Genomic DNA, 104,183 nt, shown 5'->3' on the forward strand with positions numbered 1-104,183 from the left:
ATACCTTTCCACCGGGGCAAAGTCGTCGGTAAGGGGCGGCGTATCAAAAACCAGCGGTTGCGCATGGCGTGTAGCCAGCAGGGAAGCCACCGCAGCGCTGGCCGATCCACTTGCGGCCTGAGCCGTCAGCATTTCCTCTGTCATGCCGTTCCTTTTTTCAGGAAAGGCCACAACCATAAGGTTTTGCACTTCATCCGGCTTGTCGGGACGCGACACGCAATATACCTGCACTTCGGCGAACGCCCCTGTCAATGCCTTGTAGATACCCTGAAACAGGCGGCCATCTTCTCCATTTACAGCGGAAATGACGTTCATGAGCAACGCGCCGCCGGGAGCAACAGCCCGCCGTAACGCCTGGGCAGCTTCCACCGTGCCCATCTGAAAGGGAACCGCGTAGTGTGAATTGAACACATCCACAAAAACCAGATCATACTGCTCTTTCTGGCGGTTCAAAAACGCCCTGGCGTCTTCATGCCGCACCGTAAGGCGCGCATCGTCCTCAAGGGCAAACCAGCGGCGCGCAGTATCGGTCATGGCCGGATCTATCTCTACCACGGTCATGCGCACGTCATTGGGTGCAGCCAGAGCCGATTTGCCTGCCAGAATCCACTTGGGTACGGAATAGCCCCCGCCGCCAAGCATAAGCACAGAACGGGCCTGGGGGACAAAATGGGGCCCAAGGGCGTAAAATCGAGTATACTGAAAATAGAGCTCAGCCGGGGCATCCAGATACATACCTGACTGGCTGTAGCCTGGGTCGGTCGCCATCAGGCGCACGGCGCGCCCCCCTTCACCCCAATCCACACCTTCATAAATGCGTATGCTGTTATAGGGGCTTTCCACAAGGCGCATACCGCCCCTGTCCTCCTGCCAGCTTCCGTACATGCCGTTCACGACGGCTCCAATCAGGCACAGGGCCAGCAAGGCCACGCGAATTTTGCCGCCTTTTGCCGCATTGCACAGCGAAAGCGCCAACATGCCTACAGCCACGCCCCACAGGATGCTGGCGCTGCCAAAAAAAGAAATAAGAACAAAGCCGCCCAGAAAGGTGCCAAGGATGCTGCCCGCCGTGGACAGGGCATACAGCCGCCCCACCGTGGCCCCCGCAGTGTCAACGCTGCCTATGCGCAGGCGGATGGCGTAGGGGCTGATCATGCCAAAAAAGAAGGCAGGCAGGGCAAAAATGCCCACAGCGGCGGCCACTGCGGCCACGTACAGATTGCCGATGCCATCTGTAACCCACTGGCCCACCAAGGCGTGACACAAAGCCGTCAGTGCGCTGCCAAGACCTGCCCCGGCAAGGGCAAGTGCCAGGCCCCGGCGCGAAAGATGCCTGTCGGCCAAACGGCCGCCAGCCCAGGCTCCCAGTGCCAGACAAGCCAGCACCACACCGATAAGGCTTGTCCAGACTATGGCTGATGTACCCACATAGGGAGCCAGCACGCGCGCGCCTACCATTTCCAGCACCATAACCAGCGCACCGCTCAAAAAAACCGTCAGTTCCAGCATGGCGCTCCTTTTGGGGTCCTGCCCCTGGCGGTTGGGCGAAGCTACGCCAATGCGGCAAAAGCCGCGCCAGCAAACGCTCACCTCAGTCATCATCAAAAACAGGTCAACTTTGAAATGCTTCGATCTTCAAAGCCAATCAACTAAAAAAAGCTTTCCCTGCCGGGGCCGTGCCATATCACCACGGCCATTTCAGCCTACGTGCTGCGGGGCATCGAGCATATGCAGGGGCAACCGGACGTCTGTCGCTTCATGAAGAACAGACGGTACGCCGCCTGCGCCCTACTTTTCGGCACCTTCAGGCATTTGGCGGCATTCTCTGGCACGTTGCGGTTTTTGGCGGTATTTTCAGGCAGTGGGCGCGTCTACCGCAATTAGCCGCAGTTGGCTGCCTGCCCGTCACCTGACCACCGCCAGAAATTCGCAGCCTTGATGTCCAAATGCCCGTGCCTGTCGCATCAGGCCACAGCGGCGAAGTATTTTACTCTTCCCGCCGTGCCGCGAAAAAATCGTGCAGCAGCGCCGCGCATTCCTCAGCCCGTATGCCACCCATATGCCAGAGGCTGTGATTGGCGCTCTGGGCGTCAAAATACTCGGCGCGCGAAACAACGGCCCCGGCCTGCGAGTCAGCCGCGCCGTAAACCACTCCGGCAAGGCGGGCATGGATGCAGGCGGCAGCGCACATAGCACAGGGTTCAAGAGTAACCACCAGCACACAACCGCCAAGCCTGTAGTTGCCAAACGCAGGCCCGGCCCGGCGCAATGCCTGAATTTCGGCGTGGGCGGTGGGATCGTGCAGAGCCACGGGGGCATTGCCTTCCTCCGCCAGCACCCTGCCATCTGGGGCAACCAGCACCGCGCCCACAGGTATTTCCCCTGCGGATGCAGCCACTCTGGCACGTTCAAGCGCAAGCCCCATAAGGCTTTCCCAGCTATGCCCCGGCGGAGCCGATGGCACAGGCCCGGCTGGCGCAAAAACGCGAACTCCCCCAACCCCGGAGGCATTGCCACCGGGATGGGGGAAGGAAGGGTTCGACGTCTGACGCCTCATGCAGCGCCCTACAGAATAACTATCTTGCGCAGGTGGTTGACCACTTCTTCAGGCGTGTCGCACACGGTGATGAGGCGGTCAATTTCCTTTTCATTGATAAACCCGCGCGCGGCCATGTTCTTGCGCAGCCACTCCACCATGCCGCTCCAGAAGCTGGAATCGTAGAGCACGATGGGGAAGGGGCGAGTACGCCCGGTCTGAGCCAGCACAAAAGCCTCGGAGAGTTCGTCGATGGTGCCCATGCCGCCGGGCATGACCACGTAAGCCATCGCGTATTTGACGAACATGAACTTGCGGATGAAAAAGTAGCGAAAATTACAGCGTGTTTTCACATACTGGTTGCAGCCCTGCTCATGCGGCAGGTGGATGTGCAGCCCTACGGATTCACCGCCAGCCTCAAAAGCACCCTTGTTGGCCGCTTCCATAACGCCGGGGCCGCCGCCGGTGATGATGCCGAAACCAGCTTCGACCAGCAGACTCGAAATCTTTTCGGCATCCTTGTATTCCTGTGTATCAGGCGTGCTACGGGCCGAGCCGAAGATAGAAATGCAGTTGACCTTAAGGCTGTTAAGAGTGTCCAGAGCCTCCACCATTTCGGCCATGATGCGAAAAGTACGCCAGGATTCTGTGGTGACAGAGGCCAGATCGTCCACGATATTCTGTTGCAGTTCAGGCATGAAAACTCCTTGGTATATCTTTCGGAACTTCCGAAAAAAGCCGGCATAAAGAACGGACGGCAACGGCAGGCAACCCCTGCGGCCGCGTGGTCTTTCCGAACGGAAGCGCGCAAATGTGCCGGAAGCCAGCTGACGCCCGGCGGAATCAGGGTCGCAGTATAAGTGGGCCGCACGGTAAAGGCAATGCACAGCTCGTACGGCATTGAAATCAGGGCCGAAGCCGCAAGAACCAACAAACGGCGCAGGCTTGACGCTATGCGCCCCAAGCGGCTATGGAAAAAAGTCCCCAAACGCGGCTTGCGCATAACGCATGTCTACGTTTACAGCGTTTCGACACATCGCACCCTGTACAGCACCGGGCTTTGCGATGCGGGGCCCGTTAGACGGAAAGCGGCTGTTAGCCAGCTGCCCGCCGTAACGGATTTTGCGGCTGTTCAGGCCGTCAATTACTATCGGAGGCCACGATGAAGGTTCAACTTCTGGGCGCGGCGCAAACCGTGACCGGTTCCTGTTACATGATTGAGGCATGCGGCAAGCGTTTTTGCATCGACTGCGGCATGCACCAGGGCAACAAGGCCATTGAAGCCCGCAACCGCGAAACCGAAGTCTACCGCCCCACAGACATCGACTTCATGCTCATCACCCACGCCCACATTGACCACTCCGGTTTGCTGCCCCGCATAGTGCGTGAGGGATTCGCCAATCCCGTATACTGCACCAAGGCCACCAGCGAACTGCTGGACCTCATGCTTCAGGACAGCGCCCATATTCAGGAAATGGAAGCCCAGTGGGAAGCCAAAAAATACATGCGCCGGGGCTTGAAAAATCCCCCAGCCGCTCTTTATACCGTGGCTGACGCCCAAAAGGCCGTGACCCTGTTTTCTCCGGTGGATTATCATAAATCCTTTGAACCGGCCCCGGGCATCCGCGTCACCTATTACGACGCAGGGCACATTCTCGGTTCCGGCTCCCTGCGCATTGAAGCGGACGAAGACGGCAAGACCACCAGCCTCATCTTCTCCGGTGACATTGGCCGCCCGCAATCCCTTATTGTGCGCAGCCCTGAAAGCCCGCCACAGGCCGACTACGTGTTTATGGAGTCCACCTACGGCGACCGCGATCACAAAAATGAAGACGTGAGCGATCAGGAACTGGCTGAAGCCATTGCCTACAGCTATGGCAAGGGCGAAAAGGTCATCATTCCCGCCTTTGCCGTGGAGCGCACGCAGGAAGTGCTGTACTGCCTGCATGTATTGAGCAAGCAGGGCAAACTGCCCGAAGACATTCCCGTCTATGTGGACAGCCCCCTGGCCATCCGCGCCACTGAAGTCTTTGAACGCAACCGTGAGCTGTTTGACGATGCAGCGCAAAAGATGCTCAACAACGGCGACAACCCGTTCTCCCTGCCCAATCTGCGCTACACATTGTCCGTGGCGGAATCACAGGCCATCAACGACTATAAGGGTCCGGCCATTGTCATTTCTGCCAGCGGCATGTGCAACGCGGGCCGCGTGCGCCATCACCTGCGCCACAACATCTGGAAGCCCGGTGCAAGTATCGTCTTTGTGGGCTACCAGGCCGTTGGCACACCGGGCCGCAAGATTGTTGAAAAAGCCAAAAAGATCACCTTGTTTGGTGAAGATATGGACGTAGCCGCCCGCATTTTCACCATCAACGGTTTCTCGGGCCATGCCGGGCAGAGCCAGCTCCTTGACTGGCTGGCTCCCCTGACGCACACCTGCGCCCAGGTGGTCTTGACCCACGGTGAAACCAAGGCCCAGGAAACTCTGGCACGGCTCATCAAAGAACGCTTTGACATCAAGCCCCATATCGCCTCTTATCTGGAAGAACTGACGCTGGTCGGCTGCCAGGTTGCCGAAACCGTCACCCACGAAACCAAGGCGCACCCCAAGGTGGACTGGAACTTTCTCACCAACGAAGTGGAACGCAAGTGGGGCATGTTCAAGGGCAAGCTGGCCGATGTGGAAGGCCGCCCCTGGGTGGAACAGACAGATCTGCAAGAAGCACTGGAAAAAATGGATTACGCCCTCACGCGACTTATCTCGCGTATGTAGGGACACAGGAACATCATGCGCATCATATCAGGCCGCCTGGGCGGCCGAAATCTGAAAACTGTGGAGGGCGAGGGTTACCGCCCCGCTATGGGCAAAACCCGTGAAGCGCTCTTTTCTATGCTTGCCGCCCGTGGACTGATCTGGTCCACGGCGCGGGTGCTGGATCTTTTCGCTGGCAGCGGCAGCCTTGCCTTTGAAGCCATCAGCCGGGGCGCAACCCACGCCATGCTGGTTGAGAACTCCGTTCCGGCCATGCGCTGCCTTCAGGCCAACGTGGAATCTCTGGGCGTACAGGCTGAAACAGGCCTTGTGAAGGACGACGTGCTCAAGGTACTCAAGCGCCCACCGCAGCAGCCCTATAATCTTGTTTTTATGGACCCACCCTACCGCAAAAAACTGGCTGAACCGGCCTTGCGGCTTCTTGCCGCCCACCGCTGGCTCACGCCCGGAGCCTTTGTGACGGCGGAAATTGAAAAGGAGGCCAAATTTGCCGTGCCTTCTGGATTCACTTTGGAAACTGACAGGCTGCTGGGCCAAACCCGGGTCTGCATCTGGATAGCGTCATGAAAATAGCCATGTATCCCGGCACGTTCGACCCCATGACCAATGGTCACCTCAGCCTGATCCGCCGGGGTTGCGAGGTTTTTGACCAGATTATCGTGGCTGTGGCGGACAATACGCCCAAGCGCCCGTTGTTCAGTCATGAAGAACGTGTGGCTATGGCCCGTGAGGCCCTCAGGGACGAACCCCGCGCCGTGGTGGAACCCTTTTCGGGTCTGACAGTGGAATACGCGGCGCAGCGCGGAGCCTGCGTGCTGCTGCGCGGCCTGCGTGCCGCTTCAGACTTTGAATACGAATTCCAGCTGGCCCTGATGAACCGCCGCCTGCAACGCCATATCCAGACGGTTTTTCTCATGACAGACTATCAGTGGCTGTTCATCAGCTCCACCATTGTCAAGGCCGCTGCCAGTCACGGAGCGGACATCAAGGGCCTCGTGCCCGAAAACGTGCGCCTGGCCCTGATGGAAAAATACGAAAAAGGGGAAGTAGCCCAGGGCACTCCCTGCCTTGCCCCGCCGTACAGCGGATTTCGCACCTCTTGAACAGGCAGCCCAGACTGATGCGGAGCGAAAATACCTACAGCGGGGCGGCACAGGCGGCCCCGCTGCCCGTTATCTGCCTTGCAGGCCCAACAGGGTCAGGCAAGACTGCTGCCGCGCTGGCGATGGCAGACGCCTTGAACGGCGAAGTCATCAATGCGGATTCACGGCAGGTCTATGCCGACTTTCCCTGCATAACAGCGCAGCCCTCGCAGGAGGAGCGCGCCCATTGCCCGCACCATCTTTACGGTTTTTTGCCTACAGCACAAAAAATCAGCGCGGGCCGCTGGGCCGATCAGGTCACTGCTCTTGCACGTCAGATACTTGAAAAAGGCAAGACGCCGCTGCTGGTAGGCGGCACAGGCCTCTACTTCAATACGCTTCTGCACGGCACGGCCCAGATTCCCCCGGTGGATGCGGCCCTGACGCAAGCCCTCACCGCCCGCATTGAAGCCCAGGGCCCGGCGTGCCTGCATGCCGAACTGACCATTGTGGACCCGGAATACGCGGCCCGCATCCATCCCAACGACCGCCAGCGCATTGTGCGCGCCCTGGAAGTGCTGGAGGCCACAGGCCGTCCCTTCACGTGGTGGCACAAAAACGCAATGAGCGCTCCGCTCTGCACCGGGCCGCTGCTGGTGCTGGACGCTCCGCTGTCGTGGCTGGAACCGCGTCTGGCCCGCCGTCTGGACATCATGCTTGAAGCCGGGGCCATGAATGAGGCCCGAGCGGCTCTTGAAAACTGCGATGACGATGCGGCCCCCGGCTGGTCGGGAATTGGCTGCGCCGAAGCTCTGGCCTATTTGCGGGGGCGCGTGAGTTTCGATGAATGCCGTTCGCTCTGGCTGCGCAACACGCGTGCCTACGCAAAGCGTCAGCTCACCTGGTTCCGTGCCCGTAAAGAGGCCGTCTGGCTGCCACCGGAAGACGTGGATGGAGTGGTTGCAGCGGCTTGTGCCCGATGGGCACGGTAGAGCCGTTTCACTTAAACAGGATTACTTTGCGGCGAGGCCTCGTTGCTGCCTTTTTTAGCGGCCGCCATAGTTTCTTTTGCAGGGCAGGCGCTACCCGAGTGGGCCTGTTTGTCCTGTACTCATTTGATCTGCCTGCTCGGCGGGCGGCAGAAGGCACCTGTCAGGGGCAGCGTCCTTCCTCGGCCCCTCAGCACTCCCCCGGACCACCCCTTGGTTTTTCAAAATCCCATCGTTCAACGCGGGCTGCGCGGCTTCTGCTGCGGGTGCTTCCTCGCCTCGCCCGGTGATCTCCCTCCGCGCCGCGCAAGGGCATCAACGAATGTGCGCTGATAACCGGAATAGAACTGATTGGCTCCAGCAACAAACGCCGGGCATGGGAGCATCCATGCTACTTATTTGTGCAGCTAAACGCCGTAACGAGCATGTCTTAAACTTTGATAATGCGCATTCTCCAAGTTAATCTGCCCTGATAACCGGTAGAGGATTGGCAGGCGTCTGCCCCCTGTTACGGACGCAAAAAGGCGGCCCACTCCAAAAAGAGGGCCGCCAGTAAATTCCTTGCAACATCTGCCACACAAAGGGCTGCGGGCAGAACTGCCTGTCTGCCTGCGCCTTACGACGCCGCTTCGGACTTGTTCAGCGAAATAAACTCGTGCTGGTCTGGGTCGTAGTATTCCATTTCGCCGGATTCTATATGATAGAGCCAGCCGTGGATGTGCAGGATGCCAGCTTTCACCTTTTCCCTGACATAAGGGTAGGTGAGAAGATTTTCGATCTGAAAAACGATGGAAAGCTTCTCCGTCAGGCGCAGCAGATGATCCTTATCCGCATTTTTGCCAAGTGCAAGCAAGGCAAGCTCCTTGGCCTTCTTGCCAAGGGAAAGCCATTTCTTGGTATGAACAAGCTCTTCGCCGCTTATTTCTTTGTACAGAGACTCGATGGCCCCGCAATAGGTATGGCCGCAGATGATGATCTCTGCAATATCCAGCGTCGTCACGGCATATTCAATGCCGGAGGCCATTGCGTGGTAGTCTTCGTCCGGTTTGTAGGGAGCGACAAAATTGCCCACGTTGCGCAGCACGAAAAGCTGGCCGGGAGGAGCATTGGTAATAAGTGAGGGGATAACTCTGGAATCTGCGCAGCCTATAAAAAGCGCTTTGGGATGTTGGCCGCTTCTGACGAGCTCCACAAGCTCGGATTCATTCTTCTTGAAATAGTTTTTTTGAAACAGTTCATTGCCCTGCAGCAGGCTTTCAACACTCTTCATCAACGATCCTCCGTTATCGGTCAGGAGCTATCGGCTCCGTGGCCAATCCGCCGCAGGCTGATCCAGCACGCCAGCCGTCCCTGTAAAATACCGGGACTGGCATAGGCAGCACGCTTGGAGCGGTTTCATGTCACATCCGTATCTCTTCAGGCGTAGAGTATCTTGGGGGGCAGGTCAAGATACGTGAACACGCCGCGGGCGCGCTTGACGCGCTCGATAAGCATGCACTGCATCCCTTTAATAAATATGTTTATTTTCAGCATATTACCTAAATAAAACTCCAGGTGAAAATTATGCTTTTCTTTTATAATGGCGCTGCGGGCCTGCTGCCAATGTGCAAATTACTGCACCCTCAGCCAAAAATTTTTTGTTAAAAAAGTTTTTTCAAAAAAAATCATGATCATGTGAGCTTGTTCGCAAAGTGACCCCGTATTCAATATAAATCCGTAAATTGGTTTTTATTGGCGGGCGGAATTTAATGAAAATTTTCTCAATCACCTTGTTTTTCCAAGCATGAGAAGCCATTCTAACTCTGACCCCTCCTTGACGTGTCTTGCAGCCTGCGATACCGTTGCAATATCTGCGTGTTTGCCCCCCGTAGGGATCGGCGGGGCCGGAGGATCCCGTCGCCTGACGTGGCGGGTTTTTGGGGTAATGTCTGAATGCAAAAGGACAAGCACATGAGGAACGGCACATCACTGCTTCTGCTGGCGGCTATCGCCCTGGCTGGCGCGGCGTGTCTCACGGCGCTGGGAGCTGGTTCGGTCACGGCCGCAGCCCTGGAGCCAACAGACAGCGGCGCGCCATCGGCTATAGTCATGTTTCCGGTCGGCGAAAAGCCCAATCCCAAGGGCGCGGCCATGAAACCCGTGGTTTTCAATCATCTTAGTCACGAGAAGAAGATTGACAACTGCGAGACCTGTCACCACACGGGCGACCCGGTCTCCTGTAGCACCTGTCACACCGTGGAAGGCAAGGCCGAGGGCAATTTTATCACCCTCGAACGGGCCATGCACGCCACCAACATCGCCAAGCGCGCCAAGGGCAACACGCCTGTCAGCTGCGTGAGCTGTCATGAACAGCAGACCAAAGAAAGGCGCGAATGCGCTGGCTGCCACGCCATCGTCACGCCCAAGCGCGACCAGGCATGGTGCGCCACCTGCCACAATGTTACGCCTTCTATGACGCCGGAACAGATGCAGAAGGGCATTAACGGCACCCTGCTCCCCGGTGACAACGAAGCTCTGGCCGCCGAAACCGTGTTGGCCCAGAAGCCCGTTGAGCCTGTTTCTCCCATGCTGGGCCCCCTCAAGGTGGTCATTGATTCTCTGGCCGACAAGTACGAGGGAAGCAACTTCACCCACCGCCGGCACCTTACCTCCCTTATGGAAGGCATCAAGGACGACAAGCTGGCGCAGGCTTTCCACAATCAGCCTGAACTTCTGTGCGCTACCTGCCACCACAGAAGCCCGCTTTCCCTTACGCCTCCCAAGTGCGGCAGCTGCCACGCCAAGGAGATCGACAAGGTCAATCCCGGCCGTCCTAACCTTATGGCCGCCTACCATCTGCAGTGCATGGGTTGCCACAAGGGTATGAATGTCGCGCGTCCCAGAGATACCGACTGCACCACCTGCCATAAGGCCGCTCCCAAGAGCGCCGACTAGCATGGAGAAGAATATGAAACGCAGAACATTTCTGACCATTATGGGAAGCGCAGGCGTGGTCTCGGCCCTTGGCACGGCCAAGGTTGCCCAGGCTGGCCCTCACACCTTCCCATACTATGCTGACAGCTACGGGGTGCTGCACGACACAACCCGTTGCATCGGCTGCCGCAAGTGTGAAGAAGCCTGCAACAAGGTCAACCACCTGCCCAAACCCAAGAAGCCCTTCAGCGACCTTACGGTGTGCAATACCCACCGTCGCACTGGCGAATACGAATGGACCGTGGTGAACAAGTACAAGGTCAATGGCAAAGACGTATTCCGCAAGTTGCAGTGCTTTCACTGCAACGACCCGGCCTGCGCCTCGGCCTGCTTTGCCAAATGCTTCACCAAGCATCCCAACGGCGCAGTGCATTACGAAGGCTCACAGTGCGTGGGCTGCCGCTACTGCATGGTTGCCTGCCCCTTCTACGTGCCCGGCTTCCAGTATGACGAAGCCTTTGATCCCCTGGTGCAGAAGTGCACCTTCTGTGAGCCCCTGCTTATGGAAGGCAAACTGCCCGGCTGCGTGCAGGCCTGTCCCAAAGACGCCCTCACCTTTGGCCGCCGCAGTGACCTCCTTCGCCTGGCCCGTGCCCGCATGGCCGACAGCCCCGGCAAGTACGTCAACTACGTCTACGGTGAAACCGACGCCGGTGGCACCGCGTGGATGGTTCTGAGCCCCGCTGTGGGTCAGGTTGCGGCCAGCGTTACGCCGGACGACGCCCCCCTTGCTGGCGAAGAAATGAAGCAGCTCGGACTCAATACCCATCTGGGGCACAGCCCCATGGGTGAACTGACCTACGGCGCGCTTGGCGCGGTGCCAATGATCGTAGCCTTCTGGCCCGTGCTCTTCGGTGGCGCTTACGCCATCAGCAAGCGCCGCGAAGCCATGTACAAGGCGGAAAAGGACGAGAAGGTCAAGGAAGCCCGTGAAGACGTGGCCGCCGCCGTTGACGCAGCCGTGCGCAAGATTGAGGAAACCCAGGGACCTGGCGCCGCTGACACGGCCCGTCGCGCAATGACCGAAGCCCTCAAGGCCAGGGAAACGGAATGCAAGTGTCACGGGGAGGATAAGTAAATGTCGCACCACAGCATAGTCATTCCCACTAAGGACAAGCTGTTCAACCTTGGCGAGTTCTTCAGACCTACGCCGGGTAATATTCTTACCGCCATCATTCTGACGGTAGGCCTGATCATTACCATCATCCGTTTCACAATGGGTATCGGCTCGGTCACCAATCTGAGCAATACCCAGCCCTGGGGCCTGTGGATCGGCTTTGACCTGCTTTGCGGCGTGGCGCTGGCGGCTGGCGGTTATTTTACCACCGTGGCCTGCTACGTTATGGGCATGAAACAGTTTCACTCGGCAGTACGCCCGGCCATTACCACAGCCTTTCTTGGCTACGGTTTCGTGGTTGTGGCCCTTCTGTATGACCTGGGCCATCCGCTGCGTCTGCCCTTCATGTTCTTCTTCCCCGGCACCACTTCCGTTCTGTTTGAAGTGGGCTTGTGCGTCGCCACTTACGTTACGGTGCTCCTCATCGAGTTTTCCGTGGCACCTCTGGAATGGCTGTCGTCGAAGTATCCCTTCCTGATCAAATGGCGCAAGCTTGTGGTGCACGCCACCATCGTGCTCACCATCTTCGGCGTGACGCTGTCCACCCTGCACCAGTCCTCGCTGGGCGCGCTGTACCTCATCTCGCCCGAGAAACTGCACCCCCTGTGGTACTCGCCCTTCATGCCCATGTTTTTCTTCGTCAGCTCTATGGCTGCCGGATCTTCCATGGTCATTTTTGAAGGCATGTTTGCCCACAAAGGTCTGCACCACTACATGGATGAAACCCACTTGCGTGAAGCTGACGGCGTTGTTTTCAGCTTTGCCCGCGCGGCTTCCTTCATCCTGTTTGCCTACTTCATGCTCAAGCTCATCGACATGCTGGTGCAGGCAAACCTGCCCTACGTGTTCTCTGGCTACGGCGCATGGTGGCTGGTGGAAATGCTGGGCTTCGTGCTGCTGCCCGCCCTGCTCTATGCCAAGGGCGCGCGTGACCGCAACCTGACACTGTGCCGTATCGCTTCGGCCAACACTGTGCTGGGCATCGTCATGAACCGTTTCAACGTGTCCATGATAGCCTTCAACTACAATCTGCCCTCGGCGGAACGTTACTTCCCCAGCATTTGGGAATTCTGCATTTCCATCTTTGTGGTAACGATGATTGTGACGGCATACCGCTTCATCATCTATCACATGCCAGTGTTGTACGAACACCCCGACTTCAAGGATGAGCACTAGCCAATCCGCAGAAGGAGAATATTATGGAATTCCATACTTTTTACGACTATTTCCTTTATTCGAAGAACTGGGCTTACGCCATGATGTTCGTGGTGCTGCCTGCCTACGTGATATACTGGAACTTCGTGCTGTTCCCCCGCAAAAAGGGCCGTAACGGCGACTCCAAGGGGCATTAAAGGCCACGAGGCCTGAGACAGCCTGAAATCGCAGGGGGCGACGCTATTGAGCGCCGCCCCCTGTTTGTTTGACAATCCACTTTTTTACGGGCACTTTTACGCGCCGCTTCACGCTCCCTTTGCCCGCGCAGCACCAGGCCGAGCAACGTCCGGCCAGAACCCTCGGGGCCAGCTTATCTGGCCAATACTGTCAGGACCGTTGCTGCACAAGATATTCACATGGTGATAATCTGCTGTTTTCTCTGACCAAAAGTGATTACTGCAAATCAAGCTCACATGTGGTATCAAACGGATTATAGCGCCGATTAACCTTGCAATGTGAATCACAGCAAGGTTGCCATTCAGCCGGAATTGCATTTTCGGATGAATTCATGCTGCGTTACGGTGCGCTATACTTTCATACCGAGTTTGAGCGTTTAACCTTTTTCAAGGTTACGAGTTCTAGTGCAAACGGTTACTGAGCGCATTGCGCCTTGAACGGGCTTGCGCTATACTTTTGGGAGTAGAAGTGGCTTCGGCGCGTTTGCCATAACGCATTTATGCAGCCATGAGCGGAGGCTTGACGTGCGACGATTTTATCAGGAAAGCTGGCAAGGCATACCATTTACATCCTTTTCGCATATCTCCTTCTTTCATCTGGCGGAGCCGAAGTTCTACGCTGTTTTTTACGAAGAACTCTTCCGCCGCTATAAGGATTGGGACGATCTGCCTGCCGTCTGGCGTGAGAACAAGCGCAAGGACGCCCGCTGGCTTATTGGTCAGTTGCGCGACCAGCTTGCCCGAGAAACCGGGCCGCGCACGGAACCCGTGCGTGTGCTTTCAATTGGCAGCGGCGTCGGCTATATGGAAAAAATTCTGCTGGAAGAGCTGCCCGACCTTGAGCTGCACGTCAATGAACCCAGCACTGTAGGCATGAAATGGCTGCGCCAGCATATTCCCAGCGAGCGCATTTATATTGGCCTGCCTCCGGCCTGTCTGCCCCCTGATGTCCACTATGATATGATCTATCTGTCCACCGTGGACTACGGCATTCCCACGCGCGAGTTCACCCATCTGTTGCAGGAACTGCGGGCCCAGCTTGCCCCAGGCGGCGAAATCATCCTGCTGTCCGCCTCATTGCTGGAAGAAGATTCCTTTATTGGCAGCTTTGTTAATGCCATCAAGATCTTCATTCGCGGGGCCCTGCACTATCTTGGCATCAGGCGCCAGCAGTTTTGGGGCTGGCGCCGCACACGCGACGAATACCGCCTGATATTCAAGCAAGCGGGGCTGGCTGACGTGAAAGACGGCTGGTTGCAGGACGGATTTGAAACGTACTGGATTCGCGGGCGCTAGCTACAATGGCTCAATCTGTACGGCATTCATCTCCAACCAGAACATTCATTTTTTAAAATGAATCTGTTCCAGAAAGGCGGACGCACCAACGGGAGACTCCCTTACGGTTGTCCCTAATACCTGCTTGTTTTACAGCCAAGTGACACCGCCACCAGACCAGAACCCCTAATTTATCCATAACCAAGAAGGCCGTGCGATAACCGCTCGGCCTTCTTGGTTATGGATGCTTACTGCACTCGCCTGAGCAATTTCAAAAAGAAATTGCACTAAATTTTAATCTGCTCTGCACGCAGCCAGCATACACTAAACCCCACATTCCTTACTGCCGCAGCGCCCATGCCAGACAATCTGGCGGTACAACTCCGGTGAAGTATCGCCCTCAGTGCTGAAGAGCAGCACGCGCGACGACGCGCCCAGCCCCAAAGCCTGCCGTACTTCCTGCATGTCTGGATTTTTCATCACATACTCCAGAGCACCCACCGGGGCAGCACCGGATTCACCGCTGCACACGGAGGTGTCGCCCGGTAATGGAGCGGCCAGAATGCGCATGCCGTTGGCAGACACAGAATCTGCGCAGGAAAGCGCCCCTGCGGTCCTGTCGCGTAAAATGGGCCAACACAGGCTGCTGGGTTCGCCGCACGCTAGCCCGGCCATAATGGTCTGCATGTGCCCTGTCACCGCATGGGGCTCACCATCTGCCGCCTTGAATGAGCGGTAAAAACAATCCGCCGCGTGCGGTTCCACAATAACGGCTTCCGGTGCCTCATCGCCAAGCGCGGAGGCAAAGTAGCCAAGCACGGCTGCGGCAAAGGAACCGACCCCGGCCTGTAGAAAAATATGGGTCGGGGGTTTGGCTTCGCTGCTCTGCCACTGTTCGTCCGCCTCCAGTGCCAGGGTGGTATAGCCCTGCATGATCCAGAGCGGCACCTCTTCATAACCGTCCCATGCGGTATCCTGAATCAGTACGCCGCCCGATGCTGCGGCATGCTGCATGGCAAGACGCACAGTATCATCGTAGTTAAGCTCGGTGATGGTGCACTGCGCCCCGGTCTTGCGGATATTTTCCGCCCGGACTGGCGCTGACCCCTTGGGCATGAAAACAACGGCCTTCATGTGCAGTTGCTGGGCTGTCCAGGCGACACCGCGCCCGTGATTGCCGTCCGTTGCCGTTACAAGAGTAACGTCACCGAGCTTCTCACGCACGGCGGCTGAACGCAGCAGATCAGGCGTCACTTCACACATGGGCAGTTCCAGCCGTTGCGCCAGATAGCGCGCTACGGCATAGGAACCGCCCAGAACCTTGAAAGCATTGAGGCCGAACCGCCAGGATTCGTCTTTTACCTGAATTTCTGCCACGCCCAGATTGTCAGCCAGAGCCTTCAGCCGTACCAGCGGCGTTGCCGCGTACTGCGTAAAGCCCTGATGGAAGGAGCGTGCCACACGCGCCTCTTCAGGGCCGAACAGGCTGACATCCACAGCCTGCCCCGCGCGGGCGCGGCGGCTGTTAGGGCAATAACTGACAGTCTTCATGTCTGGCCTCCTGTGGCAGGCACGTTGCCTGAGCCAGCTCAGTTGGGGTTGGCTGCGCGCGCAAAGTCGTTATAGGCTTCACGGCTGCCATGTGCAGCACTGTTGAGCTCTTCCCGCACCGGGTTGTAAAAACCTTCGGTCAGTCCTTTGGCCAGCGCGTCCTTAAAATCCGTGCCCTGTTTAAGAAATTCACGGTAGGCGCGTTCCACGTCGGGAGAAGCGGGGAAGGGAGGCCGCCCCGCGTCTTTCAAGCTGGCATCAAGCTTGGCCACCACCTGTTCCAGCGCCTCGCGGTCGGGCTTTTGCGCTACAAGCAGCCCGGCGGTTCTTGAGAACAGACCAAAAATCTTTCTGGCTTCAAGTATTTGCCTTTTGAGGGGATGCCCGTAGAGCAACACCTCTTCAACCGAAGAGGCCCGGGCCTCAACCATGCCCATATATCCGTCACGCGCGGCCATGAACTGTTCATGACTTTTCGCGATACTGTTCGTCAGGGCTTCGCCCTTGACGCCGTCGTCACGGATACTCCGATCATTTACATAGCGCTCAAGAGCGCGATAGTCGGCCCGCATGCTGTCGATACTCTGGTTCATGTCGGTCACCCACTGGGCCAGAGCGCGCGACTCATCTTCACTGAACATCCCTTTCGGGGCGGCAAGACGTGCAGATGCGACCTTGCCGTCTCCGCCAGCCGGGCGCGGAGCCAGCAGCCATTCATGCAGGTAATAGCGCACGTTGCCCATCATCACGTCGGCCTGGGCAAAGTAGGGGTCGGCAAAGGTTGTTGCCACCACGTTATAATAGGCAACCACAGCGTCTGCTGCGGCAAGCTGCTCTTGCGTGGGCGGCGGCCCCTGCTCTTTTGGCAAATTGCCAGTGTCTGCCGCAGCTTCTGCGGATGCTGGCTGGGCCTGTTCCGTTTTTGCTGAAGAAGCCGAAGCCTCTTCCTTTTTATCTGATTCGCAGGCGGCAAGACTCAGAACCCCAAGACATACGAGCAGGATGTATATTTTTTTCATATTTTCTACTGTGAACGTCCCGCGCGTATACGCAGGCGTTTAACTTTTTTGTGATTGTTTTGAGAGTTGGAGCAGATCAACGTTGCGCCAATGTGATGTTGAAGACACCACCCCTGAAACTTCGCATCAGGTCAGGATGCCCCGTAAAAGACTGAAAAAATAGAGGTTCAGGGCATGGGGAGGGCCCTTATACAAAAGCGCCCTTCCCCAAAACACTTAAAAATAAAAAGGCTCTAACCTGCCACGCGGGCTTTTATCCAGTCGTTCAGGCCGGTCAGATCAGCGCCCCAGGGATAGGCCGATTCCGACGCGGGCCTTATATCTGGCCCAACGCCGTAGAAGAGCGTTCCCACTTCTTCGGCAGCATCATGATCAGTGGGCGCGTCTCCCACCATAAGCACGTCCTGTGGCGTCAGGGGCAATGGGGCCACTATCTGGCCCAGCAGCTTGGCCTTGGCCGGGGGCGAACCGTGAATGGAAACGAAATAGTGGTCCAGTTTGCGTTCCTGCAATACAGCCAGCACTTCTTCGTGGGGCGCACCGGAGCAGACATAGAGAGGCAACTTGCCCTTCCAGGTATCCAGAACTTCCTGAATTCCGGGTATAAGCGGGCAGCGGCGCACTTCGTCCAGGGCGTATTCCGCAAACAGACGGCCAAGCTTTTCAGATTCTTCGTCCGAAATTTCGCGCCCAAGCACTTCATTGTAGAACCACTGGAACTTCTTGTAACGGCTTACCCCGCCATGCAGGCTGTGGTACATCACAAAACGGTCCTGGGCTTCCTGCCCGTGGGGCGCGGCAATGCGGGCAAAGGCCCGTGTTTTCACGGGCACGCTGTCCAAAATGACGCCGTCGCAGTCAAAAACAATGCATTGCAATGCCATAATTATCCTTTTTGCGCCGGGGTTGCCGACCCGCAAACGGTTGCGCCGTTACTGCCCCGCATACCGATAACCTTGGCGGGCACGCCGCCAACAATGGCAAAGGGGGCCACGTTACGGGTGACTACGGCTCCAGCGCCAACCACGGCCCCGCGCCCGATGCGCACGTCAGGCGTGATGACGCAGTTGGCCCCGATCCACACATCTTCTTCAATGATGATTTCGCCGGGCACGTGCCCCTGATGCATCATGGGCACATCCTGACGGGCGATGCAATGGTTGGCCGCCCGTATGACCGTGCCCGGTCCCACTGCGGTATGTGCGCCGATTTCAATGCGTCCGGCGTCGGCTCCCACATGTACGTAGGGCGAAAGAGCCACACTGTCGTGCAGCACCAGCGTGCCGTCTGTGGCCGTGATGAAGCAGCCGCGCCCCAAGCGCACGTTATTGCCAAGGGTCATGCCCTTGCATCCCGCAAGGCTCAGCCCCGTGCCAAAACGCGCCGAACCGCAGCGGGCAAACAGCCAGCGCCAGCCAGCCAGGCGCAAGGCCAATCCCACAGGCGTGGGAATCCAGCCCAGCAGCGCTATCCACAATTCTTCCAGCGCAGCGCCCACACGATGACGCCACCCCGGCGCACCGTGTGCAGCAGTTTTTTCAACGCCAGACGAAGGTTGGCCTGCACCCTGCCGTGAAGCGGTCTGGTCTGCAGAAGTGGCGGAAGGAGGCGTACCCGGCCCGGAGGCCGATGCCGTTTCCCCTTCCTGGCCCATGCCCGGTTTTCCGAACTCGGCCATTTACTTGCTGTATTCCTTCATGAGGTCGTCGCCTTCCATAAGGCGCGTCACGCGGGCCAGATCTTCAGGGGTATCCACGCTCCAGCTGCGGCAGTCGGTGGGGACCATACGTACCTTTTCACCGTATTCAAGAATACGCATCATATCCACGGATTCATAAATTTCCAGAGGGCTTTCTTCCATTTCATTGAAGCGCAGCAGGTAGTCGCGACGGAAGGGAATGATGCAGACCTGCTTGCGCATGGGCACCTTGTCCGATCCCTTTTTACGCGAGGGAATGGCTTCACGCGAGAAATAGAGAGCGTCGTTGAAGCGGTCGACCACCACTTTAACTTCATTGGGATCTTCAAATTCCTCAAGGGTGTCCATATCCGCCATAAGGTTGGTGACATTGATGCTGGGATCAGCCAGCATGGGAGCCACTGCGGCGTCGATCATTTCGGGGCGCACCATAGGTTCGTCGCCCTGCACCATCACCACTATGTCGGCCTTCTTGCCCGTGGCGGCTTCAATCTTGAGCAGGGCTTCCGCTGTGCGCGTAGAGCAACGCACATGATGATCGCCGGTCATGACGCTGTTCAGCCCCGCGCTGATGCAGTAATTTTCGATGATTTCATCGCAGGTGGCCACATAGGTGGCGGAAAGGGTTTTGCTCATGGCCGTACGAAAGGCCACGTGCCCGACCATCGGCACATTGTGGATGAGGGCCAGAGGCTTGCCGGGGTAACGGCTGGAACCCATACGCGCGGGAATGATGGCAATAATGTTCATGCAACGGCTCCTTGTGTCCGTATAAATTTTAAAATCTATGAACAATTTCCGTAATGCAGCGCTTTGGCTGGCGTCTTGCGCCGCCACTGCGGATTGCCGGAGTTGTCTGTTCTCTGCCAGAACCTGAACTGTATGCAGAGCCGTCAGCGCCGGGAAAGCCCGGGCGCTGCACAGCTTGCGCAAATAAACTAGTCGTCGGTAGCCACAAGATACCCGCCCTCGGACGCCAGTTCCGGGTGGATTTCCTTGTGCTCCTCTTCCATCACGCGCAGGATGCCCTGCCCCAGATCCACGGTCAGCGGCGGCACAAGTTTGCGCCCCACTTTCGGCATAAAGGCGTAAGGAGTCACCTGATAGTGCCCGCTGTTGGGATCATTCTGATAATTGATCACCAGTTCCTTGCCCAGCATTTCGCCGATCATCTTGAAAAGGTCGCTGACCCGCATGGGCTGATTGCCGGAGATGATGATGTTCTGGTTTTCAAACTCGGGCGCCAGCACTGCCAGCGTTGCGGCGCTGGCATCGTCCACATGCACATATTCGCGCAGGGCCGTAGGCGCGCCATAGTAGGTGATGCCGCCCGTGGAAAGCGCTTCGTACACAAAACGGTTGATGGCATTACGCCTGTCTGACCGGGGGCCGTAAAGCGAACCATAGCGCAGGATGGTGTACGGCAGGTTGTGCATGGCCTGATAGTTTTCAATATACAGCTCGCAGGCCTGCTTGCTGCAACGGTAGAAACCGCCGGACTTGCCATACACATACAGGGAGCTGGCAAAAACGTAGCGCTTCACGCCAGCCTTGCGGCAGGCTTCAAGAATCATGACGTTGCCGAGCACGTTGATGCGCGCGGTGTCAACGGGGCGGTTGTTGGCCTCGCCTATATCGGCGATGCCCGCGTAGTTGAATACCATATCCGCGCCATCAATGGCTTTGCGCACTGTTTCTTCTTCCAGAATATTGCCAGTGAGCATGATCTGGTCAGGACGCAGCCAGGGCGAGGGGTGCAGATCCACGATGGTGACGTTGTGCCCGGCCTCGGAAAGCTTGTCGCAAATATGCGAGCCTAAAAATCCGGAACCGCCAAAAACTGTTATTTTCACAATTATTCTCCCTGGAGAATTTTCTTGATCAACTATACGTCTGCAATTGCGCGCGACTTCATTGGTGAGCTGGCCACGCCAGAAGCCTCAAAAAGCCTTTGACGAAGAATACGCAGCCCTATTTGGGACGTTCAGCCGCGCCCCAAAGAAATACAGAATCAATGCCATAGGCAATAAAACGGCTGCCTGCCGCAATCTGCCGCGCCAGTTCTGCGGGGTCAGGCTGCACAATATGCAGCCCCATGCGAGCCTTGTGGCGCTGGCAAGCCGCGCTTATGCGTTCCATAGCAGCCTTGAAATCCGGGTGATCAAACTGCCCGGTGAGCCCCATAGAGCCAGAAAGATCGTACGGCCCGACCATAATGGCGTCCAGACGCGGATGCGTCAGTATGGCGTCCAGATTTTCCACAGCACGTATATGCTCTATCTGGGCTACCAGAAATATTTCAGGCGCGCGCCGGGTGCGGTAGTTGTCAAAGTCCTTGCCGAACGCGTTGGCGCGGCAAAAGCCCACGCCCCTGTATTCCTGCGCGGTTTCGCCCTTAGCCCGCCACGTGTCCTGACCGGGATACACCGCCCAGTCAATAGCGCGGTCAAGCTGTTCACGGCTCTCGATCATCGGAAAAATAAGTCCCTGAGCGCCAGCTTCCAAAGCAGATTTTATCTGCGTTTTGCTGGCCTCGGGCAATCTGGCAAAGGGGGCAGCTCCACCACATTCGATGGCGCGAAAGATGTCCGGCAAACCGGTACGCCCGAAGGAGCCATGCTCCATATCCACGGCAACCCAGTCATAGCCGGCACGGCCCATAAGTTCTGCCACATCCGCAGAGGGCAATTGCAGCCATGTGCCTACCGTGGCTTTATCCGCCGCCAAAAGCGCGCGTATGTCATGTACGGTCATATCAAGCGGCATGCCGCCGCAGGGTTGAGGTTTATGCTCAAGAATTCAGTATACGCCCAGCGGCGGCAGCGCGCAATACGGCGCGGGGCAGGTACCCCCACAGATCAGGTATTTGCATGAATGCCGTGAAGATGTATGTTTGCAAGGTGGATTAAGGCCTTTCGACCATTCAAGCCCTTCCCCCTGGAGGATACATGGCAACCAAAACCACAATATATACGGAAATCGTGCCCTTGGGCGACGCGCTCGACAAGCTGCTCAGAGCGCTGGACGCTTCACGCACGGCCAGCGGCCAGGACAATTTGCCCCAGCCAGTTTCCTGCCCCACAGCAGAAGCTGACGGCCGCGTGCTGAGCACATTCGTGGCAGCCGCAAGCCCCTATCCCCCCTTCCCCTTGGCAGCCGCCAACGGCTACGCCCTCAAGGCCGCAGATACATACGCCGCAACCAGCGCTGCCCCCGCCTTGCTTCAGGAGGGCAAAACCTGCTTCGCCGTCACCTCTGGCGATGCCTTGCCTCCCTCTTGCGATGCCGTGGCCCTGTCTGTTCATGCTGCCGTGGACGGCAAAGGCGGCGTCAGCATCACGGCCCCCATGCTGCCCTGGCTGCACGTGCGGCGCGCCGGAGCCGACATGGCAGCAGGAGAAACTCTTTTCAGCCGCAACCACATTCTGCGGCCTGGGGACATCGGCGCACTTGTGGCAGCCGGGGTAGACAGTGTGCAGGTGTGGGGCAAACCGCATATCTTCCTGGCGACAGCAGGCGGCAGCTTTATGAGCCCGCCGAAACAGACCGGAGACGTTGCCGCAGCAACGCCAAGCCAGCTGATTGACGGAATTACCCCGGCTCTTGCCGCCAGGGCCCAAGGTTTAGGCTGCCTTGCCCACCCGTCTGCCCCTCTGGAAGCAGACGCGCAAGCCATACGCAATTTTTTTCAGACCTCAATTAAAGCCGGAGCCCACGCCCTTGTTTTGTGCGTGACCGATGCGGCCACATTGGGCGTTGTGCGCACCCTGCTGGAGGCAGAGGGGCAGATTGTGGCCCCCAACGTGGGCATGCTGCCCGGCGCGCCCACAATGATTGCCGTTTATGACGGCAGGCCCGTGTTCTGCCTCCCTGCCAGCCCTGCCGGCACGTTTACGGCTTTTGCGGCCATTGTGGTTCCGGCTCTACTGCTGATGTCCCGCCGCCCTGCGCACTATTTTTCTGGCATTTTGCCGGGCTCGATGGATGAATTCGGCGACCTGACCGTAGAACTTGCTGCCAGCCTGCCTGCGCATCCGGGACTTGACGTTTTTTCGCCTCTGGCCTTGAGCCGTGTGGCGGAAAAAACCGTGGCCCTGCCCTTGCGCCTGGGCGAGGGCTATAAAACTGCGGTTCGCGTTCAGGGCCTCGCTCACGTCACCGCCAATGGCAAGGGCGCTCCCCTTGGCAGCACGGTTCGCGCCCGCCCCCTCTGCCCGGTAGACAGCCTGTACAGCACGCTTTTCTGCGCTGGAGGCAACGACATGGTGCTGGACCTTATGGCTGATGAGCTGCTGCGCCTGCCGCATGCAGTGCAACTGGTTTCAGCAGGTGCTGACGCCACGGACGCCTTGACCGCCCTGAAAAGTAATCATTGCCATATGGCCGTGCTGCACATGGCCGACGATGACAAGGGCGAGTTCAATTTTGCCTTTGTGCAAGAGCACTTGCCCCGGGTTAAGGTTGCTCTTGTAAATCTGGTAGTCCGTCAGGTGGGCCTGGTGGTTCCGGCAGGCAATCCGCTGCAAATCAAGAGTATTGCCGACATCAAGGATAAAAAACTACGTTGCGTCAACAGGCAGGCAGGGTCAAGCACGCGCCTGCAATTTGATGCCCTTGTGCGCCATGCCGGGCTGACCCCGCAGGATATTTCCGGCTACGAAGTGGAAGTGGAAAGCCAGCTGGCAGTGGCAGCCGCAGTGCTTACGGGCAAGGCTGATTGCGGACCGGGAGTGGCAGCTGCCGCCAAGGCAATGGGTCTGGATTTCGTGCCGCTGGGCGGCGAGCGGTGGGATCTTGTCATACCCGAAGCCTTTCTTGCCGACCCGCGTGTGTTAAGTGTTGAAAACCTGCTGCAACAGGCAGAATTCAAAAAACGCATCACAGCCCTTGGTGGCTATGAAATAAATTTGACAGGACAAAAAGTTGAGCTTGGCGTTCGCCTTGGAGCATGATAAGAAAAAAGCCCCGCCGTCGGCAAACGGAGGGGCTGGGTATGGAGCGGACTGCGGCAGATCAGTCCGACCCTGGAGGAGAAGGGCAATTTCACGGCATGGGGCGCAACGAGTTGGTGTAGATTCTCGCCACACGTTGGCGTGAACTCCTGACTGGCGCCACCGAGAGCAGAAGACCCAGCGAAGGCGTCTGCTCGACGAAGTTGCAAAACTCTTCCACATCTGACTCCTGGACTCCAAAGTCCAGGAGTTTTTGATTTATGCCCAGGCTGAAAAGCCAGTCTTCCACGGCTTTGGCAGCTGTTGCGGCTTCATCCGGCTCGCCTTTGAGGCCGGGAGCCAGGGGCTCAAGCACATGAGCCAGCACATCGGGCCGGGCTGCATAACATTCGCCAATGACGGCGGGCAGCAGCATTGCCAGCGCCAGGCCGTGCGGCACATCCCTGAAGCGGCTCAGTGGCTGCTCAAGCGCATGCGCCATGTGCAAAAGACTGTTATCAAAAGCCACCCCGGCCTGAAGCGCCGCCATGCACAATCCGTAACGGGCCTTGAGGTTTTCCGGTTCGGCAAGCACTATGGGCAACCATGTATGCACCAGGCGCACAGTCTCGCTCGCCAGAGTTACAACCAGAGGGTTAGCCAACGTCGTTGTAGAGGCCTCCACAACTCTGCACAGTGCATCTATAGACACATAGCGGCTTTGCTCTGCCGAAAGCCCGGTCATGAGTGCCGGATCGTCGATGGCATAGCGGGGGTAACTACAGTCATGTCCAACAATGGACCTGTGATTTCGCCCGGCTACGGTAACCACAGCAAACCGGTTGACTTCACTGCCCGTGCCGTGGGTAAGATTGACGGCAATTAGTGGAAGGGCCTTTTGGGGCGTGAAGCGAAAGCAAAAAAGATCTTCGGCGCTTTTGCCGGGGTTGGCCAACAGGATGGCTGCCCCTTTTCCACAGTCCAGGGGGCTTCCGCCGCCGATGGCCAGCACTGCGCCCGCATTGACTGCCCTGCCGAGCGCGGCTGCATCATTAACAATATCCGTTGTCGGATTGGGTGTGACCCTGTTGTACAAGGCCAGCACAATACCCTGTTTCTGCGCTGCGGCTTCGGCCTTGTCCCACGCGCCCGAAGCGCGGTAGGCATGCCCTCCGCAAACGCAGAGCACCGACGAAACGCCCTCATTTTTCAAATTTCCCAGGATGTAGCCAATCCTGTCTATTGCGCCAACGCCGACATAAGCCGTTGTTTTAACGCGAATTTCACGAACCGTGTCATAGTTATAACAATTGTCCCACACGGCTGCCTCCCGCGATGACGCTGGGCGTACTATTGCTCTGCAATAAATTAGAATGAATACAGGCCTAGGTCAAGGACCTGCGCAATTTTTCACATAAATTTAGCAAAATATTTATTCTTGATAAAAATAGCGAGCCACAGTATTTATAGCGTTTGTGAATTTTTAGGCAAGATATAAATCCGCCTAACCTACCGACTTCATTGACCAGTGCCCTCCTCATGCCCGCTCGATTTACAAAATCCTCCTCTGTCAGACGGTTCTTCGGCAACGAACTGCTCGCAGGTTGCGGCTTCACCTGAGAACAAAAGTAAACCATCCCAAGCCAGAAGAACACTCTTGCGTGCTTGATCAGAAGAGAAAAACCCCAGAACACGCTCCTCTCCAGGCACAGAAATAACAGTATAACTGCCTGCGATTGCACTGTCTGAGGGAATAGGCTTGCCCCAAGTACCAGCATAGCCCAATCAATTCATATGCTACGGCGGCAGCATGGCCGATTTTGAACTATAGTCTGCATGCGGCCATCCGGCCCACACCTCAATTTCTGCTGGCACGCCTTCTGCGGTCTGCCTCTTGCCGAACCATATGTTGCCGGAAGCATATCTCGGCAAAATGCCATTCTTAAAATGCAGCTGGGCATGCCAAAGCGATAAAGCCAAAGCCAGCCGCTGAAATGCGAAAGAGCCCGGAACGCAAAGCTCCGGGCTCCATTTTGTTGGTGTAGTCCGCTATAGAGCGCTCAAGGCGTGCAATAACTACTTGGGCACAGCCAGAATAACTTGTGAAGCCTTCACTATGGCTGTTATTTTTTTGCCGGGAGCCAGAGCCAGCTTGTCTACGCTGCCCATAGTCACAATGGAGGTAATGCCCTTGCCGCCGGGCAGGTCAACCTGCACCTCGGCATTGACAGCCCCAGGAGTGACCTTGCTGATGGTTCCCGCAAACTGGTTGCGGGTAGAGAGCAGATAGTTTTCGGCATCATCCATCAGCAGCACAAAGCTGGCCTTGATCAGGGCAATGGCTTCCGCACCGGGCTTGAGACCCAATTTCTTGGTGCTGACCTGCGTGATGGAAGCAACAATGTTAAGCCCGCCTTCGACGGCCAGCTCCACTTCATCATTGACGGCACCAGAATGCACCGCCACAACCTTGCCCTTGAAAACATTTCTCGCGCTTGTTTGCATATGAACATCCTTTATGCCGGGCGAAACCCTGGCTGGTAAACGCGAAAATTCTTTTTCGCATGCTGGTAGTATACACTACTGGAGCGCGCATTGCCACACAGACACGCTGAGTGTGTAAAACAGTAATAATCATTGCTATTACAGCTTGTTAAAAGTACACGCACTGAAGGCTTACCCCAGTATACTCCATATAAATGCCAGCGGGCCGATCACACGACCGGCCCGCTGGCTAAAAAACACAAGAAAGACAACCTGTAGCGTATAACCTTTGGGCATATGCAGCTCAAAGAGCAAGACACGTCTGTTGCGGCGTTTACCCGCCCACAAAATTCCTTTGTACTCGCAGCCGGATGGGCCAGCTGGCATGAGAAAAAAACTGTTGTAACCCAAGCTGTCTTTGCGGCAAATCGTCAGCGAGCCCTGCCAATGGCGACAACTATTGCGTGGAACTGACCGGAACGTTGCCAAGTTTGCCAACGATGCTAAGACGTTATGCCGCAACCGCAAATCACGTGTAAGCCTTGCGTCGCAACGCTTGAGCACCCGCAGGCGCTATGCGCAAATGTCAAAGCCGCGTCAGGCCTTCATTCCGTACGACTCTCGCGGGTCTTCAGAGTAACCCACCTTGAAGCGGTTCCAGAGGAGTACTGATTAAAGAGCCACCTGGAAACGCGTAGTTATTTCGTCTGGCAAGGCGCGATCTTTTTTGAAGCAGGAGTGGACTCTTCCATCCTCGACTGATCCAAAAAAGTGACGCACCGCAGCCAAACGGAATAAATCAGCGTTTCCCTAGATGTCTTCTGTCACCCAATCCACAACCTCGGCCATCCGCTTGAGGGTATACCGATGCTGAGGACTCTTGAACGCGAGATCATCCAGGGAACCTTCAAGCCGATAGATGCGCCAATCGCCTTCGGGAAGAGCGCCACGCGCCACGGCATAGCCCACGGCTGCCCGTGCAGCACCTGGCGAACAGAAAAGCTCGAACTCCTGCGCAACAGGGTCCAGCACCACTTCTGATCCGCTGGCGATATCAATAATATAATTGCCGGGAGCGAACACATACACGAAGGGGCATGGTTCAGCAGGCGGCGCCTGATCCGCTTCAGCTACAGGCGCTGTCTTGACGCAGGCCAGCAGGGGCAGAGCCAATAACGCTACCAGCAAAAGACGTATTTGCATTGTCTTCCTCAATATGGTGGGTCTGATAAACCCGACAGAGCCAGTACGGCCCGTTATCTGCGCGGTGCTGCGCCCATTACCAGCGTTTCCGGCATCAGCGCCGGGAGGCTGCCATAGCCTGAAGCCTGCGAATGCGCTCTTCCAAAGGCGGATGCGTGCTGAAAAGATTGGCCATGCTGCTGTGAGCGAACATAGGCGACACGATGAACATCTGCTCGGTGCTAGGATTGCCTTCACGCATGGGAATTCGCCCGCTGGCGGCCCCAAGTTTGGCAAGAGCGCCTGCCAGCGCCAAGGGCTGGCCGCAAAGCTCTGCCCCTGTATCGTCAGCAAGATACTCCCGCGAGCGCGAAATAGCCATCTGCACAAGGCCAGCAGCCATAGGGGCCAGCAAAGCCATTGCCAGCGCCGCAATGGGATTCACGCCGCCGCCCTCGCCGTCACGGTTGCCGCCGCCAAATATGGCCGTGAACTGGAAGATATTGGCCATGGTCACAATGGCCGAGGCCATAACCCCGGCGATAGTCTGAATAAGAATATCCCTGTTTACAATATGTCCTATTTCGTGGGCCACCACACCGCGCAGTTCTTCGGGCGGCAACAAACGCATGAGGCCTTCAGTCACCGCCACCACCGCATTTTCAGGATTACGCCCGGTGGCAAAAGCATTGGGGGCTTCTTCGGGAACCACGCAGACGCGTGGTTTGGGAATGCCAGCGTTGTAGGCCAGCTCATCAACAATTTTATGCAGATATGGAGCTTCTTCCGGGGCCAGTTCACGAGCCCGGTACATAGAAAGCACAATCTTGTCCGAGTACCAGTAACTGCCCACATTCATGAGCAGGGCCATGCCGAAGGCGATGATAATGCCCGTGCGCCCGCCAAGCAGGCCGCCAAGCACTATGATGATGCCCGAAAGCAAACCCAGAAGAAGAACTGTCTTGATCTGGCTGGTCATGCTTACTCCTCAATATGCAAAGATTGCGCGCCGTACTTTCAGACGCCACAATATACTATAAGCATCGGGCACCCGCTGGCAAGATGGCTCTGCCAGAGTGGCGGCCCCAGTCAGGCTTTTCAGTATACCCTGCCCCTTTGACCGTTTTAACCGTGCGTCGCGAGAACAGTTCAGTCGCCGGACTGCACGCAATACTTTCAGCGTTTCAGGCAGGGCAAAGACAATGTTACTGCTGCACGGGCTTCTGCCGCGCCTGCCACCACAGTTGAAAGACCAGCAGCGTCCACAAGGGCTTGCGCAAGTCGGCCCTGCCGGAAATGTGCTCATCCATAAGGGCGCGCACGGCAACGGGGTCAAAGATCCCCTGGGCCTTGAGGCTGTCTGCGCTGAGCAGGTCTTCCATAAGGGGACGCATACGCCCGCGCAGCCACTGAGCCACGGGAATCTGAAAACCCCGTTTGTTGCGGTACAAGATTTCTTTGGGCAACAGGCCCGCAAAAGCTTTTTTGAGCAGCCACTTGCGCTTGAATCCGTGGAGCTTGCGGTCCACAGGCAGGCGCGCGGCGAATTCGGCCACGTCCTTGTCCAGAAAGGGCGCGCGCACTTCAAGGCTGTGCAGCATGGAGCAACGGTCCACTTTGACAAGGATGTCGTCCAGCATGAACTGACGCGCATAAACGTGAAAGGCCCGCGCCAGCGGAGCTGCCGCGCCATACGGCTGCCAGTGCTCAAACTGCTCGCGCGTAGGAGCAAAAAGACGTTCCGGCGAAAGAACGCCCGGCGCTTGCGCCTTGAAGCTTCCGGTCAGAATTTCCGCCTGCATGTCGGGGGTAAAGGCTGTGAGCATGGTTTGCACGCGCTGCCAGGCAGGAGCTTGCGCCGCACGCAAAAACGTGGCCACAGCAAGGCGCGGATTGATATATCCGGCAGACGAAGGCAGGCGGCGGGCAAGGGGCTCCACAATCTTGTTCCGCACCAGCGCGGGCAAGGCATTATACCATTCAGCCACCTTGAAGCCTATGTAATGTTCGTAGCCAGCCCACAATTCGTCCGCGCCGTCGCCGCCAAGGGCCACAGTGACCTTTTCACGAGTCACGCCCGACAGCAGCCAGGTAGGAGCCACAGAGGCGTCGGCCATCGGCACGTCCATTCTGCTCACGATTCCCGGCAGATTGTCGGCACACTCCTCGGCAGAAAGCACGCGCTCGTGGTGGTCGGTGCCAAAGGCCTCGGCCACAATGCGCGCATAGCGCGATTCGTCGTAACTGGCTTCACTGAATCCAATGGAGAAAGTCTTTATGGGTGTGGAAGATTGCCGCGCCATAAGGCCAGCCACAATGGAAGAATCAATGCCACCCGAAAGAAAGACGCCCAGAGGCACATCGCTGACCATGCGACGCCGCACAGCCCGCGCCAGCAAAAATTGCAGTTCTTCGCCAAGCTGCTCGGTGCCGCGCCTGTCATTTTCATCAGGCGTGGGCATGTCCCAATAACGGCCAGTGCGCAGGACGCCGCCCTCAAGCAGCAGCCAATGGGCGGGCGGCAGGCTTTCCACTTCCGCATATATAGTCTGCGGCGTGGGCACATACTCGTAAGCCAGATAGCGCATAACGGCTTCTGGCTGCATAGTCAGATTCAGGCCGGGTACTTTTTCAAGGGCCGTCATCTCCGAGGCGAAATGCAGCCTGCCCTGCTGCACGGTGTAGAAAAAGGGCTTCTTGCCGAAAGGATCACGCGCGCAGAAAAGCCGCTGCTGGACAGAATCCCACAGGGCAAAGGCAAACATGCCATTGAAGCGGGCAAGGCAATTCACGCCCCACTGCCGGTACCCTTCAAGAATGACTTCCGTATCCGAACTGGTGCGAAAACGCGCGCCGTTGGCTGCAAGTTCTTCTTTCAGTTCCGCAAAATTGTAAATTTCACCATTGAATATGACCGTATAGCGTTCGTCGACGCTGTGCATGGGCTGCCCGCCCGTGCCCAGGTCAATGATGGAAAGACGCCTGTGGCCCAGGCATACAGGCCCGCTTAACCATTGCCCTTCGCCATCAGGTCCACGATGGGCGATGCGGTCGGTCATGGCCTTCACCCAGTGAAGGGCCTGGGGGTCAAGCGGCGAGGCTTCCAGTTGGCAAATACCGGCTATTCCACACATGATTCTTTCCAACACCTGTAATTATTGATGAAAACACGCGCCAAGCGGTCATTGTTGGCTTCGGGATCAAACATATGGGCCGCCAGCAGCCTGCCGTTACGGGCAAGGCTGGCTGCCAGGGCTGAATCGTTGGCCAGCAGGGCGATAGCGTTGGCCAGCGCTTCGGCGTCGTGCTGCGGCACCGCCAATCCGGTTTTACCGTGCCGCACCACCTCTGGCAAAGCGTTGACCGTGGTGCTGACTACGGGCAGGCCATAGGCCAATGCCTCGATAACGGTATTGGGGATGCCATCGCGCCGGCCCGACGCATGCACCACGCAGGGCGCGGCAAAAATATCATGCTCTTTGAGGAGCTTGGGCAGCTCATTGTGCGAAATAAGACCGGGCATGCTCACGCGGGCTTCCAGTCCCAGTTCCTTACGCAAACGGGTCAACTCGGCCTGCATGTAGCCGAGGCCCATCACGGCTCCGCCGCCGCCCGCCAGAGTGAGGGTAAAGTCCAGGCCACGGTCTTGCAGCAAGCCGCAGGCGCGGAGCAATACGTCAAAGCCCTTGGTAACGTCAAACCGTCCAAGAGCCAGCAGGCGCACAGGGCGCTTCATGGGAACGGGAGAGGCCGAAGCAGGCACTTCATCCAGGCGCAGAAAAGAAGGATCCGCCTCACTGGAGCAGTGGGAGCCCGGCGCGTCGAGCGCGCCAGTATGGGCGGCAGCGGCTGTGGGCGTGACCGTTTCGTCTTCCAGTGGCGGCAGGGTCAGCCCGTTATACACCAGCTCAACTTTGCCCTTGGCCTGCCCACGGTCAAAATTCTCTATCCGCGCCTTGTCCGCGCCGTTGTTGGCACGCACCAGAAAAGCGGCGTCAAGCTTTGCGCCTAGGTCCGGGTCCGCTGGCTCAAGATTGTCGCCCCTGGCGCATGTGGCAAAGGGAAGCCCGGCGATGCTGCCTGCAACCCAGGCAGCGGTTGCAGTGCCGCGCGGCCAGGGCGCGTAGATCATATCGATGCCCGCTTCTTTGAAGCGCCGGGCCAGATACACCCCTGCGCAAAAAGCCCAGAGGTTTTCTCCCATTGTTTCAACGCAGCGCCAACGACGGAACATAGTACGACGGAAGAGCCTTCCCAGGCGTAGCGGGTGCGTGCAGAACTGGCGCAGAACTTCGGCCAAGATGGCAAAAACTGCTTTTGTGCCCAATGTATGGGTCTGCTGGGCCGCCGTGCGCATTTCAGTGGAGCAGTGGCACAAGTTGGCCCCGTAAAGACTGAACACCGAGAGCGGAAGGCGCTTTCTGAGCCCTTGTACTTCGCGGAAGATAAAGGGCTGTGTGAACAGGGGGTACCACAGCAACACGCAGGCCACATGAGGCAGCCCAGGGGCGAATGCCTGCGGGGAAACGGACTCGCTTGTCTTGCTTTCTGTCATAACTCACTCCTGAGCGTCTGCCAGGGGGCAAACTCACAGGTTATATTATTTGGAGTCGACCATACCGAATTGCACGCGGCGCAAGCTAGGGAGCTTCTTGTGGCGGATACGCCCAATCGCCGCATTTCGCGCCGCTGCACTGCCGCAATTGTGCTGCGCTTTCAGGGGCTTGAGGACCCAAGACTTCCCTCAATTGGTCCATAGTCAGGCTGCGCACTTCCCAGCGGGATGAGAGCCAGTCTGTCCAGGCCAGTATTTTTTTCATAAGTGTGTCCACAGCGCTGGCATCAGGCAGATGGGGCGCACCGCCCGGCATCATTTCTGAAGAATGCCAGGTGAGAGACAATACCCGCCCTCCGCGGGCCACGAAAAGTCTGGTCACAGCCTGCATGGCCCACAGAGGATGATAGACGGGCAACAAACTCAACGCCCCCCAGTTCTTGAAGCCTGGCCGCAAGCCCGGAGCCGTTCTGCGCAGCAGGCCCGGCAAGGGTTGCAAAAGAGGCGTCACGCTAAGGGGAACTTCAAAAATACGCTTTGGCCCAACGGTTACCCAATAAGGATTGCACGGGGCGTCAAAGTGATCTGGCCCCGCATGAGGCGTGGCTCCACAATGCAGCGGGCGTACCGAGGCGTCTACCTTGATTCCGGCCTGGGCCAACAGGGGCCAATGGTTTCTGTGCAGATCCCACCGCCCCATACGAAAAGAAGTCAGGGGCGCGGATTGAAATTCCTGTCCGGCAGCCATGAGTTTTTCAAGCTTGGCGGCCATAAGAAGGTCGGGCACGGCTGCGGCGGGTACACTGGATGCATTGTCGGCAAGGGCGGCGTCTGCGCCCGGCCCGTCAAGAGTCAGAGGGGGCGTGTTCCAGTGGTGCAGGTGCGCGCCTATTTCAGCGCCGTGTCTGTCGCGCAGCCCCGCCAATACGCGCCGTGAAGGCTCGTCGGCCAGCACGCTGTGCGCGCAGAAAAGCGTGGGGCGCACGCCGCGCTCACACAGGGGATCAAGCCGCCCAAGGCTGCCTGTATTGACCGTTGAGAAGCCTCGCCGGGCATACTGGCCGCCAAACAGCCCTTCTTCTTCCACATCCAGGCTGACAGCAAGATAGAGCGTAGGCCGGCTCATGCTTCCTCTTTTTCCGTGAACACATGATCCAAGTGGGAGGATTGCCCTTGCTGCATCCTGGCAGCTCGGGCGCATTCATCCACATACAGATCATAAACCGCCGCGATGTTTCGCGCGGGGTCAAAAAGCTTTTCAACATGGGCGCGCCCCGCCTCAGCCATTTTCAGGGCAGCATCCCGGTCAGACACCATACGGCGCACGGCATCTGCCAGAGCCCGCGGATCGCGTTGCGGCACAAGCAGCCCGGTTTCACCGTCAATAACTACCTCGGCTATGCCGCACACATCGGTGGCAATAACTGGCATCCGGTGAGAAAGCGCTTCCATGATAACATTGGGGATGCCATCGCGATCTCCGTTAGTGTGCACCACGCTGGGCATGATGAGCATGTCATGGTCCAGCATGAACGCGCAGATCTTGTCGTGAGGAATAAACCCCGGCATATCGACAACCTGTGTAAGCCCCAGATCGTCCCGCATTTTGACAAGCTTGTGATGCCACCTGCCGTCGCCCACCAGAGTCAGGGTCACAGGCACGTTTTCACGCCGCAGCCGTGCCATTGCCGTGAGCAATTCGGGAAAGCCCTTGGTGCGCGCAAAGCGTCCCACTGCAAGCAACCTGTAGGGAGCCTGCATGGGCATGGCGCACTGGCCGCGCGGTCGGAAGGTAAGACTATTGTAGATGGCGTGTACTTTGTTCGTGGCGTCAGGAGGGCAGAACTTGCACAGCCACTGTACATTGGTGCGGTTATTGGTGCGGACGAAAAGCGCGTCGCGCGATTTTTCCCGCAACAGACCATCTTCAGGATAAATATCTCCGGCACGCCCAGTGAAGGCAAAGGGGATGCCCGACATGCGCGAGGCTACCCAGGCTGCAGTTGCCGGCCCATTGGCCCAACCCGCATGGATAAGCTGCACCCCGTCCTGCCGGCACTGCTCGGCCAGCAGGAATCCCGCCAGAAAACACAAGGTGTTCTCTGCAATAGCCTCAACATTGCGCATACGGCGAAAAAGCCCTTCACGCATGAGCCGCCACACCGCCCCCGGCTTCTGCCACAAGGCACGCCCGAAGGCAGCAAGGATGCGGCTGAAGGCCTTGATGCCCATGCGGCGGACAGGACCGTCAAAGGCGTGCATTTCTTCGCTGCACCCCTTGAGATTTTCGCCATACATGCTGTACGCATACACAGGCAGGCCACGCTGTCTGAGTTGTACGACCTCACGAAAAATAAATGTCTCAGAAGACAATGGAAACCAGAGAAGCACATAGGCGATGACCGGCGGAACACTCTGCCGACCGTTTTCCTTTCCCGCTTCCGTGGCAACGCCACTGGTTAAAGACATATCGGTCTCCGCAGCAAACGAGAGCCGGGCCTTATGGCCCGGCCCTAAATGCTGTTTTTATTCGCCCAGGTATTCTTCGGCGTGTTCGCTCTTGTATTTTTCCACAATGGCCTGTGCCTTGGGAATTTCTTCCTTCACGGCATCCAGAGCCTTGCGGATGTGCTCTTCGGTATGGGCGGCAGAAAGGAAGAAGCGCAGCCTGTCGGTGCCTTCTTTCACTGCCGGGAAGGTAATGGGCATGACATAGATGCCACGCTTGAAGAGCGCGTTGGACAGGAAGCCTGCAACCATAGGATCGCCCACCATAACAGGCACGATGGCGTAGCCCTGAGCCGCGCCTGTGTCCAGACCGATGCTGGCGGCGTAATCCACAAAGAACCGGGAAATGCCCTGCAATTTATGCACACGTTCCGGTTCGCGCAGCATAATGTCCAGCGCCTTGTGGCAGGCCACGGCGATCACGGGGGGCATACCCACACTGAAAACAAAACCCGGCGAACCGTACTTCAGAAATTCCACCAGTTCGTGCTTGCCAGCGATAAACCCGCCGCAACCGCACATGGACTTGGAGAGCGTGCTCATCCACATATCCACTTCATTGGCGTCAATGCCGAAATATTCGTGCGCGCCACGCCCGGTCTTGCCAAGCACGCCCAAAGAATGGGCTTCGTCAACCAGCAGCATGCAGTCGTACTGCTTTTTCAGCTGGATGATGCGGGGCAGATCAGGAATGTTGCCGTCCATGCTGAACAGGCCTTCCGTAACGATAATGGCCCGCTTGTGTTCGGCGCGCTTGGCCTTGAGCATTTCCTCAAGGGCATCGCAATCGTTATGATTGTACGAGTAGCGCGCGGCGTGCGACAGGCGTGCGCCCTGCACCAGCGAGTTGTGGGCCAGGCCGTCATGAAAAATGGCGTCGCGGTGGCCGAGCAGAAAGCCGAGGGTGGACACGTTGGTGGCATGCCCGCTCACGTAGACAATGCAGTCTTCCACGCCATAAAGGTCGGCGAAGGCACGCTCAAGCTCACGGTGCGGCGGGCGCTCGCCGCCCACAAGGCGGCTGGCTCCGGCGGACGTGCCGTAAACGGTGGCGGCGCTGGTGACGGCCTCGGTTATTTCCGGATGGGCGTTAATGTCCAGATAGTCGTAGGTGGAAAAGTTCAGATATTCCTTGCCGCCAATGAGTGTGGTAGCCTTGGCTGCACGCTCGTGGCAAAGAAAAAGAGGATTTTCCATCCCCATCTTGGCTCCCATCTCCACAAGCCGGTCAAAGGCGAGCTTGGAACGCATGCGGCTGAAGCCGCCTGCGGAGCTTTCTGTAGCGGCAGTAGTTGATGCCGCCTCTTGTCCAGCCTGACAGGAATGGTCGTTCTTCATGCCTAATCCTCTTAAATTTGTCCAAAAAATGCACCGGCCCGCAGCCCTGCAACAAGCAGCCGGACAGAGGGCGCAACTTTGTAAGGATTCAGTATAGCCAAACCGTCGAGCTATGGCAAGTGCGTAATATCAAATCCTCATCAACCCGCCACAGCGGCAGCTACTGTGCATTTCAGGGCTTTTACAACCGCCTTTCAACGCAAATGCGCACGGCGGCATTCCGCTGCCGTGGCCTATTTTCTGCCCGGCTTCTGGACAAGAGAATCGATATACCCTAGAATACCGCCCTTAGCCGATATATGCCGCTTCGGCCCAATCGATCAACCGCGCGCCGCAGGCCCGAGTTTTATGCAGCAAGACCCTGCCCCAGCATACGGCACTTCGCACGGCAAGCCCTGCGCAACGGACAACGCCGTCCTTCAGGACGGACTGCTTGTTGTGTCGCCTCCTTGCGCCATCCTTTCCTGCCCTGCTCCTGAAAATCCGGCCTCTGCCGAATCCCGCGCTTCTTCAGGCGAAATATGCGCCCAGGCTCTGGTTCGCCAGTGCCTTGACTGGCTCAAGCTTACCGGAAACCCTGGCCCCGTCATGCTCTGGCTCTGCTGGAACGAGTCCAGCACTCCGGCCCATCTGGCCCAATCCCTGAGTCTTGCTGCGGAAGGTCTGCAAAATCTCTGGCGCATCGGTCCGGTACGCCTGCAGTTTGAATCCTTCCGCCCCGGCCAGATTCACGAGGCCGAAAAGGTTCTGCGAGCGGCCCTTGATCAAGGCACGGATGCAGCAAAAAGCATTTACCCCTGCATGACCAACGAGGCGGCCCGCCCAGATACTATGGGTGTGAGCATGCCGCAGTGCCCCAACTACTATAATTCCGATGCGAATAGAGCGCTGGGCGACGAAGAACCCATGCGCCCGCAAGCCGGACGCGTGCCCACCATTCTTTTGCTGGATTTTTTGGCAGATAAAACTCCGAACCTGCAGTGCCAGCCTCTTCTGCTGAGCCTGCCTGCTCCTACGCCTCCGTGCTGCGACATGCTCAAATGCCGCAAGAATCCACAGCAGGTGACAGAGGAGCCCCGGCCCGAAACCGCGCCAGCCCTCTGGCAGCCCTGCAACCTTGCAGCCGAAGCAAAGCATATCCAAGCAACTGCTACAGACACCACAAAAATGCCCGATTATCAAAATTTGCCCGAAGAACTTATTCTGGATGGCGTACGCTACGCTGACCTGCCCCAAGACGGCATTATGTGGCGTATGGGAACCACCAATCCCCTATGGCGGCAAGACCTGCTCTCGCTGCCGCACAATCCCGATGCAGCAGCCCTGGCGAGTCTTGAAGGGCGCGGCATCTGGCTGGCCCCCAAGACCGATGCGCCGCCCCTGGCAGTCATGTGCTGCGGCATGGGCTCGGTCTGGCCGGGCATGGGCCGCGAACTCTACGATAATTTCCCTGTGGCGCGCGCCGCGATGGACCGCATCGCCGCTGTTGCCGATTGGGACATACTTGGCCTTATGGACGAAAAAGACGTGGAAAAGGTCAGCCCCACACGCTGGCAGTCTCCTTACACGTTTATGCTTGAGTTTGCGCAGTGGAGCATACTTTCTTCACTGGGTCTGCAGCCCTCGCTCTTCTGCGGGCACAGTCTGGGCGAGCTGATTGCCCTGTGCTTCAGCGGCATCTACACGCCCGAGGTGGCCTGGCATATTCTTGATACCCGCGCCATCCACATGGCCGAACTGGAAGCTGCTGCCACCCGTGAAATGGGCATGATGGCCGTACACGCCAACGCTGAAATCATTGATGAAGCATGCGCTGCATGGCCCGCCCTCTACGTTTCCAACTACAATACTCCGCAACAATTTATTCTGAGCGGACCGCGCGAAGTATTGATGGAAGCCCGCAAAAGCCTGCGCAAGCGCCGTATACCTGCCATCGTGCTCAACCTGAATCTGGCCTTCCATCATCCAAGCATGCGTGTGTTGCGCGACCTTTCGCTGCGCCGCCTCAACGCGCTTGAGATGCGCGCTCCCCGCCACCCCATGCTGAGCGGCACCACCACGGATTTTTATCCTGACGACCAGCCATCCATCTGCCTGCAAATCGCCGACCTGGATGAAAATTCCGTCCGCTGGACAGAATGCGTGCACACGACATGGCGCAGAGACGGCATCCGTCACTTTCTGGAGCTGGGACCGCAGGATACACTGTGCAGTCTTGTCAGCGACACGGAACCCCGGGCCCTTTGCCTGCCTGCGGGACGCAAGGGCAAGGAAGTGGAAGGCATGCGTCAGACATGCGCCCGCCTCTATGCGCTGGGACACTTGCGCAAAAATTCTATCCGCACACGCATCGCCGATGTTCGCGGCGGCAAAGATGCTGCCGCAGCAGCGCGTATGCCGCTTCCGCATTGTGGGCTTGTGCCTGTGGATTCCCCCGACTGCGGCGCAGGCTGCGGGACATGTTCCACTTCTTCCTGCGGCATAACCGCCACAGAAACCTCGCCGGTAAAAACAGATGCCGTGGTTTCTGCCCCTGTTTCCGGCGCAGACGCTGCGTCCGCCCCTGTGAAAGCTACGGCTTCCGTATCATCCGCAGCCGCCTTGCGCGTGGTGCTGGATGTTCTGGCCCGCGCCTGCGGCCGCCCCGTGGAAGAACTGCGGCCAGACCTTGACCTGCGCTACGATCTTGCCCTGCGCTCCAGCCGTTTTCCCCTTATTATTCAGGAAGTGGAAAAAGCGCTGGATATTACCGTCAACTTTGAAGATCTGCTGCAGGTTTCCACAGTGGGCGATCTCGCTCGCGTTCTGGGCGCAGTCAATTTTGGCGAAACGGCCGATTCCGAAAAATCCGGGGCGGCAAGTCAGGTGGCAGCTCGCCAGACAGCGCTGGTTCATGCTTGCGCGCCGCTGTGCCGCTTCAGCCCCATGCGGGGGAGTGCGCAAAGCGAACACACGGCAAAGGCCGGCAGTGGGGGGGCGACACATGCCCTGCTGCCGCTGCCTCTGGACCCCTGCGGTCAGGGCTTGCCCATCCGGCGAGGGGATATTCTGGCCCTTCTGTTTTTTGAACCTGATCTGCTGCCCGCTCTCATGAGCGGCCTGGCACCACTTGGATGCGTGCTGGCCGTGCCGCGCGCCCAGGTTGAAGCATGCGCCCCGCTGGCCAAGGCGGGCAGCCGCATTGTGCCCCTGAATATTGACCTACACGCCCCTCGGAATGCCGCAGAGGCACGTTCGTTGGCCGAAGATACCAGCGCGGCCCTGAGCGATCTGGCTAAAAAAGAGGGCAAGGTTGACGGCCTGCTTTTTGTGCCTGCCGCACGTTCCGAAAAAGGAGAAAAGGAAACCGGCCCGGCACTTTCAGCCGCCGCCTTTGCCTCCGCAGACATGCCCGAGTTGCTGAGCGCGGCCATGCGAGTCACCGTGCCGCACGGGCTGCGCTATGCCTGCCTGTGCAGTCTGCTGCAACCCACGGCTGAAAACCTGCGCGGCGATGGCCCGCTGGAAAAGCGCCTTGAGGAACTGGGGCAGGAAGCTGGCGTTGCCACCCGCGCCATCCGGCTTCTGGAAAAAAATCTTCGCGCAGGACTTAACGACTGGGGCGATATGCTGGCCCGTGAACTTTTACGCGGCACCGCCTGCCAGGTGCTGTGGGTACGGCCCACGGCCCTGCCCGCTTTTGCAGCGCCCGCTGACCAGGCAGACAGCTGCTCCCACGCATCTGCTGCGCAAGAGAAGAAGGGGCAAGGGCTCATCATCACGGAAAAACCGCGCTTCTATCCCCTGGTTTTTTCCGATCCGTATCCGCCTTACCGGGCCACTTCCACGCTTTTTCAGGGCTGCTGCCATTACTCGCGGTTTGCCGATACCGATCTGGCCCTTCATGGCGGCCAACCTTGTAATACCCTTGACGGTACGCCCTGGTTACCTCCAAGCCGTGCCCTGGCGGCCTTGCTTGAAGCCTCAAGCTTATGGCTTCCCTGGCTAACAGCCACTGGTTTTTCAGACCTGCGGTTTTATGATCTTCCCCAGCTGCCGCCCGGCATCACCCGCGAATGCAGGGTCGCTATGGAGGCAGAGCCCTGGCTCATGCAGGACGGCGTAATGACGCGCCAGTGCCGCGGCACTCTGGACGTACGCGGACTTTCAGCCAATGGCAGACATCTTGAGCGCTATGCGCCCGTGGCTGAAGGCATGACCATTCTGGCCGCGGCCAACGGGCAGGTGCCGCCCCTGTGGCCTGATGAAAATGAACCCCCGCGTGCGGAACAAATTCAACAGACCTTAGATACCGATCTTTTTTATAATTCTGTAGGCTTTGGCGCGCCCTGGCGCATGCTACGCGAGTTTACCGTTCTGCCTAATCACAGATATGCCGCGCTGTTGGACCATTCGCATACAAGCATTGCCCCCGAGGGCAATAAAGGCTATACTGACGTACTGCATGTGGTGGAGGGAATGGCGCAGGCCGCGTGGATGGCAATTGCCCAGGAAGCCGGAGAGGCAGAGGCGATTGCCGCTGTCATACGAAACTGGCATCTGCAGGCTGCGGGATTCATACGTTTTGGGGGCGAAAGAGGCAAAGGACCGTGGCTCATAAGGATGAGACGTTCTTGGTCTGCCCCAAATCTGTTGCGCTTTGACGGCCAGGCCGTTGACGAACGCGGACGCGTCTTTCTTACTCTCCATCATCTAGAGTTTAACCGGCGGGACACCGGAGCCGCCGCGCTTTAGCGCGTCTCCGCCACAGTGACAGTGACTATACCAACGCGCAAAGTGCGCGACATTGTAAAGGGTGCCTGATGCCGCATAACACACGTCCTCTCTTTTCAGCGCGGTCATATCTGCCGCTGCTGCTCGTTATGACCCTGTTTTTCTCAGCATGCGCCTCAAACAAGGCGGGACTGAAATCTCCGGAACTTCCGGCCAAGCACTGGCTGGAAGAGGCACCCGGCGTTCCGGTAGAAAACAAGGCCAAACTTGAAGCGGCAGTGCCCAACCTGTATGATCCCAGCAAGGTTTTCACCTACGAGGACTGCGTCTTTCTGACCATTCAGCAGTCGCCCCTTCTGGTCAACAGCGCGGTAGATCTGGAGATCAAGCGCGTAGCCCTTACCGACGCCGTGTGGAAGTACCTGCCCGAGCCCCGTATGACCATGCAGGTCACCAACAACCTTACGCGCAACAACATGGACCACAAGGACACCCCTGGCGACTACGGGCGTACCAAGTTCACCGTGGGTTTCTATGCGGCCTTCCCCAATCCTGTGGCCACCTATTTTGAGCACCAGGTGCAAAAGGCAATGGTCAATCTGGCCATCTCCACGCACCGCAAGGCTGTGGGCGAAGCCATCTACAAGATCGCCCAGGCCTATCTGCAGCTGCAGGCGCAGAAAAAAATCGTCAAGGTTCAAAAAGAACTGCTGCCCATCGGCAAAGAACTCATAGCCTACTGGCAGCAGGTGGAGTCCGTAGACGGCCGCCAGGGGGTTTCCCTCAACTTGGCCATGCAGCACCAGCGTGAGCTTGAGCTGATGGTAGAGCAGACCAAGATGAAGGAAGTCATGCAGCTCACCCAGCTGAAAATACTCGCGGGTGTGGACCCGCAGCACAAGCTGGACGTAGACACGTCAAGCGCTGACGAAATTCTGAAAGGCTTCAATGGCCGCAGCCTCAAGTGGGACGACCGCTGGAATACCACTGAAGACGATTTGCTTTTGCGCGGCCAGATCAAGCTGGGTGACTACAATATCATGGTCGCCTGGGCTCAGTATCTTCCAAACATGAGCATCGCCGTCAACAACAGCCCGCCAGCGGGCCAGTACCAGCCTGCCAGCGGCAGTGAAGACACCTTCCTGCATCTGAACTTTGACTTTCCCCTGCTGGACTGGGGACGCCGTTACCGTGGCGTGCAGACGGCACGCATGATGAAGGCGCAGGCTTTCCACGAAATGGCCCGCAAGCGCACAGATTATTCCAACAAGTGGCTGCAGGCGGAACAGAACGTGGCACTGGCTGAAACCGAGCTCAAAATCGCGAAAACGCGTTTTGACACTGCGGCCATGCAGTACAAGGAAGCCCACATTTCCTTCAACGAAGGCATTGCGGATCTGCCCAACGTAGCCGACAGGCAGGAAGCTATGGTGCAGGCCCAGATCGCTTTTATTCGGGCAGAACTGACCTGTGAACTGGCTCAGCTTGAATGGATGTACATTTCCACCTCGCTTCAAGAACGTTTCCTCGGCATGCCCGCCAAGGAGGTGCTGTAATGGCGCCCTATTCACGCATCGCCTCTTCGGCCCGCAAGTGCGCGCTAGGCATTGCCGTGGCATTTCTGGCCAGTCTGACTCTTGCCACCGCTGGCTTTGCGGCCGACAGCGGAAAAATTGGCGTGACCATTCTTACAGGCAAAGTCGTGACGACAGTCACCCGGGCCGTGCCCATGCCCTTTAGCGGCGTGGTGGACTCAGTACTGGTCAAACCCGGCGAAGCAGTTGAAGAAGGCGCGCCTCTCATGCGCTACCACCTATACGAAGATGCGGAACGCGCCCTGCAACGGGAAGTCATGCAAGGCCCCAGCACAGAAGGCCTCAACGGGCAGGTGCTGGACCTTGAGCGCAGACTTGCTGAAACCATTGCCCAGCGTAACAAGGCCCGTCAGCTTGCAGCTTCGGGCCTGGGCTCGCGTCAGGCTTCCGGACGTCTTGAAGAAGACGTGAGCTCCCTGCAACGCCGCATTGAGCTCACGCGTACTACCATAAAGAAAGCTGAAAACAGCTTTGCCATCCGCCTCAAGGAACTGAGCAGCTATTTCGGACAGGAAATCAAGGAAGGGGAAATTCTGCCAGAAACCCTGACCCTGACCTCGCCTCTCAAGGGCTATGTGCTATCGCTGGATGCCACGCTCAACCCCGACACTCTGCTTCCGGCGGGCAGCGTTCCCATCAGAGTGGGGCAGCTTGACCCTGTGCTTATTCAGGTGCCCGTCTACGAAGCCGAAGTCAGCGGCATCAGCGAGGGCGACAAGGTTGCGGTAGAAATCCCCTCTCTCAACAACAAGGTCTTTACGGGCAAGGTTACAGAAATATCTTGGGTTTCCAGCGATATGAGCGTGTCCAACCCTTCCTACTACACTGTGGAAATCACCGTGCCCAACCCGGATCTGGAGCTTAAACCCGGCTTCAAGGCTGTTGTGCGTTTCGGGGGCGGCAGGTAAAGCCCCCGCATGAAGCTCAAGAGCATTCCCCGCAGGCTCGGTTACATTCTAGGCGCGCAGTGGACGCGCGACCTGGCCTGGACAGCCTTTACCATTCTGCTTGCCCGCCGCAGCCCGGATATTATGGGGCAGGTGGTCTTGGCCCTCACTTTCGGCTATCTGGTTAAGACCATTGCTGATGTGGGTCTCAATGATTTTCTGTTGTCTACCTTTGCCAGGCGGGAAGGCCGGCCACGGGCTTTGCTGGGCGAAGTAACATGGCTCAAGCTTACCGTGCTGGTGCTGGCTCTGGCTGTAACATGGCTGGTAACCGGATGGCAGAATTACAGCCCTGAGCTGCGCCTTATCGTGCTGTGTATTGCCGCAGGGCTTGGCCTTGACGGGGTGAGTGACTCATTTTTCGCGCTATGCCAGGCTCGAGGCCGACAGGATGTGGAAATGCGCATCCGGGTGCCCTCTGCCCTCATCGGCATAGGCTTCGGTATCGCCTGCGTAGTTATGGGCGCGCCGCCCATTATCATCGCACTTTACAAACCCATTGAATCTATACTGTGCATCATTTTTGCCCTCACAGCGCTTGGCCGCAACCCGCTGGCGGGTGTTGGCCGATCTGGCATGCTCGATCTGGCGCGGCAAATGAAGCATGGCCTTATCTTTACCTGCATGGCCGCCTGCGCCATGTTCTACAACAAAATCAACGTCATTTTTCTCAAGCAGTACGGCGGCAACGCCGATGTGGGCGGGTACGGAGTAGCCTGGGAGACCGTGGAAGGGCTTTCGGTTCTGGTATCAAGCGCACTTCTGGGCAAGGTTATTTTTCCTCTGCTGGCAAAATTCTGGCAGCAGGATAAAAATGCCTTCCGGCAGCTTGCTGGCCAGACTGCCCGGTCTTTGTGGGCCGCCTCCTTGCCCATCATCTTTCTCATTTGTGTGGAAAGTGACCGGTTTCTGCCTTTTATTTACGGCCCAAGCTATGAGAGCGCCGTTCGGGCGCAGCAATTGCTGACGCCTTGCCTGGCTACTGCCTTTCTGCACAACCTTGCAGCCTATGCTATGATAGGCATGCGCCGCCATCGCCTTCTGCTGCTTTTCTACGTCAGCGGGCTTATTCTTAATATTATCTGCTGCCTGACGCTTATCCCGGCCATGCCTCTTGAAGGTGCGGCGCTGTCTCTTACCATCACCAAGGTTTGGGTTGCCATCCTTACTGTGGGCTTTTTTCAGTGGACAACCCGCCCGATGAGTGCGGCACAATGGCTGCTCATGCTGGCTACCGCTGGAGTAAGCATTGCGTTGTGGTGGGGCACAGGCAAAGTTGCCCCTCGTGAAGTTGCTGAAGGCGTGGGGCTTCTTCCTCTGCTGGCCTTGTTCTGGTGGTGGCGGCCTCCCCCGCCATTTGAAAAAAAGACGCCGCAAGCTCAATAGTGAAGACGCAACTCTTCTGAATTGACCCTGTCTTGCTGCCCAATCATCTCAGTGAATTGTGGCTTCTGGGTCACCGTTTTCAGTATAAATACCATAAGCACCCCTGCGAATATCACCCTTCTTCGCTCAAGGCGAAACTGACTTGTTTTCAGCCTGAACCCAGAGCAGAGTCGCCTCACTGGCCTTTCGTAGCTCTTTTTTCCAAGGTCTCCGCAGACCAGATACCATTTCGGTGTTGAATTATTCTGGCTTGCGTCTGCAGTTTTGGAAAATAGTGCGGACTACCGTTGGAATGCTTCACCGTTCAAAACTATCATTCTGCCCAAAATGCAGTTTTGCCAAAATCCATTTACCATTGCAGCACGCTGTACACTCGTTCCACGTCAGAGCCTTTGACCATTTTCAAAGTTAACATTGCTCTAGACCCATCCGGATTGTTGTCTACCGTGAAAAATCTTCGGTGACATTGCCGCACGATTTTTTAGATGCAGATGCAGTGCCTACTTCTGCCGCCGTGCCCGGCCTCAGGCGATCTATCTCTCTAATTCTAATGCAACGCAGGAATAAATGATGGCGTTTCGCGGCGCGCTGGGAAACCACTGAGCGAAGTTAGGAAGCTCCCGAAGCTAAAGCCACGCAGCACTTGTTGAACCGCGGAATATGGAGATCCAGTGGGAGTGCAGGAGAGCTCGGAAGGGCACTGCCCCCAACAGGCCCTTATGCCGCACGCCGCGCAGGTGGATAAAGTGGCACTAATAAAAACAGAAGACATTGAAAGTGTTACCACTCGGCAAGAAATTGCTTCGACCGTCACTACACAGACGTAAAGCGTTGCAGCGCAGTAAACTAAGCTTGGCTTAAGTCGATGCCGCATAGGCTTAACACTCTGCAATATTACCAAACTGCACTCAACCCGCATACATAAGAACACAGCCTGTTCCACGCAGTCCCCACTGTATTCGGTAGGCTCACGTTCTCGTCACCGGCTGACAGCCAGGCGACCTCCAAAGACAACAAAAAATCCATAATTACGCCAGCATTTCAAAGTGATACCGCGCTTGCCCTTCTGTCATATTCCGGTCTTGGCATTGACGAGGGTAATTAGCTGCGCGTAGCATACAAAATCAGCTTGCCTCAGTATGGGGCACAATCGTGCACAAGGATTTTCATGGCAAAAGACCTTTTCTTACAACGTAGACGCTTTCTTAAAGGTCTGACTTCTGCCGGAACGGCTGCCGGTGTGGGTCTGGCAGGTCTGAATCCCGCCCAGGCCATGTCTTTGCGCTTGTCCACAGGGGGCACCGACTGCTGCACAATCATCGATGTCGATCGTTGCACTGGCTGTGGTGCGTGCGTATCCGCCTGCCGATCCCGTAACCTTTCGCGCCTGCCATTGCCCCAAAAACCCATTCCAGAGCCAACCCCATCATGGATTCCCATCAGCGACTGGTCAGAGCGCAGGCAGGTAACGAACCGCCTGACGCCGTACAACTGGATTTACATCCAGAGCTGCACTCTGCCTGCCCCTAGCGGGTCACGCCGGGTTTTCATGCCGCGCCGTTGCCTGCATTGCCTCAACCCGCAATGCGTAAGCCTGTGCCCTTCAGGGGCAGCTCGCCAAAGTTCGCAGGGGGCTGCATATATTGATGAAAATATCTGTTTTGGCGACGGCCCCTGCCAGAGGGCTTGCCCCTGGTTGATACCCCAGCGCCAGTCAGGTGTTGGACCCTACCTTAAATTTGCCCCTCGCTATATAGGGTATGGCCTGGTTTTCAAGTGCGACTATTGCCACGAGCTTTTGGCACAAGGCCAGCCCCCAGCCTGTGTTGCAGCCTGCCCAGCCAAAGCCCAATATTTTGGCATCCGAGACGACATGATTGCCCAGGCGCAGGAAATGGCGCACCAAAGAAACGGAGAAATTTTTGGGCTCAGGGAAAATGGGGGCACCAATACCCTTTACGTTTCATCAATTCCCTTTCGCGACATTGAGGCCGCCATGCTGCAACAGGAACAGGTAGGATTTGGCAAACCGAGCTTACGCCCGGCTGGAGCCAGCATGGAAAAAGAAAACAGCCTGGTCGACATAGTGCTGGCGGCACCACTGGCGGGGGTGGCATTGGCTTCTTTGCGTCTATGGCGCAACTGGCTAAAGGCCCGTAAATCATGATGCGCTCGCAACGCCCCCCAACCCGGCTTTTTTCGGGCATGTTCAGCGCTTTCTGGGTAGTTGCCCTTCTGGTTGCGACACTGTCCGGCTTGGCCCATCTGCCAGTGGCTGTTCGTTACAGCCTGATCAACATAGATAATCAGGCAACCGTATGGCACTACTATGCAGTAGCCTTACTGCTCATGCTTGAGACATATGCCGTCATTATCTGGTGGGCACAGGGCAGAGGGATGTTTTCCTTTACACGCTGCGGAACTATCCGCACGACGCTGCTTGCTATACTGTCTGTTACCGGGCTGATTCTTATGCTGCATAACCTGCCTGATGTCGCTGTTTTTGGCCGTGCATACTCGGCCATAAAGCTTTGTCACCTTTTCAGTGGCCTGCTGCTTGTGCCCATTCTTCTGGTGCAGTGTTGCCTGCGGCTTGCCGGAAAACCCAGTGCATTGAAAACCTGCACAGCTAAAAAAACTCATCCCCCGGCGTAAACTGCATTGCAGTTTACTGCCCGAAGGGATGCTGAAGGCCCAGAATAACAGATAAAAATAAATTTTCGACCACGGGAATGCGATCTGATACAGGTCACCCTTAAGTGTCGATGTCAGACGGCAGTTCTTCGTTCGATAAAATTGTCGCCGCTATTACCCCACAATGTATGAGACTTTTCGCCTGGCGCGTTTTTACGCCCAACCTGTGGAGGGTATAATATGCACCACCCGGCTACTGGTCTGACCCCGTCAAGCTGACAGGAGGAAGACCAATAACCGGGGATTCTTGCGGGGGAAGCTGGCGTGCGCAAACTGGCAAAACCATAAATGCAAAAGGGCGGAATCTTCCGCCCTTTTGCATTACACAGACTCGCATTGAGCCTTTTACGCTGAAAATCTGCTTTTTCAGAACCAAGAGGAAATTATGAACCTCTTATCCTGCATGCGCTTTACAAAATATATTGAAAGCGCGTCCGTACGGTTCAACTGAACGGCTCGTAAACTATGAACGATAGTCCGAGTTAAGCGTCACATATTCATGCCCCAGATCCGAAGCCTTGAAGGTGTATGCTCCCGTTCCGCTGCCAAGCTCGATGTCAACCTGCACGTCCTTGCCCTTGAGCAGCTCAGCCAGCGCATCTTCCTTGTCTTCATTCACAGGGCACCCCTGCCGGAAGCGCTCTATGCCGCAAAGCTTCATACTGACCTTGGAAGGGTCAAATTTTGCCCCGCTGTAGCCCACTGCCGTCACAATGCGTCCCCAGTTGGCATCGCCGCCATAGATGGCGGTTTTGACCAGCTGTGAATGCCCCACGCTGCGGGCCACGAGTTCAGCGTCGGCATCATTGGCTGCACCACTCACTGTAATATGGATAACTTTGCTCGCGCCCTCGCCGTCCTTGACCAGCATATAGGAAACCTGGGCCAGAATGGCCGTCAGGGCCTCTTCGAGCAAGGCCATATCAGCTGTGCTTTGCGCGGCAACACCGGAAGCTCCGTTAGCAAGCCCAAGGATGGTGTCATTGGTGGAGGTGTCGCCGTCTACACTCACGCGGTTAAAAGTCTTGCCCACGGCACGGCCAAACATGGCCTGCCAGGGGTCGCGCTCCACCTGCGCATCAGTAAGGGCGACACACAGCATGGTTGCCATGTTAGGGCAGATCATGCCTGCGCCCTTGGCCATAACCGTCAGGCGAACCGTGCCCCCCGCCAGCGTGACCTCCCGCATGGCAAACTTGGGAAAGGCATCTGTGGTCATGAAGGAGCGGGTGAAGCCTTCGGCATCTCGAGTGCCGAGGCTTTTTACCAGCGCAGGCACTGCGTCCACCCAGCGTTCCATCTTGAGGTGCGCCCCGACAACGCCAGTGGAAAGAGGCAGTATTTCATCGACCGCCAGCCCCGTGAGCCCGGCAACCATGCTTTGGGTCGCGCGGCAGTTGGCAAGGCCTTCGTCGCCAGTGCAGGCATTGGCCTGCCCGGCGTTGGCAAGTACAGCCCGCACTGTGCCAGAGCGGTTCAGTATTTCCTGACAGGCCAGCACGGGAGCGGCCTTGAAGAGATTTTGGGTAAACATGCCAGCCAGCACTGCGGGCGTGTCTGAAACTATGAGACCAAGATCGTCCCGTCCAGCTTTCTTGAAATTGGCTGCAGCGGCTCCGGCCCTGAAACCCTTAGGCAAATCGTTCTGCATGGCGCTCTCCTGAAAGTATGCCGTCCGCATTTGCTCCGGGCGCACGACCCTGCCTGCGGCTATGATGTACCGTACTTGATGCGGGGCATGGCCCGCGCCTGTTCCGTCAGATACCTTCTCACTGAAAGTATCTCTTTTCAATATCTTCTGAACGCCTGTCCCCATTGAAAAGTCGAACCGCTTCCAAAAACTGTAATGGCGCAGCCACATGGTCGCGCGCCCGCGTTGTTTGGCATGGTGCGTGCGGGCCTGCTCCATTGCCGCTTCCCTGACACCTCGAAGCTGCCAGGCTCCAAGAAAGCACAAGCAATTTTCCAATGGCTCACCAATGCTAGGCAGCGCTGGCCTAGGGCTTCTGCACGCATAGTTGTCAGGGCAGCAGTGAAGCAAACTCAGCCAAAACCAAGGGGAAGGAATCTCGCCTATCAGCCAGATGTCCTTCCCCTGTCTTCGTCCCTGTGGAATGGCAAAGCCAGCCCGGTCACGAAGGTCACGGGCCGACGCACCAAGATGCGCCGGCCCGTCTGATGCCTATGTTCTGCTCTTCTGAATTTCGTCAGAAATGGCCTGGGGCACCTTTTCGTAATGATCAAACTGCATGGTGAAGGTGGCGCGGCCCTGAGTGCGCGAACGCAGGTCAGTGGCATAGCCGAACATGGAGGACAGCGGCACCTGGGCGCGCACGCTCTGTGCGCCGCCAGCGCGGGCTTCCATGCTCTGCACGCGGCCACGGCGGCCATTGAGGTCGCCCATGACGTCGCCGAGGTATTCTTCAGGCGTAACTACTTCCACGTCCATGATGGGTTCCAGCAGCACAGGGCCAGCCTTGTGCATGCCGTCCTTGATGGCCATAGAACCAGCCACGTAGAAGGCCTGTTCCGAAGAGTCAACTTCGTGGTAGGAGCCGAAGACCAGCTTGACCTTCACGTCAACCACAGGGAAGCCAGCCATAACGCCGGACTTCAGGGCGTCATTGATGCCCTTGTCCACCGCGGGGATGTATTCCTTGGGAATAACGCCGCCGGTGATGCCGTTGATGAACTCATAGCCCTTGCCCGGGTTGGGCTCAATCTCGATAACGACGTGACCGTACTGGCCGCGACCACCGGACTGCTTGGCGTGTTTGAGGTCAGACTTGGCAGGCTTGGAAATGGTTTCGCGGTACGCAACCTGGGGCTTGCCCACGTTGGCGTTGACGCCGAATTCACGGGTCAGACGGTCAACGATGATTTCCAGATGCAGTTCGCCCATACCGGCGATAAGGGTCTGGTTGGTTTCTTCGTCGCCCTTGACGCGGAAAGAGGGGTCTTCCTTGGCCAGCTTGTTGAGAGCGGCGGAAAGAGCGTCACGGTCGGGCTTGGTCTTGGGCTCAATGGCCACTTCGATGACAGGCTCGGGGATATTCAGGGATTCCAGAATAACCGGGCGCTTTTCATCGCACAGGGTGTCGCCTGTGGAGGCATTTTTGAGGCCCACCAGAGCCACGATGTCGCCAGCGCCAGCCCATTTCACGTCTTCACGCTTGTTGGCGTGCATCTTGAGGATACGGCCAATGCGCTCGCGCTTGCTGGTGTTGGAATTGTACACCGTCATGCCGGATTCGAGGAAGCCGGAATAAATACGGAAGAAGGACAGATGGCCGATGAAGGGGTCGGAGAAAAGCTTGAACACCAGACCGGCAAAGGGTTCTTTGTCGTTGCAGCTGCATTCAATGATCTCGTCTTCCTTGCCGGGCACGTGGCCGGGCATGGGCGGGATGTCCACAGGGGAAGGCAGGTAATCGACCACAGCGTCCAACAGGGGCTGCACGCCCATGTTGCGGAAGGCGGAACCGCACATGACGGGCACGATGGTACGGGCGATGGTGGCCTTGCGGATGCAGGAAATGATTTCCTCTTCCGTCAGGGTTTCACCGCTCAGGTACTTTTCGAGCAACACTTCGTCTTCTTCGGCAACGGCTTCCACCATTTCGTGGTGCTTTTCTTCATAAAGTTCCATCATGTCGGCGGGCACGCCTTCAATGACAAACTCGGCGCCCTTGCTGGACTTGTCAAAGCGAATGGCCTTGCCAGTCACCAGGTCGACCACGCCTTCAAACTTGTCTTCAGCGCCGATGGGCAGCTGCAGGGGCACGGCCTTGGCACCCAGACGGTCGTGGATCATGCCCACGCAACGGAAGAAGTTGGCACCCAGACGGTCCATCTTGTTCACGAAGCAGATACGGGGCACGTGGTAGCGGTCAGCCTGACGCCACACGGTTTCAGACTGGGGCTCAACGCCGGCAACGGCGTCAAACACGCAGACTGCGCCGTCGAGTACGCGCAGGGAGCGTTCGACTTCAATGGTGAAGTCCACGTGACCGGGCGTGTCGATGATGTTGATGCGGCAGTCTTTCCAGAAGCAAGTGGTGGCAGCGGAGGTAATGGTGATGCCACGCTCCTGTTCCTGCTCCATCCAGTCCATGGTGGCCTGGCCTTCGTGCGTTTCACCAATCTTGTGGTTAACGCCGGTATAAAAAAGAATGCGCTCGGTGGTGGTGGTCTTGCCGGCGTCAATATGGGCCATAATGCCGATATTGCGCTGTTTGTTTACAGGAACGGTGCGGGACACAGGGTTATCCTCCATACTGCGGATGCGGTGTGGTGCAAAACCGACGCCGCTTCCTTACGGATGCGGCGTCGGGATACATTCATGAGAAAATAGGGACGGCCTCTTACCAGCGGTAATGAGAGAAGGCCTTGTTGGCATCAGCCATACGGTGGGTATCTTCGCGCTTCTTCACCGCGCCACCGCGCCCGTTGAAAGCATCCAGCAGTTCGGCGGAAAGTTTGGCAGTCATGCCCTTTTCGCCGCGCGAGCGGGCATAGTTGATGAGCCACCGGATAGACAGGGAAACCTGACGTTCGGGGCGCACTTCCATAGGAACCTGATAGGTCGCACCGCCAACGCGGCGAGCCTTGACTTCCATATGGGGCTTAACGTTATCCAGGGCCTTTTCAAAGGCGCGCATGGGATCTTCGCTGGTCTTTTCGGCCAGGGTTTCCAAAGCGCTGTAGAAAATCTTTTCAGCTGCGCCCTTTTTGCCGTCATACATGAGGCGGTTCACGACCTTGGTGACGAGACGGCTGGAGTAAATTGGATCGGGCAGCACTTCCCTTTTGGGAACAGGACCTTTACGGGGCATGGGGTTTCTCCTTCATGCGGGTTTCGGCGTCACCAACCCCGCAACGCGCCGGCGCTCCGCAATAACGGGCGGCCAGGCGCGCCGCATGGCGCACGCCGTACAATTGATAAAACCTTATTTGGGACGCTTGGCGCCGTACTTGGAACGACTCTTGCGACGATCGGCCACACCGGAGGTATCCAGGGTACCGCGTACGATGTGGTAACGCACACCGGGCAAGTCTTTTACACGACCGCCGCGGATGATGACCACGGAGTGTTCCTGAAGGTTGTGACCTTCACCGGGGATGTAAGCCGTAACTTCAATGCCGTTGGTCAGGCGCACGCGGGCAACCTTACGCAGAGCGGAGTTAGGCTTTTTAGGGGTGGTGGTGTAAACGCGGGTGCAAACACCACGACGCTGCGGGCAGGCCTGCAGGGCGGGGGTCTTCTTGCGTTTCAGCACGGCCTTCCGCTCAATGCGGATAAGCTGGTTAATAGTGGGCATTCTTTCTCTCCATATTGGAATATTACTCTAAACTAAATCCTAAAAGAGGACAGGTCATAGCCTGCCTGCCGGGAACTGTCAATAGCTCCACAGCATTGAATGCCGTGGATTTCTTTCTGACAAAGCAGAAAAACATGTTTTTGCAGCCTGTTGCCGCCAGTCAATTTAATGTGGCATAGACCCTGAAAAAAAATGTATGACAAGAACGCCTATGACAATGAGGCCAAGGCCAAGGCAGGCGGCCATGTCCAGCTTTTGCCCAAAGAGGGCCAAACCCATAACCGAAACAATGACAATGCCGATGCCGCTCCAGATGCCGTATGATATGCCCATAGGCACCACCCTGAGCACCTGCGCCAGCAGGTAGAACGAGATGCCGTATCCGCTCAGAGCAGCCACGGTGGGCACAATGCGGCTCATACCGTTAGACTGCTTAAGGCAGGCCGTGGCCACCACTTCAAGCAGGATGGCGCCGCCCAGTTGCAAATAGGCTATATTGGCGGGACTCATACTTCACTCTCTCACAGGCAGAGTCTGACACGATCCGGGTTACAGAATTCTGACAATCCACAAACTTTTACAAGCCATGCGTTGGTCAGGGCAGAACAATTTTGCTGAAACCACAGGCGAACTGTTTAACACGCCCGCTACAACATTTGTCCGCGCCATAAAACGCCGAACTGTCCTTACGGCAACCGTTGCCTTACAAGGCTGGAAGCTGCGAATGGCTACAACATCACCTGTAAAGCTGGCCTTGACGCGCCAGCTACGACCACTCCATAGCTTGTGACAAGAACGGGGAAAGGGGTTCGCAAGGGCAGCCCCGGCGGCTTTGCCGCAGGGATGGCCTCGCTCCCCCTTCCCGTAATGTTTTATCTGCCAGGGTTATTCTTCGCTCAAGGCCTCGGCAAAACGGGCGCGCAGCGCCTCCAGCTTGGCCTTGGCATCCAGCAGCTTTCCGGCGCGCTCACGCTCACGCTCAACCACATCGGCGGGCGCGCGGCTCACAAAGCTTTCATTGCTGAGCTTCATATTAACGCCGACAATGTCTTTTTCAAGCTTGGTCAGCTCTTTGTCCAGACGAACCAGTTCACCGTTGAGGTCCACGGCTCCGCGCAGGGGCACGATAACCTGGCAGCCCTCAACCACAGCCGAGGCCGAAGCCTTGGGCGCAGACACGTCAGCCCCGACGGTAAGCCCGTCAAGGCGGGCCAGGGTGAGCACAAGGTCGCGGTTTTCTTCCAGCAGGCTCTGCTGGGCCGCGTCCACCGGATGCAGCATCAGGCTGACGCGGTGTGCGGGGCTGATGCCCAGTTCGGCCTTGATGGTGCGAACGGCTACGATCACGCCCTGGATAAGCTCCATACTGGCGGCTTCTGCAGGCCGCACGCAGGCGGGACGCAGCACCGGATAAAGCTCGCGGGCCAGATCAGTGGCCTTTTCGCCAGCAGGCACTGGCAGCGCGGCCCATATTTCGGCGGTTACAAAGGGCATGATGGGGTGCAGCAGCAAGAGAATTTCACGCAGGGCCACCCACAGCACATACTGGGCCGCGGCCTTGCGCTGCTCGTCCTCGCTGTACATATCGGGCTTGATCAGTTCAAGATACCAGTCGCAGAACTCGTTCCACAGGAACTTGTAACCAATCTGGGCCGCGTCATTAAAGCGGTAGTCCGTGAGGGCCTGATCCATTTCCAGCTTGACCATCTCGAGCCTGTGCAGCAGCCATTGGTGGTGCAGCCCCTGAACGCTGCCAAGGTCCACATGGGCCGGAGCTTCTTCAGGCAGGTTCATGAGCGCGAAGCGGGCCGCGTTCCAGAGCTTGTTGACAAAGTGGCGGTAGCCTTCGATGCGTTCTTCGGAAAGGCGGATGTCGCGCCCCATAGCCGCAAAGGCCGTGAGGGTGAAACGCAGGGAGTCGCAGCCGTACTTGTCGATCATTTCCAGCGGATTGATGACGTTGCCCGTGGACTTGGACATCTTGCGGCCAGAAGCGTCGCGCACCAGCGCATGCAGATACACGTCGGCAAAGGGCGGCTTGCCCATAAAGTGGATGCCCATCATCATCATGCGGGCCACCCAGAAGAACAGGATGTCAAAGCCGGTCACCAGCACGGACGTGGGGTACCAGCGGTGCAGTTCTTTAGTATCGGAAGGCCAGCCCATAGTGGAGAAAGGCCAGAGCGCCGACGAGAACCAGGTGTCCAGCACGTCCTCATCCTGCTTGAGGCTGGCGCTGCCGCAGTGGGGGCAGACGTCCGGGGCTTCTTCGGCAACGATAAGCTGACTGCACGCCTCGCAGGTCCAGGCGGGAATGCGGTGCCCCCACCAGATCTGGCGGCTGATGCACCAGTCGCGGATGTTGTCCAGCCAGTGATTGTACGTCTTGAGCCAGTTTTCAGGCAAGATACGGGTCGTTTCGGGCACGGCGTCGCGGGCAGCAGGGGCCATCTTGGTGGCGGCCACAAACCATTGGGTAGACACGTGGGGTTCCACAACCGTATGGCAGCGGTAGCAATGACCCACGGCGTGGTCCAGTTCCTCGATGCCTTCAAGCTGTCCGGCGGCTTCAATGTCGGCCACGATTTTTTCGCGGCAGGCTTCCTTGGTCAGACCTTCATAAATTCCGGCTTCGGCCTTCATGATGCCGTTTTCGTCAATGGCCTGAATAAAGAGCAGATCGTGCTTTTTGCCGAGCATCCAGTCGTTGTGGTCGTGGCTGGGCGTCACCTTGAGCGCGCCCGTGCCGAACTCGCGGTCCACATAGGTATCGGCAATAATGGGAATTTCGCGTCCGAGCACAGGCACCAGCGCCGTCTTGCCTATCATGTGGGCGTAGCGCTCGTCTTCGGGGTGCACGCAGATGGCCGTGTCACCGGGGATGGTTTCAGGCCGCGTGGTGGCGATGGTGATGGAACCGGAGCCATCTGTCAGAAGGTAGCGCACCTTCCAGAGTTTGCCCCTGCTCTGCTCGTGTTCCACTTCGTCATCGGCCAGAGCCGTATGGCAGCGGGAGCACCAGTTGATGATATAATCGCCCTTATAAATAAGGTCTTCGTTGTAAAGCTGCACAAAAACCTTGCGCACGGCGGCGGAAAGGCCTTCGTCCATCGTGAAGCGCAGGCGCGACCAGTCGACGGAAGCACCCAGCGCGCGTATCTGGTCAAGAATGCGGTGGCCGTAGTCTTCACGCCATTCCCACACGCGGTCGATGAAAGCCTCACGGCCAAGGTCCTTGCGACCCTTGCCTTCCTTGGCCAGAGCGCGCTCAACCACGTTCTGCGTGGCAATGCCCGCGTGGTCGGTGCCGGGCACCCACAGCACATTTTTGCCCTTCTGTCGGGCATGACGGCAAAGCACGTCGATAAGCGTAACGTTGAGGGCGTGGCCGATGTGCAGCGCGCCCGTGACGTTGGGCGGCGGAATAACTATGGAATAAGGCTCGCCAGGGGCGTCCGGGTCAGGCGTGAAGGTCTTGTCTTCTTCCCAGTGTTTGCACCACCGGGCTTCCACGTCATGGGGCTCATAGCCCTTGGGGAGAGTATCCGCCATCTTGCATTCTCCGTAAAAGGCGGCAATAGTGCAGCACTATGCATGCTGCTCAGCCAATCTGTATTTTATGGGATTCGTCCCACATCTGGGGCCTCATGGCCTGGCGCGCTGTTCGCGCGATGGGACTGCCCTGCCGCCTGGTTAAGGGAAAAGAGATAGCGCAAGGCGCTCTTTTAGGCAAGCCGCACCGTTCTCGCGCCTCCGCTGAGGGTCAACAAGTTGCGCCCGCTGACAAAAATCCGGAAGGCCGCGCCGCCCTGCTGCTGGTTCCCGGCGGCAATGCTCGCCTCAAGGCGGCTGGATTGGGTGAAGCAGGGAGGGACGCCGTACGGCAGTGGATGGAAGCTGGCGGCAATTATCTGGGCTTTTGCGGCGGGGCCGGGCTGGCCCTGAGCCACGCCGCGCCGCAGGAAGGGCTGGGCATCTGCCCCTGGTCGCGGGCGGCCTATCCTGAAAGACTCCACCACCTCATTTCGGGCCATACGCGAGTGCGCCTGCTCAAGAGCGACGAATTTTCCTTTTGCCCGCAAGAGCGCGTGGAGAGCAGCACGGCAACCGCCCCCGCATCTGGCACGAAGTATGCGCCAGTGCCTGAAAAATCCAGCGCATGTCCGAGCCAACGCCAGAACCAGCCGCAAACAGACGCACCCCACGCTCCCAGCCTGCCTGTCTGGTGGCCTGGACGCTTCGCCGCCGAAGAAAACCCGCATGTACGCGTTCTGGTGGCCTACGACGCGCCCGACGCCGATTTCTGGCTGGCGGACCTGCCCTTACAGAGCATACCGTCGCACATATTTGAGCAGTGGCAGAGCCTTTACGGCGTCAACCTTTCGGCAGATTTTCTCAAAGGCCAGCCCCTTGTAGTCAGCGGTGCATACGGCAAGGGACGCTATGTGCTGAGCTACTCCCATCTGGAAACACCGCACAGCCCTGACGCCAACCTGTGGCTGGCGCAACTGCTGCAACAGCTCACAGGGCTGGAGCCATCCCGCACCGATGTACCGTTGTGGCAATTACGGCACCCCTGCCACGCGTGGCCGGAAGGCAGCCGCAGCGCTTCCCTGCTGGACGCCCTGCGCCATATGCGCGGGCTGTTGGATCTGGCCGTTGAACACCACCTTTTTTTTGGCCGCACCCACTGGCTGTGGGGCTGGCGCACGGGCCTGCCGGGGGCTGCCTGCAACAATCTGCACGCGGCCCTGTGTACGGCTGCCAGCCTTGCGCCCTCGCCTGCGGCACTGGCCTACTGGCAAGAAGTGGAGCCACATTTCAGTAAGCTGGCCGACCTTTTTGCCGCCGGAGCCGAGGGGTATTTTCTGGCCTGCCGACTGGCCGAAACCCTGCATCCCACATTGCCGGACGCCGTGGACAAGCGCGGCCTGGACAATCAGCGGCAGGCGCTTTTCGGCCACCCGATGAGCGGCGGCGGCTTGATGGAAGAATTGCTGGATATTACGGAAGAACTGATTTTTCTGTCGCAGGATGCAACTCCGTGCGACCTCCAGTGAGGAATTGGCCAAGATATACGCACACTCCATCTTCGAAACGATTCAGGCAAAAACTGCACGGCCTGACTGAAAATGCGTAAAAACTCTTGCAGCTAGCTCGCCCTGACAGCAGGACAACAGAAGCAATGCGCATTCCAGCGGCATCTGCAATCAGGCCCATTCAGCCCGAAGCCCTTTACTGTTGCTGGCGATACACCGCAGGCGAAGCGACTGTAGTATAAGACAGGTCTGTAATCAGCCACAGAACACAAACCACGGCATGACTATGTTCGCATTCGACTTGGGCCGCATAGGCTATCTTGACTCCTTTGCCCTGCAAGAGCAGGTGCTGGCATGGGTACAGGCGGGCGGGGCTGACATCCTGCTTGTGCTGGAGCACCCGCCCACCGTTAGCGTGGGCAAGAACTCCGGTGCGGAAAATGTGCCGCCCCATCTTGAAACTCTGTACAAGGGCCATGTGGATGTGGTGCAGAGCACCAGAGGCGGCAACGTGACCTGTCATTTTCCCGGCCAGCTGGTTGCCTACCCCGTCATCAACCTGAAAAAGCGTTCGGGCGGCATTCGCGCTTATGTACATGACCTTGAAGAGGCTGCCATACGCATGCTGGCCTTTTTTCAGGTAGAGGCAGCGCGGCGCGAGGGCTTTCCCGGCGTGTGGACAGACGGCAGAAAAATCGCCTCGCTGGGCATTGCCGTAAAAAAATACGTCACCATGCACGGTCTGGCCCTCAACGTGGCCGAAGATCTTTCCCTCTTCAACTTTGTCACACCCTGCGGGCTGGATGGCGTTTCCGCCACGTCCATCGCCAGAGAATCCGCACAGGCCGCACCTCCAATGGATGCGGTAAAGCGGGTGTTTATTAAAGAATTTTACGCCGTTTTTCAGCCCGGTACCGACGGGGAACCGCCCGTCATGCAGCCCGGCGACAGCCTTATGACATTGCTTCACAGCGCATAAAGGACGGAAAAAGTGAACTGCAAAACTTCCGCCACCGCCCCTTGCGGCACTGGCACGCAAAAGCCCCTGCGCATGCCCCCCTGGCTGCGCCGCCCCCTTGCCTCGGACAAACGTTTTTTCACCACCACAGGTCTGGTGGATGATCTGGGCCTTTTCACCGTGTGCAAGGCGGCCAACTGCCCCAACAGACAGGAATGCTATTCTTCGGGCACAGCCACCTTTCTGATTCTGGGCGAAACCTGTACGCGCAACTGCCGCTTCTGCAACATCCACCCCGGCCAGACCGCCGCGCCCAGCCCGGATGAACCGGAGCGCGTAGCCAAGGCGGCTCTTACTCTGGGCCTCAAGCATATTGTCATAACCTCTGTGACGCGGGATGATCTTGAAGACGGCGGCGCAGAGCACTTTGCCCACACCATTGCAGCCGTCAGAAACGCCTTGCCCAAAAGCAGCATAGAGGTGCTCATTCCCGATTTTCAGGGTAACGAATCTGCCCTGCGCACTGTTGTGGCCGCCGCGCCGGACATCATCAATCACAATGTGGAAACCCATCCGGCTCTGTACAGCAGTGTGCGCCCTCAGGCCCGCTACGAGCAGAGCCTTGAACTGTTGCGCCGCGTACATGCGGCGGGCAGCATAGCCAAAAGCGGCCTAATGGTGGGATTGGGCGAAACAGACGATCAGGTGCGGCAGGTGGTGGATGACCTGCACGCTGCGGGCTGTTCCATCATCACCATCGGGCAGTACCTGCCGCCCAGCAAGGAGCATCACCCGCTTGACCGCTATGTGACGCCAGAACAGTTTGAAGCTTACGCCACCTACGGAAAGTCCCTCGGCGTAAAGCATGTTTTTTCCGGCCCGCTGGTTCGCAGCAGCTATCAGGCAGGCAGCTTTATTTAGTTTGTGGAGAGGAAGCACTTTGTGGGCGAGGGACCTTTTTGTAAAAGGGTCTCCTCCCCCACGCTCCACCCCCTAAGGAAACGCTGATTCATTCCGTTTGGCTGCGTTGCTTCACTTTTTTTAAAACAGTCGAGGACGGAAGAGTCCACTCATGCTTCAAAAAAAAGATCGCGCCTTGCCAAACGAAATAACTGCGCGTTTTCAGGAGGCTCTTTAATCAGTGCTTCCCTAAAACTTTTATTTTGCGCCATGCCGGCGCTTGTGCCCTACGGGAATTGACATTTTGCGCCAAGGGAATAAGCTTTATGTAACGGGGATGGAGTTCCCCTTGAACCGCATTTGCTGATAACTCCTGCCACTGCTTCGGCGTTGTCAGGTATTTTTTTGAGGTAACCACGCCAAGGGTGTGGTTACCTTTTTTCATTGGGGAGTGCCATGCTACGAGCCGCAGCGTCACCTTCGGATTCGCCTGAAATATCCGGCGCATATTTTCAACATATTGTAATAATAAAGCCATCGCCAGTACTGTGCGCCAAGAGTACACATCAGGCGCAACCAGTTTGGATGCAAGGCAATACGGGCAGGAGCGCTTTACCATGCTGAAATCAGTAATTGCCATAAGCGTGGGGGCGTCAGCAGGATCTGTTCTGCGCTGGGGGCTGGGGCTTATGCTCAACGCGCTATTTCCGCCTATCCCTATGGGAACGCTTGCGGCCAACCTTATCGGGGGATACTGCATCGGCCTGGCCATCAGTTTTTTCGATTTCTTTCCTGCCCTGCCTCCAGAGTGGCGGCTGCTGTGCATTACCGGATTTTTGGGCGGCCTGACAACGTTTTCCACATTTTCCGCCGAAGTGACCGTGCTGTTGCAGCAACAGCGTCTTGTTATGGCAGTGGGCGCAATTGCGCTGCACGTCTTCGGCTCCCTGCTGATGACGCTTTTAGGAATTGCCACTTTCGCCCTGATCAAAAACCTGCATGCATAGGAGGTTGCCCATGCACGGCTATCAACTGACGTTCTTTACGCAGCAGACCCGCCTTCACGGCTCTCTCACCATTGCGGAATGGCTGACTGCGGAAGCCAAAAGACTTGGCATCAGCGGTGTAACAGTGACAGCGGCGCAAAGCGGTTACGGACGTGATGGCGAACTGCATTCCGCCCATTTTTTCGACATTGCAGCACAGCCCGTGGAAATCACGATGGCTGTCGCCACGGAAAAATCAGACCTGCTGTTTGCCAGAATCGCCGCAGAGCGCCTTAAAATTTTTTATGTTAAAACACTCATTGAGTTCGGCATCACCGGCGAAGAATAGCGTAATTTGCGTTGAGGAAACTGAAACATGATAAACGGCATCTTTAACCTGCCGCGCAACATCTGGCTCATCGGTTTGATAAGCCTTTGCAATGACAGCGCAAGCGAGATGTTATACCCGGTCATTCCGCTCTACCTGTCTTCAGTACTGATGGCCGGGCCGCGTGTGCTTGGCATCATTGAAGGTATAGCGGAGGCCACGGCAAGCCTGCTGAAACTGTTCTCTGGCGTCATCATGGACCGTACCCGTTCAGCGAAGCCTTGGATCATCCTGGGCTACAGTCTTGCTGGCTTTGGCCGCCCCTTGATCGCCTTTGCGGGAAGTTGGGGCTGGCTTCTGCTCATCCGTTTTGCAGACAGGGTGGGCAAAGGCCTGCGGACTTCTCCACGGGATGCGCTTCTGGCTTCCTGTGCGGCCCCCGGTCAGCGCGGGCTGGCCTTTGGCCTGCACAGAGCAATGGATAATGCAGGAGCCGTTATCGGCCCGCTGCTGGCCTTTGCTCTGCTGTCGTGGGAGGTTCCGCTTGGGCATATTTTCTTGCTGGCCGTTGTTCCCGCTCTCATCTGTCTTGTTCTCTCGCTGAAAATACGGGAAGCCGCCCCGGCAACGCCCGCTGCAAAACACGTTGCTTTTGACTGGCGCTTGGGCAACATGCCGCCTGTATTCAAAAAATACCTTGTGGTTGTGGCCATTTTTACGCTCGGCAATTCCTCAAACATGTTTCTGCTGCTTCGCGCCAGAGAAATTGGCATGCCGTCAGAGTATGTGCCGCTGCTGTGGGCGGCGGTATCTGCGGTTGCCATGATTTTTTCCGTCCCGCTGGCGGCATTGTCGGACAAGGTGGGGCGCATCACGGTATTGCTATGCGGCTACACGGCATACGGCATATTTTACTTTGGCATCAGTGCCATAGAAGACAGCACCAACATGCTTTTTCTTCTGTTCGGTTTTTACGGCCTGTTTATGGGGGCCACCGAAGGCGTTGAAAAAGCCCTGGTGGTTGATCTGGTGGCAGAAGACCGCCGGGGAACAGCCTTCGGCTGGTTTAATCTGACAGCTGGTCTGTTTCTTCTGCCAGCCTCTATAGTCTTCGGGTTCTTATATCAGGGCATATCGCCAACATGCGCATTTGTGTTTTCAGGCTGCTGTGCCATTGCGGCGGCCTTACTGCTTGCATTTTTTGTGGCGAACAGGCGAGCGTAAGAATTTCAACGCCCTTCTGCCCAAGTGTTCCGCAACAGGCAATTATTCAATCCACACACAAAAATGCTGTTGAAAGCAGACATATTGAGAACAGGCATCGCAGATCAGCCCGACATATAAAATGCAGATGACGGAATAAATCCGGATGCCCGGCACGGTCTTGCGTCCGTGCCGGGCATCCTCAATTCTGACAAAAAAAGTGCTGCTTATTTTACCGTTACTACAGTGGAAGCTGCCAGTGTTTCCTTTGTAAGCTCCTGCCCAAGACCGGGCAGTTCGGGCACCGAGTACATACCTTTTTCCGGCATATAGTTGTGTACGCAGGTACTGGTATTGGGTTCCAGCAGGGCATAACGGTGCAGTTCATGAATCATGAAGTTGGGAATGGCCGCTTCCATATGCAGAGCCGCCGCCGTTGAAATGGGGCCGCCGCAAACGTGGATCTGCACCGTCACATCGTAAATATGGGCCATGTCGCAGATTTTTTTCACTTCCGAAACACCGCCGCAGGTGCAAATATCCGGCTGAATGACGCTCAGCGAACCGTCTTCAAGAAAAGGCCTGTAGCCCCAGCGCCAGTAGATGCGCTCGCCAGCCGCCAGGGGAATACCCACATTTTCGGAAATTTTCTTCATCTGCTTGGGGTTCAGGGGCATGGTCGGTTCTTCATAGTAAAGCACGCCCAGCTCTTCTATCATACGGCCAAACTGGATGGCCGGAGTGGTGGACGTGAAAGAGTGCATTTCAACTATGATGTCCACATCCGGCCCGATGGCCTTGCGCATGGCCGCCAGCCTGTCATACCCCCTGCGCAGGATGCGGTCAGGCAAAACCCCCTGAAGATCCTGCTGGTTCCATTTGCCTTCGCCATCCATAGCTATCACGTCGACCTTGATGGCGTCGTACCCTTCTTCCACAGCGATCAGCGCGGCTTCGGCATATTGTTCCGGCTCAACTAGCATGGCCTTGTCCTTGCCGTCGCCCCAACCAAACTGGAGCTGGCTGGCATAGGTGCGTATCTTGTCGCGCGTTTTGCCGCCAAGAAGCTGATACAGGGGCACGTTGAGCGCTTTGCCCTTGATATCCCATAACGCGATGTCTATGCCGCTCATAGCTGCGGAAAAAATGCCGCCGCCGCCCTGCCCCCAGAACGTCTTGCGCAGCATTTTTTCCCATATGGCTTCACTGCGCATGGGGTCCATGCCCAGAAGAATGCCCGCCAGATCCTTGGCCACGCCAAAGCCCCCGGATGCCCCCACACCGTAAGCCAGACCAACTTCTCCATACCCGCTGATGCCTTCGTCAGTATTGATCCTTACAACCACCGGGCGCCACTTGCTGGTGGCGGACTGAAAATCATTGGCTACATCCACAATATCAATGCTTGTGATCTTCATATGCATCTCCTGTGAGCATGCTTAATATTTTTGAAATGCAAGAATGCCTGCCGCCACGGTTGCCGCCGCACCTGTGAACACGAGGCAGAGCAACCCGCCGCCGTAATGGCCGGTGGTGGAAATGAAAAATCCGATCATGGCGGGGGCCAGCGAGGCAAGGCCATTGGCAAGGCCATTCATGATGCCCGAGGCCGTAGACATTGAAGATGAGGGAATTATGCCTTGCAGCAGAGTCCAAGCCACTGGCGTGCCCATCGTGCAAAAAGATACGGCCAGAGCCAGCAACACGGCGGAGAAATACTTATGCTCTGTGGTGGCCCCCAGGTACACGCAAATACCCGCAAAAAACATAGCCGCCATAAGAATAGGTGCGCTTCTGCCCACCTTGTCTGCCAGAACGCCGCTGAATACTTTGAATATGATGGAAAGTACGAAAGGCAGCGAAGCCAGCCAGCCCATTTCCTGCCAGCTGAAGTTCCGAGCGGTCTTGAGATAGCTTGGCAACCAGGTGATAAGCCCCCAGTACATGCACTGAAGGCAAAGGTACCAGAAAACCAGCAGCCAGTAGCGGTAATTGCCCACAAAACCGCTGAGACGTACCTTGAGAGGGATAACTTCGCCCTTGGGGCCGGGCGTGTCCTGCCCCGCTTCAATAAAGGCAAGCTCGCCCTCATTGATGCTCTTGTGCTGGCGGGGTGTATCTGCGGTGTGCCGCCACAACAGGTAGAGCGGAATCAGACCCAAAACCAAACAAACCCAAAAGTTTGAGCGCCAGCCGAACCCGGCTATCAGATAGGCAAAAAAAGGCATTGCGATAGCTGGCGCCACGGATTGTCCCACAACCCAGGCGGCATTGGCACGCCCTCTTTCCTGCTTGGGAAACCAGTTTTTCACGAACACGCTTTGCAGCGGATAGTACACGCCTTCGCCAATACCGAGCAGCACCCGGCTGGCGATAATCATTGTAAATGTGGATGCAATGCCACCCATAAACAGCGACACGGTCCATAACCCGATGCAGAGTATCATGGACTTGCGCGGCCCAAGATAGTCGCCAAGCGGCGACAGCACCACGTTAGCGACTCCGTACGCTGCCAGAAAGACTGACATCATCATGCCAATCTGTACCGGAACGCCCTTGATGCCCATTTCAATCAAAAAGGGATCATTGGCGGCCAGCACCGAAACGTTGACTCTATCCAGATATGCGATAAATATACCAATGAACAGGCAAAAAACAATGACAAAACGTTTTTTTGTAGGTATTTCCTGCTGTGACGCGCTATTTAAACCAGGCATCACTTCTGTGCTCATGGTTTTTCTCCCTATACAGAAATTTGTTACTTGCTGATGCGCATCAATTATCTCCTGAATGAAGAATAATTCTTCCTATTACATAGACATTGTGAAGCATGCCGGCTGAAACTTCTTTGAATATGTCTTAATACGTACTCTACGGCTGATGCTGATACTGGTAAAATTGTTTTTACTTCTCGATTAATAAGTTTAAGTTATTAATCAGCAAAAAATAAGAGGAAAATCAATGCAAATGACTTTGCGCCAGATAGAAGCTTTTCTTATGGTGGCTGACCTGCGCAGTTTTACGGCCGCCGGAACCGCGCTCCACATAACGCAAAGCGCGGTCAGCAACCTCATCAAGGAATTGGAAGGCCAGGTAGGCGTGCCGCTTTTTGACAGAACCTCGCGCTTTGTTTCCCTGTCGCCCGATGGCCGCGAATTCTACGGGTTGGCACAGAAGGCTTTTCACGAATTTTTGCTGATGGAAAAATACGCGGGCGACCTTTGCAGCCTGCGCGCCGGGCGCGTGCGCATCGTGGGAGCGCCGCTTATTGCCTGCACCTTGTTACCGCTGCTGCTGGCACACTTCACACGGGCGCAGCCCAATATCCGCGTGGAACTGGTGGACCAGCCTATGGCGCAGGTGCAGTCAAGCATACAGCAAGGTGATGCGGAGGTAGGTTTTGGCCCGGCCCGTCATCAGGAGGCCGGAATAACAGCCCAGCACTTCTTTTCCACCCCGGTAAGCATGCTTTCGCGGCCCGATCATCCCCTGGCTGGACGCTACAGCACCTGGGACGAGGTTAAAAAAGTACCCATCATCGCTGTGGGCAGGGAATCAGTGGGCTATATCGCGGCTGACGTAGGCCCTCAACCGCCATTTCTCATAGGCCAGGTGGTTAACCAGATGCCTACAGCTTTTGCCCTTGCGGCTGCTGGTTGCGGCGTAGCTCTTGCCGGGCGTTTTTCGCTGCTGCTCGCCCGAGGGTACGGCCTTACGGCCACCCTGCTGCACGAACCAGTTTTGCAGCGCAAAATGCAGCTATACACTCCCGGGCTTCGTAAACTTTCGGATGCCGCACAGACATTTGTGGATTTTGCCCAAGCATTCGTGCGCACCCGCGATCCCAACAGTCTGGATACTGGAACAGTTGTTACCCTGGCTCCCGTACCGGACTGCGCCGCATCCCCCACCAGCCATTAACCTTCGACCCGGAGACTTTTCCGGCTCATGCTGCCGCCGACAGCGACTTTCAATGGCTCTGAACTTACGATAACGCGGGGGCAACAACTTTTTTAGCCGCCCGGCAACTGTTTCTGGCGCACACACCATCAGCCTTCGCCACACACATTTTGCCAAGATCTTAAAAACTGCCGGGCATCAATACCATCGCCACGGTTTCTGCATATTCAAAAAAAATGTCCGGCAAGCCGAACATTTTTTCGCAGGCGTTCTGCGTATATTTTTATGCATGCTGCCCGCATTTGGCGGGCAGGCATTCAACGGCCTCAGCCTACAGCATACCCAGCGCGTGGAACAGCCACACAAAACCAGTCAGGGTCAAAATGCTTACGCCATTGGTCACCACAGCTGTAAGCGCGGCCTCTTCCGGCACGGCGCTGTAAACCTGTGCAATAACGCTGACTAGCAGGGCTGTTGCCGTTGCGCTGATAAGTACGGGAATAACCAGCCACAGCCCAGTGATACCCATAGCATGCATGATGCCCCAGCACAGCAAGGGATGCAGAACCAGCTTGCACAGGGCGAACCATGCCTGCCGAAGCACTACGCCGCCCTGCGCGCGCCGGGTAGCGACGGCAAGCTTTTGCCGCAGGTCCAGCCCGAGGGCCAACAACATGCAGGGCGCCGCCGTGTAGCCCACAAGGCTTATGGCGCGATCCAGCGGTTCCCACAGGCCAATCCGCGTTACGGAAAGCACCACGCCCACCAGTGTGGCAAGCAGCAAGGGGTTGCCCAGAATGAAAATACGCACCAGGCTGCCCGCAAAAGTCAACACGTTGCCGCCCTTCCAGGCAAGCGAACCAGCCAAAATATCAAGCCGGCCCTGCGCCAGAATAATGACGACATTGGGTGTAAGAATGGCCAGCCCGGCTACAAGCATGGCTTCGCTGTTACCGGGCCACAGGTTGTATACAATGGGCAGGCCAACAAAAGCCGCGTTGCAGGCCGAACAGGAAAAGCCGCTGATGACGGCAGGACCAATGCCCCGGCGGCAAAACAGCTTGTCTCCCATATAGCCGATCACGTACATGACCAGCTGAGAACCAATAAGGGCCAGCCAGAAACCGCCCCTGCCCAGATCCTCGGGGGTCGCTCCTGCCAGAAGGTGCAGGATGAGCAACGGCAAAGCAACCTTGAGCACATACACGCCAATCACTGGCCCGGTGTTTTCGGGCAGCACGTCGCGCGCCCGGAGCAAAACGCCAAAGCCAATGATACAGAACACGGGAATCACTGCAAAAAGGGCATGAAACATATTAATTCTCGACCGTTGGGAAAAGGTAAAATTTTTGAGCAGACTCACCTTGAAACTGCTCTGGTTTCTGCACCTGCAGCCATCGCCACAAAGATGCAGGTTGAAACTTTTTGTGTCGCCAAACGACGGATGAGGTCTTACACCTCTAAAAATCAGCCGTCAAAGACCATTCTTCTGGCCATAAGAGGGCTCTGCGCCACACGCGAAAAAGCATGCTCTTCCTGACAAGCTCTGTCCAGCATGCCACAGAAACGTCACAAGGAACGGCCACGCCTGTTTCGGCAGCCACAAAGCAAAACCCCCGATCCTGAGACCGGGGGTCTAACTTTTTCGCTGCCCGGCGTGAACCGGTTACGAAAACGGGATGCGAAGCTTATTTCTTTTCAGCAGGCTTAGCGGGCTTTTCAGCAGCCTTGTCGGCAGGCTTTTCAGCGGGAGCGGCGGCTTTGGGCGCTTCTGCCGCGGGGGCAGCTGCGGCATCGGCAGCGCCTTCGGGAGCTGCAGCCTTGAAGTCCACCTTCTGCTTGTTCATAGCCGCGATGATGTCTGTGGTCACGTCAGCCTTGGGATCAAAGGAAGCGGCGGCTTCAGAGCTGATGATAAGCGCGTAGCCCTTTTCGGTGCGGTAGGCGTTGATAATACGCTGCATGGTGTCATACAGAACGTTAACCACGTTCTGCTGCTCCACCTGCATACGCTGCTGCGACATCATGTAGACGGTCTGCAGCTCTTTCTGGGCGTCAGCATCGTTGGCGTTCTTTTCCAGACGCCCCTGGATGGCGTTCAGCTGTTCCTGCATGTCGGCCTGAAGAGCTTCAAGGTGTTTCACCCCGGCCTTTCCGGCTTCGCTGTCGCGCATGATGCGCGTCATATCCACGACCGCCAGCTTGGGCTGGGAAGAGCCTTCGCCCTGTTGGCAGGCAATAAGCATAAGGCTCAACATCAGGGCCAGCGGCAAAAAATAACGGATTCGCATGGTAATGGATACTCCTCATCAGAATTGCCGTGTTACGCTGAAAAGCCCTCACGGCGTGTTGCCAATGGTGTACGTTGTTTTTATTGGTACCTCAACCGTTTTTTCCCTGCCAAACCCCACTGTTCATAAAAATATCCAGTCAAAAAACTGCCGGATTTTCTTACACGCGGCCTGGGCATAAAAATCCGCTGCGCGGGCACGCCTCTATTGCAGAGCGGCATAATGCCCCTTCATACGCGCAACCTTGGCCACATAGGCACGGGTTTCGGCAACGGGAAGACGGTTGGTAAGATCTTCATACAATTGGTCGGCGGTCATGCCGTTGATGACATCCACAGCTTCCTCGTTGGTCTTGCCAAAGAGCCGCAGAAAACGGTTGGGGCCCATATTATACGCCGCCACTGCGCAGTACTCGCGGGCAAGCGGATCATACACTCCGGCAAAGTAGCGCGTGAGCAATATATGCAGATAGGTGGTGCCGTACCGTATATTGATTTCCGGCACGCGCAGCTCTTCAAAACTCACGTCGCCAGTATGGCCATAGAGGTATTTATGCACCTCGCCGCTGGCGGTGTCAGGCAGTATCTGCATGAGCCCCATTGCCGACTTGTGGCTTACCAGGGTGGTTGAAAAAGAGCTTTCACTGTGAATGATGGCATATACAAGTTCGGTACTGAGGTTATACCGTCTGGCAAAATTTTCCACCAGTTGCTGATAACGGGCGGCTCTGGCTGGAAGGCTGCCGTAGCTCAAATAACTGTCGCCGGACAAAGCGCCGTCTCTTTCCATCGGCCCGGCATTGCCTTTACTGCCTGAACGGGGGATGAACGGGCTATAGCCCTCCAGCAGGGTTTCGGCGGCAAGCCAACGCAAGGGCTGCCCCTTGGAGTCCAGCGCGTCACCATACTGCGGCGGCTGCATGGTCAAAAGAAAAGGCATGGAAACGCCATCCAGCGCCAGTACAGAGGCAAGCTGCGCCGACGCGTCAGGAAGCTGTGAAAACAGTTCGTCCTCCACACCGCCCGGCAGCGCTGCTCCCGCCACAGCCACCACAGGCGACGCCGCCCGGCGCAGCGACCACTGCCGCGAGCCATTGCTCCATGAAACAATGGGCGTAGGCATGTCCTCCGGGCGCAGGCTGACAACCACGGGGCTCACCCGCCGCCGCAGCTCATGCCCCTCTTTTTGCGGCACAAAACCCGCCAGAAGCCCCAGAAGCAGCAATGCGCTGCCAAGGCAAGAGGCTATGATGAGAATGGTTTTGTGGCGCTTCATGAGTATTCCTGAAATATGCGGGCCATGCCCTGATCTTACGTAATTTCTGACAAAATGGTTCTGATGCGGGTCCAGTGAACAGCAGGCGCGGGGTCATTGTCCATGCCTGATCACACGGCACATTATTGGCGCACGGTATCGCCGCCCAGCAGTTTCCTCGCCACGTCCGCGCACAAAAGCACGTTGCGGGCCGCATTTCGTCAAATGCAAGTTCACTGCCATTTGAAAAATCATTTGTTTTTCAAGGCTGTTAAATAATCCATCCGAAGATCTGCGGCAGCAGGGTCAAAATAATGAATGCCGTTGACCTGTCGCCCATTCAGGACTATGCTTGGTAATCTGAGGCGAGTCCTGTTTTTGTCTGTCATCAGGGCTTCAAGCTATAAAAACAGACCTGCCTCTCAATAAAAAACGTCCAGGCGGCTGTGGCTTGACAAGGCCGCAGCCTTTTGTCTTTTTCTACCGCGACTAAAATCACCCTGCGGAAAATGGAGCACACCGTGCCACAGCACACCAAGGAATATATCCGCGAGGAGATCATACGGCTTTTAAAATACGCCCCGCCCGAAATGCGCGCGGCAGTTCTGGGCCTGATTCCTGCCACCAAGCGGACCCTTACGCAGGGCTACAGACCCTCGGTGCGCGGCGTGCCTCTGCGCAGCTGGCGCTGCCTGCTGCACCTGCTGTCTTCAGTAGCATCCATGCAAAGCGACACGGAAATGCTGCTGCGTGTTTCCAGCGACCTGCTTGCCATTGCCGACCGCATGGCTCCTCCTGGTGAAGTGCTGCGCCAAAGTGCCGAAATTCTTGTGCATGCCATGCACGCTGAACTCTATGTCTGCCGCCTGCGCAACAAAGAAGGCGAGTGGGTGGCGCGCTCGGCCAACCATGTGAACGGCAAATCCATTCCCATTGTGGCTCCCATGCTTGAAGAATCCCTGCGCGAGCATCCTGTCATGAACGCTATTTTGCAGCGGCACACGCGCTATGTGGTTTCCAACAACCTTCAGGCTCTTGATAGAGGCGGCGACTCCTTTGACTGCGTAATCTACAAGGAAGGCTTCCGCTCGCGCCTGGCCTTTGTGCTGCGCGACCGCAGCGACAAACCGCCCTTCGGGCTTGTCATGCTGTACACCACAAGGGAGTATGGCTTTGAAAACTATGACGAACGTTTTCTGGCAAAGTGCGCCCGTCTGGTGTCTCTTACAGTGGGCCGCCGCATAGCCGTAGCCCGCGACGCGTTGGAAAAAGCCGCCGGAGCTATGGCCCACTATGGCAACAACGCGCTCAACGTCATGCGGAACCAGGCGGAATATTGCGGCGAACTGGTGGAAGACATTGACGCCACCCAGGCCCGCGCCCTGCGCCTCACGCGCGAGCTGATGGCCGAATTTGCCGAGGGCACCAGAGGCCGTATGCTGGCCCTGGAACTGGAAAGCGCCCTGGCACGGGCAGACCTTACCGAACTTGCGGGACACCTTGGCGGCGTGCTGGAAGGCACAAGACGCATGACCCGCATCATCAATTCCCTGAAAAAATCCGTGGAGCGCCCGCGTCTCATGCATTATGCCCTGGGACATGACGTGCTGCGGCTGGAAGACGACCCGCCAAGGGAGGACTAGCATGCGCCTGACGGGCATCTTTCCTTTTCTGACCACACTAAAGACTTACTCGCCCCGTGATCTCAAAGCGGACCTTATGGCCGCCGTCACTGTCACGCCTATGGCCGTTCCCCAGGCTATGGCCTATGCCATCATTGCGGGCGTACACCCGCAGTACGGCATCTACGCGTGTATGCTGCCCGTCATTCTGGCGGCTCTGTGGGGTTCTTCACGCTTTATGGCTGCGGGACCCACCAACGCCATTTCGATGGTGATCTTTTCCACTATGGCCACGGTGAGCGTGGGCGGCGTACACATCATCAATATGCCGGAAGAAGTGCGCATGACCTATATTTTCGGTCTTGCGCTCTTTTGCGGACTCATACAGGTGGGCATGGGGCTGGCGCGGCTGGGCGACCTTGCCAACTTTATTTCGCATTCGGTTATGGTGGCCTTTACCACAGGCGCAGCCCTGCTCATCGGCATGGGGCAGCTCAAAACGGTTCTCGGCATACCCGGCCCCAAGCAGGCGGGCTTTTTCTACCAGATGTTCGACGTGCTGCACGGACTGCCGCTGGCCAATTACTGGTGCGCGGCGCTGGCTGGCCTGACCATACTGCTGGCCATAAGTTTCAAGCGTATTTCACGGCGTTTTCCCGCCTCGCTGGCCGCTTTGGCCGTAGTGACGGCCATTGCGTGGCTTTTCAGGGCAGACCAGTACGGCGTTCCCCTTGTGGGGGCCATTCCCGATGTCATTCCGCCGCTTTCTGTGCCTCCTGCCTTTGACCTCGCCGCTGTGCGCGACCTCTTTATGCCCGCATTGGCTCTGGCCCTGCTGGGCACGGTGGAATCTCTGGCCATTGGCAAGCAGCTTGCCAGCGTCAAAAACGACAACTTTGACGGCAGCCAGGAACTCATAGGCCAGGGGCTCGGCAATATGGCCGCAGGCATTACCTCTGGCATACCGGGCTGCGGCTCCTTCACGCGCAGTGCGCTCATGGTCACATCAGGCGGCCGCACACGTATGGGCACAGTCTTTTCGGGCATACTGGCCCTGCCTATGCTCTTTGCTCTGGCCCCGTTCATCTCGTGGTTGCCCTTGCCTGCCCTGGGCGGCATCCTGCTCATTATCGCCGCACGCATGATTGATGTCGAGGCCATACGCCTGTGCCTTGTGGCCACGCGCATTGACCGTATCGTGCTGTCAATGACCTTTGCCTCCACCCTTATTTTCGACCTTGAAAAAGCCATTTTCATCGGCGTGCTGCTGTCTTTGGTGCTCTTCATTTATAAGACCGCCCACCCGCGTGTGCGGAGGCTGCGCGACAACGATCCGCTGCTGCGCGACGCCCCCGCAGGACTGCCCGAAGGCATCGCCGTCTATGTTATTGAAGGCACCCTCTTGTTCGGCGCCATCCACGAACTGGAACGCCAGTTGTATGAAGAAGACGAAGAACCCGCCCGCCTTGTGGTGCTGCATCTGAGCCGTGTCTTCTGGCTGGACGCCTCCGGCGCGCACGCCCTGTCGCAATTTGTAGAGCGCTGCTACGCCCGCAGCATCCCCGTTATTCTTGTGGTGGGCAGCCGGGCCGTGAGCCGCATCCTTGAACGCACGGGCATACTTGAGCACCTCAGCAACGGCTTTGTGGCCGAGACCACCAATGACGGGCTGCGCCAGGCGGCCTCTCTTCTGGACCGGGTCACTTGCCGTGACGGCCAGTGCGTCTATCCTGTGCCCGACCTCGCGGTTCAGGCGGCTTCATCCGGCGCAGCAGGGTCTTCGCAGGCAGGCATTGTCACTTCCCCTGCCGGGGATGGCAGCGAGGGCGAAGAAGAGGAACCGCCAGTTCTTAACGCCACAGAGGCTGGCGCTGCCGCCAGTACTGCACCCACGCAGATTGACCAGATGCCGCTGGATATTCACGAAGATACAAAAAAAGAAGAAGCACATGCCGCTGCTGAGGCAAACGAAGCGGATCAGGCAGACGAAGCGGGCGCAAAAACTGCCCGGGACAGCAGCGCCCCGAGCAGTACAGGCGACGCCGTCCCTGACATTTCGGGCGAAAATGCGCCTGCCCCGGCAAAGTCACAGGCAGATCCTCAATCAGGCCTGCCCGGTATGCCCGATCAGGTTGCCGAAGCCAGCATTACCATCGTTGGTCCGCGCCCTCCTGCGCCCTTTCCCGGAACCGACGAACTGCAAGGCCCGACTGTGCCCGCCGGAGAATCAGCAACAACGCAAAAATAACAAAAGGCATCAGGCCCGTGTGCTACGTCAAAAGCTGAAAAAAGCGCGGGTTGATACCATACCTCTTTTCCGGCAAAATTGGTGGGTTGCGTGCTGATGCTTTTGCGGCATTGCCTGCCGTCAACGTCTCCCAAGCGGATCAACGGTGAAATACTTCAATTTCACCATTGACATTCTGCCGGGGGATGTAATGTCTGCAGAGTCCACGCCATTCTACGGTACGCGGTCTCTCGTGCAGCGGTAGAGCATTTACATTTTCAAAGTTAAAATGCCCGATACGGCAAGGCTGTTACGCAGCCGCACAGGTCAACAGCCCGGCATAAACGTATAACACAGACTCCCGTCAGTATTTTTTAAGGATTCCCGTGAGCAAGGCCTTTTCTCTGCCCCCCTGCCCCTGCAACCCGCCAAGCCTGCCCATAGGCCGGGAGCATCCCTGGCTGGCCCCTCTGGCCGGATACAGCGACCTGCCCTTTCGCCTTCTCTGCCGCGAATACGGAGCCGCCGTCTGCGTGACGGAAATGGTCAGCGCCAAGGGTCTGGTTTATGAAAGTCCCGGCACCAACGAATTGTTGATGAGCCTGCCCGAAGACCAGCCGCTGGTGGTACAGCTTTTTGGAGCCGAAGCCTCTTTTCTGAGCCAAGCTGTCAGCCTGCTGCGCGAAGCCGGATACGGCTGGTTTGACCTCAATATGGGCTGCTCTGTTTCAAAAGTGCTGCGTCAGGGCGCGGGAGCTGCCATGCTTGGTGATACGGACAACATCCTTGAGGTGGCCCGTGCCATGCTGGCTGCCGCCGGGCCGGGAAGGGTGGGCTTCAAGCTGCGCCTGGGTCTGGACGACACGCGCCCCGTATTGCCAGACCTGGCTTTGCGGTTGGAAGACGCAGGCGCGGGCTGGCTGGTGTTGCATCCGCGCACGGCCCGTCAGGGCTTTGGCGGCACAGCCCAGTGGCAGGCTTTGGCAGATCTGGCCCCTCGCCTGTCCATTCCGCTGATGGCCAGCGGCGATCTTTTCAGCGCCGCCGACGGCATGGCCTGCCTTGAGCAGACAGGCGTTGCGGGACTTATGTACGCGCGTGGGGCCATGCACAACCCGGCCATTTTCGCCGACCATGCAGCTCTTTGCGCGGGCAGGCAGCCGCAAACCCAGGATGCGGACGGACTCAAGGCCATGATTTTACGCCATATGGAGCTTGCCCAGCTGCATTGCCCCGGCAAGGCGGCCATATGGAAAATGCGCAGCGTCGTGCCGCGTTACGTCCGTTCCTTGCCCGGCGCACGGGCGCTGCGGCAGGAGCTCTGCCGCTGCTCGAGCTGGGAAGAACTTGAAGAAGCACTGGACAGATGCCTGACTGTTTGAGACGCTGCCTTTCTACAGGAAAATCGATTGTGACGGTCATGCCAGTTTTGCCTCGCAAGACGGCACCGGCACAGCAGGAGAACACATGAACGTTTGCCGCGCCAAAACAGCGGGCTTCTGCATGGGCGTCAGTCTGGCCCTGCAAAAGCTCAATTCCGCCCTTGAAGGATCCTCGGGGCGGGTGAAAGGCGTGGAGCCGGGCCGCATATGCACGCTTGGCCCCATCATCCACAACCCGCAGGTGCTGGCCGAATATGAGGCCCGTGGCGTTGCCTGCGTCAAGGAACCCTCGCAACTGCAACCTGGCGACGTTGCCGTCATCCGCGCGCACGGCATCACCCGGCAGGTTGAACGGCAGGTCTTTGAAAGCGGCGCAACCGTGGTGGACGCCACCTGCCCCAAGGTCAAAAAAGCGCAGCTTTCCATAGCGCGCGCCACGGCCCAGGGCGCAACCCTTCTGCTTTTCGGCGAAGAAGATCACCCCGAGGTGCGCGGCCTTATTTCTTACGCCAGCGGCCCTGCCCACGTATTCGGCAATGCCGAAGAGCTGGCGGCCCTGCATCTGGACCCGGCCCGGCCCTATGTTCTGGCCTCGCAAACCACACAGGACCGCGAAATTTTTACGGCCATACGCGAAACGCTGTCCAGCTCGCTCAAGGATCTTACAATCCTGTCCACTATTTGCGATGCAACCCGCGAGCGGCAGGAAGAAGCCAGAAATATTGCCTCCTCGGTAGATGTCATGGTAGTCGTTGGAGGACGCCAGAGCGGTAATACGCGGCGTCTGGCGGATGTGGCTGCCCTCAGCGGTATTGCCACCTATCATGTTGAAAGTGCCGAAGAGCTTGAAGCAGCAAATTTTGCAAATAAGTCGCAGGCAGGCCTTACGGCTGGCGCTTCTACGCCGAAAAGTCTTATAGACGCAGCCGAGGCATGGCTTTCGTCGCTCTAGAGCAGAGTAGCGTTGAAAATATGCATTCTCAAAATTTAAGACACGCCCGTTCCGGCGCTTAACCGCGCAAACAAGTTGCGCTTACGCCTCCACGGCGGGCGTCTGTTCACGCAGCCGCCACAGCATTTCAAAAGTGAAATGCGCTAACGACCCGCCTGTGCGGCACGACACTGGAGAGGCAGCATGTCCCAGTCCAATATTCTACTTGAAGCCGGCACCAACGAACTGGAAGTGGTGGAATTCTATCTAGACGAATTCGTTCCACCTTCCGGCGAAGCCCCCCAGTTGGATGAAAACGGCCAGCCCGTTCCCGCGCCCTCTTACCGTGGTTACTACGGCGTCAACGTGGCGAAGGTGCTGGAAATCATCCGCATGCCCAAGGTCACGGAACTGCCGGAAGTACAGCACCCCAGCGTGCTTGGCGCGTTCAACCTGCGGTCACGCATCATTCCTCTGGTGGATCTGGCCATGTGGCTTGGCAAGACCCATCCCGGCAATGAAGAACAGCCCAAGACCATCGTGACGGAATTCAACAACGTCACCACGGCCTTTATGGTGTCTGGCGTCAACCGTATCCACCGCATCAGCTGGGAACAGGTCGAGCCGCCGAACAAATACGTGGCCGCTGTTTCCAACAATACGGTCATCGGCGTGGTCAAACTTGAAGACCGCATCATTTTTCTGCTGGACCTGGAAAAGGTTGTGGCCAACCTCAATCCCAAGCTGGGCCTGAGACTGGACGACCTTGGCAAGGACTGGAGCAATTCCGGCTACCGCGCCCTGGTGGCAGACGACTCTGCCCTTGTGCGCGAAATGCTGCGCGACCTGATGGAAAAAGCAGGGTTTACTGTTGAGGTCGTCTCCAACGGGCGTGCTGCCTGGGAAAGACTTGAAGACATCAAGCGCCGCTGCGAAGAAGACGGACAGCCCATTTCGGATTTTGTGCACGTTGTGGTTTCAGACATCGAAATGCCTGTTATGGACGGTCTTAACCTCACCCACCGCATCAAAACCGACCATGTGCTCAGCAAGCTGCCCGTAATCCTGTTCTCGTCACTTATTACGGACAAGCTCCGTCACAAGGGCGACAGCGTCGGGGCCGACGACCAGATCTCCAAGCCAGAAGTTACCCAGCTGGCCCGCCGCGCGATGGTTCTCATCAAGGCCCGTGAAGAAGAGGCCGCTGCTGGTGGAAAACACATGACAAGTCAGGCGGTATAGCTGCTAGACGAATCTGTTTTGCTAACGCAACATAGAATCACAAGATAAAAGCGGGGCGTTTTCGCCCCGCTTTTTGCGTTCCACTTCGGCTGCCCACATAAAATCTGCTCTTTTCAGGGTAGTTATATTTACCTCTGCACTGCCCGTTTTCAGAGAAACAGCACGATATTTGCCGCAAAATGCAGATTTTCGCATATTTGCAAATGGCCTTTACCACATGCTATCCTGAGGCAACAACTTCAGGGGGTATCATATGGCTGTAGTGCTGGGCACAGCCGGTCATATCGACCACGGTAAAACGTCACTGGTCCGGGCACTTACCGGCATCGACTGCGATCGGCTGGAAGAGGAAAAGCGCCGGGGAATCACCATTGAGCTTGGCTTTGCCTGGGTGGACATGCCCAACGGCGAACGGCTGGGCATAGTGGACGTGCCCGGACACGAACGCTTTGTAAAAAATATGGTGGCCGGGGCCGCTGGCGTTGATTTTGTCATGCTGGTCATTGCGGCTGACGAAGGCGTTATGCCTCAAACCCGCGAACATCTTGAGATATGCTCTCTGCTCGGCATACGTAACGGCTTTGTGGCTTTGACCAAAGCCGACATGGTGGAAGCCGACTGGCTGGACATGGTCACAGAAGACGTGCGCGGCTTTCTGGCTGGCAGCTTTCTTGAAGGCGCGCCCATCTTTCCGGTATCGTCAGCCACGGGACAAGGTGTGGACGCGCTGCGTTCGTACGTCTTTGAATTGGCAAAAGATCTGCCCGCCCGCCGCCGCAGCGACATATTCCGTCAGCCTGTGGACCGCGTATTCAGCATGAAAGGACACGGCACCGTGATTACGGGAACGGTTGTTTCCGGAGCCGTCAAGGTTGGTGATGAAGTGCGCTTCATGCCGCCGGACACCCCCACGAAAGCCCGCGGCCTGCAACGCCATAGTAAAAGCGTGGACGAAGTGCAGGCAGGCCAGCGCTGCGCCACCAACGTGCAGGGCCTTGAGGTTGGCGACATCGAACGCGGTCAGGTGCTGACCCATCCCGGCGAACTTTTTCCGGCCAAGCGCTGGCTCATGCGCCTCACCTGCCTTTCTTCCGCTCCACGCGCCCTGCGCCAGAGAGTGGAAATACATTTTCACCACGGCACACTGGAATGCCCGGCGCGCGTTGTTTTCTGGGACAGGGACAAACTGGCCCCCGGCGAAACAGCTCTGGCGGAAATCCGCTTCAAGGACGATATGGTGGGCATTTTGGGCGACCACTGCGTCGTGCGCGCCTATTCGCCCCTGCGCACAGTTGCGGGCGGCATTCTTTTAAGCCCGCTGCCGCCCGAGCTGCGCCGCAAAGATCCGGGCTTGCAGGCAAAACTGGCCCTGCTGCAAAAGCTGCCCGCTCTGGATCAGGAAATTGAAATGGCCCCGGCTGGCAAGGCCGGAGCCAAGGCGCGGGACGAAGCCAGAGCAGGGCTCATTGAAACCGTGCTCACCCTGCGCGGAAGCGAAGGGGCAGACGAAGCCCGCCTGCGGGTGCTCACGGGCTTTCCCCGTTCTGCGCTGGAATCGGGTCTGCAGCTGCTTTCTATGCGAGGTTCGGCCCTGTGCTGGGACAAGGAAGGCCGCCTCTGGATTGCCAAAGAACCTTTCGACAGCCTGCTGCAAGCCTGCCTTGCCCGTGGTGCCGAGCTGCACCAGAAAGATCCTCTCAAGCCCGGCTTCACGCGCGGCGCCCTTTGCGCCGTTTGGAGCAAAACCCTGCCCCAGCGCCTTATTCAGCGCGTGCTGGATACAGCGCTCAAGCAAGGGCAACTTGCCCCCGAGGGCGAGGGATTGCGGCTGGCGGAACACAAGGTCAGCCTTGCGGCTGATCAGGCGGGTCTGCGGCAAAAGCTGCTCGATGCCCATACCGCTTCCGCCCTGGCGCCCCCCAATGCCAAGGACGTTTTTGAAGAACTGGGCGTCAGCGCCAAGGAAGCCGCCCCCGTGTTGCGCCTGCTTTGCGAGGAAGGTGAGCTGGTCAAGATCAAGGATGGCCTCTATTACCACGGGCCTGCCCTGACCGATATTCTTGAACGTGTGCGGCGCTGGTTTGAAAGCAACGACAATCTGGACGTAGGCAGTCTCAAGGAAATACTGGGGCTTTCGCGCAAGTACCTTATCGCCCTGCTGGAATATATGGACAACGAACGCATCACCGTGCGCGTGGGCGACCAGCGCCGTTACCGGGGCCGCTGATATGCCCCGATATGCCGTCGGCCTGGCGGGTCAGCGGGCAGGCCAGGGCCAATTCTGCCGGACCAGCCGCCTCGTACGGATCATAAAAATACCGGTTCCCTGCTACTGTTCCTGTTGCAAATCATGCTTAGAATACGTTAATAATGCTCATTTGCTCATAATACATTCACGTAAGGAGCGCAGAAATGTCTGAAAAAATTCTGGTAGTGGGCGGCGTTGCCCTTGGCCCCAAGGCTGCGGCCCGTTGCAAACGTCTTATGCCTGAAGCGGAAGTAACCCTGGTGGATGAAAATGTTTTCATCTCCTACGGAGGCTGCGGCATTCCCTACTATGTGTCGGGTGAAATCCAGAATCTGGACGATTTGCGCTCCACCCCCTACCATACTGTGCGCGACGCGGAGTTTTTCCGCGATATGAAAGGCGTCACCGTGCGCACGCAGACGCGCGCCACAGCCATTGACCGCGCTGCCAAAACCCTTGCCGTAAAAAATGTCGTCACCGGGCAGGAAGAAAAGCTGCCGTATGACAAGCTGGTGCTGGCCACTGGCGCAACCCCTCGCGTGCCCCCCGTTGAAGGCAAGGACCTCAAAAACGTTCTTTCCCTGACCCGCCTGGAAGCTGCCGGAACCATCCGAAGCGCCTGCCAGGAAGGCAAGATCACCGAGGCCGTTATTGTGGGCGGCGGCTTTATCGGCCTTGAGGCTGCCGTCGCTCTGGCCGACATGTGGGGCGTCAAGTGCAGTGTAGTGGAAATGGTGGACCAGATTCTGCCCGGTGTGCTTTCGCATTCCGTAGCCCAGATGGCCGCGCATGACTGCGTTGCCCATAGCGTCGACGTGTACACGGGCGAAAAGGTCGTGCGCCTTGAAGGCAAGGACGGCACAGTAAGCAAAGTCGTCACCGACAAGCGCGAGCTGAATGCCCAACTGGTTATTTTTGCCGCAGGCTTTATCCCCAACGGGCAGATCGCCAAGGAAGCCGGGCTGGACGTGGCCCCCTTCGGCGCTATTATCGTTGACCAGCACATGCGCACCTCTGACCCGTCCATCTATGCTGGCGGCGACTGCGTTGCCATCAAAAATCTCATTACCGGCAAACTGGGCTATCTGCCCCTGGGCAGCATGGCCAACCGTCAGGGCCGCGTTATCGGCACCAATCTGGCTGGCGGCAAGGCCAGCTTCCACGGTTATGTGGGTTCCTGGGCCGTCAAACTCTTTGATCTTTCTTTCTGCGGTGTGGGCCTCACCGTTGACAACGCGCGCAAGGAAGGCTTTGACGCCATCAGCGTCAGCGTCGAACAATTCGACCACGCCCACTTTTATCCCGAAAAGGCCATGATGACTCTGGAACTGGTGGTGGACAAAGCCACCAGCCGCGTGCTCGGCATGCAGGGGGCCTGCGCCGACGGCGACTCCCTCAAGGCGCGCGTGGACGCAGTGGCCGCTGCCCTGCAATACTCCAAGCCTACGGTTGAAGACATTTCCAACCTTGAAATCGCCTATGCCCCGCCCTTTGCATCAGCAATGGACGTGGTCAATGTGGTGGGCAACGTGGCTGACAACGTTCTGGCCGGGCGCTTCACCCCTGTCACCGGCGACAAGTTTATGGATATGTGGAAGAACCGCAAAGAAAACCACGTGTTTTTCATTGATGCCCGCCCCGCCGCCGCAGGCCGCGCCGTGCAGGAAAAGCATCCTGACTGGCACGCCATCCCGCTGGAAGAAGTGGCCGCCCGCATCAGTGAGGTGCCCAAAGACCGCCCGGTGGCCATCATCTGCAACACAGGGCTGCGCGCCTATGACAGCCTGCTTGTTCTGGCTCGTCACGGCGTCACCGACGTGGTGAACTCCACGGGCGGCATGCAGGCCGTGCTCAAGATGGGCCTTTCCGTCTAGGTGCTGTTTCTAAATAAATGGTTTTGACCCAAGGGCAAGGAAAAAGATCTTTTTTATGAAAGTAGTGTACTTTTATAGTACATGACTGGAGTAAAAAATGGCCTTTTGATGCAGCCAGCTGGGCAAAAGAATTAGAGACAGTACCTAGGCAGTTGCCTCCCGCACAGGAGGCATACTTTCGCTAGAAACGCTTTGTGGGGCAGAGATCCTTTTGCTAAAGGATCTCTGCCCCACAACTATTAAAACATTTTTATTTTAGAATGTTGAAAGGATTCCGCCTTGGGAAGGCGAACCCAACGGCAGCGGTTTCTACTTTCCGATGCAGAGCAAGAAAATTCTGAAATCAGGCCAAAGAAAACCCGGCGACCGTTTGTACGGACGCCGGGTTCACAGTTATTTTACTGTAAATGCTTATACCGGGAGCGTCATTCCTGCGAAAAACGGTGCAGGCGCACAGCCAGAGGCTGCATGCTGCCCTTGTTCATAGCAGAAACAATAAACGCGAAGTCCCTGGCTTGACCGCTGGGCGGGCAGGGACCACGATAGTGGCGGGTCAAGCCGCCTTCAGGTATGGTGCCGGAACCGTCGTTGTTCCACGCGCCGCCACCGAGAAAAAGTTCCTGAGAGTCACCGGTGAACTCCACCAGGCGCACATCAAAGTAATCTGTGCCATTGGGAGCTTCGGCCACAGTTATTTCAGGAGAAATACGCGAGCAACGGTGAACATCGCGCAAATTTACCGTAATGGCCATACCAACGGGAACCTCTTCGGTTTCCTTGGCGGCGCAGGCAGGCAACAGCAGCGCCGCGCAGAGCGCGGGCATAAGGACGCGCAGGGCTTTGCCGAAAATATCAAAACGCATCAGAGCCTCCAAATGACAATTGCTTTGTGCAGCTTTTGGAAGCATAACCAATAGTCATGTCGAATACAACAACCACTGGGAGTCGTTTTATGTCTATTCTTGCCGACAGCGTTACCGGCTATCTTGAACACGCTTCCTGGATACGCCGCATGTTCGAAGCCGGGGGACAGCTCAAGGCCCGTTATGGTGCGGAAAATGTCTATGATTTCAGCCTCGGCAACCCCGACCTGCCAGCCCCGCCCGCTGTGGCTGAAGGCCTGAAAGCCTTTGCCGAGCACGCCCATGAGCCTTTTGCCTTTGGCTACATGCCCAATGGCGGCTACCCGTGGGCACGCGAAAAACTGGCCGCTCACCTGAGTCACGAGCAGGGCGCACACATAACGGCAGAAGACGTTATTCTTGGCTGCGGCGCGGCGGGCGTGCTTAACGCCTTCTTGCGGGCAGTGTTGAACCCTGGCGAAGAAATGCTCGCCTTTGCCCCCTATTTTGTGGAATACGGCTTCTACGTGTCCAACCACGGCGGCGTGTTCAAGGCCGTACCTAGCAAAAAAGACACCTTTGCTCCCGACCTTGATGCCCTTGAGGCAGCCATTACCGAAAACACCCGTGTGGTGCTTATCAATTCGCCCCACAACCCCACGGGCGTCGTCTACAAGCGCAAGGAAGTGGCAGCCATTGCCGACCTTCTGCTCAACAAGAGCCAGCAATACGGCAAACCCATCTGGCTGATCTCTGACGAGCCGTACCGCTTTCTGGCGTATGACGGAGTGGAAGTGCCTTCGGTGCTGCCACTCTATCCTTATGCCGTTGCCATCAGCTCTTTTTCCAAGAGCCTTTCCCTGCCGGGCGAACGCCTGGGCTATGCCGCGGTTTCGCCCTTGTTGCCCAAGGAAGAAAAAGCTCAGCTCATGGCCGGGCTTACCCTCACCAACCGTATTCTGGGCTTCGTCAATCCGCCTGTCGTGGGGCAGCATATCATGGCCGCCGCTCTGGGCTCGCAGGTAGACCTTTCGGTCTACGCCGCCCGCCGCAAAGCTATGGCTGAAGTGCTCACGCAGGCAGGCTACGAATTCCAGATGCCCGCTGGCGCTTTTTACTTCTTCCCCAAGGCTCCCGGCGGAGACGATGTGGGCTTTGTGAACGCCCTGCTTGAAGAGCGCATTCTTGCCGTTCCTGGTACGGGCTTTGGCTGCCCCGGCCATTTCCGGCTGGCATTCTGCGTGGATGAAAGCGTTATTCGCAACTCTGCTGAAGGCTTTGCCAAGGCCCGCGCAACTGTGAAGTAAATGAGGCAATTTCTCAGAGCATGTCTCCTGAAGCAGACTCGCCTTGAAATTGCTGCAATTTCAAAGCTGACGGTTAGCCGAAGGCGCGGTCTTTGGCTAAATCCATGAAGCGTTGCGGCGAACGGCCCGGCCCACTACCGCCGGATGTTTCAGCATGTTAAAAATTGATATGCTCACAAATTGCAATGGAAATATTATGAAAAACAAGTTCCACCGCATTCCGGCCCATATTTTCTGCCTTCCGGCTCTGCTCATGCTTGTGCTGCTGGCGGTTCCTGCTCTGGCCAGGGACATCAGTGTGCAAGACGCTGACGCCCTGTTGAAAAATCCGCCCCAGGGGCTTGTCATCGTGGACGTGCGCACTCCGGCGGAATTCCGTGAGGGGCACCTGCCCGGCGCGGTAAATATGGACTACTTCAGTGGGCCTTTTGAAAGCCAGATTGAAAGTCTGCCCAAAAACGCCCCTGTGCTGCTTTACTGCCGCACAGGCAACCGCTCGGCCAGCGCTTATGAAACTATGACCAAGGCTGGCATAGGGAACATTTTGCATATGCACGAGGGCATCAGTGCATGGCAACGGCTTGGCCTGCCAGAAGAAAAATAATTTTCAAAATCTGGCACACTCTCTGCATTATTAGGGCGGGGAGGAATATTTTTCCTCCACCGCCCCTGCCTGACGACGCATCGGCATATTTTGCATATGGCCGGTTCGACCCGTATTCGGCGGCATTGCCGCCAGACGGAAAGGCATGAAAACTGCGCATGGATGCGGCAATACCGCAGCCTGCCCGCAGTTTTCTGGATACGTTGACGTCGTCAACAGCCAGGGGCAGCTAGGAAATCACTTTCCTTGCCGCCCCTATTTTATTGGAGGCTAGCGTGAACTCGTCATTATACATAGGCGCCACTGGCATGAAGGGCCTGGCTGAGGGCATGAATGTTACCACAAATAACATCGCCAACATCAGCACCATAGGCTACAAGCAGCAGGGCATCCTTTTTTCCGACATTTTCTATGCCGAACAAGGCGGCATGGGAAACTGGTGGAACGCGCAGCAAGATTCCCGCGTGGCCCTGGGCCAGGTGGGCATGGGCCTTCAGGTTGAGTCTGTGCGCACGATGTTCGGCCAGGGCAGCTTTGACTCCAGCAATACCGTCACGGACATGGCCATCAACGGCAAGGGCTTTTTTCAGGTCACGGACGGCGTAGACCTTTACTACACCCGCGCCGGAGACTTCCGCCCCGACGACGAAGGCGTCTTGCGCACGCCTTCGGGCATGGCCCTCAACGGCTACAAGTACAATACCGACGGCACCAAGGGCGGCCTGCAACAGGTTACCATCGACAAATTCTCCAGCATGCCTGCCAAAACAACCACCGCGGTGGACATGCGCTTTAACCTCGGTCTGACCACGCAAAGCTCGACAGACGCTACCAATCCGTATTTCAGCCTTCTTGGCAGCTACAACGCCACCAATTCGCCGCCCATTTCCAACACGGCATACGGCTACGCGCAGGGCATCACCCTGTATGGCGCAGACGGAAGCCAGCAGCAGGCAACCATATATTTCGATCCCGCAGCCAGCGACAAGCCCGGCAGCGTGATGCAATACCTAATTGCCACGGGCGATACCGCCAAGGACGGCAGTGCCACCGCAGGCACAGGGGCCCTTATGACGGGCACGCTGACCTTTGACTCCAAGGGGCAGTTGACCGACATGACGGCCTTCACTCCGTCTGCATCGGGCAGCACCAACCTGGCAGACTGGGTTCCCTCCCAGCTCTCCGCAGGCGGACTGCCGCAGATGACCGTAAACGGGGTTGCCACCACGGTAAATCTGGGCATCAGCTCGGCTGGCGGCTGGCAGAATGCCCCCGCCAATGCCGCGGCTGTGGGCACCAGCCAGTCCGCACTGGGCGGCATGGGCACTGGCGCAACCGTATCCGTTGACGCCACCACCAACTACACGGGCACTTCGCCCGTCACGCGGCGCAACACTCAGGACGGCTACGCGTCCGGGGCCTTGAGCACCATCAATATTACTGGCGATGGTACAGTGGTGGGCACCTACTCCAACAACCAAAGCATGAATCTGTGGGAGATACCTGTCTGCCGTTTCACCAGCGAAGACGGTTTGCGCCGCGAAGGCAACAACCTCTTTAGTGCCACCCCCGATGCCGGAAAAATGGAAATGGGCCAGGCAGGAACACAGAACTACGGCACCATCCGCGCCTATAATACCGAGAATTCCAACGTGGACATGGCCACGGAAATGACCAATATGATCATCACCCAGCGCGGCTTCCAGTCAAACAGCAAGGTGGTCACGACCGCTGACCAGATGTTGCAGAAAGCCGTGGAAATGAAGCGTTAGCCAGAAGTTTTTTTCAAGGAAACGCTGATTTATTCCGTTTGCCGGCGTTGCTTCATTTTTTTTTGAAACAGTCAAGGACGGAGGAGTCCACTCCTGCTTCAAAAAAAATCGCGCCTTGCCCAAAGAAATAACTGCGCGTTTCCAGCAGGTTCTTTAATCAGTGCTCCCCTAACGCTCTTCTCTGACGCAGCGTAGGACGGGGATGACATGCCGCACCGAACGGTTCTTTCAGGTGCGGCGTTGTGGAAAAACAAAAATCTGGCAGCCTGAAAAGGCTATATATCCAATAAAACTGGCTGTTAATGAATACATGACACTTTCTGTGTTTAAAGCCCCCTTTGCAGGGGGCTTTTTTATTATTTCCACAAATGGTATGCTGGTGACACCGAATGCACAAAGCGCGGCATCTTGTGCAAAAATGTCAATTTTGATACGGGGTTGTTCTCATCTCATGAATGAGTTGCAGCCCTGTCTCCAAAGTCTGCCCTTTCATCGGCGGGCCTGCCAGAACAACGCAGACAGTAGCGTGATCACTGGCATAAACGTTATCCCGGGTCAGCCACGGGCCACACTGCCGCATCCACTTTTTTCAGACGGCGGCACGGCAATCAGTATGGAGAAGCCGAAGCCATGAATGCTTCCATTCCGTCAGACATCTCTTCATCAGGATCGAAGCCTCTTCAGGCTGACCCACAAGCTGCCGCAGAAACCGTTCTTTACGGCGTCACGGGCTGGCCGCTGGCCCAAAGCCTCTCTCCTCTTTTGCACAATACGGGTTTCAGAACGCTTGGCCTGCCTGGCCTGTACCTGCGCTGGGAAATTCCGCCGCAGCGTCTGCCCGCCTTTGTGGACAGCGTGCGCACTCTGCGCCTTGGCGGCTGTTCCGTCACCATTCCCCACAAGGTTGCCCTGCTGCCCCTGCTGGACGAAGTAAGCCCTCTGGCGCGTCAGGTCGGCGCGGTTAACACCATCTACTGGCACGGCGACAAGCTTTGTGGCGAAAACACCGACGTGGCAGGCTTTATGGCCCCACTGGCGCATGAAGACCTGCACGGCGCGGACATACTGCTGCTGGGCGCAGGGGGAGCGGCCAGAGCCGCTGCAGCGGGGCTCATGAGCCTTGCGGCGGACCGCAGACCGGGCAAGGTCTTTATCAGCACGCCTTCTGATTCCTCACACCTGCCCCTGGCTGAAGAGTTTGAACTGCACCCCATTCTGTGGGCGCAACGGCACGACATTCCGGCCCGGCTAGTGGTCAACACCACACCTCTTGGCATGCGTGGAAAGGCCGAAGATGAGACCCCCTACCTTTTTGACCTTGCGGACAAAAAAATCGGAAATAATGCTGCCGAAACGACTACTTTAGCCTATGACATCGTGTACAACCCGCTGGAAACGCTGTTCTTGCGCGATGCCGCCCGCCACGGCAGACGCTGTCTCTCGGGTATGGACATGTTTTTCGGCCAGGGCGACGCCCAGTTCCGCCTGTGGACGGGGCAAAACCTGCCCATTGAATCGCGGCGCGCTCTGGAAGCAGCGCTGAACTCAAACTAGGGCGCTGTGACGTAAAAAGGTTTAAATGCTCCAACGCGGCAGAAGTGTGCAGTGCGCCGCAACGCGGTGTGGATTCGGCCCCAATTGCACTCCTGGGCAGAATAGCCGCGTTGAAAATGACCCAAAACCTCAGCGGTTGGACCATAACACCATTCCACAAGCGTGCTTGCGGCCGCCGTGGAGTACATACAGGGCGCGAAGCCCAGACCGCCGGATGCCCCCCGTCGTCGGTCAGACGCAAGCGAGGTTCATATGCGCATACTTATTTTGCATGGCGTCAACCTGAATATGTTTGGCAGGCGTGATCCCGCCCAGTACGGCAATGCCACTCTGGCCCAGATAGATTCCGGCCTGGAAGCGCTGGGCAGGGAACTTGGCGTTACCGTGGAATGCTTTCAAACCAATCATGAAGGCGAAATGGTAGAACGCATCCACAAGGTTCTGGATGAAGAGGTTCAGGCTGTGGTCATCAATGCCGGCGCATGGACCCACTACAGTCACGCCATCGCCGATGCCCTGGCCATCTTGAAGATACCCGTGGTGGAAGTGCACATGTCCAATGTTCACGCCCGTGAGAGCTTCAGACACAATTCCGTACTGTCAGCCGTATGCACGGGCAGCATCTGCGGCTTTGGGCCAGCCAGCTATCTGCTTGGCCTTCGGGCCGCGCGCAATGCGGTCATACACATGAACAAATAGGCAAAAGCTAGTTCCAGTACATTCCACTGCACTGGAACTAGCTTTTTACATATTTCTGCGTTACTGATTATAATATTATCGTTTGTCCAGGGGGTCCCCCTGTCAGCCTCTAACCAGAGAGTTCTCATGAACGACGCCATCAATCTGAGTCGGATGCGCGATACTGCCTTTACGGCAGAAGTGGAGGCGCTAAGCGGCCAAAACGTGTCTACCTGCTATCAGTGTGGCAACTGCACAGCCGGCTGTCCGGCAGGGCTCGCCTATGACCTTCAGGTCAACAAGATCATGCGCGCTGTGCAGCTTGGCCTCAGGGATGAAGTGCTCAATTCGCGCTCCATCTGGATGTGCCTTTCCTGTTCCACCTGTAGTCTCCGCTGCCCCAACAACATTGACGTTGCGGGCATAATGGAGACCTTGCGCCACATGGCCCGCAAAGAAGGCCGCGTGACTGTGCCCAAGGTGGAAAAATTCTGGTTTTCCTTTCTGGACACCGTGCGCGCCTTTGGCCGCACCTATGAAATCGGCACGATGGCTTTGTTCATGATGCGCTCCATGCGCGTTTTCACTGACGTGGACCTGGCCCCAGAAGCCCTCAAAAAAGGCAAGCTTGGCCTCAAGCCCCATGTGCTGCCCCAGGGAGCCGCCCCGGTTTCACGCATTTTTGAGCGCTATAAAGAGCGCGCCAAGCGCGAGGGGGTACGCCCATGAATTTTGCCTACTACCCCGGCTGCTCGGCCAGGGGGTCTTCCAAAGACTACGAAATGTCCACCCAGGCAGTCTGTAAGGCCCTGGACATCAACCTTGTGGATATTCCGGACTGGAACTGCTGTGGCTCCACCCCGGCCCATGCCGTGGATACCGAACTTTCCGCCGCGCTTTGCGTGCGCAATCTGGACATAGCCGCCCAGCAAGAGGCAGAGCTTTTGCTCACGCCCTGTCCGAGCTGCCTGTCCAACCTCAAGCTGGCCGCCAACCGCATGCAAGACCCCGCCTTCCGCGTGCGGGTAGACGAACTGCTTGACGGCCCTTCGGCCAAAAACTTCCCGCCCGTGACCTCCGTCATGCAGGGCATTGCCGAAACCGTTGATATGGAAGCCATCGCCGCCCGCGTACGTAAAAGCCTCAAGGGCTTGCGGCTGGCCGCCTATTACGGCTGTCTTATGAGCCGCCCTGCGGAAATCATGAACTTCGGCGATCCGGAAAACCCCACGCTTATGGAAAGCATGCTGGCCGCCTGTGGGGCCGAAATGGTGGATTTTCCGCTCAAAACGGCCTGTTGCGGCGCATCGTTCGGCATTCCCGAACGCGTCATGACGGCCCGCAACTCGGGCCGCATTCTTGATCTTGCCACCCAGCTTGGCGTGGACGCCGTTATCGTGGCCTGTCCTCTCTGCCAGATGAACCTTGACCTGCGCCAGCCGCAGGCATCCAAGGAAATGGGCACGGTCTTCAATCTGCCCGTGCTCTATTTTACTCAGATGATGGGCATAGCCTTTGGCCTTGACCACAAGGAACTGGGGCTCAGCAAGCTGCGCGTCAGTGCCGAAGGCCTCATCCGCAAGCTGGACGAACTGCGGCGTAACTCCGCCGCCGAATCCAAGGCCGCTGAAGGAGGCAGGTCATGAGAATAGGCGTTTTCATCTGCCACTGCGGCAGCAATATCGCGGGCACCGTCGATTGTGCCAAGGTTGCGGAAATTGCCCGCTCCTATCCTGATGTGGTCTATGCCGACGACCCCATGTACACCTGCGCCGAACCCGGCCAGGCTGCCATTGAGGCCGCCATTCACGAGCACAAGCTCGACGGCGTGGTGGTTGCCTCCTGTTCGCCCCGCATGCACGAACCCACCTTCCGCCGCACGGTGGAACGCGCGGGTCTGAACCGCTACATGCTTGAAATGGCCAACATCCGTGAACACGTTTCGTGGATTGGCCGCGACATGAACGCCAATACCAACAAGTCTGCGGAACTGGTGCTGCTGGCAGTGGAAAAGCTGCGCAACAACAGGCCGCTGCTGGCCAAGAGCTTTGACGTAAACAAGCGCGTGCTGGTCATCGGCGGCGGCGTGGCGGGCATTCAGGCCGCTCTCGACTGTGCCGACGGCGGCGTGCCTGTAGTGCTTGTGGAACGTGACGCCACCATCGGCGGCAAAATGGCCAAGCTGGACAAGACCTTCCCCACGGTAGACTGCTCGGCCTGTATTCTCGGCCCCAAGATGGTGGACGTAGCCCAGCACTCCAACATCACGCTCTACGCCTATTCCGAAGTGGAAGACATTTCGGGCTACGTGGGCAACTTTACGGTCAAGATCCGCAAACGTACCACCTATGTGGACTGGAATCTCTGCACAGGCTGCGGGGCCTGCACCGAAAAATGCCCCAGCAAGAAAACGCCCGACGGCTTCAATGAGCTCATAAGCAATACCACGGCCATCACCATCGCCTTTCCTCAGGCCATTCCCAAAAAGGCCGTCATCAACGCCGCCCACTGCCGCCAGTTCATCAAGGGCAAGTGCGGCGTATGCGCCAAGATCTGCCCCACCGGGGCCATCAAGTATGACATGGAAGACGAGATCATCACCGAAGAGGTGGGCAGCATCGTGGCCGCCACCGGGTATGACCTCATGGATTGGACCGTGTATCAGGAATACGGCGGTGGCGCATACCCCGACGTTATCACGTCCTTGCAGTACGAACGTCTGCTCAACGCTTCCGGCCCCACCGCCGGGCACATCAAGCGCCCCTCGGACGGCAAGGAACCCAAGAACATCGTTTTTGTGCAGTGCGTCGGCTCGCGCGACAAGTCCATCGGGCGTCCCTACTGCTCGGGCTTCTGCTGCATGTACACGGCCAAGCAGGCCATTCTGACCAAGGATCATATTCCTGATTCCCAGTCCTATGTTTTCTATATGGACATCCGCGCCGCGGGCAAGATGTACGACGAGTTCACCCGCCGCACCATAGAGGAATACGGTACGGAATACATTCGCGGGCGCGTCTCGCAGATCTATCCCGACGGGCAGGGCCAGCTTGTGGTTATGGGCGTGGACACACTCATGGGCGAAGCCATTGAACTCAAGGCAGACCTTGTGGTGCTGGCCGTGGGCATCGAGGCCAGCAAGGGCGCACCCCAACTGGCCGAAAAGCTGCGCATCTCTTACGACAGCTACGGCTTCTTTATGGAAAGCCATGTGAAGCTCAAGCCTGTGGAAACCAACACCGCTGGCGTATATCTGGCTGGCGTGTGCCAGGGCACCAAGGACATTCCCGCCTCCGTGGCCCAGGGCTCAGCGGCGGCAGCAAAGGTGCTGGCGCTCTTCTCCAAGGACAAGCTGGAAAGTGACCCGCAGATCGCCCAGGTGGACATGCGCCGCTGCGTCAACTGCGGCAAGTGCATCCAGTGCTGCCCCTTCGGGGCCATCAAGGAAGTGGAATTCCGGGGTGAGGGCAAGGCTCAGGTTATCGAAACCGTCTGCCAGGGCTGCGGCCTCTGCACGGCCACCTGCCCGCAGGGCGCCATTCAGCTTTCACACGCCACAGACAACCAGATCCTTGCGGAGGTTAACGCGCTATGCCAGTGTTAGAAGGCAAAGAATTGCGGATTGTGGGTTTTCTCTGCAACTGGTGCTCCTATGGCGGCGCCGACACAGCTGGTGTGGCCCGCGCCACACAGCCCACGGATCTGCGTATCATACGCGTGCCCTGCTCGGGCCGCATCGACCCCTTGTTCATCGTCAAAGCCCTGCTTAACGGGGCGGACGGCGTGCTGGTTTCCGGCTGCCATCCGCGTGACTGCCACTATGCGGCTGGCAACTTCTACGCCCGCCGCCGCCTTGAAGTGCTCAAGCAGTTTTTGCCCGTGCTCGGCATTGACGACCGCCGCTTTGAATACACCTGGGTTTCGGCTTCCGAAGGCCAGCGCTGGCAGCAGGTGGTGACGGTCTTTACCGACCGCATCCACAAGCTCGGCCCCGCCCCCAGCCTTGAAGATCCAGAACCGCTGCTCAAGATCGCCGACATGGCGCTTACCTCCCTGCGGCCTTTGGGCACAGGGCAGGCCTCGGCCCTTGGCGAACTCAAGGATGCCATCAAGGCCAAACTGCCTGAACTGGATATGGTTCTCGGCTGGGGTGAAGGCTATGACGCCGCCCACACCGTGCCCATTTTCATGAAGAAGCCCGAAGACGTGGACAAGCTCGTGTGGGGGCCCTTCAACGTCAACAACCTTGCTGTGTACCTGCCTTCCTTCAAGGGTAAAAAGGTGGGCATTGTGGTCAAGGGCTGTGACTCCCGTTCAGTGGTGGAACTACTTCAGGAAAAGCTCATCCGCCGCGAAGACGTTACCATCTTCGCCATGCCCTGCGAGGGCACGCTGGACATGGCCCGCGTCAATCAGGGGCTTGGCCGGTACACCAAAATCGACAAGGTGGAATATGACGAAGCCGGGGTTACCATCACGGCTGACGGCAAGCCCACCCGCTTCTGCATGACGGATTATGCGCAGGGCAAATGCTACGGCTGTACCACGCCTTCGGCTGTTCTGGCTGATACGCGCCTCGGCACCCCCGCCAAGGTGGAAGCTGGCCCGTACACCCCGCCGGAACTGGCCCTGCTGGATTCGATGAGCCTTGAAGAGCGCATGGCCTTCTGGCGCGGCCAGATGGACCGTTGCCTGCGCTGCTATGCCTGCCGTAATGCCTGCCCCATGTGCGTCTGCCGCGACTTCTGCGTTTCTGACAGCCGCGACCCGCACTGGATGACGCAGGACGACAGCGTGAAGGAAAAACTGTTCTTCCAGACCATACACGCCATGCATCTTGCCGGGCGCTGCACGGGCTGCGGCGAATGCCAGCGGGCCTGCCCCGTGGGCATTCCCATTCTGGCCCTGCGTCAGCAGATCGGACGCGCCGTGGGCCAGCTCTTTGACGGCTACAAGTCGGGCATCAATGCCGAGGCCGTGCCGCCGCTTCTGGGCTATGAAGTGGAAGAAAAGAACATCCATGAGAGGGACTGGAAATGAGCATGACCCGATTTGTAACCCCCGACGGTTTGCCCGCCTTTCTGGCCTTTCTCTCACAACAGGGCAATCGCGTGCTGGTGCCCGTGGAAAAGCCCGCGGCCAAGCGCTCCATAGTGTTTGAACCGTGGCGCGAAGGCATGCCCTTTACTCTTGAAAAGGCCACAGTGCCCGCCAAGGAAGCCGTGCTGCCCCAGAGTGAAACTCTGGTGCGCTACAAGAAGAGCAGAGATCCTGAAAACCCCAGCCGCATATCAATGCAGCTTGACGACAAACCCGAGGCCGAGGCCACGGTGGTTTTTGCCACCCGCCCCTGCGACGCCCGTGGTTATGCCATTCTTGACCGGCCCTACCTCAAGGGCCCCTTTGCCGACCCTTACTACAAGGCCCGGCGCGAGGCGCTTACCGTCATCAGCCTGACCTGCAACTCCGGCTGCAATACCTGCTTCTGCCACTGGGTTGGCGGCGGCCCCACCTCACCTGAAGGTTCGGACATTCTCATGACCGAAATCGAAGGCGGTTATGTGCTTCAGGCCATTACGCCCAAGGGTGAGGAACTGCTGACCGCATCCACGCTGGAAGACGGAGCGGACCGCTTCTCCAAGGTTGAGGAAGTGCGCAAGGCGGCCTGGGCCAGCCTTGTGCCTGCCCCCAATATCAAGGGAGCCCCGGAAAAACTGGCGGCTATGTTCACGGATGTGGAGTTCTGGCAAGACCAGACCGACCGTTGCCTGTCCTGTGGCGCATGCACCTACTTCTGCCCCACCTGCTATTGCTTCAACATCACCGACGAAGGTGAAGGGTTGAGCGAAAAAGGCGGCCGCCGCCTGCGCAGCTGGGACAACTGCATGTCGTCGCTGTTCACGCGTGAGGCCAGCGGGCATAACCCCCGCACCGTAAAAGCCTTCCGCATGCGCAACCGCGTTTCACACAAGTACTCCACCTATCCTGAAAACTGGGGTTCATTCTCATGCAGCGGCTGTGGCCGGTGCATCAGCAACTGCCCCGTCTGTCTGGACATCCGCGCCATCGTACTGGCAGCGCTGGAAGCCAAGCAGCCCAAAGCCGAGTAGGAGCAGACATGGCAACCAAGAAGAATACTACCAAAGCCAAAAACGACTCCAAGGCGGCTGCTCCCGCAGCCGCGGCCAAGGCCGCTGAAGTTCAAACCAAGGCAGCCGAACCCGCGCCCGCCGCACAGGCCGCAGCGCCCAAAAGCCAGCCTAAGGCCCCGGCCAAGGGCGGCATGCTGCGTGAAGTAACGGCCCGCCCGCAGCCTGCGGGTAACCCCTACCTGCCAATGACCGCCACCGTGGCCGAAGTCATTCAGGAAACAGGCAACATCCGTACCCTGCGCGTGGTGCTTGACGATGCCGAAGCCATGAAAAGCTTCACCTACGAACCCGGTCAGGTGGGGCAGCTCTCAGTCTTTGGCTCAGGCGAATCCACCTTTGTTATCAACTCGCCGCCGTCGCAGAAAAACTACTTGCAGTTCTCTGTAATGCAGGCCGGAGAAGTGACCGCCTCCATCCACCGTCTGTCGCCCGGCGACAAGGTGGGCGTGCGCGCGCCCTTGGGCAACTTCTTCCCCTACAATGACTGGAAGGGCAAGGACGTCTTCTTTGTGGGCGGCGGCATCGGCATGGCGCCCATCCGCACCATCATGATGCACGTGCTGGAGAACAGAAAGGACTACGGCAAGGTGAGCCTGCTCTACGGCGCGCGCACCCCCCGCGACATGGCCTTCAGCTACGAAACCGAAGACTGGCTGCGCCGCGACGACCTGGACTGCACCCTGTGTATCGACGCCCCCTTTGAAGGATGGGAACACAAGGTCGGCCTTATCCCCAACGTGCTCACCGAACTGAATCCCGATCCCAAAAACTGCGTGGCCGTGCTTTGCGGGCCGCCTATCATGATCAAGTTCACGGTGCAGGCTCTGGAAAAGCTGAACTTCGCTCCCGAGAACATCGTTACCACCCTTGAAAAGCGCATGAAGTGCGGCATCGGCATCTGTGGCCGCTGCAACATCGGCGGGCGCTACGTCTGCGTGGATGGCCCGGTGTTCACCTGGAAGGAACTTCAGGAACTGCCGCCGGAAATGTAGAGAAGATTGATACTGGAGTGATTTAGTGATTTGTGGGGGAGGCCTCTTTTGAAAAAGAGGCCTCCCCCACACCTCTAAAACCTCTATTCCTCTTTCAGCTTCCTGCAGAAAGCCTTCTGCCCAGAATCGGATTCGCAGAGGGCTGAGCCGCACATAACTCAAGGATAAAAGTACCCTGATTAACAGTGATTTTCTCCCTTTACAGACGTAAAAGAAAAACACTGGAAATCATTCCTGAAATGTGTTTTCATACTAAAAAAGTATGAAAACACGCGGTCACCCATCGCAATCCACTACAGACAATTATGGAGGATACATGCGTCACCCCCATTCCACAGGCTACTCCACGGCTCAGGTCCTGCCCCGTTCTTTTGAATTTCAGCTTCGTGCTCTGGTTCTGACGGCTCTTGCCCTTTGCTGTGCGCTCTTTGCCGTTCCGGCTCACGCTGGCCCTTTTGGCAGCCTTTTCAGCAAGGAAACCACGCTTGAAATCAAGGACGGCAGCGTTTCTCTGCCCGTGTCAGACGTGAGCGCCAAGGCTTCATTCTATAAAGTGAATGTTGACGGAACCGACGTCATCTTTTTTGCCCTGCTGGACTCCGCCGGAAAAGTGCGCGTAGCTCTGGATGCCTGCGATTCCTGCTGGCAGTCGGGCAAAGGCTACAAGCAGCAAGGCGACTCAATGATTTGCCAGAATTGCGGCATGGCTTTTCACAGCGACCGCATCAGCATGCGCAAAGGCGGCTGCAATCCCCACCCGGTGAGCTACAGTCTTTCAGACAACTCCGTGGTCATTTCCGCCGCCGAACTTCAGGCTGGCGTCAAGTTTTTCGGAACCCGGTAACGCATGAATATCATAACCATCCCCTTACGCTGCCTGCGGCAGAAGTGGGGGCGCTCCGCCGCCTTGCTGTCGGTCTTTCTGCTTGGCGTAGCGGCCATTACTGCCCTCAACAACGTATCTTCCTCCGTGGCCGAGGGCTTTGAGAAAAAACTCAGCGCCTTTGGAGCCAACATCGCCATTACGCCCAAAAGAGAAACATTGCAGATTTCCTATGGCGGCATACCCCTTGGCAACGCCACGGTGGACAGCGGCTATATCCCCCTGGCCGAAACCCTACGCGCCATTGAGGGTATTCCACTCAAGGACAGAATCTCCGTGGTGGCCCCCAAGCTGGCGGGGCTTGCTTCTTTTACCGGAAAAACAGGCGGAACCACGGTGCTGGTGCCGCTTGTGGGTGTGAACTTTGATTCCGAAGTGGATCTTAAGCAGTTCTGGCATGTGCGCGGTTCCATACCCGGTGTTGAAAACATGCATGCCCCCGACCCGCTTATGCAGCGCCTGGAAGAACAGCACGCCAAACATGCCGATCAGGCAGACACGGCCAGCGCAGCAGATCAACCCGGCCCGATGAATTCTGGCAAGACTGCTCTGGCAAGCAGTATGGGCCAAACCGTGCAGGACGCGCAGGCAGATATTGCAGGCCCGACAGGCCAGTCTGAAAGCCCCGCCCCTGCCGCAGGCGGCATGCAGCAACATCAGACCGATGGTGAGTACAGCGCCTTCTTTGCAAGCATAAACGAAGCGCAGCAGTTCCTTTACGCCCCCGGCCCCATTGATTTTACCAACCTTTCCAGCACGTCGGAAACCGCTGGTTGCTCCGGCATGATGGACGGCGCTACTGATGGTGCCGGGCAATCTTCCCAAGCCGGGCATCAGGAGCATGAGGCGACGGGAACAGCCAACCCCAACGGCAACACGCCTCAGGATACCTCAGCCCCGGCATCTATGACGGGCGTTGCGCAGCATGCCGGGCAGGATGCAAGCCATAATCCCCAAGACGCACTGCACGACCAGCCCCGTAGTTCAGGTGAAGGCATCACACCCGGGCGCCACCTGCTGGCTGGAGCGTCCGTGGCAGAACGTTTGAATCTGGCTCCGGGGCAGACAATCTGGCTTAACGGCGGACAATTCCTTGTGGAGGGCGTGCTGCAACCCACGGGCAGCGATGACGACAATGTTCTCTTCGCCCACATGACCGAGGCGCAAAAACTTTTTCATGCGCCTGATGCCGCCAGCTTTATTGAAGTGGCCGCACTTTGCTCCGGCTGTCCCATTGAGGATATTGTAACCGAACTGAGCGCCGCCCTGCCCGGTCAGGACATCCGGGCCTTGCGTCAGGTAGTGGCACAGCGCATGTATTCCATTTCCTTTGCGCAAAATATGGCCCTTGTGGTTACCGTGGTCATCCTGTTCTCTGCCTGCGTTATGGTGGTCATGTCCATGCTGGTTTCCGTCAACGAGCGCCGCAAGGAAATCGGCCTGCTGCGTGCCGTAGGTTTTTCACGGCGGGCGGTCTTCTTTGTCTTTGCCGCCGAAGCGCTGGTTATTGGCTTTCTGGCAGGCACAGCTGGATACGCGGCTGGATATTTTGCAGGAAGCAAGGTTCTTGTGGCTATGCAGATTGAAGCCGCGGCCTATCCGGCTTTTTCCTTTGCAGCCCTGTTCGGCTACGGCCTTATGGCAAGCGCTCTTGCTGTGCTGGCCGCCGCTTTTCCCGCGTGCAAGGCAGCCCGGGCCAATCCGGCGGAAGCGCTTACCTCGCTGTAGCGCTTTATGCCAGATTAACTTTGCAGATGTATTTTCTCAAAGTTTCAGACTTGCCCGTTAACGCGTTAAATCAGGTAGATAAACTGCGTTTACGCCAGTACGCCAAGCGTCTGCACGCAGCCGCCACAGCATTTCAAAATTGAAATGCTCCAAAAGGATGCATATATGCTTGAAGCAGTTGATATAGTTAAATCCTACAGCGTGGGCGGACAGTCCACGCCAGTGCTGCGCGGGGTAAACCTGCACATCAGGGAAGGAGAGTTTGTGGCTGTGACGGGCCGCTCCGGGTCTGGAAAGTCCACCATGCTCAACGTGCTTTCCACCCTTACAGAGCCGGACAGCGGGCAGGTGCTGTTTCAGGGGGCCGACATTCGCGCCATGCGCGAAAAGGAGCGGGACCACCTGCGCAACAGCTCTTTTGCAATGATTTTTCAGGCGCACCACCTCATGCCCTACCTGTCGGTGCTGGAAAACGTTCTGCTGCCGGGAGCCAACAGGTTTCGCGGCATAAGTGCCCAGCAGCGACAAAGGGCGACAAATTGTCTGGAGCGTGTGGGGTTGGGGCACAAAAAAGACAGCCTGCCTTCTGCTCTTTCAGGCGGTGAACAGCAACGTGTGGCCATTGCCCGTGGGCTGGCATCCGACCCGCGCATGCTTTTTGCCGACGAACCCACAGGCAGTCTGGATATGGCCACCGGAGACTCCATCATGCAGCTTTTGCGTGAACTCAACGGTGAAGGCCTGACCATTGTGATGGTCACCCATAATCCCGATTATGCCGCATTGGCTGGCCGCTGCGTGCAGATGCAGGAAGGAAGCGTTCTGTCCAGCGGCAGCAACGAGTAATTGGCAACCGCTCAGGTTCCGGAAGCAATGAGAGAAAGGGCTGGCCGAAAATTTGTGTCTTGGGCAACGGCCACAGTTTGGCGTGTGGCGCAGCGGATGTGCTGGTGTTGCAGGGTCAGCCAATATCGGATGTTTTTGCCAGTTGACAGATGCGCGCCTGTGGGTAATGGAAGAACAAGTCTTTCACCAAGGGAGTTTCCATGAAGAAAGTTCTTGTTCTCTGTTGCCTGCTGCTGGGCCTGCCTGTGGCGGCTCAGGCCGACAATGACAAAATCGCGCCCAATACCTTTATTTGCGCAGAGCTTGTGACCATGCCCATGACGGACGGCGGCCAGCCGCCCATTTTTGAAGCGCTTCAGATTGACGGCTATGCCAGCGCCGGTCTGGGCGATACAGTGGCTCACCCCGACATTCTGGCCCCGCTTCTTACCGAGGTATATACGTACTGCCAGAGCCACCCCACCGATAAGGTGGCCGATGTCTGGACCAAGGCGCGCAAGGCGCAGGCCATACCAGAAGGCGACACCTGGCAGGCAGACAAGACCAAGTGCAGCGACTACAACGCCGACCCCGACAACGGCAGCGGCTTTGTGATCTGGCTGGACGGCTATAACCGGGGCAAGAACAAGACCGAAGTCTCTGTGCTGGAAAGCGACGACACCCTCAAGGCTTTTCTTGACGCCTGCGTCAAGCAGCCCGATGCCCTTATGCTGGACGTAATGGCCAAGAGCGCCAAATAGCCCATACGCAGCGTTTATTTCATAGAAAAAGGGGAGGCAGCAATGCCTCCCCTTTTTCTATCGGTTTTATCAATACTACCTTGCTTCAGCCCGTTAGCCAGCGGAGCGCCAGTTCTACCTATGCCAACGGCGCAGTCCTAAGCCCACTCCCGCCAGACATGCCCATAATCCGCGAACTGTGTCGCTGCTTACAAAATAGTCATATACAGCGGCACCGTAAAAATGCAGAGCATGGTGGACATGGTCACCGCCTGTGCGCCGAACTCCGCATCCGTGTGATAATGCGCGCTCAAAATGGCAGTCTGGGCCATCACCGGCAGCGAAGCCTGCATGATGAAAACCTTGCTCATAAGGCCTCCCACAGGAAAGAATAACAGCAGCGTATACATGACCAGCGGGCCGAGCATAATACGGCCCGACAGGGCCAGGGCCATGTCGCGCGTGATCTTGATGCCCCTCAACCCCATGTCGCGCATCGTGATGCCTATGAATATGAGCGCCAGCGGCGTTGTCATATTACCGAGGTAGCGGGCCGCATCCTGAAGGAAGTAGGGCAATTCCACATTGCAGAGTATCAGCAGCACCCCGGTCAGAAAGCCCAGCAGCGGCGGCGAAAAAATCTGCATGACGCGGGTACGCAGGGGAATCAGCCTAGCCTCTCCCTCAATGTCGCGGGTGATGGCGTACTGCCCCACTGTCCAGAAAAAGACGGTGCTGGCGAAGTAGTACAGAAGCACATAAGGCACGGCTTCTTCGCCAAACAGGGCAAGGTTGACGGGAATACCCACAAAAATAGTATTGGAATTGGCTACACTGGCGCAGAAAAGCCCGAAGTGCTGCCGCTTCACTCTGGCGATTTTGCCCAGAATGATGGCCAGTATAAAGGTGAGAATAACTGAGGCAAGAGGCAGCAACGCCCCCTGCATGAATTCCAGCAGGCCGTCCCGGTTGAAGGACCGCATGATGGTGGACATAAGGTAGGGCGGCAGAGCCACATAGGTAATGAGCCGGGGCAACAGAATGCGCGTTTCAGGGCCAAACCAGCCCCTTCCTGCCAGAACGTAACCCACCATGCCCATAAGAATGAGGCCAAAAACGCCGCCCATTGCATGCAAAAAAGCCATGAACGTACTCCGTATAAGAACTTTCGCGGGCAGATCATGCCCGCCAACTCAAAACATCCCGGCAGGTTTACCGAGCCGTTTCAGGCCGTCCTCCGCGAGGTTCTTCCAGGGGAGCGCGGTCATAAAACCCCACGTGCATAGAGGCCACGTGGGGCTTAGAACTATAAAAATACTACAGTCACACTTATACACGGGGCATATGCACCCTGTACGCAGTGTCGCTCGGGCGTTTTGTGAGCACATTAACTTTTGCATTGCCCCTGGGAGCTGTCTCTAAATAAATGATTTTGCGCCAAGGGTAAGGAAAAGGCTTTTTTACGAAAGGGATGTACGCGTACCGTACATGACTGAAGTAAAAATGGCCTTTTGGCACCACCAATTGGACAAAAGTATTATCCAGCGACAGCTCCCGGCGCTCCGGTGGAAACAGCTGTTCGCGCACAAAGCTTTTGCCTTGCCGCCAGAAAGCAACTGCCTCTACCACATGGGAGCGCCCAAGAGCTTCTACATGAGCAAACTAGGGAAGCCCTGATTAAAGAGCCTCCTGGAAACGCGCAGTTATTTCGTTTGGCAAGGCGCGATCTTTTCTTGAAGCAGGAGTGGACTCTTTCGTCCTCGACTGTTTCAAAAAAAGTGAAGCAACGCAGCCAAACGGAATAAATCAGCGATTCCCTAGATGTCTCTGTATCTTGCGCCGTTGGCCGCAGAGCTCACAAGGTGGGCATAGCGGCGCAGCACAGGATAGGGGCTGCGCTTTTCCACAGGTTTGTGGCCAGCGCTGCGGCGTTCCAGTTCAGCCGCGTCCACCATAAGATCCAGCTTGCGGTTGGGAATGTCTATATGAATCATATCCCCTTCCTGCACCAGACCGATAATGCCGCCGTCTGCCGCTTCGGGCGAAATGTGGCCGATAGCCGCGCCATTGGTGCCGCCAGAGAAACGCCCGTCCGTCAGCAGGGCCACGTCCTTGCCAAGGCCCATGCCTGTGATGGCCGCCGTGGGCGAAAGCATTTCGCGCATGCCGGGGCCGCCGCGCGGGCCTTCGTAGCGAATGACCACACCGTCGCCGGGTTTGATTTTGCCGTCAAGAATGGCGGCCATTGCGTCTTCTTCAGACTCAAACACCCGCGCGCGCACGTCGCGGCACATCATTTCAGGCGCAACGGCAGACTGCTTGACCACAGCGCCGCCGGGGGCGAGGCTGCCACGCAGAATGGCTATGCCGCCCTGCTTGGAATAGGGATTATCCACGCTATGAATGACGTCGCTGTCCAGCACACGGGCGTTCATGTCGCGCAGGTTTTCGCCCACGGTCTTGCCAGTGACGGTCATGCAGTCCTTGTTGATGAGATTCAGCTTGTCCAGTTCGGTCATGACTGCGGGAATGCCGCCCGCATTGTCCAGATCCACCATGTAGTGCTTGCCCGCCGGGGAAAGCTTGCACAGGTTGGGGCTCTTGCGGCTTACCTCGTCAAAAATTTCCAGGCCAAGATCAAGTCCGGCTTCGCCGAACACGGCGGGCAGGTGCAACACCGTATTGGTGGAGCAGCCCAGCGCCATATCCACGGCCACGGCGTTGGCCACAGCCTTGGGGGTGACGATGTCCCGGGGGCAGATGCCGCGTTCAAGCATGTCCATCACGCGCATGCCCGCCGTCTTGGCCAGGCGAATGCGCGCACCGCTCACGGCGGGGATGGTGCCGTTACCGGGCAGGGCCACGCCGATGGTTTCGGCCATGCAGTTCATCGAGTTGGCCGTAAACATGCCCGCACAGGCTCCGCAACCGGGACACGCGCGTTCGGCCATATACTCCAGTTCTTCTTCCGTGATAGCGCCGCTGCGTACCTTGCCCACGGCTTCAAATACGGTGATAAGGTCGCCGCGCTTTTTGGGGCCGATATTGCCTGGCAGCATCGGGCCGCCGGAAACCATAACGGAAGGAATATTCAGCCGCATCATGGCCATAAGCATGCCGGGCACGCATTTGTCGCAGTTGGGAATGAACACCAGAGCGTCAAAGGCATGGCCCCGGGCCATAATTTCGATAGAATCCGCAATAAATTCGCGTGATGGCAGCGAAAAACGCATGCCCTCATGGTTCATTGCCAGGCCGTCACACACGGCAATAGCCGGAAACTGCAAGGGCGTGCCGCCGGCCATACGTACCCCGGCCTTGACCGCATCAGCTAGAGCATTGAGGTGCAGGTGACCCGGCACCACTTCACTGGCAGCATTGACCACGCCTACCAGAGGACGGTCCATTTCTTCTCTGGTCAGGCCCAGAGCGTAGAGCAGGGAGCGGTGGGGGGCTTTTTCAAGGCCGGACTTCATCTTTTTACTGCGGCTCTCATCCATGACGGCATCCTTACGTTGTGATAACGGGCTTTCCCGCCGCCACACGCGGCGTGCGGGCAACGGTTCAGTCATACGGCAAAAGATTGCGCGCGTAAACAATACCGGTTCCTGACGCCCCGCTGGGAACATCCGCCCCACAATAAAAATATATCTGCCGTATTTTTTTGCGCCAGAACCCTGTGCACTCTTGAGAGCCGGGAGGAAGTGGGATAGTTTCCGGGCATGCAAAGCTCCACCCCGACGCTGGCGCGCCGCTATATATTCAAACTTCTGGCAAACATCGCTACCGTGCCCGTCTATCTGGTCATGGAGGCTATTTTGCCGCGCGCTCTGGGCCCCCAGATGTACGGCAACTACAGCTTTGCCACCAATCTTTTCCAGCAGCTTACGGGCTTTCTGGATATGGGCACCTCCACCTGCTTCTACAACGCCCTGTCCCGCCGGCAAAATGAAACCGGCCTGGTGGGCTTTTACGCTCGTGTGACTGTGCTGGTATTCGGCATCATCCTGCTGGCGGCAGTGGTTCTGCAAGCTCCCATGCTGGGCGATCTGCTCATGCCCGACGTGCCCCTGTGGCTGGCTCCACTGGCTGCCCTGTGGGCCTTTCTTACATGGTGGGGGCGTGTGTTGCGCTCAATGAACGATGCCGTGGGCGCAACTGTTGCGTCAGAAATGGTGCGCACGGTGGTTTCGCTCTTTATGGTGGCCCTGCTGGGCCTCATGTTCTGGCAGGACTGGCTGAACATCCATACCCTTTTTGCCCAGCAGTATCTTATGCTGGGCCTCATGGCTCTTGGCTACTGGCTGGTGACGCGCCGCCACTGGCGCAGCCGTGAAGTAGCCCTGACGTTCAGCCTGCCTGACGGGCAGGGCAAAGCCTACCGCCAGGAATTTTTCAATTACAGCCATCCGCTTTTTGTTCAGGCGCTTCTGTCCTTTCTGCTGCTCACAGCCGAACGCTGGCTTTTGCAGTGGTTTGACGGCAGCGTCCAGCAGGGGTTTTTCGCCTTATCGCAAAAAGTCAGCATGGCCTGCTTCCTCTTTGTTTCGGCCATGACACCGCTGATCATGCGCGAGCTTTCCATTGCCTGGGGGCATAACGACCGTGAGGCGATGGGAAGGCTGCTCACGCGGTTTGCCCCGCTGCTCTACGTGGTGGCGGCCTATTTTTCCTGCTTTACGCTGGTTGAAGGCTCTGCCCTGGTGGATTTTTTCGGCGGTGCGGAATTTGCCGCAGCCACCCTGCCCGTGCAGATTATGGCCCTTTATCCCCTGCATCAGGCCTACGGCCAGCTGGCGGGGTCGGTCTTTCATGCCACGGGGCGCACGCGCGTGCTGCGCAACATGGCCGCCCTTGAGTGTGTTTACGGCTTCACTACCGCCTGGTTTCTGCTGGCTCCGCCGGAATATATGGGCCTGAATCTGGGCGCTGTGGGTCTGGCCATCAAAACCGTGGCCGTGCAGATCATCACGGTCAACGTGTACCTGTGGCTGGCCTCGCGCTTTCTGCCCCTGAGCTTCTGGCGCAACTTTGCGCATCAGATCTGGAGCCTCGCCGTTCTGCTTGCCCTGGCCTGGCTGTGCCGTGAAGGAACAATGATGGCGGGTCTGGGCGACCTCAACACCTTTTCGCGGTTTCTTATTTCAGGCGTGCTGTACAGCGTGGGCGTGGCGATGCTTTGCCTGGCGCTGCCCGCTGTGCTCGGCCTTTCCCGTCAGGACGTGCGCGAGCTTGTGGCCCGCTTCAAAAAATCCCGTCAAAAGGCTGCATAAGGCTGCACGCTGCTGTTTTCTATGCGTGAAAGGTTTCGCCTTTTGGGCATATCCGGATACGACTGGTTCCAGACAGGCCCTGACTGATTCCTTTCTACAGCCAGCGCGGCGGGCTGGGAGCTGGGCCGCTTGCACTGAGCAGATGGAGAAGAATGAAGTCGCGTTTATGAAGCTATTTGTGCCCTGCGGGCACAGTGGCTTTTCCTTTCTCTAGTCTTGCCGCCTGCGCGGGGGGATGCAAGGCGGGCCGGTTATGGGGCTTCGCCCCCTTCTCGGCCCGCCTTGCATCCCCCCCGAAGCACCCCCTATTCTACCCCGACCAAAAAGTATTTTTTCGGGGTCGGCTGCGCGCGAACCTCGCCGACGTGTCAGCTTCGGTTCTTTATGAC

General features: G+C 57.5%; 82 protein-coding genes and 1 riboswitch. Of the genes, 48 read left to right on the plus strand and 34 right to left on the minus strand.

Features of this window, described 5'->3' with window-relative positions:
- From QM579_RS05250 to QM579_RS05260, 3 genes are all read right to left on the minus strand, one after another.
- Positions 1-1,509, minus strand: a 1,509-nt coding sequence (locus QM579_RS05250; protein ID WP_414998203.1) for a fused MFS/spermidine synthase, incomplete at its 3' end; no start/stop codon positions are given.
- Between the two features lie 478 nt (positions 1,510-1,987).
- Positions 1,988-2,557: a tRNA adenosine(34) deaminase TadA gene (gene tadA, locus QM579_RS05255; protein ID WP_414998129.1), complete on the minus strand. Its 570-nt coding sequence runs from the start codon at positions 2,555-2,557 to the stop codon at positions 1,988-1,990.
- Between the two features lie 8 nt (positions 2,558-2,565).
- A complete protein-coding gene (locus QM579_RS05260) occupies positions 2,566-3,234 on the minus strand; it encodes a TIGR00730 family Rossman fold protein (protein ID WP_414998130.1) in 669 nt (222 codons plus the stop codon).
- A gap of 464 nt (positions 3,235-3,698) precedes the next feature.
- Here QM579_RS05260 and QM579_RS05265 point away from each other — a divergent pair, with 464 nt between their 5' ends.
- From QM579_RS05265 to miaA, 4 genes are read left to right on the plus strand one after another with little or no spacing between them, the layout of a single operon-like run.
- Positions 3,699-5,309 carry an MBL fold metallo-hydrolase RNA specificity domain-containing protein gene (locus tag QM579_RS05265; protein WP_414998131.1) on the plus strand — a complete coding sequence of 537 codons (1,611 nt, stop codon included), beginning with the start codon at positions 3,699-3,701 and terminating at the stop codon, positions 5,307-5,309.
- A gap of 15 nt (positions 5,310-5,324) precedes the next feature.
- On the plus strand, positions 5,325-5,876 hold the full coding sequence (rsmD, locus tag QM579_RS05270; protein ID WP_414998132.1) for a 16S rRNA (guanine(966)-N(2))-methyltransferase RsmD: 552 nt from the start codon (positions 5,325-5,327) through the stop codon (positions 5,874-5,876).
- Entirely contained in the window at positions 5,873-6,412 is a 540-nt protein-coding gene (gene coaD / locus QM579_RS05275) for a pantetheine-phosphate adenylyltransferase (RefSeq protein ID WP_414998133.1), read from the plus strand. Before rsmD ends, coaD begins: the two co-directional genes overlap by 4 nt.
- 17 nt (positions 6,413-6,429) lie before the next feature.
- Positions 6,430-7,383 (plus strand): tRNA (adenosine(37)-N6)-dimethylallyltransferase MiaA, encoded by a 954-nt coding sequence (miaA, locus tag QM579_RS05280; RefSeq protein WP_414998134.1) that lies wholly within the window; start codon positions 6,430-6,432, stop codon positions 7,381-7,383.
- A gap of 613 nt (positions 7,384-7,996) precedes the next feature.
- Here the strand turns inward: miaA and QM579_RS05285 are convergent.
- Entirely contained in the window at positions 7,997-8,650 is a 654-nt protein-coding gene (locus QM579_RS05285) for a carbonic anhydrase (RefSeq protein ID WP_414998135.1), read from the minus strand.
- Between the two features lie 680 nt (positions 8,651-9,330).
- Here QM579_RS05285 and QM579_RS05290 point away from each other — a divergent pair.
- From QM579_RS05290 to QM579_RS05310, 5 genes are all read left to right on the plus strand, one after another.
- A complete protein-coding gene (locus QM579_RS05290) occupies positions 9,331-10,314 on the plus strand; it encodes a nine-heme cytochrome c (protein WP_414998136.1) in 984 nt (327 codons plus the stop codon).
- A 13-nt stretch (positions 10,315-10,327) separates the two neighbouring features.
- On the plus strand, positions 10,328-11,431 hold the full coding sequence (locus tag QM579_RS05295) for a 4Fe-4S dicluster domain-containing protein (protein WP_414998137.1): 1,104 nt from the start codon (positions 10,328-10,330) through the stop codon (positions 11,429-11,431).
- Positions 11,432-12,646, plus strand: a complete 1,215-nt coding sequence (hmcC, locus tag QM579_RS05300; protein WP_414998138.1) for a sulfate respiration complex protein HmcC — start codon at positions 11,432-11,434, stop codon at positions 12,644-12,646.
- Positions 12,647-12,669: 23 nt separating this feature from the next.
- The gene (gene hmcD / locus QM579_RS05305) at positions 12,670-12,822 is read left to right on the plus strand and encodes a sulfate respiration complex protein HmcD (protein WP_183718839.1); all 153 of its coding nucleotides are present in this window, start codon (positions 12,670-12,672) and stop codon (positions 12,820-12,822) included.
- Positions 12,823-13,386: 564 nt separating this feature from the next.
- Positions 13,387-14,157 carry a methyltransferase domain-containing protein gene (locus QM579_RS05310; protein ID WP_414998139.1) on the plus strand — a complete coding sequence of 257 codons (771 nt, stop codon included), beginning with the start codon at positions 13,387-13,389 and terminating at the stop codon, positions 14,155-14,157.
- 303 nt (positions 14,158-14,460) lie between these two features.
- On the opposite strand, the gene dpaL is transcribed toward QM579_RS05310, so the two are convergent.
- The 7 genes from dpaL to QM579_RS05345 form a co-directional block, all read right to left on the minus strand.
- Positions 14,461-15,687: a diaminopropionate ammonia-lyase gene (gene dpaL, locus QM579_RS05315; protein ID WP_414998140.1), complete on the minus strand. Its 1,227-nt coding sequence runs from the start codon at positions 15,685-15,687 to the stop codon at positions 14,461-14,463.
- A gap of 38 nt (positions 15,688-15,725) precedes the next feature.
- Positions 15,726-16,706 carry a hypothetical protein gene (locus QM579_RS05320; protein ID WP_414998141.1) on the minus strand — a complete coding sequence of 327 codons (981 nt, stop codon included), beginning with the start codon at positions 16,704-16,706 and terminating at the stop codon, positions 15,726-15,728.
- A gap of 233 nt (positions 16,707-16,939) precedes the next feature.
- Positions 16,940-17,590, minus strand: coding sequence for an HAD family hydrolase (locus QM579_RS05325; protein WP_414998142.1), 651 nt, complete (start codon positions 17,588-17,590; stop codon positions 16,940-16,942).
- Positions 17,591-17,592: 2 nt separating this feature from the next.
- A complete protein-coding gene (locus tag QM579_RS05330) occupies positions 17,593-18,384 on the minus strand; it encodes an acyltransferase (RefSeq protein WP_414998143.1) in 792 nt (263 codons plus the stop codon).
- Entirely contained in the window at positions 18,385-19,155 is a 771-nt protein-coding gene (locus tag QM579_RS05335; RefSeq protein WP_414998144.1) for a 3-deoxy-manno-octulosonate cytidylyltransferase, read from the minus strand.
- 188 nt (positions 19,156-19,343) lie between these two features.
- Positions 19,344-20,258 (minus strand): NAD-dependent epimerase/dehydratase family protein, encoded by a 915-nt coding sequence (locus tag QM579_RS05340; RefSeq protein ID WP_414998145.1) that lies wholly within the window; start codon positions 20,256-20,258, stop codon positions 19,344-19,346.
- A 118-nt stretch (positions 20,259-20,376) separates the two neighbouring features.
- Positions 20,377-21,159 carry an HpcH/HpaI aldolase family protein gene (locus tag QM579_RS05345; protein ID WP_414998146.1) on the minus strand — a complete coding sequence of 261 codons (783 nt, stop codon included), beginning with the start codon at positions 21,157-21,159 and terminating at the stop codon, positions 20,377-20,379.
- 194 nt (positions 21,160-21,353) lie between these two features.
- Here QM579_RS05345 and QM579_RS05350 point away from each other — a divergent pair, with 194 nt between their 5' ends.
- Positions 21,354-23,357, plus strand: coding sequence for a substrate-binding domain-containing protein (locus tag QM579_RS05350; protein WP_414998147.1), 2,004 nt, complete (start codon positions 21,354-21,356; stop codon positions 23,355-23,357).
- A 91-nt stretch (positions 23,358-23,448) separates the two neighbouring features.
- On the opposite strand, the gene QM579_RS05355 is transcribed toward QM579_RS05350, so the two are convergent.
- From QM579_RS05355 to QM579_RS05395, 9 genes are all read right to left on the minus strand, one after another.
- On the minus strand, positions 23,449-24,657 hold the full coding sequence (locus QM579_RS05355) for an iron-containing alcohol dehydrogenase (protein ID WP_414998148.1): 1,209 nt from the start codon (positions 24,655-24,657) through the stop codon (positions 23,449-23,451).
- A 755-nt stretch (positions 24,658-25,412) separates the two neighbouring features.
- Positions 25,413-25,841, minus strand: a complete 429-nt coding sequence (locus QM579_RS05360; protein ID WP_414998149.1) for a TOBE domain-containing protein — start codon at positions 25,839-25,841, stop codon at positions 25,413-25,415.
- 789 nt (positions 25,842-26,630) lie between these two features.
- On the minus strand, positions 26,631-27,023 hold the full coding sequence (locus QM579_RS05365) for a DVU_2496 family lipoprotein (protein ID WP_414998150.1): 393 nt from the start codon (positions 27,021-27,023) through the stop codon (positions 26,631-26,633).
- 94 nt (positions 27,024-27,117) lie between these two features.
- The gene (locus QM579_RS05370; protein WP_414998151.1) at positions 27,118-27,981 is read right to left on the minus strand and encodes a M48 family metalloprotease; all 864 of its coding nucleotides are present in this window, start codon (positions 27,979-27,981) and stop codon (positions 27,118-27,120) included.
- Positions 27,982-28,207: 226 nt separating this feature from the next.
- Complete coding sequence (asnB, locus tag QM579_RS05375; RefSeq protein ID WP_414998152.1) at positions 28,208-30,136, minus strand: asparagine synthase (glutamine-hydrolyzing); 1,929 nt, start codon at positions 30,134-30,136, stop codon at positions 28,208-28,210.
- A complete protein-coding gene (locus tag QM579_RS05380) occupies positions 30,124-31,557 on the minus strand; it encodes a glycosyltransferase family 4 protein (protein ID WP_414998153.1) in 1,434 nt (477 codons plus the stop codon). Before QM579_RS05380 ends, asnB begins: the two co-directional genes overlap by 13 nt.
- 85 nt (positions 31,558-31,642) lie before the next feature.
- Positions 31,643-32,683, minus strand: coding sequence for a glycosyl transferase family 1 (locus tag QM579_RS05385; protein ID WP_414998154.1), 1,041 nt, complete (start codon positions 32,681-32,683; stop codon positions 31,643-31,645).
- Positions 32,680-34,026 carry a glycosyltransferase gene (locus QM579_RS05390; protein ID WP_414998155.1) on the minus strand — a complete coding sequence of 449 codons (1,347 nt, stop codon included), beginning with the start codon at positions 34,024-34,026 and terminating at the stop codon, positions 32,680-32,682. Before QM579_RS05390 ends, QM579_RS05385 begins: the two co-directional genes overlap by 4 nt.
- Before the next feature lie 57 nt (positions 34,027-34,083).
- Positions 34,084-35,403, minus strand: coding sequence for an aminotransferase class I/II-fold pyridoxal phosphate-dependent enzyme (locus QM579_RS05395; protein WP_414998156.1), 1,320 nt, complete (start codon positions 35,401-35,403; stop codon positions 34,084-34,086).
- 348 nt (positions 35,404-35,751) lie between these two features.
- On the opposite strand from QM579_RS05395, the gene QM579_RS05400 reads away from it, so the two are divergent.
- The 6 genes from QM579_RS05400 to QM579_RS05425 all read left to right on the plus strand — a co-directional run bounded on the left by QM579_RS05400 (position 35,752) and on the right by QM579_RS05425 (position 46,699).
- Positions 35,752-40,137: an acyltransferase domain-containing protein gene (locus QM579_RS05400; RefSeq protein WP_414998157.1), complete on the plus strand. Its 4,386-nt coding sequence runs from the start codon at positions 35,752-35,754 to the stop codon at positions 40,135-40,137.
- A gap of 68 nt (positions 40,138-40,205) precedes the next feature.
- Positions 40,206-41,672, plus strand: coding sequence for a TolC family protein (locus tag QM579_RS05405; protein WP_414998158.1), 1,467 nt, complete (start codon positions 40,206-40,208; stop codon positions 41,670-41,672).
- Positions 41,672-42,619 carry an HlyD family secretion protein gene (locus tag QM579_RS05410; RefSeq protein WP_414998159.1) on the plus strand — a complete coding sequence of 316 codons (948 nt, stop codon included), beginning with the start codon at positions 41,672-41,674 and terminating at the stop codon, positions 42,617-42,619. The genes QM579_RS05405 and QM579_RS05410 overlap by 1 nt, the downstream gene beginning before the upstream one ends.
- Before the next feature lie 9 nt (positions 42,620-42,628).
- Complete coding sequence (locus QM579_RS05415; RefSeq protein WP_414998160.1) at positions 42,629-44,044, plus strand: oligosaccharide flippase family protein; 1,416 nt, start codon at positions 42,629-42,631, stop codon at positions 44,042-44,044.
- A gap of 1,168 nt (positions 44,045-45,212) precedes the next feature.
- Entirely contained in the window at positions 45,213-46,211 is a 999-nt protein-coding gene (locus QM579_RS05420) for a 4Fe-4S dicluster domain-containing protein (RefSeq protein ID WP_414998161.1), read from the plus strand.
- Positions 46,208-46,699, plus strand: coding sequence for a FeS-binding protein (locus tag QM579_RS05425; RefSeq protein WP_414998162.1), 492 nt, complete (start codon positions 46,208-46,210; stop codon positions 46,697-46,699). The genes QM579_RS05420 and QM579_RS05425 overlap by 4 nt, the downstream gene beginning before the upstream one ends.
- A 502-nt stretch (positions 46,700-47,201) precedes the next feature.
- Here QM579_RS05425 and argJ read toward each other — a convergent pair.
- The 6 genes from argJ to QM579_RS05455 form a co-directional block, all read right to left on the minus strand.
- Positions 47,202-48,389, minus strand: a complete 1,188-nt coding sequence (argJ, locus tag QM579_RS05430) for a bifunctional glutamate N-acetyltransferase/amino-acid acetyltransferase ArgJ (RefSeq protein WP_414998163.1) — start codon at positions 48,387-48,389, stop codon at positions 47,202-47,204.
- A gap of 531 nt (positions 48,390-48,920) precedes the next feature.
- Complete coding sequence (gene fusA, locus QM579_RS05435) at positions 48,921-50,999, minus strand: elongation factor G (protein ID WP_414998204.1); 2,079 nt, start codon at positions 50,997-50,999, stop codon at positions 48,921-48,923.
- 103 nt (positions 51,000-51,102) lie between these two features.
- A complete protein-coding gene (gene rpsG, locus QM579_RS05440) occupies positions 51,103-51,573 on the minus strand; it encodes a 30S ribosomal protein S7 (RefSeq protein WP_179980039.1) in 471 nt (156 codons plus the stop codon).
- Positions 51,574-51,687: 114 nt separating this feature from the next.
- Positions 51,688-52,059 carry a 30S ribosomal protein S12 gene (gene rpsL, locus QM579_RS05445; RefSeq protein WP_012625691.1) on the minus strand — a complete coding sequence of 124 codons (372 nt, stop codon included), beginning with the start codon at positions 52,057-52,059 and terminating at the stop codon, positions 51,688-51,690.
- A gap of 165 nt (positions 52,060-52,224) precedes the next feature.
- Complete coding sequence (locus QM579_RS05450; RefSeq protein ID WP_414998164.1) at positions 52,225-52,569, minus strand: SMR family transporter; 345 nt, start codon at positions 52,567-52,569, stop codon at positions 52,225-52,227.
- Between the two features lie 375 nt (positions 52,570-52,944).
- Positions 52,945-55,611 (minus strand): valine--tRNA ligase, encoded by a 2,667-nt coding sequence (locus QM579_RS05455; protein ID WP_414998165.1) that lies wholly within the window; start codon positions 55,609-55,611, stop codon positions 52,945-52,947.
- 38 nt (positions 55,612-55,649) lie between these two features.
- On the opposite strand from QM579_RS05455, the gene QM579_RS05460 reads away from it, so the two are divergent.
- The 6 genes from QM579_RS05460 to QM579_RS05485 all read left to right on the plus strand — a co-directional run bounded on the left by QM579_RS05460 (position 55,650) and on the right by QM579_RS05485 (position 61,494).
- Entirely contained in the window at positions 55,650-57,119 is a 1,470-nt protein-coding gene (locus QM579_RS05460) for a BPL-N domain-containing protein (RefSeq protein WP_414998166.1), read from the plus strand.
- A 265-nt stretch (positions 57,120-57,384) separates the two neighbouring features.
- Positions 57,385-58,077, plus strand: coding sequence for a lipoyl(octanoyl) transferase LipB (gene lipB / locus QM579_RS05465; protein ID WP_414998167.1), 693 nt, complete (start codon positions 57,385-57,387; stop codon positions 58,075-58,077).
- Between the two features lie 12 nt (positions 58,078-58,089).
- On the plus strand, positions 58,090-58,977 hold the full coding sequence (lipA, locus tag QM579_RS05470; protein ID WP_414998168.1) for a lipoyl synthase: 888 nt from the start codon (positions 58,090-58,092) through the stop codon (positions 58,975-58,977).
- A gap of 303 nt (positions 58,978-59,280) precedes the next feature.
- A riboswitch (Fluoride riboswitch) is annotated at positions 59,281-59,339 on the plus strand.
- Positions 59,340-59,573: 234 nt separating this feature from the next.
- The gene (crcB, locus tag QM579_RS05475; RefSeq protein WP_414998169.1) at positions 59,574-59,963 is read left to right on the plus strand and encodes a fluoride efflux transporter CrcB; all 390 of its coding nucleotides are present in this window, start codon (positions 59,574-59,576) and stop codon (positions 59,961-59,963) included.
- A gap of 10 nt (positions 59,964-59,973) precedes the next feature.
- Positions 59,974-60,291 carry a DUF190 domain-containing protein gene (locus QM579_RS05480; protein ID WP_414998170.1) on the plus strand — a complete coding sequence of 106 codons (318 nt, stop codon included), beginning with the start codon at positions 59,974-59,976 and terminating at the stop codon, positions 60,289-60,291.
- Between the two features lie 27 nt (positions 60,292-60,318).
- Positions 60,319-61,494 carry an MFS transporter gene (locus tag QM579_RS05485; RefSeq protein ID WP_414998171.1) on the plus strand — a complete coding sequence of 392 codons (1,176 nt, stop codon included), beginning with the start codon at positions 60,319-60,321 and terminating at the stop codon, positions 61,492-61,494.
- A gap of 206 nt (positions 61,495-61,700) precedes the next feature.
- Here QM579_RS05485 and QM579_RS05490 read toward each other — a convergent pair whose 3' ends face one another.
- Positions 61,701-62,891 (minus strand): mandelate racemase/muconate lactonizing enzyme family protein, encoded by a 1,191-nt coding sequence (locus tag QM579_RS05490; protein WP_414998172.1) that lies wholly within the window; start codon positions 62,889-62,891, stop codon positions 61,701-61,703.
- 21 nt (positions 62,892-62,912) lie between these two features.
- On the minus strand, positions 62,913-64,205 hold the full coding sequence (locus QM579_RS05495) for an MFS transporter (protein WP_414998173.1): 1,293 nt from the start codon (positions 64,203-64,205) through the stop codon (positions 62,913-62,915).
- 229 nt (positions 64,206-64,434) lie between these two features.
- Here QM579_RS05495 and QM579_RS05500 point away from each other — a divergent pair, with 229 nt between their 5' ends.
- Positions 64,435-65,394, plus strand: a complete 960-nt coding sequence (locus tag QM579_RS05500) for a LysR family transcriptional regulator (RefSeq protein WP_414998174.1) — start codon at positions 64,435-64,437, stop codon at positions 65,392-65,394.
- Positions 65,395-65,704: 310 nt separating this feature from the next.
- On the opposite strand, the gene QM579_RS05505 is transcribed toward QM579_RS05500, so the two are convergent.
- Positions 65,705-66,688, minus strand: a complete 984-nt coding sequence (locus QM579_RS05505; protein WP_414998175.1) for an AEC family transporter — start codon at positions 66,686-66,688, stop codon at positions 65,705-65,707.
- Here QM579_RS05505 and QM579_RS05510 point away from each other — a divergent pair.
- Positions 66,680-66,913: a hypothetical protein gene (locus QM579_RS05510; protein WP_414998176.1), complete on the plus strand. Its 234-nt coding sequence runs from the start codon at positions 66,680-66,682 to the stop codon at positions 66,911-66,913. The genes QM579_RS05505 and QM579_RS05510 overlap by 9 nt on opposite strands.
- Before the next feature lie 148 nt (positions 66,914-67,061).
- On the opposite strand, the gene QM579_RS05515 is transcribed toward QM579_RS05510, so the two are convergent.
- Together QM579_RS05515 and QM579_RS05520 are read right to left on the minus strand one after the other, a co-directional pair.
- A complete protein-coding gene (locus tag QM579_RS05515; RefSeq protein ID WP_414998177.1) occupies positions 67,062-67,664 on the minus strand; it encodes an OmpH family outer membrane protein in 603 nt (200 codons plus the stop codon).
- A gap of 204 nt (positions 67,665-67,868) precedes the next feature.
- Positions 67,869-68,939, minus strand: coding sequence for a transglycosylase SLT domain-containing protein (locus QM579_RS05520; protein WP_414998178.1), 1,071 nt, complete (start codon positions 68,937-68,939; stop codon positions 67,869-67,871).
- A 488-nt stretch (positions 68,940-69,427) separates the two neighbouring features.
- Between QM579_RS05520 and QM579_RS05525 the strand changes: the two genes are divergently transcribed.
- From QM579_RS05525 to QM579_RS05555, 7 genes are all read left to right on the plus strand, one after another.
- Positions 69,428-70,561 (plus strand): hypothetical protein, encoded by a 1,134-nt coding sequence (locus QM579_RS05525; protein ID WP_414998179.1) that lies wholly within the window; start codon positions 69,428-69,430, stop codon positions 70,559-70,561.
- A gap of 1 nt (position 70,562) precedes the next feature.
- Positions 70,563-72,788, plus strand: a complete 2,226-nt coding sequence (locus QM579_RS05530) for a SulP family inorganic anion transporter (RefSeq protein ID WP_414998180.1) — start codon at positions 70,563-70,565, stop codon at positions 72,786-72,788.
- Between the two features lie 365 nt (positions 72,789-73,153).
- Positions 73,154-74,149 (plus strand): tRNA dihydrouridine synthase, encoded by a 996-nt coding sequence (locus QM579_RS05535; RefSeq protein WP_414998181.1) that lies wholly within the window; start codon positions 73,154-73,156, stop codon positions 74,147-74,149.
- A gap of 85 nt (positions 74,150-74,234) precedes the next feature.
- Positions 74,235-75,101 carry a 4-hydroxy-3-methylbut-2-enyl diphosphate reductase gene (gene ispH / locus QM579_RS05540; RefSeq protein WP_414998182.1) on the plus strand — a complete coding sequence of 289 codons (867 nt, stop codon included), beginning with the start codon at positions 74,235-74,237 and terminating at the stop codon, positions 75,099-75,101.
- Positions 75,102-75,284: 183 nt separating this feature from the next.
- The gene (locus QM579_RS05545; RefSeq protein WP_414998183.1) at positions 75,285-76,322 is read left to right on the plus strand and encodes a chemotaxis protein; all 1,038 of its coding nucleotides are present in this window, start codon (positions 75,285-75,287) and stop codon (positions 76,320-76,322) included.
- 253 nt (positions 76,323-76,575) lie between these two features.
- Positions 76,576-78,549 (plus strand): selenocysteine-specific translation elongation factor, encoded by a 1,974-nt coding sequence (gene selB, locus QM579_RS05550; protein WP_414998184.1) that lies wholly within the window; start codon positions 76,576-76,578, stop codon positions 78,547-78,549.
- Positions 78,550-78,734: 185 nt separating this feature from the next.
- A complete protein-coding gene (locus tag QM579_RS05555; RefSeq protein ID WP_414998185.1) occupies positions 78,735-80,444 on the plus strand; it encodes an FAD-dependent oxidoreductase in 1,710 nt (569 codons plus the stop codon).
- A gap of 425 nt (positions 80,445-80,869) precedes the next feature.
- On the opposite strand, the gene QM579_RS05560 is transcribed toward QM579_RS05555, so the two are convergent.
- Entirely contained in the window at positions 80,870-81,307 is a 438-nt protein-coding gene (locus QM579_RS05560; protein WP_414998186.1) for an MbtF, read from the minus strand.
- Between the two features lie 89 nt (positions 81,308-81,396).
- Here QM579_RS05560 and QM579_RS05565 point away from each other — a divergent pair, with 89 nt between their 5' ends.
- The 16 genes from QM579_RS05565 (at position 81,397) to QM579_RS05640 (ending at position 98,542) form a co-directional block, all read left to right on the plus strand.
- A complete protein-coding gene (locus QM579_RS05565) occupies positions 81,397-82,593 on the plus strand; it encodes a pyridoxal phosphate-dependent aminotransferase (protein ID WP_414998187.1) in 1,197 nt (398 codons plus the stop codon).
- A 196-nt stretch (positions 82,594-82,789) separates the two neighbouring features.
- Positions 82,790-83,197 carry a rhodanese-like domain-containing protein gene (locus QM579_RS05570; RefSeq protein ID WP_414998188.1) on the plus strand — a complete coding sequence of 136 codons (408 nt, stop codon included), beginning with the start codon at positions 82,790-82,792 and terminating at the stop codon, positions 83,195-83,197.
- 275 nt (positions 83,198-83,472) lie between these two features.
- Entirely contained in the window at positions 83,473-84,969 is a 1,497-nt protein-coding gene (locus QM579_RS05575) for a flagellar hook protein FlgE (RefSeq protein ID WP_414998189.1), read from the plus strand.
- A gap of 202 nt (positions 84,970-85,171) precedes the next feature.
- Positions 85,172-85,603 carry a hypothetical protein gene (locus tag QM579_RS05580; RefSeq protein ID WP_414998190.1) on the plus strand — a complete coding sequence of 144 codons (432 nt, stop codon included), beginning with the start codon at positions 85,172-85,174 and terminating at the stop codon, positions 85,601-85,603.
- On the plus strand, positions 85,600-86,523 hold the full coding sequence (locus tag QM579_RS05585) for a shikimate dehydrogenase family protein (protein ID WP_414998191.1): 924 nt from the start codon (positions 85,600-85,602) through the stop codon (positions 86,521-86,523). The genes QM579_RS05580 and QM579_RS05585 overlap by 4 nt, the downstream gene beginning before the upstream one ends.
- 252 nt (positions 86,524-86,775) lie before the next feature.
- Positions 86,776-87,222 (plus strand): type II 3-dehydroquinate dehydratase, encoded by a 447-nt coding sequence (gene aroQ / locus QM579_RS05590; protein ID WP_183718933.1) that lies wholly within the window; start codon positions 86,776-86,778, stop codon positions 87,220-87,222.
- A 126-nt stretch (positions 87,223-87,348) separates the two neighbouring features.
- A complete protein-coding gene (locus QM579_RS05595) occupies positions 87,349-87,930 on the plus strand; it encodes a 4Fe-4S dicluster domain-containing protein (protein ID WP_183718935.1) in 582 nt (193 codons plus the stop codon).
- Positions 87,927-88,847 carry a CoB--CoM heterodisulfide reductase iron-sulfur subunit B family protein gene (locus QM579_RS05600; RefSeq protein ID WP_414998192.1) on the plus strand — a complete coding sequence of 307 codons (921 nt, stop codon included), beginning with the start codon at positions 87,927-87,929 and terminating at the stop codon, positions 88,845-88,847. The genes QM579_RS05595 and QM579_RS05600 overlap by 4 nt, the downstream gene beginning before the upstream one ends.
- Complete coding sequence (locus tag QM579_RS05605; RefSeq protein WP_414998193.1) at positions 88,844-90,805, plus strand: 4Fe-4S binding protein; 1,962 nt, start codon at positions 88,844-88,846, stop codon at positions 90,803-90,805. The genes QM579_RS05600 and QM579_RS05605 overlap by 4 nt, the downstream gene beginning before the upstream one ends.
- Positions 90,793-92,241, plus strand: a complete 1,449-nt coding sequence (locus QM579_RS05610; protein WP_414998194.1) for a hydrogenase iron-sulfur subunit — start codon at positions 90,793-90,795, stop codon at positions 92,239-92,241. Before QM579_RS05605 ends, QM579_RS05610 begins: the two co-directional genes overlap by 13 nt.
- On the plus strand, positions 92,238-93,311 hold the full coding sequence (locus tag QM579_RS05615) for a 4Fe-4S dicluster domain-containing protein (RefSeq protein WP_414998195.1): 1,074 nt from the start codon (positions 92,238-92,240) through the stop codon (positions 93,309-93,311). Before QM579_RS05610 ends, QM579_RS05615 begins: the two co-directional genes overlap by 4 nt.
- Positions 93,312-93,484: 173 nt before the next feature.
- Positions 93,485-94,345: an FAD/NAD(P)-binding protein gene (locus tag QM579_RS05620; RefSeq protein ID WP_414998205.1), complete on the plus strand. Its 861-nt coding sequence runs from the start codon at positions 93,485-93,487 to the stop codon at positions 94,343-94,345.
- Between the two features lie 316 nt (positions 94,346-94,661).
- On the plus strand, positions 94,662-95,189 hold the full coding sequence (locus QM579_RS05625; RefSeq protein WP_414998196.1) for a DUF2318 domain-containing protein: 528 nt from the start codon (positions 94,662-94,664) through the stop codon (positions 95,187-95,189).
- A 3-nt stretch (positions 95,190-95,192) separates the two neighbouring features.
- The gene (locus QM579_RS05630) at positions 95,193-96,956 is read left to right on the plus strand and encodes an ABC transporter permease (protein WP_414998197.1); all 1,764 of its coding nucleotides are present in this window, start codon (positions 95,193-95,195) and stop codon (positions 96,954-96,956) included.
- A gap of 165 nt (positions 96,957-97,121) precedes the next feature.
- Positions 97,122-97,802, plus strand: a complete 681-nt coding sequence (locus QM579_RS05635) for an ABC transporter ATP-binding protein (RefSeq protein ID WP_414998198.1) — start codon at positions 97,122-97,124, stop codon at positions 97,800-97,802.
- A gap of 200 nt (positions 97,803-98,002) precedes the next feature.
- Positions 98,003-98,542 (plus strand): HdeA/HdeB family chaperone, encoded by a 540-nt coding sequence (locus tag QM579_RS05640; protein ID WP_414998199.1) that lies wholly within the window; start codon positions 98,003-98,005, stop codon positions 98,540-98,542.
- A 188-nt stretch (positions 98,543-98,730) separates the two neighbouring features.
- On the opposite strand, the gene QM579_RS05645 is transcribed toward QM579_RS05640, so the two are convergent.
- A complete protein-coding gene (locus QM579_RS05645; protein WP_414998200.1) occupies positions 98,731-99,666 on the minus strand; it encodes an AEC family transporter in 936 nt (311 codons plus the stop codon).
- Between the two features lie 672 nt (positions 99,667-100,338).
- Complete coding sequence (ilvD, locus tag QM579_RS05650; RefSeq protein WP_414998201.1) at positions 100,339-102,021, minus strand: dihydroxy-acid dehydratase; 1,683 nt, start codon at positions 102,019-102,021, stop codon at positions 100,339-100,341.
- A 222-nt stretch (positions 102,022-102,243) separates the two neighbouring features.
- Here ilvD and QM579_RS05655 point away from each other — a divergent pair, with 222 nt between their 5' ends.
- A complete protein-coding gene (locus tag QM579_RS05655) occupies positions 102,244-103,794 on the plus strand; it encodes a lipopolysaccharide biosynthesis protein (RefSeq protein ID WP_414998202.1) in 1,551 nt (516 codons plus the stop codon).
- Positions 103,795-104,183: the final 389 nt, after the last annotated feature.

The sequence above is a fragment of the Desulfovibrio sp. genome (assembly GCF_047607245.1).
Classification (GTDB): domain Bacteria; phylum Desulfobacterota; class Desulfovibrionia; order Desulfovibrionales; family Desulfovibrionaceae; genus Desulfovibrio.

Excerpts from the sequence above, each read along its gene's own strand:
- asnB (WP_414998152.1), bottom strand. The coding sequence starts at position 30,136 with ATGTGTGGAATAGCCGGTATTTGCCAACTGGAAGCCTCGCCGCTTGAC.
- QM579_RS05580 (WP_414998190.1), top strand. The coding sequence starts at position 85,172 with ATGACATGCCGCACCGAACGGTTCTTTCAGGTGCGGCGTTGTGGAAAA.
- QM579_RS05545 (WP_414998183.1), top strand. The coding sequence starts at position 75,285 with ATGTCCCAGTCCAATATTCTACTTGAAGCCGGCACCAACGAACTGGAA.
- lipB (WP_414998167.1), top strand. The coding sequence starts at position 57,385 with ATGTTCGCATTCGACTTGGGCCGCATAGGCTATCTTGACTCCTTTGCC.
- QM579_RS05425 (WP_414998162.1), top strand. The coding sequence starts at position 46,208 with ATGATGCGCTCGCAACGCCCCCCAACCCGGCTTTTTTCGGGCATGTTC.
- QM579_RS05415 (WP_414998160.1), top strand. The coding sequence starts at position 42,629 with ATGAAGCTCAAGAGCATTCCCCGCAGGCTCGGTTACATTCTAGGCGCG.
- QM579_RS05405 (WP_414998158.1), top strand. The coding sequence starts at position 40,206 with ATGCCGCATAACACACGTCCTCTCTTTTCAGCGCGGTCATATCTGCCG.
- rpsL (WP_012625691.1), bottom strand. The coding sequence starts at position 52,059 with ATGCCCACTATTAACCAGCTTATCCGCATTGAGCGGAAGGCCGTGCTG.
- QM579_RS05555 (WP_414998185.1), top strand. The coding sequence starts at position 78,735 with ATGTCTGAAAAAATTCTGGTAGTGGGCGGCGTTGCCCTTGGCCCCAAG.
- miaA (WP_414998134.1), top strand. The coding sequence starts at position 6,430 with ATGCGGAGCGAAAATACCTACAGCGGGGCGGCACAGGCGGCCCCGCTG.
- QM579_RS05515 (WP_414998177.1), bottom strand. The coding sequence starts at position 67,664 with ATGCGAATCCGTTATTTTTTGCCGCTGGCCCTGATGTTGAGCCTTATG.
- QM579_RS05385 (WP_414998154.1), bottom strand. The coding sequence starts at position 32,683 with ATGAGCCGGCCTACGCTCTATCTTGCTGTCAGCCTGGATGTGGAAGAA.
- QM579_RS05585 (WP_414998191.1), top strand. The coding sequence starts at position 85,600 with ATGAATGCTTCCATTCCGTCAGACATCTCTTCATCAGGATCGAAGCCT.
- QM579_RS05455 (WP_414998165.1), bottom strand. The coding sequence starts at position 55,611 with ATGGCGGATACTCTCCCCAAGGGCTATGAGCCCCATGACGTGGAAGCC.
- QM579_RS05265 (WP_414998131.1), top strand. The coding sequence starts at position 3,699 with ATGAAGGTTCAACTTCTGGGCGCGGCGCAAACCGTGACCGGTTCCTGT.
- QM579_RS05380 (WP_414998153.1), bottom strand. The coding sequence starts at position 31,557 with ATGACAGAAAGCAAGACAAGCGAGTCCGTTTCCCCGCAGGCATTCGCC.
- QM579_RS05365 (WP_414998150.1), bottom strand. The coding sequence starts at position 27,023 with ATGCAAATACGTCTTTTGCTGGTAGCGTTATTGGCTCTGCCCCTGCTG.
- QM579_RS05420 (WP_414998161.1), top strand. The coding sequence starts at position 45,213 with ATGGCAAAAGACCTTTTCTTACAACGTAGACGCTTTCTTAAAGGTCTG.
- ilvD (WP_414998201.1), bottom strand. The coding sequence starts at position 102,021 with ATGGATGAGAGCCGCAGTAAAAAGATGAAGTCCGGCCTTGAAAAAGCC.
- QM579_RS05390 (WP_414998155.1), bottom strand. The coding sequence starts at position 34,026 with ATGTCTTTAACCAGTGGCGTTGCCACGGAAGCGGGAAAGGAAAACGGT.
- QM579_RS05410 (WP_414998159.1), top strand. The coding sequence starts at position 41,672 with ATGGCGCCCTATTCACGCATCGCCTCTTCGGCCCGCAAGTGCGCGCTA.
- QM579_RS05560 (WP_414998186.1), bottom strand. The coding sequence starts at position 81,307 with ATGCGTTTTGATATTTTCGGCAAAGCCCTGCGCGTCCTTATGCCCGCG.
- selB (WP_414998184.1), top strand. The coding sequence starts at position 76,576 with ATGGCTGTAGTGCTGGGCACAGCCGGTCATATCGACCACGGTAAAACG.
- hmcC (WP_414998138.1), top strand. The coding sequence starts at position 11,432 with ATGTCGCACCACAGCATAGTCATTCCCACTAAGGACAAGCTGTTCAAC.
- QM579_RS05570 (WP_414998188.1), top strand. The coding sequence starts at position 82,790 with ATGAAAAACAAGTTCCACCGCATTCCGGCCCATATTTTCTGCCTTCCG.
- QM579_RS05370 (WP_414998151.1), bottom strand. The coding sequence starts at position 27,981 with ATGACCAGCCAGATCAAGACAGTTCTTCTTCTGGGTTTGCTTTCGGGC.
- QM579_RS05345 (WP_414998146.1), bottom strand. The coding sequence starts at position 21,159 with ATGACCGTACATGACATACGCGCGCTTTTGGCGGCGGATAAAGCCACG.
- QM579_RS05500 (WP_414998174.1), top strand. The coding sequence starts at position 64,435 with ATGCAAATGACTTTGCGCCAGATAGAAGCTTTTCTTATGGTGGCTGAC.
- QM579_RS05510 (WP_414998176.1), top strand. The coding sequence starts at position 66,680 with ATGAAACATATTAATTCTCGACCGTTGGGAAAAGGTAAAATTTTTGAG.
- crcB (WP_414998169.1), top strand. The coding sequence starts at position 59,574 with ATGCTGAAATCAGTAATTGCCATAAGCGTGGGGGCGTCAGCAGGATCT.
- QM579_RS05605 (WP_414998193.1), top strand. The coding sequence starts at position 88,844 with ATGAGAATAGGCGTTTTCATCTGCCACTGCGGCAGCAATATCGCGGGC.
- QM579_RS05450 (WP_414998164.1), bottom strand. The coding sequence starts at position 52,569 with ATGAGTCCCGCCAATATAGCCTATTTGCAACTGGGCGGCGCCATCCTG.
- QM579_RS05285 (WP_414998135.1), bottom strand. The coding sequence starts at position 8,650 with ATGAAGAGTGTTGAAAGCCTGCTGCAGGGCAATGAACTGTTTCAAAAA.
- QM579_RS05635 (WP_414998198.1), top strand. The coding sequence starts at position 97,122 with ATGCTTGAAGCAGTTGATATAGTTAAATCCTACAGCGTGGGCGGACAG.
- QM579_RS05460 (WP_414998166.1), top strand. The coding sequence starts at position 55,650 with ATGCATGCTGCTCAGCCAATCTGTATTTTATGGGATTCGTCCCACATC.
- QM579_RS05655 (WP_414998202.1), top strand. The coding sequence starts at position 102,244 with ATGCAAAGCTCCACCCCGACGCTGGCGCGCCGCTATATATTCAAACTT.
- QM579_RS05360 (WP_414998149.1), bottom strand. The coding sequence starts at position 25,841 with ATGCAAACAAGCGCGAGAAATGTTTTCAAGGGCAAGGTTGTGGCGGTG.
- QM579_RS05630 (WP_414998197.1), top strand. The coding sequence starts at position 95,193 with ATGAATATCATAACCATCCCCTTACGCTGCCTGCGGCAGAAGTGGGGG.
- QM579_RS05595 (WP_183718935.1), top strand. The coding sequence starts at position 87,349 with ATGAACGACGCCATCAATCTGAGTCGGATGCGCGATACTGCCTTTACG.
- QM579_RS05480 (WP_414998170.1), top strand. The coding sequence starts at position 59,974 with ATGCACGGCTATCAACTGACGTTCTTTACGCAGCAGACCCGCCTTCAC.
- QM579_RS05395 (WP_414998156.1), bottom strand. The coding sequence starts at position 35,403 with ATGAAGAACGACCATTCCTGTCAGGCTGGACAAGAGGCGGCATCAACT.
- argJ (WP_414998163.1), bottom strand. The coding sequence starts at position 48,389 with ATGCAGAACGATTTGCCTAAGGGTTTCAGGGCCGGAGCCGCTGCAGCC.
- QM579_RS05495 (WP_414998173.1), bottom strand. The coding sequence starts at position 64,205 with ATGAGCACAGAAGTGATGCCTGGTTTAAATAGCGCGTCACAGCAGGAA.
- hmcD (WP_183718839.1), top strand. The coding sequence starts at position 12,670 with ATGGAATTCCATACTTTTTACGACTATTTCCTTTATTCGAAGAACTGG.
- QM579_RS05615 (WP_414998195.1), top strand. The coding sequence starts at position 92,238 with ATGAGCATGACCCGATTTGTAACCCCCGACGGTTTGCCCGCCTTTCTG.
- QM579_RS05290 (WP_414998136.1), top strand. The coding sequence starts at position 9,331 with ATGAGGAACGGCACATCACTGCTTCTGCTGGCGGCTATCGCCCTGGCT.
- rpsG (WP_179980039.1), bottom strand. The coding sequence starts at position 51,573 with ATGCCCCGTAAAGGTCCTGTTCCCAAAAGGGAAGTGCTGCCCGATCCA.
- QM579_RS05335 (WP_414998144.1), bottom strand. The coding sequence starts at position 19,155 with ATGAACATTATTGCCATCATTCCCGCGCGTATGGGTTCCAGCCGTTAC.
- tadA (WP_414998129.1), bottom strand. The coding sequence starts at position 2,557 with ATGAGGCGTCAGACGTCGAACCCTTCCTTCCCCCATCCCGGTGGCAAT.
- QM579_RS05490 (WP_414998172.1), bottom strand. The coding sequence starts at position 62,891 with ATGAAGATCACAAGCATTGATATTGTGGATGTAGCCAATGATTTTCAG.
- rsmD (WP_414998132.1), top strand. The coding sequence starts at position 5,325 with ATGCGCATCATATCAGGCCGCCTGGGCGGCCGAAATCTGAAAACTGTG.
- aroQ (WP_183718933.1), top strand. The coding sequence starts at position 86,776 with ATGCGCATACTTATTTTGCATGGCGTCAACCTGAATATGTTTGGCAGG.
- QM579_RS05600 (WP_414998192.1), top strand. The coding sequence starts at position 87,927 with ATGAATTTTGCCTACTACCCCGGCTGCTCGGCCAGGGGGTCTTCCAAA.
- QM579_RS05400 (WP_414998157.1), top strand. The coding sequence starts at position 35,752 with ATGCAGCAAGACCCTGCCCCAGCATACGGCACTTCGCACGGCAAGCCC.
- QM579_RS05295 (WP_414998137.1), top strand. The coding sequence starts at position 10,328 with ATGAAACGCAGAACATTTCTGACCATTATGGGAAGCGCAGGCGTGGTC.
- QM579_RS05625 (WP_414998196.1), top strand. The coding sequence starts at position 94,662 with ATGCGTCACCCCCATTCCACAGGCTACTCCACGGCTCAGGTCCTGCCC.
- dpaL (WP_414998140.1), bottom strand. The coding sequence starts at position 15,687 with ATGAAGACTGTCAGTTATTGCCCTAACAGCCGCCGCGCCCGCGCGGGG.
- QM579_RS05520 (WP_414998178.1), bottom strand. The coding sequence starts at position 68,939 with ATGAAGCGCCACAAAACCATTCTCATCATAGCCTCTTGCCTTGGCAGC.
- QM579_RS05640 (WP_414998199.1), top strand. The coding sequence starts at position 98,003 with ATGAAGAAAGTTCTTGTTCTCTGTTGCCTGCTGCTGGGCCTGCCTGTG.
- QM579_RS05260 (WP_414998130.1), bottom strand. The coding sequence starts at position 3,234 with ATGCCTGAACTGCAACAGAATATCGTGGACGATCTGGCCTCTGTCACC.
- QM579_RS05525 (WP_414998179.1), top strand. The coding sequence starts at position 69,428 with ATGGAGCACACCGTGCCACAGCACACCAAGGAATATATCCGCGAGGAG.
- QM579_RS05530 (WP_414998180.1), top strand. The coding sequence starts at position 70,563 with ATGCGCCTGACGGGCATCTTTCCTTTTCTGACCACACTAAAGACTTAC.
- QM579_RS05350 (WP_414998147.1), top strand. The coding sequence starts at position 21,354 with ATGGCAACCAAAACCACAATATATACGGAAATCGTGCCCTTGGGCGAC.
- QM579_RS05330 (WP_414998143.1), bottom strand. The coding sequence starts at position 18,384 with ATGGCCGAGTTCGGAAAACCGGGCATGGGCCAGGAAGGGGAAACGGCA.
- QM579_RS05610 (WP_414998194.1), top strand. The coding sequence starts at position 90,793 with ATGCCAGTGTTAGAAGGCAAAGAATTGCGGATTGTGGGTTTTCTCTGC.
- ispH (WP_414998182.1), top strand. The coding sequence starts at position 74,235 with ATGAACGTTTGCCGCGCCAAAACAGCGGGCTTCTGCATGGGCGTCAGT.
- QM579_RS05485 (WP_414998171.1), top strand. The coding sequence starts at position 60,319 with ATGATAAACGGCATCTTTAACCTGCCGCGCAACATCTGGCTCATCGGT.
- QM579_RS05565 (WP_414998187.1), top strand. The coding sequence starts at position 81,397 with ATGTCTATTCTTGCCGACAGCGTTACCGGCTATCTTGAACACGCTTCC.
- QM579_RS05645 (WP_414998200.1), bottom strand. The coding sequence starts at position 99,666 with ATGGCTTTTTTGCATGCAATGGGCGGCGTTTTTGGCCTCATTCTTATG.
- QM579_RS05505 (WP_414998175.1), bottom strand. The coding sequence starts at position 66,688 with ATGTTTCATGCCCTTTTTGCAGTGATTCCCGTGTTCTGTATCATTGGC.
- QM579_RS05320 (WP_414998141.1), bottom strand. The coding sequence starts at position 16,706 with ATGAAAAAAATATACATCCTGCTCGTATGTCTTGGGGTTCTGAGTCTT.
- QM579_RS05620 (WP_414998205.1), top strand. The coding sequence starts at position 93,485 with ATGCTGCGTGAAGTAACGGCCCGCCCGCAGCCTGCGGGTAACCCCTAC.
- coaD (WP_414998133.1), top strand. The coding sequence starts at position 5,873 with ATGAAAATAGCCATGTATCCCGGCACGTTCGACCCCATGACCAATGGT.
- QM579_RS05325 (WP_414998142.1), bottom strand. The coding sequence starts at position 17,590 with ATGGCATTGCAATGCATTGTTTTTGACTGCGACGGCGTCATTTTGGAC.